Source organism: Myroides odoratimimus (assembly GCF_004337635.1).
In the GTDB taxonomy this organism is placed as follows: Bacteria; Bacteroidota; Bacteroidia; order Flavobacteriales; family Flavobacteriaceae; genus Flavobacterium; species Flavobacterium odoratimimum.
Map to the genome: position 1 here is coordinate 3,183,061 of NZ_CP037427.1, position 115,343 is coordinate 3,298,403.

Annotated in this window: 110 protein-coding genes, 6 tRNA genes, 2 pseudogenes and 1 riboswitch (2 of these 119 only partly in view); of the genes and pseudogenes, 44 read left to right on the top strand and 74 right to left on the bottom strand. The window is 33.6% G+C overall.

What is annotated here, in order from left to right:
- Both istA (E0Z07_RS14350) and istB (E0Z07_RS14355) read left to right on the top strand, forming a co-directional pair.
- Nucleotides 1-840: the 3' portion of an IS21 family transposase gene (gene istA, locus E0Z07_RS14350; RefSeq protein ID WP_006260108.1), read on the top strand. 708 nt of this gene lie to the left of the window's left edge; the window shows 840 of its 1,548 coding nt (coding positions 709-1,548); its start codon lies beyond the left edge, outside the window; it ends in the stop codon at nt 838-840.
- A 25-nt stretch (nt 841-865) separates the two neighbouring features.
- Nucleotides 866-1,618 carry an IS21-like element helper ATPase IstB gene (gene istB / locus E0Z07_RS14355; protein WP_006260107.1) on the top strand — a complete coding sequence of 251 codons (753 nt, stop codon included), beginning with the start codon at nt 866-868 and terminating at the stop codon, nt 1,616-1,618.
- Between the two features lie 108 nt (nt 1,619-1,726).
- On the opposite strand, the pseudogene E0Z07_RS14360 reads toward istB (E0Z07_RS14355), so the two are convergent.
- Nucleotides 1,727-2,326: pseudogene (locus E0Z07_RS14360) on the bottom strand (phage integrase SAM-like domain and Arm DNA-binding domain-containing protein); the annotation flags it as partial.
- Nucleotides 2,327-2,762: 436 nt separating this feature from the next.
- Here E0Z07_RS14360 and E0Z07_RS14365 point away from each other — a divergent pair.
- Nucleotides 2,763-4,034 carry a site-specific integrase gene (locus tag E0Z07_RS14365; protein ID WP_038987111.1) on the top strand — a complete coding sequence of 424 codons (1,272 nt, stop codon included), beginning with the start codon at nt 2,763-2,765 and terminating at the stop codon, nt 4,032-4,034.
- Nucleotides 4,031-4,918 (top strand): hypothetical protein, encoded by an 888-nt coding sequence (locus E0Z07_RS14370; RefSeq protein ID WP_131540870.1) that lies wholly within the window; start codon nt 4,031-4,033, stop codon nt 4,916-4,918. The genes E0Z07_RS14365 and E0Z07_RS14370 overlap by 4 nt, the downstream gene beginning before the upstream one ends.
- A 29-nt stretch (nt 4,919-4,947) precedes the next feature.
- Here E0Z07_RS14370 and E0Z07_RS14375 read toward each other — a convergent pair whose 3' ends face one another.
- Complete coding sequence (locus tag E0Z07_RS14375) at nt 4,948-6,360, bottom strand: hypothetical protein (RefSeq protein WP_038987113.1); 1,413 nt, start codon at nt 6,358-6,360, stop codon at nt 4,948-4,950.
- A gap of 462 nt (nt 6,361-6,822) precedes the next feature.
- Between E0Z07_RS14375 and E0Z07_RS14380 the strand changes: the two genes are divergently transcribed.
- The 7 genes from E0Z07_RS14380 (at nt 6,823) to E0Z07_RS18400 (ending at nt 13,007) form a co-directional block, all read left to right on the top strand.
- Nucleotides 6,823-8,460: a reverse transcriptase domain-containing protein gene (locus E0Z07_RS14380; protein ID WP_038987114.1), complete on the top strand. Its 1,638-nt coding sequence runs from the start codon at nt 6,823-6,825 to the stop codon at nt 8,458-8,460.
- A 316-nt stretch (nt 8,461-8,776) separates the two neighbouring features.
- A complete protein-coding gene (locus tag E0Z07_RS14385) occupies nt 8,777-9,076 on the top strand; it encodes a DUF3853 family protein (RefSeq protein WP_038987115.1) in 300 nt (99 codons plus the stop codon).
- 66 nt (nt 9,077-9,142) lie between these two features.
- A complete protein-coding gene (locus E0Z07_RS14390) occupies nt 9,143-10,375 on the top strand; it encodes a primase-helicase family protein (protein ID WP_038987116.1) in 1,233 nt (410 codons plus the stop codon).
- Between the two features lie 216 nt (nt 10,376-10,591).
- Complete coding sequence (locus E0Z07_RS14395; protein WP_038987117.1) at nt 10,592-11,479, top strand: CHC2 zinc finger domain-containing protein; 888 nt, start codon at nt 10,592-10,594, stop codon at nt 11,477-11,479.
- Nucleotides 11,480-11,754: 275 nt separating this feature from the next.
- A complete protein-coding gene (locus E0Z07_RS18415) occupies nt 11,755-11,955 on the top strand; it encodes a hypothetical protein (protein WP_430623942.1) in 201 nt (66 codons plus the stop codon).
- Nucleotides 11,956-11,957: 2 nt separating this feature from the next.
- Entirely contained in the window at nt 11,958-12,872 is a 915-nt protein-coding gene (locus E0Z07_RS14405) for a relaxase/mobilization nuclease domain-containing protein (protein WP_038987119.1), read from the top strand.
- A gap of 3 nt (nt 12,873-12,875) precedes the next feature.
- Nucleotides 12,876-13,007, top strand: a complete 132-nt coding sequence (locus E0Z07_RS18400; RefSeq protein WP_262711022.1) for a hypothetical protein — start codon at nt 12,876-12,878, stop codon at nt 13,005-13,007.
- A gap of 34 nt (nt 13,008-13,041) precedes the next feature.
- Here E0Z07_RS18400 and istB (E0Z07_RS14410) read toward each other — a convergent pair whose 3' ends face one another.
- Both istB (E0Z07_RS14410) and istA (E0Z07_RS14415) read right to left on the bottom strand, forming a co-directional pair.
- Nucleotides 13,042-13,770: an IS21-like element helper ATPase IstB gene (istB, locus tag E0Z07_RS14410; protein ID WP_006260682.1), complete on the bottom strand. Its 729-nt coding sequence runs from the start codon at nt 13,768-13,770 to the stop codon at nt 13,042-13,044.
- Nucleotides 13,771-13,792: 22 nt separating this feature from the next.
- Nucleotides 13,793-15,352, bottom strand: a complete 1,560-nt coding sequence (gene istA, locus E0Z07_RS14415) for an IS21 family transposase (RefSeq protein WP_233445958.1) — start codon at nt 15,350-15,352, stop codon at nt 13,793-13,795.
- Nucleotides 15,353-15,595: 243 nt separating this feature from the next.
- Here istA (E0Z07_RS14415) and E0Z07_RS14420 point away from each other — a divergent pair, with 243 nt between their 5' ends.
- Nucleotides 15,596-16,039: a hypothetical protein gene (locus E0Z07_RS14420; protein WP_131540871.1), complete on the top strand. Its 444-nt coding sequence runs from the start codon at nt 15,596-15,598 to the stop codon at nt 16,037-16,039.
- A 117-nt stretch (nt 16,040-16,156) separates the two neighbouring features.
- Here E0Z07_RS14420 and E0Z07_RS14425 read toward each other — a convergent pair whose 3' ends face one another.
- The 6 genes from E0Z07_RS14425 to tnpA form a co-directional block, all read right to left on the bottom strand.
- The gene (locus tag E0Z07_RS14425) at nt 16,157-16,780 is read right to left on the bottom strand and encodes a GIY-YIG nuclease family protein (protein ID WP_038987121.1); all 624 of its coding nucleotides are present in this window, start codon (nt 16,778-16,780) and stop codon (nt 16,157-16,159) included.
- A 261-nt stretch (nt 16,781-17,041) separates the two neighbouring features.
- Nucleotides 17,042-17,317, bottom strand: coding sequence for a hypothetical protein (locus E0Z07_RS14430; RefSeq protein WP_038987122.1), 276 nt, complete (start codon nt 17,315-17,317; stop codon nt 17,042-17,044).
- A gap of 112 nt (nt 17,318-17,429) precedes the next feature.
- Complete coding sequence (locus E0Z07_RS14435) at nt 17,430-17,987, bottom strand: hypothetical protein (protein ID WP_038987123.1); 558 nt, start codon at nt 17,985-17,987, stop codon at nt 17,430-17,432.
- Between the two features lie 215 nt (nt 17,988-18,202).
- A tRNA-Ser gene (locus E0Z07_RS14440) sits at nt 18,203-18,287 on the bottom strand.
- A 214-nt stretch (nt 18,288-18,501) separates the two neighbouring features.
- On the bottom strand, nt 18,502-19,902 hold the full coding sequence (locus E0Z07_RS14445) for a serine hydrolase (protein WP_059050877.1): 1,401 nt from the start codon (nt 19,900-19,902) through the stop codon (nt 18,502-18,504).
- Between the two features lie 137 nt (nt 19,903-20,039).
- Nucleotides 20,040-20,453, bottom strand: coding sequence for an IS200/IS605 family transposase (tnpA, locus tag E0Z07_RS14450; RefSeq protein ID WP_006261444.1), 414 nt, complete (start codon nt 20,451-20,453; stop codon nt 20,040-20,042).
- Between the two features lie 273 nt (nt 20,454-20,726).
- On the opposite strand from tnpA, the gene E0Z07_RS14455 reads away from it, so the two are divergent.
- The gene (locus E0Z07_RS14455; protein WP_006260072.1) at nt 20,727-21,398 is read left to right on the top strand and encodes an endonuclease III domain-containing protein; all 672 of its coding nucleotides are present in this window, start codon (nt 20,727-20,729) and stop codon (nt 21,396-21,398) included.
- Nucleotides 21,399-21,693: 295 nt separating this feature from the next.
- On the opposite strand, the gene E0Z07_RS14460 is transcribed toward E0Z07_RS14455, so the two are convergent.
- On the bottom strand, nt 21,694-22,281 hold the full coding sequence (locus E0Z07_RS14460; RefSeq protein ID WP_006260071.1) for a sigma-70 family RNA polymerase sigma factor: 588 nt from the start codon (nt 22,279-22,281) through the stop codon (nt 21,694-21,696).
- A 727-nt stretch (nt 22,282-23,008) separates the two neighbouring features.
- Between E0Z07_RS14460 and uvrA (E0Z07_RS14465) the strand changes: the two genes are divergently transcribed.
- Nucleotides 23,009-25,822 carry an excinuclease ABC subunit UvrA gene (gene uvrA / locus E0Z07_RS14465; RefSeq protein ID WP_006265438.1) on the top strand — a complete coding sequence of 938 codons (2,814 nt, stop codon included), beginning with the start codon at nt 23,009-23,011 and terminating at the stop codon, nt 25,820-25,822.
- Nucleotides 25,823-26,032: 210 nt separating this feature from the next.
- On the opposite strand, the gene E0Z07_RS14470 is transcribed toward uvrA (E0Z07_RS14465), so the two are convergent.
- The 4 genes from E0Z07_RS14470 to E0Z07_RS14485 all read right to left on the bottom strand — a co-directional run bounded on the left by E0Z07_RS14470 (nt 26,033) and on the right by E0Z07_RS14485 (nt 30,883).
- Nucleotides 26,033-27,328, bottom strand: a complete 1,296-nt coding sequence (locus E0Z07_RS14470) for a glycosyltransferase family 4 protein (protein ID WP_016649319.1) — start codon at nt 27,326-27,328, stop codon at nt 26,033-26,035.
- Between the two features lie 138 nt (nt 27,329-27,466).
- Nucleotides 27,467-29,908, bottom strand: a complete 2,442-nt coding sequence (locus tag E0Z07_RS14475; RefSeq protein ID WP_131540872.1) for a YfhO family protein — start codon at nt 29,906-29,908, stop codon at nt 27,467-27,469.
- A 133-nt stretch (nt 29,909-30,041) separates the two neighbouring features.
- Nucleotides 30,042-30,308, bottom strand: a complete 267-nt coding sequence (locus E0Z07_RS14480) for a DUF4834 family protein (protein WP_006260067.1) — start codon at nt 30,306-30,308, stop codon at nt 30,042-30,044.
- Between the two features lie 191 nt (nt 30,309-30,499).
- Nucleotides 30,500-30,883 carry a rhodanese-like domain-containing protein gene (locus E0Z07_RS14485; protein WP_058699982.1) on the bottom strand — a complete coding sequence of 128 codons (384 nt, stop codon included), beginning with the start codon at nt 30,881-30,883 and terminating at the stop codon, nt 30,500-30,502.
- A 92-nt stretch (nt 30,884-30,975) separates the two neighbouring features.
- On the opposite strand from E0Z07_RS14485, the gene hemN reads away from it, so the two are divergent.
- Both hemN and E0Z07_RS14495 read left to right on the top strand, forming a co-directional pair.
- On the top strand, nt 30,976-32,337 hold the full coding sequence (hemN, locus tag E0Z07_RS14490; protein WP_131540873.1) for an oxygen-independent coproporphyrinogen III oxidase: 1,362 nt from the start codon (nt 30,976-30,978) through the stop codon (nt 32,335-32,337).
- Between the two features lie 13 nt (nt 32,338-32,350).
- On the top strand, nt 32,351-32,548 hold the full coding sequence (locus E0Z07_RS14495) for a hypothetical protein (RefSeq protein WP_006263693.1): 198 nt from the start codon (nt 32,351-32,353) through the stop codon (nt 32,546-32,548).
- A 109-nt stretch (nt 32,549-32,657) separates the two neighbouring features.
- Here E0Z07_RS14495 and acs read toward each other — a convergent pair whose 3' ends face one another.
- The 8 genes from acs to E0Z07_RS14535 form a co-directional block, all read right to left on the bottom strand.
- On the bottom strand, nt 32,658-34,568 hold the full coding sequence (gene acs, locus E0Z07_RS14500) for an acetate--CoA ligase (protein ID WP_131540874.1): 1,911 nt from the start codon (nt 34,566-34,568) through the stop codon (nt 32,658-32,660).
- Between the two features lie 135 nt (nt 34,569-34,703).
- Nucleotides 34,704-35,645, bottom strand: coding sequence for an NAD(P)H-dependent flavin oxidoreductase (locus tag E0Z07_RS14505; RefSeq protein WP_131540875.1), 942 nt, complete (start codon nt 35,643-35,645; stop codon nt 34,704-34,706).
- A gap of 14 nt (nt 35,646-35,659) precedes the next feature.
- Complete coding sequence (mnmA, locus tag E0Z07_RS14510; RefSeq protein WP_006261325.1) at nt 35,660-36,871, bottom strand: tRNA 2-thiouridine(34) synthase MnmA; 1,212 nt, start codon at nt 36,869-36,871, stop codon at nt 35,660-35,662.
- Nucleotides 36,872-37,007: 136 nt separating this feature from the next.
- Nucleotides 37,008-37,373 carry a hypothetical protein gene (locus E0Z07_RS14515; RefSeq protein WP_006261326.1) on the bottom strand — a complete coding sequence of 122 codons (366 nt, stop codon included), beginning with the start codon at nt 37,371-37,373 and terminating at the stop codon, nt 37,008-37,010.
- A gap of 53 nt (nt 37,374-37,426) precedes the next feature.
- Entirely contained in the window at nt 37,427-37,663 is a 237-nt protein-coding gene (locus tag E0Z07_RS14520) for a hypothetical protein (RefSeq protein WP_006261327.1), read from the bottom strand.
- An 811-nt stretch (nt 37,664-38,474) separates the two neighbouring features.
- A complete protein-coding gene (proC, locus tag E0Z07_RS14525; RefSeq protein WP_036496696.1) occupies nt 38,475-39,284 on the bottom strand; it encodes a pyrroline-5-carboxylate reductase in 810 nt (269 codons plus the stop codon).
- Between the two features lie 48 nt (nt 39,285-39,332).
- Nucleotides 39,333-41,240 (bottom strand): membrane protein insertase YidC, encoded by a 1,908-nt coding sequence (yidC, locus tag E0Z07_RS14530; protein ID WP_006260058.1) that lies wholly within the window; start codon nt 41,238-41,240, stop codon nt 39,333-39,335.
- A 62-nt stretch (nt 41,241-41,302) separates the two neighbouring features.
- Nucleotides 41,303-42,916, bottom strand: coding sequence for a CTP synthase (locus E0Z07_RS14535; RefSeq protein ID WP_006260057.1), 1,614 nt, complete (start codon nt 42,914-42,916; stop codon nt 41,303-41,305).
- A 414-nt stretch (nt 42,917-43,330) separates the two neighbouring features.
- Between E0Z07_RS14535 and E0Z07_RS14540 the strand changes: the two genes are divergently transcribed.
- Nucleotides 43,331-43,900, top strand: a complete 570-nt coding sequence (locus tag E0Z07_RS14540) for a Crp/Fnr family transcriptional regulator (protein WP_006260056.1) — start codon at nt 43,331-43,333, stop codon at nt 43,898-43,900.
- 196 nt (nt 43,901-44,096) lie between these two features.
- Nucleotides 44,097-45,593, top strand: a complete 1,497-nt coding sequence (locus E0Z07_RS14545; RefSeq protein WP_006260055.1) for an amino acid permease — start codon at nt 44,097-44,099, stop codon at nt 45,591-45,593.
- 98 nt (nt 45,594-45,691) lie between these two features.
- On the opposite strand, the gene E0Z07_RS14550 is transcribed toward E0Z07_RS14545, so the two are convergent.
- The 11 genes and pseudogenes from E0Z07_RS14550 to E0Z07_RS18410 all read right to left on the bottom strand — a co-directional run bounded on the left by E0Z07_RS14550 (nt 45,692) and on the right by E0Z07_RS18410 (nt 55,647).
- The gene (locus tag E0Z07_RS14550) at nt 45,692-46,093 is read right to left on the bottom strand and encodes a hypothetical protein (protein WP_006260054.1); all 402 of its coding nucleotides are present in this window, start codon (nt 46,091-46,093) and stop codon (nt 45,692-45,694) included.
- Between the two features lie 50 nt (nt 46,094-46,143).
- A complete protein-coding gene (locus E0Z07_RS14555) occupies nt 46,144-47,100 on the bottom strand; it encodes a ketopantoate reductase family protein (protein WP_131540876.1) in 957 nt (318 codons plus the stop codon).
- A 217-nt stretch (nt 47,101-47,317) separates the two neighbouring features.
- Nucleotides 47,318-48,655 (bottom strand): NCS2 family permease, encoded by a 1,338-nt coding sequence (locus E0Z07_RS14560; RefSeq protein ID WP_006260052.1) that lies wholly within the window; start codon nt 48,653-48,655, stop codon nt 47,318-47,320.
- An 89-nt stretch (nt 48,656-48,744) separates the two neighbouring features.
- Nucleotides 48,745-49,533: a GLPGLI family protein gene (locus tag E0Z07_RS14565; RefSeq protein WP_131540877.1), complete on the bottom strand. Its 789-nt coding sequence runs from the start codon at nt 49,531-49,533 to the stop codon at nt 48,745-48,747.
- 18 nt (nt 49,534-49,551) lie between these two features.
- A complete protein-coding gene (locus tag E0Z07_RS14570) occupies nt 49,552-50,616 on the bottom strand; it encodes an ankyrin repeat domain-containing protein (protein WP_131540878.1) in 1,065 nt (354 codons plus the stop codon).
- Nucleotides 50,617-51,245: 629 nt separating this feature from the next.
- A pseudogene (locus E0Z07_RS18300) lies at nt 51,246-51,560 on the bottom strand (TlpA family protein disulfide reductase); the annotation flags it as partial.
- Nucleotides 51,561-51,572: 12 nt separating this feature from the next.
- A complete protein-coding gene (locus E0Z07_RS14575; RefSeq protein ID WP_233445988.1) occupies nt 51,573-52,712 on the bottom strand; it encodes a TlpA family protein disulfide reductase in 1,140 nt (379 codons plus the stop codon).
- Between the two features lie 83 nt (nt 52,713-52,795).
- Complete coding sequence (locus tag E0Z07_RS14580; RefSeq protein WP_006260047.1) at nt 52,796-53,650, bottom strand: energy transducer TonB; 855 nt, start codon at nt 53,648-53,650, stop codon at nt 52,796-52,798.
- A 471-nt stretch (nt 53,651-54,121) separates the two neighbouring features.
- Entirely contained in the window at nt 54,122-55,090 is a 969-nt protein-coding gene (locus tag E0Z07_RS14585) for a quinone oxidoreductase family protein (protein WP_006260046.1), read from the bottom strand.
- A gap of 118 nt (nt 55,091-55,208) precedes the next feature.
- A complete protein-coding gene (locus E0Z07_RS18405) occupies nt 55,209-55,475 on the bottom strand; it encodes a deaminase (RefSeq protein WP_165868449.1) in 267 nt (88 codons plus the stop codon).
- Nucleotides 55,468-55,647 (bottom strand): cytidine/deoxycytidylate deaminase family protein, encoded by a 180-nt coding sequence (locus E0Z07_RS18410; protein ID WP_039851744.1) that lies wholly within the window; start codon nt 55,645-55,647, stop codon nt 55,468-55,470. The genes E0Z07_RS18405 and E0Z07_RS18410 overlap by 8 nt, the downstream gene beginning before the upstream one ends.
- Before the next feature lie 226 nt (nt 55,648-55,873).
- Here E0Z07_RS18410 and uvrA (E0Z07_RS14600) point away from each other — a divergent pair, with 226 nt between their 5' ends.
- Nucleotides 55,874-58,708, top strand: a complete 2,835-nt coding sequence (uvrA, locus tag E0Z07_RS14600) for an excinuclease ABC subunit UvrA (RefSeq protein ID WP_131540880.1) — start codon at nt 55,874-55,876, stop codon at nt 58,706-58,708.
- Nucleotides 58,709-58,712: 4 nt separating this feature from the next.
- Nucleotides 58,713-59,435, top strand: coding sequence for an LOG family protein (locus E0Z07_RS14605; protein WP_006260044.1), 723 nt, complete (start codon nt 58,713-58,715; stop codon nt 59,433-59,435).
- Between the two features lie 262 nt (nt 59,436-59,697).
- On the opposite strand, the gene E0Z07_RS14610 is transcribed toward E0Z07_RS14605, so the two are convergent.
- From E0Z07_RS14610 to E0Z07_RS18075, 8 genes are all read right to left on the bottom strand, one after another.
- Nucleotides 59,698-60,693 carry an IS110 family RNA-guided transposase gene (locus E0Z07_RS14610; protein WP_131540881.1) on the bottom strand — a complete coding sequence of 332 codons (996 nt, stop codon included), beginning with the start codon at nt 60,691-60,693 and terminating at the stop codon, nt 59,698-59,700.
- Nucleotides 60,694-61,179: 486 nt separating this feature from the next.
- Entirely contained in the window at nt 61,180-62,337 is a 1,158-nt protein-coding gene (locus tag E0Z07_RS14615) for a TlpA disulfide reductase family protein (protein WP_039329672.1), read from the bottom strand.
- A gap of 189 nt (nt 62,338-62,526) precedes the next feature.
- Nucleotides 62,527-63,660 (bottom strand): TlpA family protein disulfide reductase, encoded by a 1,134-nt coding sequence (locus E0Z07_RS14620; RefSeq protein WP_016649300.1) that lies wholly within the window; start codon nt 63,658-63,660, stop codon nt 62,527-62,529.
- A 429-nt stretch (nt 63,661-64,089) separates the two neighbouring features.
- Nucleotides 64,090-65,256 (bottom strand): TlpA disulfide reductase family protein, encoded by a 1,167-nt coding sequence (locus E0Z07_RS14630; RefSeq protein WP_006261346.1) that lies wholly within the window; start codon nt 65,254-65,256, stop codon nt 64,090-64,092.
- 100 nt (nt 65,257-65,356) lie between these two features.
- Nucleotides 65,357-66,118, bottom strand: coding sequence for a LytR/AlgR family response regulator transcription factor (locus E0Z07_RS14635; protein WP_006261348.1), 762 nt, complete (start codon nt 66,116-66,118; stop codon nt 65,357-65,359).
- Entirely contained in the window at nt 66,111-66,473 is a 363-nt protein-coding gene (locus E0Z07_RS14640; protein ID WP_006261349.1) for a hypothetical protein, read from the bottom strand. Before E0Z07_RS14640 ends, E0Z07_RS14635 begins: the two co-directional genes overlap by 8 nt.
- Before the next feature lie 6 nt (nt 66,474-66,479).
- Entirely contained in the window at nt 66,480-67,835 is a 1,356-nt protein-coding gene (locus E0Z07_RS14645; protein WP_006261350.1) for a 2TM domain-containing protein, read from the bottom strand.
- The gene (locus tag E0Z07_RS18075; RefSeq protein ID WP_165868450.1) at nt 67,819-67,977 is read right to left on the bottom strand and encodes a hypothetical protein; all 159 of its coding nucleotides are present in this window, start codon (nt 67,975-67,977) and stop codon (nt 67,819-67,821) included. The genes E0Z07_RS14645 and E0Z07_RS18075 overlap by 17 nt, the downstream gene beginning before the upstream one ends.
- Before the next feature lie 234 nt (nt 67,978-68,211).
- Here E0Z07_RS18075 and E0Z07_RS14650 point away from each other — a divergent pair, with 234 nt between their 5' ends.
- The 3 genes from E0Z07_RS14650 (at nt 68,212) to E0Z07_RS14660 (ending at nt 70,498) form a co-directional block, all read left to right on the top strand.
- The gene (locus tag E0Z07_RS14650) at nt 68,212-68,760 is read left to right on the top strand and encodes an IS1096 element passenger TnpR family protein (RefSeq protein WP_131540882.1); all 549 of its coding nucleotides are present in this window, start codon (nt 68,212-68,214) and stop codon (nt 68,758-68,760) included.
- 69 nt (nt 68,761-68,829) lie between these two features.
- Nucleotides 68,830-69,894 (top strand): nucleoid-associated protein, encoded by a 1,065-nt coding sequence (locus E0Z07_RS14655; RefSeq protein WP_039329678.1) that lies wholly within the window; start codon nt 68,830-68,832, stop codon nt 69,892-69,894.
- Nucleotides 69,895-69,961: 67 nt separating this feature from the next.
- Entirely contained in the window at nt 69,962-70,498 is a 537-nt protein-coding gene (locus E0Z07_RS14660) for a DMP19 family protein (protein WP_006263713.1), read from the top strand.
- Nucleotides 70,499-70,542: 44 nt separating this feature from the next.
- Here the strand turns inward: E0Z07_RS14660 and E0Z07_RS14665 are convergent, their stop codons facing one another.
- From E0Z07_RS14665 to msrA, 3 genes are all read right to left on the bottom strand, one after another.
- Complete coding sequence (locus E0Z07_RS14665; RefSeq protein ID WP_006263714.1) at nt 70,543-70,968, bottom strand: hypothetical protein; 426 nt, start codon at nt 70,966-70,968, stop codon at nt 70,543-70,545.
- A gap of 109 nt (nt 70,969-71,077) precedes the next feature.
- Nucleotides 71,078-71,356 (bottom strand): hypothetical protein, encoded by a 279-nt coding sequence (locus tag E0Z07_RS14670; protein ID WP_006261355.1) that lies wholly within the window; start codon nt 71,354-71,356, stop codon nt 71,078-71,080.
- Between the two features lie 5 nt (nt 71,357-71,361).
- Nucleotides 71,362-71,907: a peptide-methionine (S)-S-oxide reductase MsrA gene (gene msrA / locus E0Z07_RS14675; RefSeq protein ID WP_006263715.1), complete on the bottom strand. Its 546-nt coding sequence runs from the start codon at nt 71,905-71,907 to the stop codon at nt 71,362-71,364.
- 186 nt (nt 71,908-72,093) lie between these two features.
- Between msrA and E0Z07_RS14680 the strand changes: the two genes are divergently transcribed.
- Both E0Z07_RS14680 and E0Z07_RS14685 read left to right on the top strand, forming a co-directional pair.
- Nucleotides 72,094-72,774, top strand: a complete 681-nt coding sequence (locus tag E0Z07_RS14680) for an ABC transporter ATP-binding protein (RefSeq protein ID WP_006260029.1) — start codon at nt 72,094-72,096, stop codon at nt 72,772-72,774.
- On the top strand, nt 72,767-73,525 hold the full coding sequence (locus E0Z07_RS14685) for a TIGR02757 family protein (protein WP_006265468.1): 759 nt from the start codon (nt 72,767-72,769) through the stop codon (nt 73,523-73,525). Before E0Z07_RS14680 ends, E0Z07_RS14685 begins: the two co-directional genes overlap by 8 nt.
- On the opposite strand, the gene E0Z07_RS14690 is transcribed toward E0Z07_RS14685, so the two are convergent.
- Genes E0Z07_RS14690 through E0Z07_RS14700 form a run of 3 tightly spaced genes read right to left on the bottom strand, consistent with a single transcriptional unit; the run spans nt 73,522 to nt 77,054 of the window.
- A complete protein-coding gene (locus tag E0Z07_RS14690) occupies nt 73,522-74,439 on the bottom strand; it encodes a Ppx/GppA phosphatase family protein (protein ID WP_131540883.1) in 918 nt (305 codons plus the stop codon). The two genes, E0Z07_RS14685 and E0Z07_RS14690, sit on opposite strands and share 4 nt — an antisense overlap.
- Before the next feature lie 15 nt (nt 74,440-74,454).
- Nucleotides 74,455-76,566: a polyphosphate kinase 1 gene (ppk1, locus tag E0Z07_RS14695; RefSeq protein WP_006261359.1), complete on the bottom strand. Its 2,112-nt coding sequence runs from the start codon at nt 76,564-76,566 to the stop codon at nt 74,455-74,457.
- Nucleotides 76,566-77,054, bottom strand: coding sequence for a SixA phosphatase family protein (locus E0Z07_RS14700; protein WP_006261360.1), 489 nt, complete (start codon nt 77,052-77,054; stop codon nt 76,566-76,568). The genes ppk1 and E0Z07_RS14700 overlap by 1 nt, the downstream gene beginning before the upstream one ends.
- A 169-nt stretch (nt 77,055-77,223) precedes the next feature.
- Here E0Z07_RS14700 and E0Z07_RS14705 point away from each other — a divergent pair, with 169 nt between their 5' ends.
- The 7 genes from E0Z07_RS14705 to E0Z07_RS14735 all read left to right on the top strand — a co-directional run bounded on the left by E0Z07_RS14705 (nt 77,224) and on the right by E0Z07_RS14735 (nt 79,360).
- Entirely contained in the window at nt 77,224-77,778 is a 555-nt protein-coding gene (locus E0Z07_RS14705; protein ID WP_006260024.1) for a DUF4199 domain-containing protein, read from the top strand.
- 9 nt (nt 77,779-77,787) lie between these two features.
- Nucleotides 77,788-78,606 carry a 3-deoxy-8-phosphooctulonate synthase gene (gene kdsA / locus E0Z07_RS14710; RefSeq protein ID WP_131540884.1) on the top strand — a complete coding sequence of 273 codons (819 nt, stop codon included), beginning with the start codon at nt 77,788-77,790 and terminating at the stop codon, nt 78,604-78,606.
- A gap of 150 nt (nt 78,607-78,756) precedes the next feature.
- Nucleotides 78,757-78,840, top strand: a tRNA-Tyr gene (locus tag E0Z07_RS14715).
- Between the two features lie 49 nt (nt 78,841-78,889).
- A tRNA-Tyr gene (locus tag E0Z07_RS14720) sits at nt 78,890-78,973 on the top strand.
- 49 nt (nt 78,974-79,022) lie between these two features.
- Nucleotides 79,023-79,103: transfer RNA gene (locus E0Z07_RS14725), tRNA-Tyr, on the top strand.
- Between the two features lie 51 nt (nt 79,104-79,154).
- Nucleotides 79,155-79,235: transfer RNA gene (locus E0Z07_RS14730), tRNA-Tyr, on the top strand.
- A 44-nt stretch (nt 79,236-79,279) separates the two neighbouring features.
- A tRNA-Tyr gene (locus E0Z07_RS14735) sits at nt 79,280-79,360 on the top strand.
- 312 nt (nt 79,361-79,672) lie between these two features.
- Here the strand turns inward: E0Z07_RS14735 and E0Z07_RS14740 are convergent.
- Entirely contained in the window at nt 79,673-80,794 is a 1,122-nt protein-coding gene (locus E0Z07_RS14740) for an aspartyl protease family protein (protein ID WP_131540885.1), read from the bottom strand.
- A 303-nt stretch (nt 80,795-81,097) separates the two neighbouring features.
- Between E0Z07_RS14740 and rlmD the strand changes: the two genes are divergently transcribed.
- On the top strand, nt 81,098-82,510 hold the full coding sequence (gene rlmD / locus E0Z07_RS14745) for a 23S rRNA (uracil(1939)-C(5))-methyltransferase RlmD (protein ID WP_006260021.1): 1,413 nt from the start codon (nt 81,098-81,100) through the stop codon (nt 82,508-82,510).
- Between the two features lie 65 nt (nt 82,511-82,575).
- Nucleotides 82,576-82,905, top strand: coding sequence for a DUF2185 domain-containing protein (locus E0Z07_RS14750; RefSeq protein ID WP_058699947.1), 330 nt, complete (start codon nt 82,576-82,578; stop codon nt 82,903-82,905).
- A 290-nt stretch (nt 82,906-83,195) separates the two neighbouring features.
- Here the strand turns inward: E0Z07_RS14750 and E0Z07_RS14755 are convergent, their stop codons facing one another.
- From E0Z07_RS14755 to E0Z07_RS14770, 4 genes are read right to left on the bottom strand one after another with little or no spacing between them, the layout of a single operon-like run.
- Entirely contained in the window at nt 83,196-83,774 is a 579-nt protein-coding gene (locus E0Z07_RS14755) for a LutC/YkgG family protein (protein ID WP_131540886.1), read from the bottom strand.
- A 7-nt stretch (nt 83,775-83,781) separates the two neighbouring features.
- Nucleotides 83,782-85,155, bottom strand: a complete 1,374-nt coding sequence (locus E0Z07_RS14760) for a lactate utilization protein B (RefSeq protein WP_006260016.1) — start codon at nt 85,153-85,155, stop codon at nt 83,782-83,784.
- 2 nt (nt 85,156-85,157) lie between these two features.
- Nucleotides 85,158-85,898, bottom strand: a complete 741-nt coding sequence (locus E0Z07_RS14765; protein ID WP_058699945.1) for a (Fe-S)-binding protein — start codon at nt 85,896-85,898, stop codon at nt 85,158-85,160.
- A 19-nt stretch (nt 85,899-85,917) separates the two neighbouring features.
- Nucleotides 85,918-87,450: an L-lactate permease gene (locus E0Z07_RS14770; RefSeq protein WP_058699944.1), complete on the bottom strand. Its 1,533-nt coding sequence runs from the start codon at nt 87,448-87,450 to the stop codon at nt 85,918-85,920.
- A 253-nt stretch (nt 87,451-87,703) separates the two neighbouring features.
- Here E0Z07_RS14770 and E0Z07_RS14775 point away from each other — a divergent pair, with 253 nt between their 5' ends.
- A complete protein-coding gene (locus E0Z07_RS14775; RefSeq protein WP_058699943.1) occupies nt 87,704-88,222 on the top strand; it encodes a DUF6452 family protein in 519 nt (172 codons plus the stop codon).
- Nucleotides 88,176-89,048 (top strand): DUF6048 family protein, encoded by an 873-nt coding sequence (locus E0Z07_RS14780; protein WP_058699942.1) that lies wholly within the window; start codon nt 88,176-88,178, stop codon nt 89,046-89,048. The genes E0Z07_RS14775 and E0Z07_RS14780 overlap by 47 nt, the downstream gene beginning before the upstream one ends.
- A 236-nt stretch (nt 89,049-89,284) precedes the next feature.
- On the opposite strand, the gene E0Z07_RS14785 is transcribed toward E0Z07_RS14780, so the two are convergent.
- The 4 genes from E0Z07_RS14785 to E0Z07_RS14800 form a co-directional block, all read right to left on the bottom strand.
- Nucleotides 89,285-90,733, bottom strand: a complete 1,449-nt coding sequence (locus E0Z07_RS14785; RefSeq protein ID WP_131540887.1) for an IS1182 family transposase — start codon at nt 90,731-90,733, stop codon at nt 89,285-89,287.
- 132 nt (nt 90,734-90,865) lie between these two features.
- Nucleotides 90,866-91,411 carry a putative glycolipid-binding domain-containing protein gene (locus E0Z07_RS14790; RefSeq protein ID WP_041892102.1) on the bottom strand — a complete coding sequence of 182 codons (546 nt, stop codon included), beginning with the start codon at nt 91,409-91,411 and terminating at the stop codon, nt 90,866-90,868.
- Between the two features lies 1 nt (nt 91,412).
- Nucleotides 91,413-92,204 carry a class I SAM-dependent methyltransferase gene (locus tag E0Z07_RS14795; protein WP_131540888.1) on the bottom strand — a complete coding sequence of 264 codons (792 nt, stop codon included), beginning with the start codon at nt 92,202-92,204 and terminating at the stop codon, nt 91,413-91,415.
- A 12-nt stretch (nt 92,205-92,216) separates the two neighbouring features.
- Entirely contained in the window at nt 92,217-92,702 is a 486-nt protein-coding gene (locus E0Z07_RS14800; RefSeq protein WP_131540889.1) for an exonuclease domain-containing protein, read from the bottom strand.
- Nucleotides 92,703-92,923: 221 nt separating this feature from the next.
- On the opposite strand from E0Z07_RS14800, the gene E0Z07_RS14805 reads away from it, so the two are divergent.
- Nucleotides 92,924-93,196: a hypothetical protein gene (locus E0Z07_RS14805; RefSeq protein WP_131540890.1), complete on the top strand. Its 273-nt coding sequence runs from the start codon at nt 92,924-92,926 to the stop codon at nt 93,194-93,196.
- A gap of 6 nt (nt 93,197-93,202) precedes the next feature.
- Here the strand turns inward: E0Z07_RS14805 and E0Z07_RS14810 are convergent, their stop codons facing one another.
- From E0Z07_RS14810 to E0Z07_RS14830, 5 genes are all read right to left on the bottom strand, one after another.
- The gene (locus E0Z07_RS14810) at nt 93,203-93,739 is read right to left on the bottom strand and encodes a GRAM domain-containing protein (RefSeq protein WP_006265476.1); all 537 of its coding nucleotides are present in this window, start codon (nt 93,737-93,739) and stop codon (nt 93,203-93,205) included.
- 29 nt (nt 93,740-93,768) lie between these two features.
- Entirely contained in the window at nt 93,769-94,437 is a 669-nt protein-coding gene (locus E0Z07_RS14815; RefSeq protein WP_131540891.1) for a hypothetical protein, read from the bottom strand.
- Between the two features lie 106 nt (nt 94,438-94,543).
- Nucleotides 94,544-95,248 (bottom strand): hypothetical protein, encoded by a 705-nt coding sequence (locus tag E0Z07_RS14820; RefSeq protein WP_006265477.1) that lies wholly within the window; start codon nt 95,246-95,248, stop codon nt 94,544-94,546.
- 535 nt (nt 95,249-95,783) lie between these two features.
- Nucleotides 95,784-96,530 carry a 3-oxoacyl-[acyl-carrier-protein] reductase gene (gene fabG, locus E0Z07_RS14825; RefSeq protein ID WP_071307436.1) on the bottom strand — a complete coding sequence of 249 codons (747 nt, stop codon included), beginning with the start codon at nt 96,528-96,530 and terminating at the stop codon, nt 95,784-95,786.
- Nucleotides 96,531-96,598: 68 nt separating this feature from the next.
- Nucleotides 96,599-97,900, bottom strand: a complete 1,302-nt coding sequence (locus tag E0Z07_RS14830; RefSeq protein WP_006265478.1) for a Na+/H+ antiporter NhaC family protein — start codon at nt 97,898-97,900, stop codon at nt 96,599-96,601.
- Nucleotides 97,901-97,961: 61 nt separating this feature from the next.
- Nucleotides 97,962-98,062, bottom strand: a riboswitch (SAM-I-IV-variant riboswitch).
- Nucleotides 98,063-98,400: 338 nt separating this feature from the next.
- On the opposite strand from E0Z07_RS14830, the gene E0Z07_RS14835 reads away from it, so the two are divergent.
- The gene (locus E0Z07_RS14835; protein WP_006265479.1) at nt 98,401-100,551 is read left to right on the top strand and encodes a TonB-dependent receptor; all 2,151 of its coding nucleotides are present in this window, start codon (nt 98,401-98,403) and stop codon (nt 100,549-100,551) included.
- A 94-nt stretch (nt 100,552-100,645) separates the two neighbouring features.
- Here E0Z07_RS14835 and E0Z07_RS14840 read toward each other — a convergent pair whose 3' ends face one another.
- Nucleotides 100,646-101,608: an NAD(P)H-dependent flavin oxidoreductase gene (locus E0Z07_RS14840; protein WP_059050850.1), complete on the bottom strand. Its 963-nt coding sequence runs from the start codon at nt 101,606-101,608 to the stop codon at nt 100,646-100,648.
- A gap of 359 nt (nt 101,609-101,967) precedes the next feature.
- On the opposite strand from E0Z07_RS14840, the gene E0Z07_RS14845 reads away from it, so the two are divergent.
- Nucleotides 101,968-102,465, top strand: a complete 498-nt coding sequence (locus E0Z07_RS14845; protein ID WP_006259998.1) for a hypothetical protein — start codon at nt 101,968-101,970, stop codon at nt 102,463-102,465.
- A gap of 65 nt (nt 102,466-102,530) precedes the next feature.
- On the opposite strand, the gene E0Z07_RS14850 is transcribed toward E0Z07_RS14845, so the two are convergent.
- Together E0Z07_RS14850 and E0Z07_RS14855 are read right to left on the bottom strand one after the other, a co-directional pair.
- The gene (locus E0Z07_RS14850) at nt 102,531-103,139 is read right to left on the bottom strand and encodes a hypothetical protein (RefSeq protein ID WP_006259997.1); all 609 of its coding nucleotides are present in this window, start codon (nt 103,137-103,139) and stop codon (nt 102,531-102,533) included.
- Nucleotides 103,129-103,617 (bottom strand): RNA polymerase sigma factor, encoded by a 489-nt coding sequence (locus E0Z07_RS14855; RefSeq protein ID WP_006259996.1) that lies wholly within the window; start codon nt 103,615-103,617, stop codon nt 103,129-103,131. Before E0Z07_RS14855 ends, E0Z07_RS14850 begins: the two co-directional genes overlap by 11 nt.
- A 205-nt stretch (nt 103,618-103,822) precedes the next feature.
- Between E0Z07_RS14855 and E0Z07_RS14860 the strand changes: the two genes are divergently transcribed.
- Nucleotides 103,823-104,071 carry a hypothetical protein gene (locus tag E0Z07_RS14860; protein WP_006259995.1) on the top strand — a complete coding sequence of 83 codons (249 nt, stop codon included), beginning with the start codon at nt 103,823-103,825 and terminating at the stop codon, nt 104,069-104,071.
- A 148-nt stretch (nt 104,072-104,219) separates the two neighbouring features.
- On the opposite strand, the gene E0Z07_RS14865 is transcribed toward E0Z07_RS14860, so the two are convergent.
- The 6 genes from E0Z07_RS14865 to E0Z07_RS14890 all read right to left on the bottom strand — a co-directional run bounded on the left by E0Z07_RS14865 (nt 104,220) and on the right by E0Z07_RS14890 (nt 109,200).
- Nucleotides 104,220-104,819: a hypothetical protein gene (locus tag E0Z07_RS14865; protein ID WP_006259994.1), complete on the bottom strand. Its 600-nt coding sequence runs from the start codon at nt 104,817-104,819 to the stop codon at nt 104,220-104,222.
- Nucleotides 104,820-104,914: 95 nt separating this feature from the next.
- On the bottom strand, nt 104,915-105,535 hold the full coding sequence (locus tag E0Z07_RS14870) for a DUF4240 domain-containing protein (RefSeq protein ID WP_006261387.1): 621 nt from the start codon (nt 105,533-105,535) through the stop codon (nt 104,915-104,917).
- Between the two features lie 283 nt (nt 105,536-105,818).
- The gene (locus E0Z07_RS14875; RefSeq protein WP_025126173.1) at nt 105,819-106,382 is read right to left on the bottom strand and encodes a Crp/Fnr family transcriptional regulator; all 564 of its coding nucleotides are present in this window, start codon (nt 106,380-106,382) and stop codon (nt 105,819-105,821) included.
- A gap of 6 nt (nt 106,383-106,388) precedes the next feature.
- On the bottom strand, nt 106,389-107,045 hold the full coding sequence (ribB, locus tag E0Z07_RS14880) for a 3,4-dihydroxy-2-butanone-4-phosphate synthase (protein ID WP_006263747.1): 657 nt from the start codon (nt 107,043-107,045) through the stop codon (nt 106,389-106,391).
- 3 nt (nt 107,046-107,048) lie between these two features.
- The gene (locus tag E0Z07_RS14885) at nt 107,049-107,270 is read right to left on the bottom strand and encodes a DUF2798 domain-containing protein (protein WP_006259990.1); all 222 of its coding nucleotides are present in this window, start codon (nt 107,268-107,270) and stop codon (nt 107,049-107,051) included.
- Between the two features lie 145 nt (nt 107,271-107,415).
- Nucleotides 107,416-109,200, bottom strand: a complete 1,785-nt coding sequence (locus E0Z07_RS14890; protein WP_059050848.1) for an ABC transporter ATP-binding protein — start codon at nt 109,198-109,200, stop codon at nt 107,416-107,418.
- Between the two features lie 177 nt (nt 109,201-109,377).
- Between E0Z07_RS14890 and E0Z07_RS14895 the strand changes: the two genes are divergently transcribed.
- Entirely contained in the window at nt 109,378-110,010 is a 633-nt protein-coding gene (locus tag E0Z07_RS14895; protein WP_006261390.1) for a porin family protein, read from the top strand.
- A gap of 109 nt (nt 110,011-110,119) precedes the next feature.
- Here E0Z07_RS14895 and E0Z07_RS14900 read toward each other — a convergent pair whose 3' ends face one another.
- Nucleotides 110,120-110,974 carry a GNAT family N-acetyltransferase gene (locus E0Z07_RS14900; RefSeq protein ID WP_006261391.1) on the bottom strand — a complete coding sequence of 285 codons (855 nt, stop codon included), beginning with the start codon at nt 110,972-110,974 and terminating at the stop codon, nt 110,120-110,122.
- Nucleotides 110,975-111,413: 439 nt separating this feature from the next.
- Here E0Z07_RS14900 and E0Z07_RS14905 point away from each other — a divergent pair, with 439 nt between their 5' ends.
- Both E0Z07_RS14905 and smpB read left to right on the top strand, forming a co-directional pair.
- Complete coding sequence (locus tag E0Z07_RS14905) at nt 111,414-112,007, top strand: porin family protein (RefSeq protein WP_006259986.1); 594 nt, start codon at nt 111,414-111,416, stop codon at nt 112,005-112,007.
- 100 nt (nt 112,008-112,107) lie between these two features.
- Nucleotides 112,108-112,560 (top strand): SsrA-binding protein SmpB, encoded by a 453-nt coding sequence (smpB, locus tag E0Z07_RS14910; protein WP_006259985.1) that lies wholly within the window; start codon nt 112,108-112,110, stop codon nt 112,558-112,560.
- Nucleotides 112,561-113,315: 755 nt separating this feature from the next.
- Here smpB and E0Z07_RS14915 read toward each other — a convergent pair.
- Together E0Z07_RS14915 and E0Z07_RS14920 are read right to left on the bottom strand one after the other, a co-directional pair.
- The gene (locus E0Z07_RS14915) at nt 113,316-113,615 is read right to left on the bottom strand and encodes a hypothetical protein (protein WP_039329726.1); all 300 of its coding nucleotides are present in this window, start codon (nt 113,613-113,615) and stop codon (nt 113,316-113,318) included.
- Nucleotides 113,616-113,719: 104 nt separating this feature from the next.
- A complete protein-coding gene (locus tag E0Z07_RS14920; RefSeq protein WP_131541095.1) occupies nt 113,720-114,361 on the bottom strand; it encodes a protein-L-isoaspartate(D-aspartate) O-methyltransferase in 642 nt (213 codons plus the stop codon).
- A gap of 150 nt (nt 114,362-114,511) precedes the next feature.
- On the opposite strand from E0Z07_RS14920, the gene E0Z07_RS14925 reads away from it, so the two are divergent.
- Nucleotides 114,512-115,343: the 5' portion of a Gfo/Idh/MocA family protein gene (locus tag E0Z07_RS14925; RefSeq protein ID WP_006259982.1), read on the top strand. The gene runs 137 nt beyond the window's last position; 832 of the gene's 969 nt are visible here — the first part of the coding sequence; its start codon is at nt 114,512-114,514; the stop codon falls past the right edge of the window.

A 115,343-nucleotide genomic window follows, 5' to 3' on the forward strand; every position in this document is an offset into this window, starting at 1 on the left:
GCTCTACATTATAACACAACTATTTTACCCGCAAGAAGTTATAAGCCAAAGGATAAAGCCTTAGTAGAGAATGCAGTAAAAACAATCTATACTCGTGTATTTGCTCCTCTTAGAAATAGAGAGTTCTTTAGTTTGCAAGAACTAAATCAAGCAATAGCAGAATTGTTAGAACAGCATAATGAAAAACTACTTTCACGAGAAAGAGTTTCAAGAAAAACGTTGTTTAAAGAAATTGAACAACCTGTTTTACAATCACTACCAGCACACAGGTATGAATTAAAATATGCTATAAAAGCAACTGTTCAAAAAATTAGTCACATCTACCTAAATAAAGATAAACACTACTATAGTGTTCCTTTCCATTATATTGGTAAAAAGGTAAATATTCTTTATAGCAAAGATATTGTTGATATATATCACAATCAAAGACTTATCGCTTCACACAATAGAGAATTAGGAAAGTATCGGTATACTACTGTAAAGGAACATATGCCTTCATCTCACCAATATATCACAGATTGGAATCCTACACAGTTTTTGAAATGGGGACAAGAAATAGGAGAATCTACACAAAAATATTTAGCAATGATATTAGATAAGCGACAGCACCCAGAACAATCATATAAGTCTTGTGCTGGAATTTTAAGCTTAGGTAAACGCTTTTCTAATATTCGATTAGAAAAAGCCTGTACACGGGGTTTAGAATACGAAAGATATAGTTATAAAATGATCAAAAGCATTTTAGAAAAGGGATTAGATGCTATTGAAGAACAACCATTAAACAAAGAAAGAGAAGTTCCTACTCATCAGAATATCAGAGGAGCAGCTTATTATCAATAGAACAATAATATTAAATTATAGAAACATGAATCAAACAACTTTAGAAAAATTAAAGTATTTAAAACTTTATGGAATGCATAGAGCATTCGCATCAACACTACAACTTCCTACTTCGGATTATACAAATGATCAACTTATTGCTTATTTAACTGATAGTGAATATGATGATAGGGAGAACAGAAAGATAGAAAGACTAATAAATACAGCTAAATTTAGATACAAAGCTTATATACAGGATATTAATATAGATTCATCCAGAAATATTGATAGGAATATGATTGATCGATTAGCTGCTTGTCAATTTATAAAACAGCAACAAAACGTATTAATTACTGGTAGTACAGGAGTAGGAAAAAGTTATATTGCTTCTGCAATTGGTTATCAAGCTTGTATGTTAGGATATAAAGTCATGTACTTTAGTATCAATAAACTATTCTCTAAATTAAAGATGGCTAAAGGAGATGGTTCTTTTTCTAAGGAAATAGATCGAATTGAAAAACAAGACCTAATTATATTAGATGATTTTGGATTACAACCCTTAGACAATCTTAAAAGACAAGATTTTATGGAAATTATTGAAGATCGCCATGGTAAGAGATCTACAATTATAGCTTCACAACTTCCCATTGAAACATGGCATGATATAATTGGAGAACAAACTATAGCTGACGCTATTTTAGATAGAATGGTACATAATTCTATTAGAATTGAACTTCATGGGGAGTCTTTAAGAAGTAAAAATACATTAGCAAAAATTCAACAAAACTCTATTAAATAACTATACTTATTTTTTGTATTTTTAACTGAAATATAAAACATGTTTTTGACTTGATTTTAGGTGGTCACTTTCCACCGGAATAACATGGTCACTTTCTCCGGAATCTACAGCAACAGCTCTCAGAACAATCTTCTTGAAGTTTGAGATATACTTTATAGCTGTGTTGTTAGAACACGTTCTAACGGTCTTTAAATAGTGTTCATAGCCAATTACAAACTCATAATTGAGTTCTCTAAACTCTATATCTTCTTTACCATATACATAACGGATATACTCGGCTACGTGAGATCTTGCTGTTACGTATCTTTCATGTGTTCCAATGGCGTACTCTTTAGGCACGAGCTTAAAGATTTCATCGTTGTGCTTTTGGAATTCTTCTAAAACTTTAGCCTTACTAGTTCCTTTACCTTGGATATAATCCATAAGTACAGAAGCAGTAATAGGCTCTTCATTACTTAAAAGTTCTAATTTGTACTTGGTAATCTTAGATACGACTGTATCTAAGATGTAGTTTAGAATTTTAGCATCTTCTTTAGCTCCATTAGCACGACCTGCTTTTTGGTTCCATCTGTTGATATCCCATTTATGACTTAGAGAAGTCTCTTTGCGAATACCATCTACCGTGATTCTTAGGTAAACACCTCTTAAATCACTTTTCTCTCTACTTGGTTTGAGAAAGAAATTAATTGATAACTGTTTTTCTAACATAATTCAACTGTTTTAAATATTAATAAATGTCGAATTAAAACGTTCCAAAAACACAGTTTAAAACTCTCTGGCACCCTTTGGCGTCTAGGTTTGCTCAGTTAAAAGGTGCACATCGCTTCGATGTTTTTTTTGTGCACCGAATCCCGAATCTTTTTAGGTGCACTTTTGAATAAAATGCGATATCCCTAAAAAAGAAAAAACCTATAACTCGTTGTGAATCATAGGTTTTGTGCTTTTTTGATAACTTTTGAATAAGTTATCTTTTATAAATCAGCGGAGAAAGAGGGATTATAACCTATATATTTACAGAATTCATTAGAGTGTTATTTTGCTATATATCAATAAGTTAAAACAAAGTATGTTTTGTAAAATGTGATTGAATAGTATATGATAGTATAAAAATTGGGTGTATATTTGGGTGTAAATACCTATCATTATGACTATAAAAAGAAAAGTAACTTTCGCTATTGAAAAAAGAAAAAAGGACAATATTCTTGTAGTTGAGAATGTTCCTATCAGAGCTCGTGTTGTGTATAACGGCGGACGAGTTGAGCTCTTTACGGGTTATCGAATTGATGCATCCAAATGGGATGAACAAAAAGAAAGAGTCCGTAATGGTTGTACCAATAGACTTAAACAAAGTTCATCAGAAATCAACACAGCAATTAGTGAGCTATCTACAATCATTGATAGAATCTTTAAAGAGTTTGAGCTAAAGAATGAGATGCCTTCTTTTGAAATCTTTAAAGATGAAGTAAAACGATACTCGGATAAACAAACAATATCAGCTACAGAAAAGAATCTCTTTACTGCTTTTGATGAGTTTGTAAAAAGTAGTGGTAAACGCAACGATTGGACTGATGCTACCTATACTAAGTTTAATACTGTTCGTTCACATCTAAGTAACTTTAAGAGTAATTTTCAGTTCTCTGATATCAATGAGAAAGTACTCCTTGATTATGTTACTTTTCTTAGAGAAAAGAAACTAATGAGAAACAGCACTATTGACAAGCAAATTAGCTTTTTAAAGTGGTTTTTAAAATGGTGTAGAAGTAACAACTATACTATCGCTTATAACTTTGAAAGTTTCAAACCAAAGCTTAAGGAAACCTCTAAGCGTATCATTTTCTTGACTCAAGAGGAACTTGAGAAAATCAAAGCAAAAGACTTAAGTGATAAACCTTATTTAGACAGAGTGCGTGATGTACTTCTTTTTTGTTGCTATACAGGACTTAGATATTCAGATGCTTATAATCTTACCAAACAAGACATCAATAATGATGTGATTGAGTTTGTAACCAAGAAAACAAACGATCTTCTACGAGTTGAACTAAATAAACACAGTCGAGCTATTTTAGATAAATATAAAGATGTACCTTTTGAAGATGATAAAGCACTACCTGTTATCTCTAATCAAAAGATGAACGACTATGTTAAGACACTTGGTCAAGAAGCTGGTGTAGATGAACCTATTAGAGAAACATATTATCAAGGAAATAAGCGAATTGATGAAGTAAAACCTAAACATGAGCATCTTAGTACTCACGTAGGAAGAAGAACCTTTATATGTACTGCTTTATCTTTGGGAATACCTGTACAAGTAGTAATGAAATGGACAGGACATTCTGATTATAAATCCATGAAACCGTATATTGATGTAGCCGATACAATCAAAGCTAATGCAATGACTAAATTTGATACGATATGAGCGATACAACTTCTATTAAGCTAAGCAAGTACTCTAAATCATTAGATAGGCTTTTAAATGAGCTAGAAACAGATAATTTCACTAATGATATTTGGCAATGTTATAAGCAAGAATCTTATACTATCGTTTATAAAGAACTTGATTCAATAGATTTTGAAGTTTTACTTATTGAGCTTAGAAATAACAACTTCTCAAAAGAAACTTTATATAACATCGTTTCAATTATAGATAAGCTTAATTTATTGTTTGAAGAGTATAATAATCAGATACAAAGCTTAGATTTATATAAACTATACCACAAGATTTATGTATCACATCTATTTGATGACAAAATTAAACTTGCTATTGAAGATTTAAAACATGTACAAAAAAGAGAAATTCCTTTAGAAACCCCTAAGAATCTTAACGAAGTAGACATTGAATACTTTAAAAATGAGCTAGAGAAAATTAAAAATGAAAAGCTCTTATTTGAAAAAGAAAATACTCATCTGCTAACTGACTATTATAGTTTATTTAAAAGTCATATCTATAAAGCCAAAGGTTGGATTACAACCTATTTCCCAAAGGAACGGTTAAATTTAGACGATGATATTTTTACAAGTATGCAAGTTAACCTTCTTTATGAAGAGTGTATCTTGATGCAATGCTTCACAACTAATGATTTGAGTTTTGAAGACTTCTATCTAATTTTAAATAGAAGAAAACCTAAAGTTCCCTTTACTCAATCTTTTAAACAAGTAACCAAGTTTGCTAAAGAATTAAAGCCTTATACAGATAAAGTAGATAGACAAATTAAAGACCAATGGCGAGAATTTGTTTGTACTGAGCTTAATTTAAAGCTCAGTACAATCAAATCTTATGGGCATAAGAGTAAGAATATTTAACCTAAAAATTGAAGAAACCAATATAACTTTTAATCGTTATTTATTTCTTCTACAATACCTTTTTCGAATAAATTACAACCATTCTCTATTTTGGTTACACTAAAAATACTATCTAATCTAAAGTGCCTAATTTTTCCATTTTTTAACAAACAATTTGTTTCGATAAAAACATTTACATTTTTATTAGACAATATACTTCTATCAACAAAGATTACATCTTTATAATCTTCACTCCTTGATAAACCAATTGACTTTTTCCCATCTACAACATAAAATGTATTTGATTGCTTAAGCGCTTTTCTTATTTTAAGATTTTTAGGGGTAAGTTTTTTTAACCCTAATGAGTTTAATAACCCTTGATGGTTAACAATAACTATGAAATAATTTCTAACATAAATAATTCTTTTAGTTAGTCTATCAAGTTTATCTGAATATAGAATGTAGTAATATTGATTAATATCAAACTTGTATTCAAGAATACTTCTACCATAAGGCTCTTTAAAATTAGGGAATTTGGCCCCCCAAAGCTCCTTCTCACTAATTTCCGTTGCCTTTTCTTTGATGAGTCTAGATTCTTTTTTACTGTCTATTAAATTTACTACAAATGCTTGATAAAAATAATGCTTAAATAATATTTCCTGTATCTGTACTAAAGTATATTTTACTGTTATATTAGATTCTTCTAACTTCATTTCCTTATCTAAAGTAACTATATTATAAGAGTTGGATTCAAGCTGATCAAGATAATAGTTAAAAACATCATCTGCTTCTAGGTGTTGATTAATTTCATAAAGAATTTCAGCTTTAAAAAAATCTTCAGAATATGTTTTAGACTGAGAGTTGTACCATTTACATTTAAGTTCAATTAATGGGGTATTAGTTACTTTACAAAATTTATTTTTTTCATTAATAAATCTAAAATCAATGATACTCATTACAGGAGGTAGAAATTCTAAATGATTAGTTTCTATTAATTCCCCATTAATATTTTCTCTATTTATCTTATGTTTATGAAGCTCTATATCAATACTCTTTAACGCCACTTTTTTATGAAAATATTCATCCTTCATTAATTCACAAATCCCGGAATCAGTAAACTCTTTGTCTAGTTCAAGCATTTGCTGCAATATATCTATTTCAAATAGCATCTTTTTTCTCTCAAAAAAACCTAGTTTTTCATCACCGACTAATTTTTCAAGGTTATTAGGATAGTCTAATATTTTAAGATCTTGACCTTTTAAATTCTTAATTAAATACTTCCCTCCTTTAGAATCATAATATATACACTCAACAAAAAGCCCTTTAGGACTTTTATCATTTACTTTGTTTACAATCATTATTGGAGGGGTATACTCTGAATAACCAACAATCTTAATATTAAAATATGTTTCTGTATATGGGTGTGTATTGAATACAACCAAATCTCCTATGTTAAAAGACATTATGTTAATTTTTTAATTATACAAATATAAGTTATATTTGTATTTCAACTGCGAATAGGAGCAGTATTACGGTTGTGTGGATTAAAAACTATTATATATAGTTTACATGTCGTTACATAGAGGTAACCATGGAATAAGGTTTACAAAGAAATACCTTAGCATCAAAGTTATTTGAGATATATTTATATATATTTATTATAAGAGCTAAGATTTCTGTAACTAACAGTACAGTATTGATTATATTAATTAGACTGAAATCAAGTTCTAATAAGCTTAGGAGGTAATTCATTATCTTAGGCATAATTGTTTGAATTAGGTTAATAATGTCTGGTATACAATATACAGCTGTAAATTTAAATCGAAAGATGCAATGACTCAGTTAATGGGTACTAATCCAAGATCACTTAGTGGTTTGTTATGTAATATATAAGCGTTATTGTTATTCGCAGTTGATTTTTAATTATGGAAAAACCTAGTTGGATTAAAGAAAAAGGATATTTACATCTATCACCAAGTTTAAAATTTGGAAAGAAGTATGATAAAATAATAAGTTTACTTAATAATAAGGATTTTATAAGTAAATATGCCTTCTTCCCATTGATACATACAAATATCAAAGAGCGAAAATTTAAAAAAGGAAATTTAGAAAAACATCAATCTACAAAACGTAGACATACTCATTACCACCATAAAACGAACAAACCTTTAAAAAGTGCAAAACTTCGCCCTTTACACTATGCGACTCACTTTGATTCATTAATCTATAGTTATTATGCTTATGATTTAAATGAAAAGTATATTTCTAGATTGAAAGAAATTCCGGAGTTAAATAATTCTGTAACTGCCTATAGGAAGATATCGAGAGTAGATAATCCTAATAAAGGTAAAAGTAATATTCATTTTGCAAAAGACTGTTTTGATGAAATAAAAAGACGTGCAAAGAAAGAAGAAGAAGTTTTAGTTCTTGCTTTTGATCTAGAGAAGTTTTTTTCTTCATTAGATCACAAATATCTTAAGGAAAAATGGGCTTGGTTAATAAACGAACCTGAATTACCAAGAGATCATTACAATGTCTTTAAATCATGTACTAAATTTAATTATGTCTTATTAGATGAATTAAAAAAACTTTCTGGGAAGAAAAACTATGATGAATCCAAATTAGCATTTATTAGAAAAAACAAAGGATACAAATGTTTTTTTATTGATACAAAAGACTTCAAAAATCATATTAAAGAAGGGAAGTTACCTGTTTACAGATCCCCTTTTACTAGAACTTTAGCTAACGGTAAGAAAGTTAGTATGGGAATTCCACAAGGTTTGCCCGTTAGTGCAGTATTAGCTAACCTATATCTATTTGATTTTGATTCAAGCATAATTGAAAAAATAGTTCATGAACTAGGAGGTTTCTACAGACGATATTCTGATGATATACTTATAATTACCTCTCCTGATAAAGAAGAATTAATTGAGGATTTTGTTAAAAAAGAAATTGAAAAATACAAAATAAATTTAAGTATTGATAAGACGGAGAAATTTATATTTAAGAAGCAGAAATATAACAAATTAAATCAAGAAAGATTAGAAAGTTTAAAAATCACATTAAACGAAGATAACCAGCGAATCTTTAAGCATAAACCTTTAATTTATTTAGGCTTTGAATTTAGAGGATACAATGTTTGTATAAAATCATCTAATCTTTCCAAGTATTATAGAAAAACTATCTCTATTATTAAACGAAGAAGCAAGAGAGTGCTGAAATTAATTGATGTAAATCCTAGTACAAACAAAGCAATCTATATAAATCAATTAAAAAAGATATATGATCTACCTCCAAATAAAAAAGTTTTATCTAGTAGAGAACATGAGGCAAAGAAGAGGCGTTCTTATAGGCTTAAAAAACATTTTAATGGCTATTTCTTCATTAAACATTCCAATAGTTCTAATGATAAAACTACTAGAAAAGAAGCTACTTACTATAGTTATGTAAAAAAATGCTCTGAAGTTTTTCAAACAAAATCTTTTGAAAAACAAGTTAGAAAGCGAAAACATATAGCATTCTCAGCGATAACAAAACATTTTAGTCAAAATATAAAAAAATAGGGAAATTTAGGTTGAAGACATATATGTACAAGTACAACTCTAGTAGCAGGCACTCCTAAATAATATTTTACTTAAGGGTATTAGAATTAACTCAAGTTTATTTGGAAAATGTATGTTACTTTCAATAGTTTTAAATGCACTTAAAACTATTTTATAATAAAATCACACATTAAAGTACTTAAGAAACCACAAATCACTCATTTATAATGTTTTGTGGTTTTATTTTATTCCATTTATCACATACTATCACGGAGTATGATAGGTAGTTTTACAATGTTCGAACACAACAATTGTACAACCTAAAAAACTTTATGACATGTATTTAAACGAATTAAAAGAAAAGCCTGTTTGGCAAATGACAGGACAAGAGCTATTAAACTTATTAAAAGAAATAGCAGTAAACGAATCTCCTCATTCTTCTACTAATCAATCAAAAGATACTCTTAGTAAACGTTACGTTTATGGAATACGAGGTATAGCCGAATTATTTGGTTGCAGTATATCTACTGCCAACAAAATCAAAAAAGAAGGTAAAATCAAAAGTGCAATCTTACAGTATGGTAGAAAGATAATTGTAGATGCTGAACTGGCATTAGAACTCTTTTCAAAGAAGTAAAAGGATAACTACTACAAAACATCCTTTGTAAGAATTACAATCAATTAATTTAAATCAAGAAGTATTATGTCCTTAGATATACCTTATATCCGAGTAGGGACTTCTTATTTTAAAATTATCGAAAAACCATTAATATCAGGCGATAAGGTTAAAGTAAGAGTTCGGTGGAACCGTGAAACTATCGTATCAGATCACGGAAAGTCATACTTGGAAAACATTTTAAAATTAGACGGATTTTGCTGTATTCCAGATCATCTAAACTATCAACTCTTAGTAGATAACTTTTACAATACCTATCACGAGCTTCCAATAAAGCCAAATGAAGATAAGCTGAGTTTACAGCAGTTAGAGAACAACATTCCAAACTCTTTACATTTTGTAAAGCACATCTTTGGAGAACAGTACCTCTATGGGTTAGATTACCTAAAGTTGTTATATGAACAACCAACACAGCCCTTGCCTATACTTTGCTTGGTCAGCAAAGAAAGAGCTACAGGAAAGAGTTCTTTTATAAAGTGGCTTAAGACAATCTTTGGGCTTAATATGACCTACATCAAAGGGGATTCCTTTAACTCTCAATTTAATGCTGATTGGGCAAGTATGTTACTTGTTGCTATAGATGAAGTTTTTTTTGATAGAAAGGAGATAACAGAACGCTTAAAATATCTCTCCACTACCGATAAGGATAAAGTGGAAGCCAAGGGAAAAGATAGGCAAGAGATTGAGTTCTTTGCCAAGTTTATCTTGTGTTCAAACAACGAGGACAACTTTATTCAAATAGATGAAGAGGAAATCAGGTTTTGGATTAGAAAGATTAAACCCATTGAATCTGAAGATGTCTTTTTTGTAAATAAGCTCAAAAAGGAGATACCCTATTTCATTGCGTTTTTGCTTCTAAGACCTTTAGAGTCGAAGCAAAAAACACGCATGTGGTTTACTCCTAAGCAGATACTCACAGAGTCACTGTTAAAGCTAATTAGTAAAAACAAAGTTGAAGTAGCAATGATAGAGCTAATACACCTTTGTTTCGAGAAGATAGACGAGCAAGTACTTCGCATTGCTCCAAATGATATTCTGCTTTTACTTCGAAAAATAAACCCGAAGCTTTTTATCTCTGCAAGTGAAATAAGAAAGACTTTAAAAAAGTGGAATTTCATTCCAGAGGATAACACAAAATCTTATCAGGGAATAGAACTTTTATCTCACGGAGAGTTTGTAAAAGTAGAACGTAGAGGACGGTATTATACCATAGGAAAACCTTTTTTCTATAAAACATTTGATGCTTTGATGCAAGAATAGATTAAACAACTGACAAACAATAGTTTGACTTGCATCAAACTCTGCATCAAACTATAAAAAGACCTTATTTGATGCAAGAGTGATGCAGAAAACAAAATCAGTTTGATGCAGTGATGCAGGACTGATGCAGAATATTTAATTGAATTTCAGCTAGATACATGTTTTATGCATCACTGCATCAAATAAAACACATTTTTAATCCTTTAATCAAAAACTATGAATTGTGATACAGCCAAACAAATAAGAATAATTGACCTACTTGAAAAATTAGGTTATAGTCCAAAGAGAATAGCTAATGAGAGTTGGTGGTATATCAGTCCTTTTAGACAGGAAAAAACACCTTCATTTAAAGTCAACTTAGCCAAGAACCTCTATTATGATTTTGGAGAAGGTACTGGCGGAACAACACTCGATTTTGTGATGCGTTATAATAATTGTGATCTAAAATCTGCTTTGAACATTTTAGATAACAGTGTTTTTTCATTTGTTCAGCCGACTGTTCTAAACACAACTTCTCAAAGTGAAAAGAATTACGAAATAACATCAATTACAGAGGTAACTAATACACACCTTATACAATATGTCAAAAGTAGAAAACTGTGTTTTAAAACGGTTAAGAAGTATTGTAAACAGATACACTATACGCTGAATGATAAATCGTATTACGCTATTGGTTTTAAAAATGATATGAATGGATACGAACTTCGAAACAAGTATGTAAAAATGTGTTTAGGTTCTAAAACTGTTTCTTATATCCGTAATAATTCTAAGAAGGTAATCCTCTTAGAATCGTGGAGTGATTTTATAAGCTTTCTGACTCTTTATCCAAATACAGAATACCAATTTGATTATATCATACTCAATTCGGTTACAACCCTAAATAACACATTGCTAATAGAGTCCAACTCTTATCTGTATAAGTCTGATAAAATTAAATATGAATCGATTATTTGTCTTTTTGACAATGACAAAGCAGGTGATTTAGCTACTGAAAAAGTATTTGATACTTACCGAAATATTACCGTTGACAAACGAGTAGTCTATCAAGAGTATAAAGACTTGAATGATTATTTATTAACTATTAACCCAGATAATTCGGTGTGAGAATTACAGGATGTTATTTGACTTGCGGACTCTTGCAAAGTTGATTCGACCTGTGGATTTTGCACTGTGATTTGACGTCCTAATTATCGAGATGTGTCTTTGTCCTTACAAATTGGAAATTTGACAGCCAAAGACCATTCGTTTTTCTCCCGAAGGTCGCAAAATATGTAAGACGATGAAAAAAACAAAGAAGATAGAATTTAGAGTTACCCTTACAGAAGCTCTAATCATAAAAAACAAAGCAGAAAAAAGTAGGTTGTAGCGTTTCAGAATACATCCGAAACACCGCACTTAACTATTCTTTAGCTTATAAATTAACTCCTGACGAGGTAGAAGTTTACAAACTTTTGAACAAATACGCTGATAATTTTAGACGAATAAGCAACCTTTTTAAACTTGGCGATACAACAGGAGTTAAACAGCACACTATTGAAACAGCTAATCTAATTCGAACTCACTTACAAAAACTATTGTAATTATGATAGCTAAAGCAAAATCTTGTGTTGGTGGCACTGCGTTATTCAATTACGTGATAGATTCCAGAAAAGGATATGAACTATTGAGAAATAATCTTTCGGGGGAAACTCCGAAAGATATGTTTCAAACGATGCAGATATTGCAAAACCAAAACAGTAGATGTAAAAACAACACAATATCGGCTGTTATATCTCCAACCATTACAGATAGTCAAAAGATGAGTGATAGGGATTTAAGGATATTAGCATTTGAATTTTTACTTGGTTTACAAATCGATCCTACCAAAGCTCAATACATTGCTTTTGTTCATACAGAAAAAGAGCATAAACATATTCACATCATCGCCAATCGCATAGATGAAAATGGTAAGGCTTTAAAGGATAATTACATTGGGTTTGAAGCTCAAAGGGTAGCTCATGAAATAGCACTTAAATACGATTGGACTTCTATAAGGCAAGAAAATGAGAACAAGAAGCAAAGAGCTAACAATACTAATTTAATTGCTAAAAACGCTATTAAATCAGGTCACAGGGAAGTTTTAAGGCAGAAACCAAAAGGTTTACAAGAGTACATTTACTTAATGTTGGAAAAAGAGATTGAGGTTAAACCAAGTGTAAACAAACAAGGGAATATTCAAGGATATCGATTTATTCATTTACCAACTAATACAAACCTAAAAGCAAGTGAAGTTGACCGAAATATGAAGCTCAATGACTTGTTTAAAAACACAGCAAGTACAGAGCCTTCGGATGAAGTAAACAAATCATTAACAAATCAAAAATCATCCGAAATACAAATGCAAAATTGGAAAACAGATACATCTGTTTTATTTAGTATGTTATCTGCTTTACAGTTTGATGGTAACGATGAAGATGATGAAAAGAAAAAACGAAAACGAAGAATATTAAAAAGATAAATTATGGCTAAGAATCAACCTAAGCTAACAGATATGACTGAAATATTACTTCAACAAGTCATACAATTAGTGTATATTCCGATGAAAGTGCACCACCATTCCGACAAAGTACACCAGTTAGACTACCTCTTATAAAAAATTCTGTACTTCACTGATATTATCAAATTTACTAATTTTTTCTTGTTCTTAGAGATTTTCCTTTTAAAGTTAATCGATGTGCAGAAGCTGTCAATCTGTCAAGTATTGCGTCTGCTAAAGTTGGCTCATCAATAAAGTTATACCAACTCTCTATTGGCAGTTGAGAGGTGATAATTGTGCAGCTCTTACCATATCGATCCTCGAGTATATCCAATAGTGTCAATCTAGCATCAGGGGTCAAAGGTTTGAGTCCAAAATCATCTAGTATTAATACGTGTTGATTAGAGATGAATTTTATCCATTTAAGATAAGTCCCGTCTAATCTTGTCTGTGCTAAGTTTTCAATGAACTTACTCATACTAAAATAAACTGTTCTATAACCTAACATACAAGCTGACCTACCGATAGCACAAGCAAGGAAGCTTTTACCACATCCAGTAGCCCCAGTAATGAGTATGTTTTCAGCTTTTTCTAAAAAAAGAGTATCAGAAAGTCTTAAAATTTGTTCTCTTGTCAGCCCACGTTCCTCATTGCATATGATCTGTTCAGGTAAAGCATTATAACGCAACTTACTTGCCTTTAAAAGCCTCTTGGTTTTAGTTTCTTCCCTATATTCTATTTCAGCCTGTGCCATATTAGCTAATAGTTCATGAATGTTTTGTTGCTCGTGAACCGGTAGTTGACAAGCCACTTGGTAACGATTAGCCATAGCTGTAAGTCGTAGATTTTTCAGTTGTTCTACTGTTTTGTCTGTGTTCATAATATTATATATTTAAAAGATTTTATTTATATGCGTCTGCTCCACGTAGGTTTTCGTGTTCAGGTATTTTCTTAAACTCTATTTCAGGGTCTTCTCTCATATCCATGTTATTATCAAGGATATTTTTTAATACGCTATAATTGAAGCGTGCTCCTTTTAGAGCTCTTGTGCAAGCTTTTTCAATACGTTGTGGATGAGATTTAGCTAAACGTAGGATACCTAAACAGATTTGATAAGTATGATCAACATTAGGTTTGCTATCTAAAACTTTTTGAAAATACAATGCTGTATTTGAACCATATTCAGAAGCTACTTTTAAATAGTGATTCGCATCCCAAGTCTGGCTTTCTAAGAACGCTTGATGATTATTTGGGCGATGGGAAAGCTCTGTAGTAAAGTGGTTCTTTGAATAATTTCTTATATGTGCTGCAATTCGTTCATTGCCAAAATAGATTTCAACATAGTCTGTACAGTAGATGATTCGCACTTGTTTGCCTATATAGCGATATGGAACACTATAGTAATGCCAATCTTCTCCCAGTACTACATGATAATTTTTTTGAACTTTCGCTTGAGTATAGTTTTTAGACACATAAGGAGTTAATGGTAGTGCTTGTAAAGTTTGTTTTTCTTGTGTTTCAAATAATTCTTGACGGCTAAAAGTTTTCTTTTGAAAATTTAGTGCATGATGGGATTTCAGTTTTTCAAGTATACTCTTATTCAACGATTTTAAAGAATAGAACTCTTCATTTCTGAGTTTAGCATAAACCCGTCTGTAGGTGATTTTAACCATATTCTCCACCGAAGCCTTATCTTTTGGTTGATAGGCTCTTGCAGCTAATAAGTTTATGTTGTTGTGATTAGCCCATTGTACGAGTGTTTCATTAAACTCTGGCTCATAGCGATTTCCCTTCTTAACCCACTGTTTCATATTATCAGATATAATGGATTTTGAAGTACCTCCGAAGCTAGCAAGTCCATTATTTAAGGCTTTTATTATCTGTGGTACAGTTGCATCTACAAGAGCTTCTACATAGGCTAATCCACTAAATGGCAGTATCATTACTAGTACAGGACAAGATATTATTTCTCCAGTAGATCTATCTATATAAGTTAGTTTGTCTCCCGCAAAATCTACTTCAATTAATTCCCCTGGCTCATGGTTAATGCTTAATGTAGCTCCTTTTACCTTTGAAAATTCACTCAGAATTTCACAAAAACGAGAGTATTTAAAGCCTTCAGGATTTTCTAGAATATATTCTTGCCATAACAAATATTTAGTAACACCTATTTTTTTTAATTCTATCAAAAAATAAGGATACAGAGATTCTAAATGAACTCTACGCTGATTATCTAAAATGGAGTCTTTTTCTATTAAAACTAAACATTGAGCTAAATCACTATCTTCCATAGCTATTAGCTCTGCTAATGAATATTTAGTTTGCTGTGCTAGATCTAAATAAGATGCTATAGTTCGACGATTTATACCTGTTTGCAGGGCTATATTTCTTTGAGAAATGCCTCTGTCTAAAAATAACAGTACTTGCTTTATTTTGTGCATAGGAAGAGTTTTATTAGCCATATTTAGAAGAATGTTAGGGTTAAAAACATATTCTAAATTAGCTTAATTAATAGTTTATACTCTTCAGTGGTGTACTTTGAATCGGAATAAGTGGTGCACTGTATGTCGGAATGTCAGTTTTTTTACTGCTAAAAAAATTAACTTTACTGATGCGCTTTACCGGAATAAGTGGTATACTTTACCGGAATAAGTGGTATACTTTACCGGAATTAATGGTGCACTTTAATGGAATCGTGGTGCAGTATGGAATGGAATATCCAATTAGAGCAAACAATTAAACAAAGTGAAAAAACTCATTTAGATACCATCAAAGAATTGAGCAATATCAAAGTAACAGTAAATGTTGCTGAACTTCGACAAATAGAAAAAGAACAACAGCAACGATTACGGAATGAATTCGAGCAATTTCATCGAGAGATAACAAAAAACAATGAAGAACTTTTGAAAGTTCATAAGGCTGTTAGTACTAAAAGGTTGTTGTACTTGATAGTGCTGAACATTTTTCTACTTTTTATAACAGGCTTATCAATGTATGTAGCCGTGAAGAATACCATTGATAAATCCCAATATGAGCGTTTAGAAAACGAAAAGGAGCAATTAATAAATCAACTAGAAAATGTAAATCAGTTTTTTATAGAAAATCCTAAGGTAGCTAAATCTTTTAATGAATGGAATAAAAAGAAATAATATTTAAAATTGTTTTTGAGTTTTTTAATAATTTATTAAAATATTGAGAAAAGTTTGTAATTTATATTTCCTTCCAAAAAAGGAAGTATGCAGTAGTTACAAAATATTGTTGTTCAATTATCTTTTTACTAGATTTTTAAAGTTATAATTACGCGTTTGTTTGTCTTTTACAATTTTAAAATCCAAATTATTTTTTTTGCAGATTTCTAAAATCATTTGTTTACCTTTTTCGTAAGAACATTTAAAAGTTTCATACGTTTGTTGACTATGACTATCGTGTTCATAACTGTTTGATATGAAATATTTATTAAGCTCAGTATTTACAAGGTTTTCTATTTTTCCAGCGAATTTACTTTCTACTGCAAATAAAATTTCCCAATCAGAGTAATTTGCATATTTAGTTCGATTAAGCGATTTTGATCTTATTTCAACAGCTTTTGTATAACCGATTTTTATCAGTTCTCCAGCTAATGAACCTGCAAGATATGTAACACCTCTTGCATTGGCTCTTAATTGAAATGCAATTTTTGAAGTATCACATTGACAACAATGTCCACTTCTTGTTCTTAATGTATGTCCATGGGCTTTACAAGGTGTAACATTAAATGCAATAATCTTGTTTAAATCTTTCATGATTTCTTTATATTCTTCCTTCTTTAAGCCATATGCATTAAAAACATATTTCAATTCAATTTTTTGTTCTTTAAAAAATGCTAATTGTTCAAATGTTAATTGATTCATGATTGTAGTTACAATTTTCCTAACAAATTATCTTCTTTAATTAAGTAGAACGTTTTTTGTATTGTTGTTCTATTACAATTTGAAAAACTTCACGTAGTCTCTTATAAATTAAAAATAAGTGTCAACTATATACTTTTTTATATTAGCAACGCTTATTAAAATTTGGCATTTAGATAAAACTTTAATGTTATTTCCAAAATATCAATGATTTATGATGATAGTCTTTGTTTTTAGTTGATTCTTTATAAAATACAACATTATTTACTCTCCTAGCTTTTTCTTTAGTTCCTTTTGTTCAATTTGTTTTTTTAAAAGTTGGTTTTCATACTCCAATTTGTTAAGCTCTGAAAATTCTTTTTTACCAAACTTTGTCCAGATTACATACATAATAATTGAAATTCCTGTAATCAGCATTAGTATCAATATTAGAAAATCTAAGTTGTCATCGATTTTTTCATTAGCTATTACGATTAACGTAGATAATACTAAACCTATACCTCCTAATAAACTAATTATTCCCGCTATTTGTTCTTTCATATTTTCGGTTATTTTAAATGTTAAAGTTGAAGAAAAGCTAAATTGACTCACTGTTATCTATTTTTGAAGATAACCTAAAATTGACATTTATATTGTGTATTTAAATGGTAGATTAGAATCCTTGCTTTAATTTTTCTTGAATCGCTTCAGGATTTAACACTGTGAAAATTATTCGTGTTAATCCTATAGTATTGGCATTATCATCAAGTTTCATTTCATCAGGAATAAGTCTTGTTGTTATAATTGTGCTTTTACCGTACCATTCTAAACTAAAAACTGGATTATTTCTGACTTTACTTGGTAAACCAAGACTAACAATTAACTTATCATTGATTGATTCCCATATATTGGTTACATATTTATCTATGTATGGTTTCTGAATAATGATATTCGCATCAAGCATGATTAGTTTTCTACTCTCTTTATCAAAAGTTAATTCGAAAAAATCTATTTTATAACTGAATATAAAATTTAAATTGTTTTCTGAGGTATTCCAAATACCTACAATTTTAGTATCATCACTCTGAGGAAGAACTTTTAGATTTCCAAACGATTCTATAGGCTCTCCTAGTTTAATTTCTTTAAAACCGTTTCTCTTATCAACCTCTTTATTTTGACTAAAAACAAATAGGGGTAATAACATGATTACTAATAAAATGATTCTTTTCATGAAGTTTGATTGTAAGTAATATAAATTGTTTTTCCTAAACAAAGGAAATAAAGTCTGGATTAATCCTAAAGTCTTCTTTAAAAACAACTATATGAGCATTTAACAAATTTAAGTCTAAATTACTTAAATAAGCTCAATAAAAAAACCCAACTTTACATTTTTGGGTGTAAAATTGGGTGTTATTCTTGTAATCACCTGACATTCAAGGTGAATTGCGGAGAAAGAGGGATTCGAACCCCCGGACCTGTTACAGTCAACGGTTTTCAAGACCGCCGCATTCGACCACTCTGCCATTTCTCCAGTGGTCTGCATTACTTCCGTATTGCGAGTGCAAATATAACACAAATATCCAAACCTCCAAACTTTCGAGATAAAATAATTGAAAGTTTTTTCAGTGAAGCTCCTACTTCATAGCATAGCTGTAGAATAAAAAACTAAGTATCAGACTTATACTCCCCTAACCGATTCGTTGTCTTCTAAAAACAAAAAAAACTCCTAATAAGGAGTTTTAGTATTATTTATCTTCAAAAAGCTTAACGACTAATTTATAACTTAAAGAATCTAATCCATTAAGAGCTCCTTCAGAAGAGCTATTAGAAAGAACGATTAGACCTTTCTTTCTTACTGGGTCAAAAGCCACATAGTTAGAATATCCAGCATCTATACCTCTTGTGAAGTAAAGAGGCTCTCCAGAACCAAAAGGATACCCTATCTTCCATCCTAAACTAACCCAGTAATTAGGACTTACAATAAGAGTAGGCTTCTGTGTTAGCTGTAGTACCTTATCTTCACTATTAAATTGCGCTTGAATGAACTTCGTCAAATCTGCAGCTGTAGAGATCCCCCCACTAGATGGTAATAAAGCACCTACTTTGACTGGATATACTTCCTTTAGATTGACATTAATCCCTTTTACTACCTCACGCTTCTTTTTAGGCATGTATACAGTAGAGTTATGCATACCATATCTTGCGAATATTTTCTCTTCGATTAATTGATGAAAGGGCTTGTTATACACCTTACTCAAGGTATTACCTAGTATAGCATATCCTAAGAAAGAAAAACTCTGTCTCTTATCTGGGCTTATCGTATCTGTCTCTAGATTATGTTGCAAATAGTCTTCTAGCTGTGCACTCGTCAGATTAGTCAAATAATCATCTTCTACCTTTGGATCATTAGACTTTATCTCAGGTAGCATAGGTACTAACGAAGAATGATTAGCTAAAGCAATGAAGGGAAGCTTAATATTCTTGTTAAAGCTAAAATCATAATACTTATTTATATCCGTAGTCATATCCACACCTTGCTCTAGTACAGCATCCGCTAATACAGTAGAAGTAAATATCGTCATTACATTAGCCATAGAAAACTTACTATCTGTATTGTTCTCTACTTTCACTCCATCCCCTACTTTCTTAAAGCCGTGATATTCTACCTTATCATCATCAATAATAGCAATAGCATACTGTCCTTTATCAGGTAGGTTAACCGTTTCGTTTGCGATAATTTCTTCTACACTAAACTTCTTGAATGAATCATCTACAGGCTTAGGCATGTCTAATAATCTAAATCCTACTACCTCCCCAGTATCATTCATCGCTAGATTAAGTAAAGCAACTTCATTATTCTCAAACTCAGTTTTAAACAACGCTAATTGATTATTGTCTAAGCCGTAGAACTCCATACTCATAATATTACCAAGTTTCTCTTTCATCTCTACAAAGAATAACTTAGCCTTAGCACTAGGCAACTCTTCTTTTAAAGATGGTGCGAAGTGACTGTAAATATCATCGTAATCATTGGTGTTGTAATCCTTTACAAAAGTATCTATTAAGGGTTTAAACTCTTTCTCTTGAGCGAAAGAACCAAAACTCATCAATAAACACATCGCTATGGAAATACTTAATCTCTTCATTTCTTAATTTTATTTTGCAAGGATAAATATATCAGTTATTATCCGATAAATATCTCCCTTTAACAAGAATAAAAGAAAAGTAAAAAACCACCATTAAAAATGGTGGCTTTGTTTTTCAGATTAGCCCCAAAGGGGCATTACGATTGATTATCGTTATGTTCTTGATACTTGACATATCGTTTTATCATATCTTCGTCCAATCCTACTGTACTAACAAAATATCCACGAGACCAAAAATGATTACCCCAATATGGCTTCTGTTTTAATGTTGGATATGTTTTGAAGAGTTTTATAGCTAGTTTACCTTTAAGAATTCCCATAAATTCACTGATAGATACTTTGGGGGGAATCGAACATACTAAATGAATATGATCTTTCTGAATATTCATTTCTTGTATTTGAACACCTTTCCAACTACTAATCAATTGAATATCATATTCTATCAAACTTTTTACCATTCCTTCCAAAATTTGGAAGCGATACTTGGGTGTAAAAACTATGTGATAATCACATTTGTAATATACATGCGTTAATTTTCTATATTTACTCACTGTTTAAATGTTTTATAGTACAAACCTATAAAAGGCATAGCCTATAAAACATCACCACCGCCAAAGGCGGTGGTTTTCTATACTTAAATAAAGAATTTCTTACTTCTTTTAAGTATAAGATAACAACCTCAATATAAAGCATCAAATCACAGCCCTCCTTCAAAAAATACAATACCCCTAATTACCTATTCTCAGATAAAGAAACTCTATCTGAATAGAAAATAGCCTATCTTTTTTTTAAGTATATTCGCCCTAAATAAAAACAGAAAGACTATGACCAAAAGTGAAAAAGTAAAATTCGCTATGGAGACCTTAGACGCTCTTTATCCAGAAGTTCCTATTCCATTAGATCATAAAGACCCATATACTCTACTGATCGCTGTACTTCTATCAGCACAGTGTACAGACGAACGCGTAAATAAGATTACTCCTCTACTATTTGCTAAGGCTGATAATCCGTATGATATGGTCAAAATGACGGTAGAAGAAATACAAGATATCATCAGGCCTTGTGGATTATCTCCTATGAAGTCTAAAGGTATTTATGGACTATCACATATCTTAATTGATAAGTATAATGGAGAAGTTCCTCAAGATATGGCTGCATTAGAAGAATTGCCTGCTGTCGGTCATAAGACGGCTAGTGTTGTCATGTCTCAGGCATTTGGAGTACCTGCTTTTCCAGTAGATACCCATATTCATAGATTAATGTATCGTTGGAATTTCTCTAATGGAAAAAGTGTAGAACAAACAGAAAGAGATGCTAAACGTTTATTTCCAGAGGACAAATGGAATCTACTTCATTTACAACTCGTATGGTATGGAAGACAATACTCTCCTGCACGTGGCTGGAATCTAGAACTAGATATTATAACGAGTGTGATAGGTAGAAAAACGGTTATCAATGAATACTATAAAAAGAAAGAAAAAAAAGAAAAGAAATAACACTTCTTATCCTAGCACATCAGTGTAAGATAGTATAGAGAGGTATCAAAAAGCAAAAAAAGAGGTTAAGTATAATGACTTAACCTCTTTTTTTTAATTCTCTTTCGAGTAAAGCGATAGATTATTGATTAACCCGTTTAGCCTAACTAGGCTCAATCCTTTAGAGTAACTCAAAAGGAATTTAATGGTTTCTTCTTTGGGTAAACTAAATGAACTAGTTTTCGTTGTGTAATTTTTCTTCATATGTGGCGCGTTTTGTTGTTTATACAATAATAACGACAAAACGCTTTACATATTATATCTCTGTCAAAATAATATTTTTTTCGTCAATTAATTTTCTTAAATTAAGCAGTGCATATCGCATTCTTCCCAGAGCAGTATTAATACTTACATCTGTCAACTCTGCTATCTCCTTGAAGCTCAAGTCTTGATACATACGCATCGTGATCACTTGACGTTGATCTTCTGGTAATTCTTTTAACAATAAATGTAGATCTGACTCTATCTGTTGTTGGATGATATCTCCTTCTACTGTATTAGAATCATCTTTTAGAAATGAAAAGATAGGCAATTCCTCAGAATCATATTGAAACTGTACACGCTTCTCTCTTCGGTAATGATCCATTACTAAATTATGAGCAATACGGATAACCCAAGGTAGAAACTTACCTTCTTCATTATATCGACCCGATTTAAGGGTATTAATTACTTTTATGAATGTATCTTGGAAAATGTCATTTGCTAACTCAGCATCTGATACTTTAGAAAAGATAAAACCATAGATCTTAGACTGGTGTCTTTTGATCAAAACCTCTAACGCCTCTTCACCACCTGCAATATATAATGTTACAAGGGTTGCATCAGGCATATTTATATATACCATACCAAATTTCTTTTTTAAAACTGTAAATAGATTTTTATAAAGTAATTTTGTATTATAGGCTTTGATTTTTATCGTTTAACGAGACAAATATATAAAATTATATTTGTTAAAATAAATAAAAAATAAAAGTTTTTTTTAGAACCTCAATCAACAAACGTTATCATATCTCATCATTTAGCCGGAAAACAATAAAATTCACATCTCTTAAATTTATCTAAATGAAATAATCACAATATTAGGCTGGAATAGATGTAGAAAACACAATTATATTTATGTACCGAACCTTTACATTTTTATAATACGGTCTCCCTTTTGCTCCCATGTGGTATTTCATCCTTATTCCTGTCAGCTCTTAATCTCGTTTGTATCGTGTTCCCAAGAGATACCCTAGAAGCGACTTTTTGGGAACAACTCGAAAACAAAATAGGATAACCACAGCGTCCAATCAAGATACAGCCTAGATCAACACTAGCTTTCTCTTTAAAACAACTACTCCCTTCTACCCCCAATTACTCCTATTTACTCCACTTTTTGACTTTCTATTACATCCACTTTCTAGTTCTTTCTATATTTAAACCTCATATCGTTCTTCCATCCTACTCTTTATACAAGGTGATAATGCGAAATATTATAGCAGATTCAGCATTTTGCACAAGATTATACCTTGCAGAGTTTTAGTGGAATTAAAGAAAGCATTATCTTTGTTTATTAAACCTTTATAGGCTACATGAAAAAAATAGATTTCTCCAATATAGATCCAAAAAAGAATATTATCATCAAGGGCGCTCAGCTACACAATCTAAAAGATTTAGACGTTGTCATCCCTCGTAATAATCTTGTTGTTATAACAGGATTGTCTGGTTCTGGTAAGTCCAGTTTAGCTTTTGACACCTTATATGCAGAAGGACAAAGACGTTATGTAGAGAGCTTATCTTCTTATGCTAGACAATTCTTAGGACGTATTAACAAACCTAAAGTAGAATACATAAAAGGAATTGCTCCTGCGATTGCGATTGAACAAAAAGTAAACACTAGCAATGCTCGTTCTACAGTAGGTACCTCTACTGAGGTATATGATTACATCAAATTACTGTACGCACGTATCGGAAAGACCTTCTCGCCTATCTCAGGAGAGGAAGTAAAGAAGGATACTGTAAGTGATGTATTAGACTATGTTAAGAGCTTAGCTATTGGAGCCAAATTATTATTGCTAGCCCCTATTGATTTAGGAGAAGACAGAGAGCTTTATGAGCACCTTAATGTCCTTCTTCAGCAGGGATATGCTAGAATATTAGTGCATGGAGAGACTTTGCGTTTAGATCAATATATAAATGACAATACAGAAGATATCGTTAATCAAGTAGATGCCACTCAGGTTTATCTAGTTGTAGACCGTATCGTAGTCAGTGATGATGAAGATTTCTTTAACCGCCTAGGAGACTCTGTAGAAACAGCTTTCTTCGAAGGAAAAGGATACTGCTATATAGAGGATCTTAAAGATAAAAAACGCAAAGAATTCAGCAACAACTTTGCCTTAGATGGGGAAGTTTTTCTTGAACCTAATGTACACTTATTTAGTTTTAACAATCCTTATGGAGCTTGTCCATCCTGTGATGGATATGGTAATATCATCGGTATTGACGAAGAACTAGTCATTCCTAATACAGGGCTTTCTATATATGAGAATGCGGTCTTCCCTTGGAGAGGAGAGTCGATGAGCTGGTATAGAGATCAACTGGTTAACAATGCTTATAAATTTGACTTCCCTATTCACAAACCTTACTTTGAGCTAACAGAAGAGCAAAAAGCATTGGTATGGGAAGGAAACTCGTTCTTTACAGGACTAAATGACTTCTTTAAAGAATTAGAAGAAAAAAACTATAAAATCCAGAATCGCGTCCTTTTATCTCGTTATAGAGGAAAAACAAAATGTCCTACATGTAAAGGAAAAAGACTGCGCAAAGAAGCGAGCTATGTAAAAGTAGGTAACAGAACAGTAAGCGAGCTGGTAGACTTACCTATCAAGCATTTGATTACCTTCTTTAAAGATTTAAAACTAAATGAATACGAAGCCAAAGTAGCACAACGCTTATTAATCGAGATCAATAACAGACTTGGCTTTCTAAGTAATGTAGGGCTTGACTACCTAACATTAAATAGAAATTCTGCTACGCTATCTGGAGGAGAATCTCAGCGTATTAACTTAGCCACTTCATTAGGAAGTAGTTTAGTGGGGTCAATGTATATCTTAGACGAACCAAGTATAGGATTACACCCTAAGGATACAGAAAAGTTAATCGATGTACTGAATAACCTAAAACAACTAGGGAATACAGTTATCGTGGTAGAACACGATGAAGACATCATGAAATCAGCTGATCAGATTATAGACATCGGTCCTGAGGCTGGTAGCTATGGAGGACAACTGGTAGCTCAAGGAGATTACAATACTATTTTAAAAGCAAACTCTCTAACAGGGAAATACCTTAGTGGTGCTCTTGAAATAGCTGTTCCTAAAAAACGCAGAGGGTACAAACACTTTATCGAAATAGTAGGCGCTAGAGAAAACAATCTAAAAAATATAGACGTTACATTTCCACTAGACTGTCTAACAGTGATCACAGGAGTATCTGGTAGTGGTAAGAGTACCTTAGTCAAAAAAATATTATTCCCTGCACTACAGAAAAAACTAACAGGACTTAGTGATAAACCTGGTCAGTTTACAGAGATGAAAGGGGAATTTGGTGGTATTAAATCAATAGAATATGTAGATCAGAATCCGATCGGAAGAAGTTCTAGATCTAACCCTGTGACCTATATCAAAGCCTACGATGATATTAGAGATTTATACTCTAAACAACAGTTATCAAAGCTAAGAGGTTATCAACCTAAGCATTTCTCGTTTAACGTAGATGGTGGTCGATGTGAAACTTGTAAAGGAGAAGGAACTGTAACAGTAGAGATGCAGTTTATGGCAGACGTTCACTTAGAATGTGAAACTTGTCATGGCAAGCGCTTTAAAAAAGAAATACTGGAAGTTAATTTTGAAGGGAAGAATATCGATGACTTACTGACCATGACGATAGATGATGCCTTAATGTTCTTCGATCAACATAAGCAAACTAAGATAGCACAAAAACTACAACCTCTACACGATGTAGGACTAGGCTATGTGCAGTTAGGACAATCTTCTTCTACTCTATCAGGTGGAGAAGCACAGCGAATCAAGCTTGCTTCTTTCTTATTAGCTGGTACAACTAGAGATAAGGTATTATTTGTTTTTGATGAGCCTACAACAGGATTGCACTTCCACGATATTCAAAAGTTACTAAAGTCATTTGAAGCTTTAATTGAAAAAGGGCATTCTATTATTGTGATTGAGCACAACCTTGATTTAATCAAATGTGCTGATTACATCATAGATATCGGGCCTGAAGGAGGAGAAAATGGAGGGCAATTAGTTGCTTTTGGAACACCTGAAGAAATTGTAAAAAACAAAGCTTCACTAACAGGAAAGTACCTAAAAGAAAAACTTAAGTAATCCATTGGATAATTACGAATTATGACTATATACCTCATAAGAAAAAGGCTGTATCAAATAATGATACAGCCTTTTTTAATTGTTTCAGCTCAGGTTCCGCTAACAACGTGCAATAAAAAAGGTAACCTCGAAATTCAAAATTACCTTTGTCATAATTATAATATCATGTGATATAAGCCCCTCATATTGAAGGTTAATCACTCCTATTTTTTAATTCTTAATTACTTTAACTAGTTTCTCAGTCAATCTTTTTCTACTGAAATACTGCAGTCCCATAGCGAATACTTTTAATTGATTCTGTTGATACTGTTCGAAGTATTCTAATAGAATATCTCTCACCTTATCTTTTTCAGAATACAACACTACTTTTCCAGTATTTGTTTCTTTGATAATATCGAAGAAATCAGAATCCTCAGGCCCTATCCCTAATATTGGGCGTTCTGATGCCATATACTCAAATAACTTACCAGGAATAATCGCTTTAGTATCTTCTGAATCTATTTCTACTAATAACAGTACTTGTGAAGCACGCATTTGTCTCAATGCCTCTACATTATCTACATAACCATGATTAACAACACAATCCTCTAGTCTAAACTCTTTTATGGTATCTAATACTTCACTACTTACCTTTCCTACTAGTTTTAGTTGAAAAGCATCTTTAAATGCCTTATTCTCTTTTCGCAATTCTGAGATAGCTTTCCATAAAATTCTAGGATTTCTATCAGATAAAAACGAGCCAATATGTGCTAAAGTAAATTTCTCGTCTAGAGGTACTTTTCCAAGGTTCGTAATATCATAACCGTTTGTAATCACTGTTATAGGTTTATCCGTTTTAGTCTGGAACTCCTTTTTAGTTGTTTTACTAGTGACGATAATTTGATCTGCTTTATTTAGAACTTCTTTCTCTAATTCTAAATGCTTAGTTGCACTAGACTGATTTAGTTTTAATTCTTTATGATACCCTATAGTCGTCCATGGATCTCTAAAATCAGCTATCCATTGGATGTTTAATTGCTCTTTAAGAGCCATTCCTATCAAATGCATACTATGAGGAGGCCCTGTCGTAATAATGGTCTCTATATCCTTGTTTTCCTTTAAGTACTTAGACAAATAAGCCACAGAAGGTTTCACCCAGCTCACTCTAGCATCAGGAATAAAAAAGTTTCCTCTCACCCAAAGCAATAGTTTATCCGTGAATGATTGTTTCTTCTTATCTGGAATAATTCCCGCACTTAAAGTATCTGTATTCTTACCACTTACTAATTTAGCCTTGCTATAAGGTTCACTAATAGGCTGTCTAAGAATCGTTATTTCAGAGCTTACCTCCTGCTCATTACTAGAATCTAATAATGGATAACTTGGATTTTCAGGTATATATACTATAGGTTCAATATCAAAGCTTGGTAAATATTTGACAAACTTTAACCAACGTTGTACTCCTGGTCCTCCTGCTGGAGGCCAATAATAACTTATGATTAAAACTTTTTTCTTTGGCATATTCATACTACATTTTGTTTTTTTGTGAAATCGTTTTTCTGTGAAACCGTGAAATCGTTTTTTTGTGAAACCGCTTTTCTGTGAAATCGTGAAACTGTAAACCGTAAACCGTAAACCGTAAACTGTAAACCGTCAACTGTAAATCTATTCCTTCTTCTTAACTAAAAGATATGCTCCTCCTACTGTAATCAAGAAAATAAGAATACTCGATCCTAGGGCTATTCTACTACCTGTTTTGATTACTTGTGGTTCAAAAGTAAATTCGATAGTGTGTTTCCCCTTTGATAACTCTATTCCTCTTAATACATAATCTACAGCAAAGATTGGCACCTCTGTATTATCTACTTTAGCAATCCAACCTTGTGGGTAATAGATTTCAGAGAATACTGCTACTCCATCAGCACTGTTAGTTGACTCATAAACTATCTTATTCGGAGCATAACTTTTTAACTCAATACGAGCTAAAGAATCCACAGCATATGTATCTTTTAACTGTACATCTTTAAACATAGTTGTATTCAATACAGCCTGATTTTTTGTTTTCAACTTATCCAATGCTTTCATTTCTTCATTTGCATCTTGCACTTTTTGAATACTAGATACAAACCACGCATTCCCATTCGCATTATCATTTAATAATGGAACATCACGTCCCTCTTCATCCTTCTGAATAATATACTTCACATTCATCATATTCAACACTTCCATATTAGAATGTTGATTCAATTGATAATCTGCTAGCTCTTGCATTCTACGAGGTTTCGCTGCATGATATCCACCTAAAGAATGATGGAAGAATGAACTTCTTGCACTATTAAAGCCTCCATTTAACTCATATACTCTAAAATGCTCTGTATCATTCAGTATTACCTTATCAGCTGGTGTTGCCTGGAAAGGTTGAGACATTTGAGAAGCTAGTACAAAGTTTGAGTCATTCACATACTTACGATCCACTAATACTAAATCTCCTACCATCAATACACCAATAATAATTACTGCAACAACTGGCTTAATCTTTTCTTTAGTTGATAAGAACAAAACTCCTGCAGCTAAAGCAATTAGAACAAAACTTCTAATAAGGTCTGCTGTATACATTGCTTTTCTATCTTCTATTAAAGCACTGATAAATCCTGGCCCTATCTCACCATAAGCTCCTCTATAATAACCGTCATTTAAGCCTGTAAAACTTAAAGACCCTTTTACTAAAAACAACAATATTAGGATAGATCCAGCTACGATACCTGATTTCTTTAAAACAGCTAACTGCTCTTCTTTTGCTAACTTACTATAAGCATATAGCCCAATAATAGCTAAGGCAGGTACACATAATTCAAGTATTACTTGAATAGAAGACACTGCTCTAAACTTATTATACAATGGAAAATAGTTAATAAAGAAGTCTGTCAGAATAGAGAAGTTCTTACCCCATGATAACAATAAAGAAAAGACTGCCCCTATTATGAAAACATACTTAATACTTCTCTTCTCTGCAAAAATTCCGATTAAGAACAAGAAGAATACAACAGCTCCTATATAAGCTGGTGCTGCAACAATAGGTTGATCTCCCCAATAAGTAGGTGAACTACTTGCCATTTCTTTTGCTTGTTGATCACTAGCGCCTACTGACTTAAACAATTTATATACATTAGAATCTGTATCTAAATGTTCATTATTCGCCCCCCCTGTCAAACGAGGTGCTATCAAGTTTAAACTTTCAAAAATACCGTAGCTATACTCCGTGATATAATCATAGCTCATCGCATTAGACGATTCCTTTACAGAACCATCAGGTTGATACGTTAGCTCACTATTACTACGCGTACTAAACTTAGTATATTCTGAAGTAGCCATCAGATTAGTAGCATTCGCTCCTATACTTAGAATAGCGGCTCCTACTAATACAGCTATTGATGTACCTATCGCTTTATAATCTTTTTCTCTTATATATTTGACCATATAAAATACTCCCACTACGATAAGTAATAATAGTAAATAATAGGTCATCTGGAAGTGGTTTGCACTAATTTCTAAAGCGGCTGCAAATAGAGTTAGCAATCCCCCTTTTATATAATGTTTCCTAAACACTAAAAGCACTCCTGCCAATACCATCGGCATATAAGCAATAGCGTGAGCTTTAGCATTATGCCCTACTCCTAAAATAATAATCAGATAGGTAGAAAAACCAAAAGCTAGTGCTCCTATAAATGATCTCAAAGGCTTCATTCCTAGAGAAGCCAATAGAATATAGAATCCGATAAAATAGATAAATAAATAATCTGCAGGTCTAGGTAAAAAACGAATTATGCTATCTAAATCTTTCACATAATTATGAGGAAATTTAGCTCCTAATTGATAGGTTGGCATTCCTCCAAAAGCGCTATTTGTCCAATAAGGCTCTTCTTTAACTTGTTCTCTAAAGTCTATTTGTTCTTTTGCCATTCCAGTATATTGCACAATATCGGATTGGTAAATTACCTTATTAGATAAAACAGGTGAGAAATAAAGTAGTGCTACTACTATAAAACCTAAAACCACTAATAGATGTGGATAAATTCTTTTAAACGTATTCGTTGTTTCTGATGACATTTATACTACTATTTAAGTATGCTAAAATAAGTAAATTTCAGATGGCTTTAAAGGGAAGCCTATAGTTTTATTATATATATAAAAAAGCCCTCAAGAGGCACTGCTCTTGAGGGCTTTATACTATATCTATGAATTACTTCGAATCTACTTCTTCGAAGTCTACATACTCTCCAACAACTTTTGTCGAACGTGGTACTTTATTATGCTGACTTGCAGTATTAGTATACGTTTCTGTTTCTTGATTGTTGTTATATGGATTGTACTGTTGTTGTCTCTGTTGAAAATTCTGTTCTGCTTTTTTTGCAGCCTTGTATATTAATACAGGAAACAAATAACGCATCGCTATTTTAAATGCGTAGTATATCAGAACAATAATAATAAGTGTTTTAATAAATCCCATAATTTCCTTCTTTTTACCAAAAATAGTAATTATAACCGCATAATGACAATCACAATTCTTAAATTATTGATAAATATCCTTACTCCTTCCTTTATTTTATTTGTAACCCTACTTTATTGATTTCATTATAAACAAGTAAATCAAGGACTTCATCTGCTTATATTGATCTCCCTATTATATGGGAATCTGTATTATTTCTTTGCTTCTTCCCACTTAGTATATCCTCCGTCTAACTCATATACTGTTTTAAAACCTTGTTCTAAAAGAATATTTCTAGCCTTCTCACTTCTCTTTCCTGATTTACAGAAAATATATACTGGTTCTTCTTTAGATAGCGTTTTAGTTTTATCAATAAAGTCCTCCTCTAGCACATTGATATTTTTTGCATACTCTATAGTTCCTTCGCTGAACTCTTTATCCGTTCTAACGTCAAGTAACTGAACTTCTGTCGCTTCAATTGCTTTTTTAAAGTTCTCATTGTTCAATAAATGGGCTGCCTTTTCTTGGCTATAACCACTTACTGTAATTAAAATAGTAGCAATAAATGAAAGCCAAAAAGCGTTATATTTTTTCATAATATAGGTTAGTTTATAGTTTAACAAAAATGACAAATATCATAGTATGCGATTTAACATTACTATACATTTGTTACAAATATAAAATAAATATGTCAGTTTCTCTTATACAAAAGTATAATGTACCTGGTCCTAGATACACTAGTTATCCCACTGTTCCTTACTGGGATGAGACCTCTTTTTCTGCAGATAAATGGATTGATTCTTTAAAGAGATCATTCATTGAGTCCAATCAAAAAGAAGGAATAAGTATCTATATCCATCTGCCATTTTGCGAAAGCTTATGTACGTTTTGTGGCTGCCACAAGAGAATTACCAAAAGACATGAAGTAGAAAGTCCATATATAGATGCTCTTCTTAAGGAATGGGATTTATATTGTGCATTATTTGATGAAAAACCAATCATCAAAGAAATCCACTTAGGGGGAGGTACTCCTACATTCTTTTCGCCACAACATTTGACTAAGCTAATTGAAGGTATTAAAGCGAAAGCTAATATTGCTAAAGAATATGAATTTAGTTTTGAAGGACATCCAAATAATACAACTAAAGAACACTTATCTACTCTATACAATCTAGGTTTTAGAAGAGTGAGTTTTGGTGTACAAGATTACAACCCTGAAGTACAAAAAGCAATCCATAGAGAACAAAGCTTTCACAATGTTGCAAAAGTAACACTATGGGCTAAAGAGCTTGGTTATACTTCTATTTCACATGATATTATCTATGGGCTACCGTTCCAAAAGTTAGAACATGTAATCGATACTATCGAAAAGACGAAATCTCTTTCTCCAGATCGTTTAGCGTTTTATAGTTATGCACATGTGCCATGGATAAAAGGAAATGGTCAACGTGGATTTAATGATGAAGATGTGCCTAAAGATGCTGAAAAACGTCAATTATACGAAAAAGGAAAAGAACTTCTTCTTAAGAACGGATATGTTGAAATAGGAATGGATCACTTTTCTTTAAAATCAGATTCTCTTTATAAATCTATGAATACAGGGCATATCCATAGAAACTTTATGGGGTACACCTCTTCTAAAACTCAAGTAATGATAGGCTTAGGTGTATCTTCTATCAGTGACAGCTGGTATGCTTTTGCTCAAAATGAAAAAGACATTGATACTTATTATCAACTATTAGATCAACATATTATTCCTGTTACAAAAGGGCATATATTAAACAAAGAAGATTTGATTATTAGAAAACATATCTTAAATTTAATGTGTTCTTTAAATACAGATCTAACTGCGGATATTGATAGCATTGATTTCAATCCTATATTAGAAGAACTTAAGGAACTAGAAAGAGATGAATTAATTGAAATTAAAGGATATAACATTAAGATAGCAACTAAAGGGCGTGCATTTGTTAGAAATGTATGTATGGCTTTTGATTTAAGATTACAAAAGAATAAACCCCAAAGGCAGTTGTTCTCAATGACTATCTAATAAAATAAGTAAAATGAATAAAAATATTGAGAAGATAATTACCTTCCTGGTATTACTAGGATTAGTTTCTGGAATATATAATCTAGATATGGATAACTTATGGTCTATCCAACACAACTGGCTGTCTTATATAGGTTTTATTATTTTTATAGCTTATTTAGTTTACTCTGTAAAAAAAGCAGCTAAAATACAGGATCAAAAAAACCTGTAACCATCATTCGAATTGTCATTTGTTTATTGTTTACTCTCAGGTAAACGATAGTATAAAAAAAGTCCTTAATCTTACGATTAAGGACTTTTTATTATTTATAGGCTATTGATTACTCAACTTTATTGTTCATAATCACTTCTATCACCTCTGGGTTAATAAGTGTTGATACATCACCGAACTCTTTTGTTTCTCCATTAGAAATAGAACGCAAGATTCTTCTCATAATTTTACCAGATCTTGTTTTAGGCAAACTATCCACAAACTGAATCTTATCCAACTTAGCGATTGCCCCAATATGACTTGATATATACTGGTTAATCTCGCGTTTAAGATTTTCTCTATCACGAGTCTCCCCTTCCACTTTCAAGGTAATAAATCCATATAAAGCGTTTCCTTTGATATCGTGTTTATATCCTACTACAGCACTTTCTGCTACAGCTGGATGCTCATTAATCGCATCTTCTATAGGAGCAGTTCCTAGATTATGTCCAGAGACAATAACAACATCATCTGCACGTCCTGTAATTCTATAATATCCTACTTCATCTCTTAAAGCTCCATCTCCTGTAAAGTATTTACCTGGAAACTGACCAAAGTAAGTCTCTTTATATCGCTCATGATCTCCCCAAATAGTACGAGCCATGGATGGCCAAGGGAATTTAATACACAATGATCCGTCTACCTGATTATCCTCTATCTCATTTCTCTTCTCATCCATCAATACTGCCTGAATACCAGGTAATGGTAAAGTCGCATAAGTAGGCTTAGTAGGTGTAATAAATGGCAGTGGAGAAACTAAGATACTTCCTGTCTCTGTCTGCCACCAAGTATCCACTATAGGACATCTTTTCTTTCCTACATGGTCATTATACCAGTGCCAAGCTTCCTCATTAATAGGCTCTCCTACCGAACCAATAACTCTTAAACTAGACAAATCATGTGAATTCACATAACTGTAATCCTCTGTCATCAACGAACGAATAGCTGTAGGAGCTGTATAGAATTGGGTTACTTTATACTTATCAATGATATCCCAGAATCTACTAGGCGTTGGATAAGATGGTACTCCTTCAAACATCACTGTAGTTGCACCATTTAATAGAGGTCCATAAATAATATATGAATGCCCCGTAATCCAACCACAGTCAGCAGTACACCAGAAGATATCCTCTTCTTTATAGTCAAAAATATTTTTAAAAGAATAAGCCGTTTGCACCATATACCCTGCTGTAGTATGCACCATTCCTTTTGGAGCACCTGTAGAACCAGAAGTATACAAAATAAATAAAGGATCTTCTGCATCCATTACTTGAGCCACATGATTATTAGATGCTTCTTCTAATAGAGGGGCTAACCACATATCTCTTCCTTCTTTAAAAGCAACTTCAGCACCTGTTCTCTTCACTACAAGTACTTTCTCAACTCCTGGGCAAGAGTCTAATGCTTCATCAATAATTGGTTTTAATGGAATAGTCTTATTTCCTCTAAAGCTCCCATCGGATGTTATAACAAATTTACATTCAGAATCATTAATACGCTTCGTCACAGCAGATGAAGAAAAACCAGCGAATATAACACTGTGTATCGCTCCTAATCTAGCACATGCCAACATACTAACCGCTAACTCAGGTATCATAGGAAGGTAGATACATACTCTATCTCCTTTTTTAACCCCTTGCTCTTTTAGCACATTAGCCATCTTACACACTCTATTGTATAAGTCATTATAGGTAATAGTTTCTGCTTGCTCTTCTGGATTATTAGGTTCAAATATAATAGCTGCTTTCTCTCCTCTTTTTGCAAGATGACGATCAATACTGTTCTTTACAATATTCAATTTAGCATTAACAAACCACTGGAATTTAGATTCCTCCATATCAAACTCGAATACCTTATCCCACACTTGATACCAAACGAAGTTTTCCTCTGCTATCTTCCCCCAGAACTTACGAGGCTCTCTAACGGATTTTTTATAGTGTTTAAAGTATTGTTCTAGATTTTCTATTTTATAATAACTCATATTTTAGTTGTGATTTTTTTTATGTAATATTTTTTTTAGCTCTTAAATATATGATTTTAGTAATAAATAGCAAAAAGTCATACAATATTTTTAAGATTAAAAAACATTGTATGACTTTCGTTATTTAAATAAACCCTATAACTGAGCTATATCTCTCTTTGCTTGATCAAACTCAGCAATGATATTTTTAACAATATCACTTACTGGTTCTATTTTATGTATCAGACCTGATATTTGCCCTACCTCTAGTTCTCCTTCTACTAAATCTCCTTCAAACATTCCTTTTTTAGCTCGAGCCCTACCCAAATATTCTTTTAATTCTTCTACTGATGGATTCTTAGCATACAAGGCTTGAAGTCCTGTGTAAAACTCATTCTTAATTAAACGTACGGGCGCAAGTTCTTTTAAAGTAAGAACAGTATCCCCTTCTTGTACATCTAATAGAAGATTCTTAAAGTTATCATGAGCAGAACTCTCTTTAGAAGCGATAAATCGCGTTCCCATTTGCACTCCATCTGCACCGAGTACCATAGCTGCAAGCATTCCTCTTCCTGTAGCGATACCTCCAGCCGCAATTAAAGGAACCGTGATCTTCTCACGAACCATAGGAATCAAAGTAAGCGTAGTAGTTTCTTCTCTTCCATTATGTCCTCCAGCTTCAAACCCTTCTGCTACTATCGCATCAACACCTGCTTCTTGGGCTTTTAATGCAAATTTAGAAGAACTAACTACATGCACTACTGTTATCCCATGTTGTTTTAAAAATGGAGTCCATGTTTTAGGATTACCTGCAGAAGTAAAGACAATTTTCACTCCTTCTTCTACAATAATGTTCATGATTTCCTCAATATTAGGATATAACATAGGGACATTTACTCCAAATGGTTTGTCAGTTGCTTTCTTACACTTCTGGATATGTTCTCTTAGTACCTCAGGATACATTGAACCAGCACCTATAAGTCCTAATCCACCAGCATTACTCACTGCACTAGCTAACTTATAACCACTGTTCCAAATCATCCCTCCCTGTACGATAGGATACTGAATTTTAAAAAGATCTACTAACTTATTTTTCATTGTATTTTGGTTGTTTATAGTTTCGAAATAACACCCGAACCAATTAGTTCGTCTTCGATATGCCAAGATACAAATTGTCCTTCTGTGATAGCGGATTGCGGTTCGTCAAAACGAACGTACATACCTTCTTTCATCTTGTGTAAAGTAGCTTTTTGCAAAGGTTGGCGATATCTTATACGTGCTAATATAGACATTGTTTCTCCTTCTTGCAATGCTAAATCTTCTCTAATCCAATGAATTTCTGATTCTTTTACAAATAATGCTTTGTGAAATAATCCTGGGTGGTCACTTCCTTGACCTGTGTAAATGATATTTTCCTTTACATCAGTACCTATAATAAACAATGGCTCAGCAGTACCTCCCACATTTAATCCCTTGCGTTGACCAATAGTAAAGAAGTGCGCTCCGAAGTGCTCACCTACCTTTTTACCCATTTCAGGTGTATACACAATTGATTTCGCTTCGCTGTACAAAGCATCTCCTATTGTAGAGAATGTCTCTTCCTCTTTCGTATAGATAGACGAATCTTTTGGTATTTCGTAGATAAGCCCATCTTTTCTTTTCAACTGCTGTTGTAAGAATTCTGGTAATCTTACCTTACCAATAAAACACAATCCTTGAGAATCTTTTTTGTCTGCTGTGATTAAGTTCATCTTAGCTGCTATCTCACGTACTTGTGGTTTCAACAACTCTCCAACTGGAAATAGCGCTTTCGCTAATTGCTCTTGAGATAACTGACATAAGAAGTAAGACTGATCTTTATTAGGATCTACACCAGCCAACAGTTTATATACTGTCTCCTGTGTTCCATCTTCTTTGGTAATGACCTCTTCATCTTTGCGACAATAATGCCCTGTAGCGACATAATCTGCTCCTAAAGTCAATGCTATTTTCATAAATACATCAAACTTAATCTCGCGATTACACAATACGTCTGGATTAGGGGTACGACCATTCTCATACTCCTTAAACATATAGTCTACAATCTTCTCTTTATATTGTTCACTTAAGTCAACTGTTTGGAATGGAATCCCAAGCTTCTCAGCGACCATTAAAGCATCGTTGCTATCTTCTAGCCATGGACATTCATTAGAAATTGTCACAGAATCATCGTGCCAGTTTTTCATGAAGAGTCCAATAACTTCATACCCTTGTTCTTTCAGTAAATAAGCTGCGACACTTGAGTCTACACCTCCCGAAAGACCTACTACTACTCTTTTCTTCATAATAAAAAATATTGTGGCAAATTTACGAGAAATGCCGCAATACAAAAAGCTTTTGAATTTATCTTATCTTTTAATTATGATTCTCTCATAGAGAAAAACTATTAAACTTAATTATAATCTTACCAAATCATCACTCCTACACTTCAATTTCTAAAACACCAAATACCTGGCAATCATAATACTCTCTATGTTCTACAAAACCAAAAACAATCAAGTACTTCACGTCCACATACTTTAAATCCTCAACAATCATATACCGATAAAAGTATTGTTTTTCCTTACTTGACAAATCACTAAGCCTAGCTATACCTTGTTTAGCTAGAGACTCATAACTAATACCCTGCTGTTCAACTAAATTCTCTAATGGTTGAGAAGTAGAAAGAGATAAAACAACTGTCTCTTTCCAACCATTCATCGTGTAAAATGTAAAATCAACTTCATCTTCATAATAACTAATCGGATAATCAGACTTACTTAACAGCACTTTCCTAAGTATTTTCATTTTACTTCTTGATTAAATATTATAACAACCTTAATAAAGTAATGCAATCTCTATTATTCATTATTTAGATTAGATGTTTTATACTTAGACGGTAAATCAATAATAATGAATCTATCATCACCTATAACATTAACAATCTCCTCTTTTTCAAGAGTTAATAAAAACTCCCGAAGTAATGCCTTTTCTTTAGGCTTTATTACTAAATCATCTACACACCATTCTGCACCAAAATTTCGATAAAACAATTCCATCCGATCAATGATAAAATCATAAAACTCTTTATTCATCATATCTTATCTACCTCAATAAAGTTCTACACTACTTCTCTATCCTCCTTATTAATATTTTACCTTAAAAATAAATCTTTTAGAACATATCATTGTTGTCCTATAAAAGTATTTAAAAAAGGAAGTCAGCATGCTGGCTTCTAAAAAGTTATCGTAGTTTAGTCTTACACACTCTAAACACGATGAGTAAAAGTGCGTACTTATAAGTATATTTTTTTATTGTTTTTCCAAATGTAATTCACTTCGTGAAGTATCTATTGAAACGATAGGTTTATAAGGAAAAACCAAAGGAATCTAACTCGATCATATTTCTCTTCCTAATTACAGGGCAAAACTACAATCGAAAAAACAAGTTTTTAGAATAGCTTCCATTTTCTTCCAAAAACTTCTCTTTATTTCCCAAAAGTTCCACTTTCTTCCATTTCACAAAACACAACTTACTGAATTACAGCAATTAAAAATATTAACACTATACATTTCTTCGGAGCCTCTTCGGAATAATTCAGTGTTTATTCGGAAGGAAGGCCAGTTTTCCGAAGAACTCCAAAAGGCTCTCTAATCAACGCCCGAAGAAAACCTTGTTTAATGTTTAGTTTGAATAGTGCTAATCTGTTTCTTCTGTACAGGTAGACCTGCGAATGCACAAGAGTCTTGATAGTCTTTTTGGGCTATAACTACATTAAACTAGTATATTTCTTAGAAACCCCTGAACAAGATTAAAAGATAAAACAACTCTCTTTGTTTTGACAGCCTTTTTAGACTTAGTATTAAATAATAAGTTTTATCAGGCACTAATGATAACATATTACAAAAACTACCCTAATTTCTTACCCAGTAACTCAGATTGAGCCTTTGCTCTATGAATTCCTTCCACTAATTTTTGCAATACCTCTTCTTCATTGAAATACTTAATCGCTTGCTCAGTAGTACCACCCTTAGACGATACTTTCGCTATCCAATCCTGTGTAGATAACGAATTGGCTTCATACAATCCTAGAGCACCTGATATGGTTTGCTTCACTAACAATTCTGCTTGTGACGGTTCAAAACCATAAGATATTGCTGCCTGTATCATAGCTTCCATAAAATAAAACACATAAGCAGGCCCACTACCTAATACCGCTGTAGCTGCATCTATTTTATTCTCTTCAGACACATATACAGACTTACCTGTGGTATTAATTAAGTTCTGAATAATGAACAACTCTTTTCGATCTAGTTCTTCTGAAGCAGTAAAAACAGTCATACCTCTACCTATCTGAGTAGGCAGATTAGGCATGGAACGAACTATTTTTTCGATTCCTAAATCTTCTTTTAAACGATCTATAGAGATACCTGCCATCACAGAAACGACTATCTGATCTTTATTTACATATTTCTTTAGATCTGCAACTAGTATAGAAAAGTCTTGGGGTTTGACTGCAACGATAACGATGTCACAAGATCCTATATCACCATCCAATTGATAGCGATAAGACAACTGATGAATATTACGACTATCTTCTGTAGCCTTCTGTGAACGCGTGTATATCAATACATCTGATGGGTTAATAAACCTAGAGTTAATAAACCCATTGGCAAAAGTACTCCCCATGTTTCCCATTCCTATAATTGCAATTCTCATAAAAAAAAACACCTCTGAATTTGATCAGAGGTGTTAAATATAAAAGAATTATTTATTTTTCTTCTTTCTTTCTTCTTGTAATTTTTGTTGCTCTTGCGCTTGTTGCATCATTTCTTGCATTTTACGTTGGAACTTACCTTTAGGACGTTCTTTCGTTTTATTGTCTTCAATGATAGCTTTAATCTTATCTTCTTTTACAATATGGTTTTTAATTACATACATAATACCAATTGTAATCAAGTTAGAAATAAAGTAGTACAAACTCAATCCTGACGCGTAGTTATTAAAGAAGAATAACATCATCAATGGAGAGATATAGATCATCACCTTCATGATTTTACTCATATCAGGCATTCCTTCTTGAGCAGGTGCTGCCATTTGTTGATCTCCTGTAGTCATCTTCATATATACAAAAATTGCAACAGAAGCTAAAATAGGGAATAAACTCACGTGGTTACCATAGAATGGAATACGGAAAGGCAATTCTAAAATCTGGTCATAAGACGATAAGTCATCTGCCCATAAGAATGATTTTTGTCTCAAATCAAATGCTGATGGGAAGAATTGGAACAATGAATAGAAGATAGGAATCTGTAACAATGCTGGAATACATCCTGCCATTGGGTTAACTCCTGCTTTAGAGTACAAATTCATTGTCTCTTGTTGCTTCTTCATTGGATCATTCTTATATTTTTCGTTCAACTCATTCACTTCTGGACGAATTGCTTTCATTTTTGCTTGAGAAACATAAGACTTATAAGTCAATGGAGAAATTAATAATCTCACAAGTACAGTTAATGCAATAATAGCAATACCATAAGGTAAGAATGAACTCAATACTCCAAATACTGGAATAAATAAGAAACGGTTTAACCATCCAAAGATTCCCCATCCTAAAGGAACAATCTTATCTAACCCTTGATCATATGACTTTAATAATTTATAATCAGCTGGTCCGAAGAACCACTTCATATCATAGTTTAACTCTCCACCTGTATAAGCTAAAGGCATTTTTGCATTAAACTGTTTAGTGTAAACAGTATCTACTGCCTCATCATGAACCAAGTTAGCTGATTTTAAACTAGCTGTATCAAAAGCTTTATCTGTAATTAAAACAGAAGCGAAGAAGTGTTGTTTAAATGCAACGAAACTTACATTTTTAGCTTCAGTACTGTCATCTTTACTTGTATTACTTAGACTGTTATCTTTTCCTCCTTCATACTCATAGTATACACGAGTATATTGGTTCTCATAAGTAATACTCTTCTCATTACTATATGCTTTTAAGCTCCAGTCTAATGCTGGTGTCTCTGCTGTATTAATAACTCTACTTAATCCTTGTGTACGAATAGTAAAGTCTAACATATAGTCATCTGGCTTTAATACATATCTATACTCTAAAAACTCAGTAGCTGATACTTTTAAACGCATAGATAATACTTGATTCTCCCCTTCTTTTGTCAATTCAGGTTCAAAGAACAAGTCCCTTGTATTAAACTTTTTGTTGTCCTTCGTATATAACTCTAAATTAAACTCAGCGTTATTATCTTTAATTAACTCTACTAGTTCTTTAGAGTTTTTATTAAAACGAGCATTGTTATTGATTACAACATTTGATAAACTACCTCCTTTATTTTCAACAACTAAAGTCAGTAATTCATTCTTAAGTTCTGTTTTACCTCCTTGAGCAGATGGTAATGTTGCACTATAAGCAAATGGGCCTAAAGCAGCTTGTAAAGCAGTATTCTGAACAGAATCCACCTCTACATGATTACTTATAGCACTTGAAATTTTCTCAGACTCAGCTTCTTTAACTATCTCTTTTTTGGCTACCTCTTTGTCCTGAGCGATAGCTTCTTTTTCTTTGTTGATATTATTCAACATCATCCAAATTAGCAACCCGGCTATAATAACAAAGCCGACAATACTGTTACGATCTAATTTTTTTCCTTCCATTACTTAATTTGTAGTTTATCAAATTTTTCGCTGTAATAATACTTGCTTATTACCTTTAGAACTTATTTTGTTCTATTATCAATTGCTGCCTTAACCAAGCTTACAAAAAGTGGATGTGGTTTTGCCACTGTACTTTTATATTCAGGGTGGAACTGCACAGCTACGAAGAATGGATGAGTATCTAACTCTACCACTTCTACTAGTCCTGTATCAGGATTCCATCCAGAAGCTATTAAACCAGCTTTTTCAAAATCTTCTAAATATTGATTATTAAATTCATATCTATGACGGTGACGCTCATTGATTAGACTTTCTCCATAAATTTCAAAAGCTTTAGAACCTTCTTTTAATTTACAATCCCATCCACCTAGACGCATTGTACCTCCTTTATCTGTAATATTCTTTTGATCTTCCATAAAAGTAATTACAGGATATTGAGTACTTTCATTCACCTCAGTAGTATTAGCAGAAGCATACCCCAATACATTTCTTGCGTATTCGATTACAGCCATCTGCATACCTAAACAAATACCTAAGAATGGTATCTTGTTCTCTCTTACATATTTTACAGTCTCTATTTTTCCTTCAATACCACGAGAACCAAAACCTGGTGCTACTAACACAGCATCTAAGTTCTTTAATTTCTCTGCCACATTATTAGCATTGATATTATCAGATTGAATAGAAACGATATTTACTTTTATTTGATTTTCAGCACCACCGTGTACTAATGCTTCTAAAATAGATTTATAAGAATCTTGTAATTCTACATATTTACCTACTAGCCCTACATTTACTACATGCAATGGATTTTTAAGTTTATGGATAAACTCATTCCATTTCACTAAATCTGGAGATGTCTTCTCTGGTAAATCTAATTTCTTAAGAGCTACTCTATCTAAACCTTCTTGTAGCATTAAGTTTGGCACATCATAGATAGTATCAGCATCGATAGACTGAATAACAGCTTCTGGTTTCACATTACAGAACTGTGCTAACTTCTGACGTATCTCAGTACTTAAGTTATGCTCTGTACGACAAACCAAAATATCTGCCTTAATACCGCTCTCCATTAAAGTTTTCACAGAGTGTTGAGTTGGCTTAGTTTTAAGCTCTCCTGCTGCTGCTAGATAAGGTACTAAAGTCAAGTGGACTACGATAGCGTTATTATCTCCTAACTCCCATAATAACTGACGTACAGACTCGATATAAGGTAAAGACTCAATATCCCCTACTGTACCACCTATCTCAGTAATCACGATGTCATAGTCACCTGATTTACCTAGAAGCTGCATACGTTCTTTAATCTCATTCGTGATATGAGGAACTACCTGTACCGTCTTTCCTAAAAACTCTCCTCTTCTCTCTTTCTCTATTACAGAAAGATAAACGCGTCCTGTAGTAACATTATTCGCTTGAGAAGTAGGTACATTTAAGAATCTCTCATAGTGACCTAAATCAAGATCAGTCTCTGCGCCATCATTTGTTACAAAACACTCCCCGTGTTCATAAGGGTTAAGTGTTCCTGGATCCACATTAATATACGGATCAAATTTCTGGATAGTGGCCGAATATCCGCGCGCTTGTAATAGCTTAGCCAAAGAAGCTGCTATGATTCCTTTTCCTAAAGAAGATGTAACTCCTCCTGTAACGAAAATATACTTAGTTTGTTTCATTTAGTGTGTGTATTAGCTGTGTTGTTAACAATAAAACTTGGCAAAAATACAACATTCCGAGCTATTCTTCTAATTTTAGATTAGCTAAAAAAATATCAACAACTAACTTATCCTCTCCAAATCATCAATATTATACTTCTAATAAGATTATTCACAACTGCATAAAAAAATCATGCATTATATCTCATTAGTATATACTTTTGTATATTAATTGCTTATAAATACAACATTGCCTATTCTAATGACAGAAGACTCAATTGTTAAATTTTAAAACAGATTATTTCATCACCATTGTATTATAAGAATTTTAACACTTATGCATTCCTAAAAAGGAAGTAATACAACAAAAAACAATATAGTAAATATTTTTTTGAGATAAACTCAAGAACAATAGACAACAATAAATCAAGCTAAATGATCATAGAACAAATTATAGATAATATATATCCTCTTTCGAAATCTGCTAAAGAGAAATTAACTGCTGTTTTTACAGAAATCTCTTTCCCTAAAAATTACCTATTATCTGAATATGAAAAACATGAAAACTATTTCTATTTTATCAAAAATGGATTAGTTAGAGCTTATGCTATTCAAGAAGATAGAGAATTGACCTTTTGGTTTGGAAAAGATGGAGATCCAGCCTTATCGATGTATAATTATATTCTAAACAAACCTAGTTATGAAACGATTGACTTAATAGAAGATAGTACATTCTATTTCACTAAAATAAGTCAATTAGAACAGCTCTACTCAACAGATATTGAGATTGCGAACTGGGGAAGAAAGTTTGCTGAGATAGAACTTCTAAAGACAGAAGAACGTTCTATTCTGAGACAAATTAAATCAGCTAAAGAACGTTATATTGACCTTTTAGAACGAGATGCTTCACTCTTAAATAGAGTTCCGCTGAAGTATATTGCTTCATTTTTAGGAGTAACTCAAGTAAGTTTGAGTAGAATTCGCAGTGAATTCTTAAAAAAATAACCCTTTTTTATCAATCTAATAATATTCGAAGCAATCCCTTTTTCATAGAATAATATTTGCTCGCCTTTGTTTTGACATAAATTATATTCTGATTATTACATTTTATTTAGCTTAAAATTATATTTAAGACACAATATTTCGCTTATTTTATTATCTTTAATTCAAATTAATAAGCAATTTCATTAGAATTAACCTAATGTGTTTTATACTTTTGCAACAAATAGTAACAATGGAAAATCAAAATAAAAATCAAGAAGTAGTTCGTGGATTAAAGGCTAGACACCTTTCCATGATTGCAATTGGAGGATGTATCGGAACAGGTTTATTTATGGCAAGTGGAGAAGCCATACATCAGGCAGGTCCAGGTGGTGCTCTATTAGCCTATGCCATGATTGGTCTTATGGTGTATTTCTTAATGACCTCATTAGGAGAGATGGCTACTTACTTACCCGTATCAGGTTCGTTTAGTACTTATGCCGCTAGATTTGTTGATCCTTCACTAGGTTTTGCTTTAGGTTGGAACTATTGGTTTAATTGGGTTATTACAGTAGCAGTAGATGTCTCTATTGCAGCAGTGGTTATTTCGTATTGGGAGCCTCTAGGATTCTTACCTACTTGGGGTTGGAGCCTGCTCTTCTTCTTAGTCATCTTTGGATTAAATATGTTATCTGTTAAAGCTTATGGAGAATCAGAATATTGGTTTGCTATTATTAAAGTAGTGACTGTTGTTTTATTCTTAGGAATTGGATTATTGACTATTTTCGGAATACTAGGTGGTGAATACATCGGGTTCAAAAACTTTACGTTAGGTGATGCTCCTATTTTAGGAGGCGGATTCTCAGGTAAATTCTTAAGTGTATTAGGCGTATTCCTAATTGCAGGTTTCTCATTTCAAGGAACTGAGTTAATCGGTATTACTGCAGGTGAATCAGAAAACCCTGAAAAGAATATACCTAAAGCCATTAAACAAGTATTCTGGAGAATCTTAGTATTCTATATCTTAGCCATATTCGTTATTGGATTAATCATCCCTTATACAAGTCCTTCTCTATTAGGAGCAGATATTTCTGAGATTGCAAAATCACCTTTCACATTAGTATTCGAAAAAGCACATTTAGCCTTTGCAGCAGCTGTGATGAATGCTGTTATTCTTACTTCTATTCTATCAGCAGGTAATTCTGGCCTTTATGCCTCTACTCGTATGCTATATGCGATGGGGAAAGATGGAATGGCACACAAGGCCTTTGGTGGAACGAACAAACACGGTGTACCGATGATCGCCCTAATTGCTACTGGAGTTGTAGTACTATTAATATTCGCAGTACAATCTACACATCCTAATGCTGTAGACTTTATTCTAGCTGCATCAGGACTGACAGGTTTTATAGCTTGGTTAGGAATAGCGATTAGTCATTATAGATTTAGAAGAGCATTCCACGCTCAAAACAAAAGTCTAGACCAACTAGTCTATAAAGCAAAATGGTTCCCTTTTGGTCCATTATTTGCCTTATTCTTATGTATATTAGTAATCATAGGACAAGATTCTAAACTAATTATGGAGGGAATATTTGACTGGAGAGGAATGCTAATCACTTATATGGGGATTCCATTCTTCTTAGCCTTCTACTTATACCATAAGCTAAAATTCAAAACAAAGCTTATTCCTCTTAAAGAAGTGGATTTAGATAGATAATATATACTGAAAACGAATAACAGGAAACAACAATCAAAATAAAAAAGCGTGAGTTATTATCTAACTCACGCTTTTTTTAGTAATTATAAAGTAATGCATTAACTCTTAATTTTAATACTTATTATTCCGAAGCTTGTAGCAAAAGTTCCATTGATAAAATCTTTCCCAGGAACCTTTTTGTATTCAAAACTCTCTATCTTATCTACAGCTATACCTTTAAAATCAGAAGATTTTTTTAGTTCATTATTCCCTTCAGAATCTACTAATACAACAGCATATTCACCTTTTTCTACTAATGGTAATGCCCCTTGATTAAAGAACTTTGTAGAGCTCAAATAAACACTTTCGATATACTCCTGTAAGTCAATTGCATTCTCTTTATTTAACATTGTCGCATCTTCCACGTCTAATTTTATAGATACTCTTTCTTTTCTTCCTTTTTCTTGTGCATAGATATTACTTGCTAAACACAAAATTAACAATACCCCAATTTTTCTCATACCCTCTCTTAATTTATAACCTAACTCTAGTACTTATTTTATCTTACTATTTAGTTTCCTATTCCTACATATTTCTCTCCAGAGTGCACTACTAGATAGTTACACATCTTCTTATACATTGGGGTCTCCACTCCCTGTGCAACACCTTGCTTCACCATATAACCTCCCATTATACCAAGTTCATTGTGCTCTTTAAAAGCAGCAAAATCACTGTGCATAGATGTTGTTGACTCATACGGAATTGCCTTTAAACGCTCTATAATAACCTCAACTACATCTTCACCAAGAGCAACTCCTTTCTTCTTACCGATAGCAGAAGCCTCTGTGATTAATTGTCTCATTTCTTCTGGATGATGCTCCATCACACCACCAAAACTACTATCATAATAAGCAGTAGCCATAGCAGAAGAAGAGACTAAAATATACTTCTCCCACACCTCCTTAGATATAGAAGAAGTCGCTTCAGCATGTACACCAGCAGTTTTTAGAATTGTTTCCAAGTCTTTCATCTCTTGAGATATTTGACCATCTAGGCCAAACAGAATGCGTTGTCTACCACTCGGATTATCAATTACCCCTGCTTCTTTTAGACGAGAAACCATATACGTACACCCTTGCCATACTCTAGAAGCGCCAAATACAGCTCTCAGTTGCTCATAAGCCTCTACTCCATTTAACAACGGAATAATCACAGTATGTTCACCTACTGCTGATTTCATATCCTCTATCGTTTGAGACAAATCATATCCCTTAGTCGCAAGGATAATATAATCTGTATGCTCGATATCACTCCACTGAGAAGTAGCGATACTAGAGTACCCCACCACTTCACTATCTTTTGACAAAATAGTTAATCCCTTTTCCTTTATTACTTCAAGGTGCTTCCCTCTTGCGATAAAGCATATCTCTACATCTGTACTATCTTGATATTGATGAGCTAATAATCCTCCATAAAACCCTCCTACACCACCAAGTCCTACTATTGTTATTCTCTTTTTATCTTTCATTATTTTGTTTTTTGTTTTTTTGTGAAATCGTGATCTAGTTAAGTTTATCATACCAACTATTAGCCTATTCTGTCATCTAAGTACATTATGCCCGTAGGGCAATACTGTAAACTGTTCACCGCAAACCGTAAACAGATATGTTATGCTGTAATTCTATTTACTTGTAAAAGATAGTTCTCTTAAACGAAAAAACAGAAAACAACATCACAAAAAAAACTTATTTTGTCACCACATCCAACACAATCTTTACTAAGAAAAGTATCGATAATACATAGACTGTTGGCGTAATATCCTTGTGTTCTTTTGCTCCTATTTTTAGTATGGTATAACTCAACATACCAAATACAATTCCTTCAGCAATGCTGTAAGTAAAAGGCATAAAAACGATCGTTAAGAATGCAGGCAATCCGTCTGATAGTTTCTCAAAGTTGATTCTAGTCACAGACGAAATCATGAATAACCCCACTATGATTAAAGCCGGTGCTGTTGCTGCAGCTGGAATAATCAAAAAGATAGGCCCTAAGAATAAAGCTAATGCAAACATAACTGCTACACTTACAGCTGTTAATCCTGTACGTCCACCAGAAGCTACTCCTGATGCACTCTCTACATAAGAAGTAACAGAACTCGTTCCTAAGATAGATCCTACAGTAGTCCCCATAGCATCTGTAAACAATGCTTTTTTCATTTGAGGGAAATTACCATTTTTATCTGCCAAATTAGTCTTAGAAATAACTCCGATTAACGTCCCTACGGTATCAAATAGATTTACGAATAAGAATGTAAACACCACTACCACCATATCAATAGACAGTATCTGATTCCATCCCTCTGCTGTAAACATAGGTTTAATCGCCTCTCCAAAGATAGGCTCTATAGAAGGTGGCAACGCGACAATACTAGTCGGCAATGCTACATCCCCTAAGATCAACCCAAAAATAGTAGCACTCAAAATACCAAATAGAATAGCTCCATTCACATTTCGGATTAATAAAATACCTGTCACGATTAGCCCGATAAAAGTCATCCATACAGTATGCTGACCAAAATCTCCTAATCTCACTAAGGTATTAGGATCTGATACAACTACACCAGCGCTCTTCAGTCCTATAAGAGTAATGAATAACCCAATACCTGCGGGTATTGCTTCTTTTAAAACTTTCGGTATACTTCTAACAATAAGTTCTCGTACATTAAAAAACGTCAATAACAAGAAGATGATCCCTTCTATAAATACAGCCGTTAAAGCGAACTGCCAAGTATATCCCAAGGTCAAAACTACTGAATAAGCGAAGAAACTATTCAGTCCCATTCCTGGTGCCTGCGCTATGGGTAACTTTGCATAAAACCCCATTAATAAGGTTGCTACGATTGTAGCTAAGGCAGTTGTGGTAAATAACGCTTCTCTATCCATCCCAGCATCTGCTAAGATATTAGGATTCACGACCAAGATATAAGACATGGTCAGAAACGTGATGATACCTGCTATAAACTCTCGTTTAATAGTAGTACCATTGCTACTCAACTGAAAGTAGCGTTCAAGAAAATTCTTCATTGTGTTGTGTTGTTGCTTTTTAAAGCATACAAAAATAAGAAGATTTAGTCAATTCTAATTAAAATAAAGAATTATATCAGTCTTTATACCTAATAATCCCGTTCTATAGGATTTATAAAATTTACTTTCTTTTTATTAAAAAACTCTTGCCCTTTTTCATCTATAGTTATACCAGTTCCATCTAAATCACTTAAATAGGTCTTATTAGCATTGATACTCATGGCCTTCTTTGTCTTCTCTTTAGAAGATTCTCTATAAGTCCCTATTTCATTTACATCCCAAATCACTTTCATCTTTTGACTATTTAAAAACTCAAAAGAGTACTGCCCTTCGGTATCCCAAGCCTTTACTACGAATCCTGGTAAATTATTGAACTTATAAGGCCCCACTTGCCCTGCAATACCTTGCGTGAACCAAACTGTCCACTCCCTTCCTCCATAGGTAGCAGTAGCCTCTTGTACGTCATAATCGTACCACTTTAGTTTACTCGCTTTGATATCCCACTTGATTTCGTTTTTATCTTCTTTATAGTAGTTATGTAATCGCCCTATCTTATCATAAAAGGTATTGGTATCCTTATCTGTCATGACAAACCAATTAAAAACAGGTACATAAGACACTACTTTTTGCATAATCTCTTCTTTAGAAGTATTCTCTGATTTGGTTAGTCGCCATCTCTCTCTCTCATAGGACGCATAATCCATAAATCGAGATTGATCCTCTAGTACATCTACAACGGCTGTCCCATCCTTAATTTTACCTACAGATTTATCAGTTAAGACCTTGCTTTCATAATAATATCTCATCACTTCTACTTCCTTAAACTCTTGAGCAGATAGAATACAACTAGAAAACAGTAATAAATACAAATACTTCATATCAATTATCATTAAAGATTATCTCTTATATTTCACTTCACCTAATTTTATTGGATTGCTATTCTTAAGCACCCAATTATTCGCCAATTCACATAGATAATTAAGCTCTCTCGTTTCACCATCACCACTTCTGCGAATTTCCTTTACTAACGAAGTGATGTCTTCTAGCTCCTTTTGAGACAATGCGTTCGAAGAAGATACATACACTAAGAAAGCATCTAACATCTTTTTAAAATCAGCATCCCAATTGCCTCCTCCATTTCTATAAATTTCATCGCGAACTTTCCCTGCTATACGCACTACTTCCCCTTGTACAGTCTTTGCCTTACCCTTAGAAGGAATTAAGTAATCCCACAGTTCTTCAAACTGCTCTTCCCATGTAGTACCTGCTACTTCTATTTTAGATACTCCATCGTGCATAATACGTCTTTTAACAGGCGTAACATCGAATAGTTCATATAAAGCAGTCAAAGCTGTATCGCTTTCTTCTATAAACTCTTCATTAAAATTTTCTCTATGAAATTCAAAGCGTTCTCCTATACGAGTAACATCATCTTTTAATCCTAGCGTAATCTCTTTTGTAAATGGTAAAAGTAACTTAGCGATTTCTACTAAAGCAGGTAAGTCAATATTACTAGCACGTCTCAATGCACATTTTAAAGGTGTTTCTTTATAAGAGTCTAGAGCATGAATATTAGCACCTACTTCTATCAATCTCTTTACAGCATCTTTATTCAATCCATATCCTGCTGCAAAGTGTAATGGCGTAGTGCCATACGTATCTACAGCCTGTATATTAGCCCCTAATTCTAAGAAAACCGCTATACTTCCATTGCGTCTACTAGCATGTTCATGTAGCGCTGTTCGCTTATATGTATCTACAGCTTCCAGATCAGCTCCATTCTCCACCATCCAACGGACAAACTCATCCTTTACGTTATAAAAACTCAAGGCAGTATGCTTACTATAACCACCTCGTGCATCTATCTCACAAGTGTCAAATACTTTCTTTAACGCTTTCATATCCTTAGCATCTACTAATTCTTGAAAGTCCTTGGGTAGGGTTTTCTTCTTCTTTGCCATTTACAACTTTTCTTTTTCTTTTTTCAACCCGAATATACAAAGAATAATGCAATATAATTTAAACTATAAATAATATTTATTAAAACTAAGCACCAAAATCAAAACTATCTGCAATGCTTCTTCAATTCAAAAGGTGTTGTATATAAACCATAAGAACTCTTTATCCTAAACATATCTAATAAAAAATGGCTTCTTTCTTTAACTAGTTTGCGATAAACATATCCCCCTTTTTCATCACCATTATACTCTTCTTCTACATTTAGTGGCTCTCTCCCTCTATCAAAACCTCAAATAAGCGCAATAAAAAACAATACAACACATAGTACTAGAAGTGATATTATCAATAACACCTTCTTTTTTAAGTCCCACTTCTTATTACTGCCAATAAGAATAATTACTACTAAAACAATTAAATAATATAACATACCCCTATTGTTAAAAATACACCTAACTCGAATGATATTACTAAATGTAATACATATTTAACAATGATAGTATACTTGTACCAATCTTATTAGTCAATATCAATTGATATTCCTCTTTACATTAGAAAGGCATTTCACATTTTAAATATAAATCATTATAACCAATCAAAACTCTAATATTCAAAGATTTAAAGTAAAACTGTATTACTCTTTCACCAAAGATAAAATCTCTTCTCTAAGCACATCACTATTAGGATATGCAGCTTTAGAATTCACTAATTTTCCTTCCTTATTATATAGGATATAACGTGGTATTTCTGTCAAATTTAATTCTTCATAGAAAGAATGTTCAGGGTAGTTCATAGCCAAAACATTATGCCTACCAATAGATAATCCTATTTTATTATAAGCAGTAGTCCAAGCTCTCTTATCACTATCAATCGAAATGTAAACAAATAACACTGGTTCTTGTTCTAACACCTCTTTTAAAGCTTTGGAATAGGGCATCATCTGAAGACAAGGACCACACCACTAAGCCCAAAAATCAATTACAACAACTTGACCTTTATTCTCTTTTACTATGTCTGTTAATGAAATTGTATTGTTATTAGAATCCAGCAGCAGAACACTTTTATCATCCGATACACTATTTAACCTACTTCCATACTTCTGCTGTATTACAGACAATGCTTTGTCATTTTTTACACCAGCCTTCAGCTTCTCATATAGAAGTTCTAATTCTTTCTTTAAAATTCCATTATTTACTATTTGTTCGAAATAATACAGAAGTAGATACCCCTTGATCACTTCGCTAAACTCAGTACTTATTATTATTTTATTAAAAGCATCTTCGTAATCAATTACAAAAGGAACTTGAGGATCAGGAACTTTTATATCGTAATAATACTGTACATAGTTTTCTAAGAAAAAGCGGTAAGCTCCTGACACTAATAAATCATCACGCCTCAAGTCCTCTGTACCTATGCTATTAAAATCATAGGTATCTTTATAAGTATTGATTCTATAATAGTAATTGCTATAAAATAGTACATCATACATTCGTTGTGATAACTGATTTACTTGTTTAAGAGAATCTAGAGTTGAATATACATCATGATAATAGTTATCTTCTTCTACTAGATATCTCTTTTTTTCCTCAGTAGAGCGATTCCTGCCATATCTATTTCTAAACAAGATTTGTTCTAAAGGTTGTTTACTATATAAGTATTGCTGAATATTTATCTCCTCAAGATTTTCTTTTCTATGTCGAATATCAACTAAAGGTAGATTATCAACATATCTGACATCTATAGTATCCCCTCGTTGAAAATTATAAAATAAATTCTGTTTAATACCCTTACCATTAGATAGGTAATAGTTAAAGTATACTTCTTGATCCTTAACAGTAATCACAATCGTATCTTCTTTTAAATAGTTCTTTACCGCATAGTTCTTTACTTGCAAGCTATCTTTATCAAAATATATAATTGCATTACTCTTTAAACGATTACTACTCCAGTCTATCTCTTGAGGCTCAAATACAAACACAATTTGTTTGGCTTCTGCAACAGAAGATTTAATATTCCTGTTCTTATCTAAACAGCCTGTCATAATCCCTCCAATAAGCACTAGGGTAACTAAAAATAAGTATTGCACAATGTTTGTCTTCATAATCAACTAAGTAAAAACTAAATTTAATAAAAAAAGCAGCATCCATCTCTGAATACTGCTTAATATAGAAAAGTCTAAACAATTTACTGAACTCTAATCGTAACAGGTAGCGTGAACTGAGAACGAACTGCCTTTCCTTTATTTAGGGCAGGTTTCCATTTTGGCATTCTCTTTAAGACTCTAATAGCCTCTTGTCCTACTCCATATCCAGGATCTCTCATCACTTTGATATCTGTTAGACTACCGTCTTTCTCTACTATAAAAGACATAATAACTTTTACTTCCTTCACACTAGCATCCAAATCTGGTGTTCTAAATGAACCCACAAATCGGCTGCTAAATTTAGCCATTGTCTCATAAGGTTCTGCTTTAGTAGATACTCCTATATACACTGTCGTATCTTCTAGCGCTTCTCCTGCTGTAGCGTCATTAGAATCCACCACTTCAGCTGGATTATCTGTTCTAGCTTCATCAATAGCAATTACCCCATCTGGATCTGCATCTAGATTATGTGCGCCTGGATTAGCATCTATAAACTCATCTACTGTAGGGGCTACTGTAGTAACCTCATTCGCATCTGCTACCTCGAACTCGCGAAACTCTACTTCTTTAGTCTTGCTTAATACTGTTTCTACCTTGTTGGCAGGGAGTTCTACGATTGGCTCCTCTTTAGACGTAAAGATTTCTTCTTCTACTGCTGTAGGTTTAATAACTTCATCAATAATCACTACAAGCGAACCTGGATCATTACTTGCAAATAAATTAGAGATCACTGTAGGAACAATAAATACGGCACTAAAGAGAAACATTCCTGCTACTAAGGATAAAACGGTGGTACGCGAACTGTTTTTGCGCAAATTATACGCTCCATACGCCTTATTGCGGTGCTCAAAGACGATATCCAACCAATCTTTTCTAAACAAATCATTCTTTGCCATAATTATTTATTTTAAATGTTAAACAATAGGCTGTTGGATTATTCGAATACCAACAGCTAAATCAATCTACAGCTACTCTCATACTGTATTAAAAAATTAATATTAAACTAAAGTATATAACTAATATACAAATTATAAACAAAAATAATACACATTTATTATTTTGAGTATTTATTTTTCTTAAATAAATACTAACATAAGTTATTTCTAGCCTAGTTCATAGTTCGTATTGCTATTCTTTCAGACAATACTTTTATACTTGAGAAGTAAGTCCCTACTCCCTCCGTTATTTTGTGCTAATTAACGGACTTATTACGGACTCATAACGGACTCACTACGGACTCATTCAAAAGAAAAAGTGTCTCGTCCTACTATAACGATACAGTTATAACTAATCATACTAACGAGTGAAAAAACAAAAAAAGAGCTACTTCGGATAAAGTAGCTCTTTAAATTTTTAGATTTTATATATCAAATAGTGATCACCAATCTAGTACCCGAAGGGACTTGCTTATTCCATACATGCTCGATATCTTCTATCGCATGTGCTTCGGTCTGGATGTGCAGTTTATTATTCGATGCTAATAAAAACATCTCTGGTAGTATAACTTTATTAAATACAATGAGCTCTTCTGGTGAAAGACTTCCAAAGCCAGAACCTAAAATCTCAATAGCTGAGCTTCTAAGTATGGCTGATGATAACGTAATTTCTTTACCTGCCATATCACCTGCAGTAACAATCTTAGTAGTATGGGCAAGGTGAGTCATAGACTCTCCCTTTAATACCTCCATGATAAGCGAAATAGGTTTGCCCCATAAATAGTCAATTACAATATCGATAGGAGTCTCTTTGTGAATCGCACTTAATTGTTGCTTTATATTTTCGTCCGTATCTTTTAAATTGATGGTATGACTAGCTCCATAAGATTTTAATTCCTCTAGGAGTTTTTCATTTCTCCCTGTGACTATGATATGTTTAGCGCCATAGTGTTTTGCTATCTGTACCGCTACTTGTCCTGTGAATCCCGTAGCTCCATTAAACAAGACTGTCTGACCTGCTTCTAACTTCGCTCTAATCAGCAGTGGCATAGCTGATCCTAGTACTGCATTAGGTAATGCTGCAGCTGTCACATTATCTAAGGTATGAGGAATAGGGGTATAATTATCTCCTATTATGGCTTGCTCCGCTAACATCCCTGTGATACCAAATCCATATACTCTAGTCCCATCTTCTAATTCTCCTACTCCATCTGTCCCCACTACAGTAGGGAACTCTTTATAACTTGCATAGTGTTTTCCGCTTACTCTAGATTTATCTAGATTCTTTACCGCAGAAGCTTTGACCTTAATGATCCTATGTCCCTCTTCCACAGTGAGTGTGGAGTCTATCTCTCCACATTTGGGTGTGCTACCCGATTTATATAATATTGCCGCTTTCATTGTTGTGTGTTATAATTTAGCTCTAAAAGTACTTAAATCTCTTGGTTTTCCAATGTTTTAATTCGTTTTTCACAATTCCAATTCTAACAATTTAGCCAAAAATCAACTTATATAAAAATTAATAAAGTGTCTGAATGCATTCCTCTTCTAATACCCCTTTTATAATTATGGGCGCTACTCCCCACTTCGAGATTTGTGTAGTACTCAGTGTAGGGTAGTCTGAACTAACCCCTCCTATCTCTCCTGTTGAAATTCCCCAAACGACCATACCTACCTTGTGATGTCTCAGTATATAAGAGCACATAATACATGGCTCATGTGTAGTATAGAGAATACATTCTGACAAATCTACTTCATCATATTGTGTTCTAAAATTTCTAATCACCTCTATCTCTGCATGACAGGTTATATCTTGCTATCCTTTCCCTTCCTCTATCCCCCTCTGCTATCAGCTGTCCTTCTCTTACTAAAATAGCCCCTACTGGGCTCTCTCCCTTTTGTTTAGCTTTTAGCGCCAGTTCTATACACTTTCTTATATAATATTCATGATTGTCCATAGCGATCCTCGTATTGTGAGTTATAATCAAAGATAGTACTAAACATCTTTTAGTAAATGGTGTCAATCTCTTCTAATCTTTGTATTTTAAAAACAAAAATAATAAATGCCTAAAATATAAGGTAAACAAAAATTGAGATAAAAAATTGCTAATCTCTATCGCAGAATGACAGATGTCCTTCTCTTTGGTTAGATAAAATTGTATATTTGTTCCTTTGCCAAAAAATATGTCTAAAACAGAAGAAACAATAGAAGTACTAGGAGCTAGAGTTCACAATCTTAAAAATATAGATGTGTCTATCCCTCGCGAAAAACTGGTGGTTATCACAGGTTTATCCGGTTCGGGAAAATCATCTCTAGCCTTTGATACTATTTATGCAGAAGGCCAACGCCGATATATAGAGACTTTTTCTGCTTATGCTAGACAATTCTTAGGAGGACTAGAAAGACCTGATGTGGATAAGATAGACGGTCTGTCTCCTGTGATTGCTATCGAGCAGAAGACAACCAATAAAAGCCCGAGATCTACTGTAGGTACGATCACTGAGATATATGACTTTATGCGTTTGCTATACGCTAGAGCGGGTGAAGCGTATAGTTATAATACGGGCGAAAAAATGGTGAGTTACTCTGACGAGCAGATTCTAGATCTGATTATCAGTGAATATCAAGATAAGCGCATCAATATACTAGCCCCTGTAGTACGCGCTAGAAAGGGACATTATAGAGAGCTATTTGAACAGATAGCGAAACAAGGATTCTTAAAAGTGCGCATAGATGGAGAGATTAAAGACATCACTTCAGGTATGCGTGTGGATAGATATAAGACACATGATATCGAAACGGTAATCGATAGAATAGCTATAGACGATACAGAACAGACTAAGCAACGCCTTACAGAGAGTATCAAAGTAGCCATGCACTATGGAGATGATATCATCATGGTATTAGAGCATGAAGGAGAGACAGCTCGCTTCTTTAGCCGTCACCTGATGTGTCCTACCACAGGTATCTCTTATTCTAAACCAGAACCTAATAATTTCTCTTTTAACTCTCCTAAGGGAGCATGTCCATGCTGTAATGGGTTAGGTACGATCAATGAGATTAATCAGCTCAAGATCATCCCAGACCCTAAGATTTCTATTAAAGGTGGAGGACTTATTCCTCTAGGAACGGAGAAGAAATCTTGGATGTTCAAACAATTAGAGATTATCGCTGAGAAATACAATTTCTCTCTAAATGATCCTATAGAAAAAATCCCAGCAGAAGCCATGGATATTATTCTAAATGGTGGACAAGAGAGTTTCGCTGTAGTATCTAAAGTAGCGGGTATCACGAAGAACTATAAGATAGACTTCGAAGGTATTGTCAATTTCATCAAAAACCAATTTGAAGAAAGTGATAGTGCAACTATCAAAAGATGGGCAAAGGAGTTTATGGATGAGATCGACTGTCCTGAATGTAATGGTACACGCCTTAAAAAAGAAGCACTCTATTTCAAAATAGGCGATCAGAATATCGGTGAGCTTATACAGATGGATGTGGAGACACTAATCAATTGGTTTAAAGAATTACCAAGCAAATTATCCGAGAAACAAAAGAGTATTGGGTCTGAAGTATTAAAAGAAATCACTACTCGTCTATCTTTCTTGCAAGATGTTGGATTAACTTACTTATCTTTGAATAGAAGCTCTCGTACTTTATCAGGTGGAGAAGCGCAGCGAATCAGATTAGCGACTCAGATAGGTTCTCAGTTAGTAGGTGTATTATATATCTTGGATGAACCAAGTATCGGATTACATCAACGAGACAACGAAAGGCTGATCAAATCGCTAGAGTCACTAAGAGACATCGGTAACTCTGTCTTAGTAGTAGAGCATGATAAGGATATGATCGAACGTGCAGATTACGTTATCGACATCGGTCCTAAAGCAGGTAAGAATGGAGGAAAGATAATAAGTGAAGGTACACCTGCTCAATTATTAAAAGAAGATACATTAACAGCTAATTACCTAAATGGTAAGCTTAAAATAGAAGTTCCTAAAAAACGCAGAAAAGGAAATGGTAAAACATTGAAGTTAGAAGGCGCAACAGGAAATAATTTAAAGGATGTGACCATAGAGATTCCTCTAGGTACACTTACTTGTGTGACAGGAGTGTCAGGGTCTGGTAAATCTACGTTAATCAACGGTACATTATACCCGATCTTAAACACACACTTCTTCCATGCAGTAGCAAAACCACAACCTTATAAAAAAATAGTAGGTTTAGAACATATTGACAAGGTAATTTCTATCGATCAAAGTCCGATAGGACGTACACCTAGATCTAACCCTGCTACTTATACAGATGTATTCTCTGATATAAGAAACTTATTTGCACAAGTACCTGAAGCGGCTATACGAGGGTATAAACCTGGTCGTTTTAGCTTTAATGTAAAAGGGGGACGATGTGATACCTGTGAAGGATCTGGAGTGCGTACCATAGAGATGGGGTTCTTACCTGATGTCTATGTAGAATGTGAAACATGTCAAGGAAAACGATTCAATAGAGAAACACTAGAGATTCGCTATAAAGGAAAGTCTATATCAGATATACTAGATATGACTGTAGCAGAAGCTGTAGGATTCTTTGAGAATATTCCGAAGATATATAGAAAGATTAAAACGATAAACGAAGTGGGACTTGGATACATCACCCTAGGTCAGCAGAGCACTACGCTATCTGGTGGAGAGGCTCAACGTATCAAACTAGCGAGTGAGTTATCTAAGAAAGATACAGGTAATACGTTTTATATCTTAGACGAACCTACAACAGGTCTGCACTTCGAAGATATACGAGTGCTGATGGAGGTAATCAATAGATTAGTGGATAAAGGAAACTCTATCTTAATTATCGAACACAATCTAGATGTTATCAAAACAGCAGATTATATCATCGATGTGGGATATGAAGGAGGTAGTCAAGGTGGTCAGATAGTTGCTAAAGGAACACCTGAAGAAATATGTAAAAATGAGAAAAGCTATACAGCTAAGTTTTTAAAAATGGAATTAAAAAATTAAGAATATGAAAGAAGCATTTGAAAGCGAAGAGGCTAAGATCCAAGACAAGTTCAAACAAAGATCTTGGAATGAGATTAAGACTAATGATTCATGGGGAATCTTTAAAATCATGTCTGAATTCGTTAATGGGTATGAGAAAATAGGTCGTATCGGACCATGTGTATCTATCTTTGGTTCTGCTAGAACTAAAACAGATGATCCTTACTATAAATTAGCAGAAGAAATTGCTTTTAAAGTAAGTAAAGCAGGTTACGGTATTATTACTGGTGGTGGTCCTGGTATCATGGAAGCTGGTAATAAAGGAGCTCACTTAGGTAAGGGAGTATCTGTAGGTCTAAACATTGAGCTACCTTTCGAGCAACACTTCAACCCATATATTGATAGCGATAAGAACTTACAGTTCGATTATTTCTTCGTACGTAAGGTAATGTTCGTTAAATATTCTCAAGGGTTTGTAGTTATGCCTGGAGGATTCGGTACGCTAGATGAATTATTCGAAGCGATCACATTGATCCAAACAAAAAAGATTGCTAAATTCCCTATCGTATTAGTAGGTAGTGCTTTCTGGGGTGGATTAATTGATTGGGTAAAAGATGTTCTTTTAGATAAATACCACAATATCTCTCCTGAAGATATGAACTTAATCAAGATCGTTGATTCAGCTGACGAAGTTGTAGAAGTAATTGATGCTTTCTACAAAAAGTACAATTTGAAACCAAATTTCTAAAAAGTGTTTTAGATCCTGATAGAAAAGACTGTTATAGTGATATAACGGTCTTTTTTTGTATGCAAATCCGCGCGAACTCGTTGGACGTGATGTACGTACCTAATGCCGTAGGCAAACATTCGATTACTATGATAAAAGCAAATCATTATTAATATATTTTACACCTTATTTTTGAGAATAACTCAATAAAACAAGGCATATCTAACCTGAGGATTATATCCGTATTATCCTCTATTTTTGTTTCTAATTCAATGTATGATGTTTATGCTACTTGTCGTACCTCATAAGCTTTTTTATTCCTAACACAAGAACATATACGCTGTACAAGCTTGTTTCTAACATTGTTTAAAACAAGCATCTTATGCTTACCTTCTCCAACTTTCCTCTCGTAATAAGCCCTTATCTCTGGGTCCCATCTAACAGCTGATAAAGCACAGAGATGCAAAAGTTTTTTAAGCTTTTTATTAGCCATAAAGTGTACTTTAGCTTTGCCTCTTACACTTTTACCTGAAGTATATTCAAAAGGGACAACACCACAATAAGATGCTAATTGTCGAGAGTCTTCAAATGATGTAAACGCATTGGTATAACATATTAAAAACATCGCTGTAATATCTCCAACACCTCTTACAGAAATCACACAATCAAATATCTCAGATACCTCTTGATTTTCTCTAATAAGAGTATTTAACTGTTCTTCAATCACCTTTATAGCGTTCTCTAAAGCCTTGAGAATAGCCTTGTCATTTTTAGACAAAACCTTGTACAGTTCATCATTAAACCCCTTAAATTCGTTGGTTCTTACTTCTATAGCTGTCTTATGAGCTATACTCATCTCTCGCTGTCCCAATAGAGCCTGAATCTTATTCAATACAGCCTTTGATGCTTTAAAGAGCTTCGCTTCTTCTTGATTTTTCTTAGCATACAATGCTATCCTTTTAGAATCTATCTTGTCATTCTTTCCTCTTTGTATTCCACTACTTCTTATAATTCTATAAGCCATTTCTACCCATAGATTACAATTCTTTGAAAGCAAAATATCTACTAAAATATTTTTATAAATACCTGTATGCTCCATACATATCAATGTTTCCTCTACACAACATCCTTCGCTTTTCATCCACTTCATAAATTGATCAACTCCCGTTTTAGTGTTTTCAAACTGATTGTGTTTACAAGAATTAGCATCTACATAAATAGCTACATCAAAATAATCTTTGGAAATATCTATTCCGATAAATTGTGTAAATTTGTCCATATGATAATTATTTAAGGCAACCTGTTACTAAAATATCATCTAAACCTTAATACTAGACCTCGACGTCTTAATTACTAGTCTGATACTCTTTAGTAAAATCAACAAAGTCCTACTCGAATTTTAGGGCGTTATCCTTGTAATTCGTCTGGTTCACTTTGTTGATTAGGTTGTTTTATTTATTCTCTACAATATTATCATATTCTCAGTTAGCAAATCTAAAGGTAATTCCTAATTTGAAATTCGTAATTAAACGAAGAAACCACCCCGCCCTACGGGCACCCCTCCTAAGGAGGGGAATAGTAGTACCGCATAAACAAACTACAAACACGCTGCTTACCACGCATCGCATTCCCCTCCTGTGGAGGGGTGCCTGAAAGGCGGGGTGGTTATCCTACAGCCGTAGGCAAACATTCCTAATTCTTAATTCACAAAAAGGGCTGTTACGACATTGTCATAACAGCCCTTTTTGTATATTGTAAATGAAGATTATTTAGCTAATAATTCTTCTACTTTTTTACTTAGCTCCTCACCTCTTAAGTTCATCGCAAGGATAGTTCCGTTACCATCTACAAGATAGTTAGCAGGGATCCCTTCGATACCATAATCTGCAACGATAGGATCTTCCCAGAACTTTAAGTTAGACACTTGAGTCCAAGTTAATTTATCTGTTGCAATCGCTTTCTTCCAAGCAGCATCTTCTTTATCGATTGAGTATCCGATAATATCAAACCCTTTTGCATGGTAAGCTTCATACGCCTTTACAACATTAGGATTCTCTTGACGGCAAGGTCCACACCATGCTGCCCAAACATCTACCAACACTAGCTTCTTTCCTTGTAAAAAAGAGGATAGAGTTAATTCTTTTCCTTCTGGAGTAAGTGCTTTAAACTCTGGTAATTTTTCTCCTACTGATAATCCTTCTGCTTCTTCACCTTCGTCTACTAATTGACTTAAACGCTCAGCCACTCTCTTACCTATCTTAGATTCTTTTAGTCCTTTAGAATATTTATCGTACTCTGCTTTAAATTCTGCTGGCGTTTTTTCTCCCGCAGGAATCATTTGATTTAGTAAAAACATTCCGAAAGCATTCCCCTCATTCTCTTTAGCGTATTTGTCTAAAATAGTTTTAGGAGCTACTAACAATTCTTCGTACTGAGCTTGTAATTTTTTAAACTCTTCAGAATCTGTTTGACCACTCTGAGCCATCATCATCATTTGCATTCCATTCTCATCAGAGAACTTCATAATCTTCTCTGCATAAGGATTGATTTCATTTTGAAACTTCTGAAGTTTCTCATTGTTCTCAGTTCCACCAACAACAGTCTTCTCTGGTGTTTCTTTATCAATCTTGATTGTAATCGTTCCTGGTTCACCTAAGAAAAAGGCATTAAACCCTTGCTCTCCTTCACTTTTAATACTTAAAAAAGCTTCGTCTAACTCTGTAAACTTATGTTCGATAGATACCTTCCCACCTACGATAGTTCCTTTAGCTACCTCTGTAGGCACATCTTTACCTACCTCTACAGCTAATATTTCTACTTCAGTATTATCAGGGAAGTTACTAGCAGTCACTTCAATAACACTTTTTTTCTCACACGATGCAAATACTAATGCGGCGATAAGAAAAACTCCTAATTTTTTCATTTAAATATGTTTTTTATTTTAATCCTTAAAAATAGACATTATTTTAAACGAACCCCCTTATTTTTACATACTTTTTAAAATGATTAACTAAATACTATTATGCTTACCCTATAAATGCCTTATACAGTTCTATAATTGTAATAAAAAAAGCTAGCATAAACATACTCATGATAGCTTTATATTTTCTAATTACTTAGCTAAGATTTCTTCTATCTTCTTACTAAGTTCTTCTCCTCTCAAGTTCATTGCTAGAATAGTACCATTCCCATCTATTAAGTAACTTGCAGGAATTCCCTCTATTCCATAAATCGGTACAATAGGATCATCCCAATACATCAAATTAGAAACCTGAGTCCAAGTTAACTTATCTACTTGAATAGCTTTTTTCCAAGCTACTTCTTCTTTATCTAGTGAATACCCTATAATATCAAAACCTTTATCGTGATATGCTTCATACGCTTTCACTAGATTAGGATTCTCTTGACGGCATGGTCCACACCACGAAGCCCATAGATCTACTAAGACTAACTTTTTACCTTTTAAGAAATCCGTTAGGGTTAATTCTTCGCCTTCTGGTGTCAGTCCCTTAAAGTCAGGTAACTTACCTCCAATAGCTAAGTCTCCTTCTGCTCCTGTTAATAGCGACTGTACCTTCTTACCTAATTTTGTCTTTTTTAACTGTGCAGGGTATTTACTAAACTCTTCTTTTAGTTCGTCTAATGACTTCTCTTTCGAGCCTATCTTTTGAGAAATCATTAATAGCCCTAAAGCAGTTCTATTGTTCTCTATCTCAAATTTATCTACTAATTTAGAAGTCTCTTCTGTCAATACATTATATTGTTGTTTCAGTTTTTCTATGACTGCGGGATCGTTATCACCAGATGCATTATTAAGTACCGCCCCATTCTCAGTTAGAAACTGTGTCAGTTTATCAGAATAAGGCTTCATCTCATTTAAGAACTGTTGTAACTTTATATTATTCTCAGTTCCACCAATGATAGGGCGATCAGGATGATGTTGGTCATATTCAATGGTAATTTTACCAGGTTCTCCCATAAAGAAAATGCTATGCCCTACCTGTCCCTCCTCTTGGATAGAAAGAAAAGCTTCATCTATTTCTGTAAACGGATTCTTAAGGCTCACCTTACCATCCACAATAACTCCTTCTGCTACCGCAAACGGCGTATCTTGACCAATCTCTTTAGACAGTATTTCTACTTTTGCATTATCTGGAATATTCTTCGTCGTAATTTCAATTACATTTTTATCTTGGCACGATACAAATACCAATGCGCCAAAAAGCAATATACTTAACTTCTTCATTTGGATATTTTTTATTTACAGGTTAAAAATAGATATTATAAAGGAGTAATCCCCATACTTTTGTTGACTTTTAATCACAATTAACCTTTCGCATCAGTATATTAACAAATTTGGCTAAAAACTTGTATTATTCTGCTAAAAACTTGAATCACAACAAATCTATTCCACCTTCTACCTTAGCAATAATTGTCTAAAACCCGAATTATGCAATAGACATATAAACGAAAAGTAATTAAACAAAATAGGTCTGAATTAGTGATTAAAGCATACTATAGTATGGTTTTAGAGCTAATGAAAGAACTATGAAGTAGAATTGCTTTGTAGTATTTGGCTAATGCGTAATTTGGGTTAAAGAGCATATTCTAGTTTCAAAAAAAAACTGCTATAACCTAAAGTCATAGCAGTTCTAAGATATACTTACTGTATCAATTATTTTACTAACAGCTCTTTTATTTTTTCTCCTAATTCATTTCCTCTCAAATCCATTGCTACAATAACACCATTACCATCAATTAAGTAATTCGCAGGAATCCCTTGTATACCATAATCTGCAACAATCGGGTCTTTCCAGAACTGTAGATTAGAAACTTGTGCCCAAGTTAACTTATCTGCTGCAATAGCCTTAACCCAAGCTACTTTATCCTTATCTAAAGAATATCCTATAATGTCAAAACCAAGCTTATGATAGTCTTCATACGTTTTGACAACATTTGGGTTCTCTTGACGACAAGGACCACACCATGAAGCCCACACATCTACAAGCACTAGTTTCTTCCCTTCTAAAAAAGAGGATAGCGTTAATTCTTTATCCTCAGGAGTAAATCCTTTAAACTCTGGTAATTTATCCCCTATTTTAAATGTAATAACCTCTTTCCCTTCATTTTCTACTAAATCATTGATACGTGCTTCTACTCGCTTACCGAATTTAGATGTTCTCAATGCTTCTGGATATTTGTCAAAATCAGCTTTATACTCCACTAATGATTTCTCTTGCATATTCATCAATTCTACAAACATGATCAATCCAAATACGTTATCTCTATTTGCTGCTTCATACTTCTTGATTGTTGAATCGAACTCATTTGCAAAACCAGAGTACTCTTCTTTTAACCTCTTTAATTCTTCTTGACCATCATCACTTATTGTTGAATCAGCTAATTCTTGCATTCTTGCCATATTCTTTTCGACGAAAACATTCAATTTTTTTGATATAGGGCGCGTATCTTCCATAAACTGCTGTACTTTCTTATTATTGGCCGTTCCTTCAACAGTACTTTTATCAGGATTATTCTTATCAAATCGAATGGTAATTGCACCTGGTTCACCAATAAAAAGAACGATATGATTCACATCTTCTGACTCTTTTATCGAAAGATAAGCCCATTCTCCCTCTGTAAATGGATTATCTAATACTACCTTACCTCCTACTATATCTCCAGTAGCTACAACTTCTGGTTCATTAAAATCTAAGCTTCTTATATAGACTTCTACTTTAGTGTTATCTGGTAGATTCTCTGTTATTATTTCGATTGTATTCTTCTTCTGGCAAGAGACCATCAATAAAACCAACGCGAACAAAACACTTAACTTCTTCATAATTAATTTTTTAATTAAAACTAAAGTAATAATTATTATATTATATCTACTAATTATAATTTGATTATTATTAGTCTTCTTTGTTTTTTAAAAGTTACTCTTACTTCTCAATCCATTTTTTGAAATCATTTACCTTCTCTCTACTCACGATTAACTCTTCTGATTCTAGATTAATTAGATTTAGCTTTAACCTAGAATTAGAATAGGCATAGATATCTTTAATACTGTTAATAGATACAATAAACTTCCTATTCATTCTAAAGAAATCTGTTGGGTCTACCATCTTTTCTAATTCCTCAAGGCTGTAATCGATAATATAATTACGTCCTTCTGTCGTCTGTACATAAGAGGCTTTATTCTCACTATAGAAACAGACAACCTCAGAGCGCATCACTATTTTTATCTGTGTTCCAACTTTTACAACAAAGCGCTCTTTATACTCCACTGTATTACTAGAATTCATAAATTGCTTAAAGAGATCTAACTGTTGATTAAACCCAAAGAATACAGATCGATTATTCTCAAACTTTTCAATGGCTTGTTTTAATTCTTTCTCTTCAATCGGTTTAAGTAAATAATCTATACTATTCAACTTAAATGCCCTTAAAGCATACTCATCATAGGCCGTTGTAAAAATAATAGAACTATTAATCTTTACCTGTTCGAATATCTCGAAAGACAGACCATCAGACAACTGAATATCTAAAAAGATGAGGTCTGGCTCTTTATTAGAACCAAACCACAGTACTGCCTCCTCGACACTAGAAAGGTTTATCATAGAACTATAACCTAACTTATCTAACTTCCTCTCTAGCGAGCGCGCTGCAGGCTTTTCATCTTCAATAATAACTATACTAATCATGATGATTTAATCTTACTTGGTATTGATATGTTTTTTTTAATCTTTCGAATTCTCTCTTCTCCATTCTCTCTTGCAGCTTAGATAACACAGGTATCTTATCTAGGTATAGAATAATAACTCTGACCAATGCGCATAGAATTAATAGAGAAAAAAGTAAATATGCATTCATTGGGTTATCATTCCCTACTTGTATTCGTACACGTCTAAAATGATAATAATTAGCAAAGAATACAAAGGCAATAATTGCCATATAAACAATAATCTCTATCCCAATACAAACTAAACTGTTATAACGCTTTCTCTGAAGTCTTTGATAGCTCCTTAAAGCTTCTGGTGATATGGTTGACTCTTTCATATACTGTTAGTTCCATTTTTGTGTACCTCCATTATTATGCTTATCCATATACTCCCTAATCTTCTTATCCTCCCAATCTCTACCTAAAAACAGACTGTAATTAAATGTTCTCATCGCATCAGCAGCTAAGCCTATTCCCCATCCAAATAAAGGAATCAATGCCCATGGGAAAGTTGGATTAGTAATCATATTGATCACCATTAAAAAAATATTGACCATGATGAATGTAGTTAAATGAGCATAAAACTTCTTTATTTTTTCTACATTTTTCTTAGCTTCTACTAAGATTTCTTGTTCGTTCTCAGGTACATCTATGATTCTCATCTGTTCTATAATTTTAGTTAGTATTGGTATTCTTACTGTAAAATATTCTTCTGATTCTTCTATAAATACTGGTTTAGAAGTTAGTAGCGCATATCTACTGGCTATATTTTCTAACCCGATTCCTTTTCTACTTTCGAAAGTCTGTTTTTTATTCAATGTATTTTGAATTATTAAATACCCATCAGGACTTTCTTTGATTAGAATATGTATTGGCTTTTGTGAAGAAGATTTATTGTGTTTAATCACGTTTTCTAATAACAACTGTAAAGACAACGGAACTACTTTAGCACCTTCTTGTTTTACCCTTTCAGGCAATTCAAATATTAGACTATCTTCAAATCGCATCTGTAACAGCTCAATATAAGTCTTCGCAAAGGCTAACTCTTCTTCTAAAGGAACTAATTCTTTATTCTTCTGATCTAAGATATAGCGGTAGGTCTTAGATAGGGAATGGTTAAACTCTACTGCTTTCTCCTGATCCTCTTCTATTAATGCCCCTAATACATTTAAGCTATTAAACAAAAAGTGAGGGTCTAACTGGTTCTTAAGGCTTTCAAATTGAGCAGATACATTACCCGTTATTACTTTCTGTTCTTCTATTTGTTGGTCTTTAACTAAAGAAGAAAAAGTAATATGAAAATAGATCGCTAATAGAATAGAATAAAACACAGTGAAGTTTAAAACAGACCTAAAGCCCCCATGCATAAACACAGTAGCGATATGCCCTCCCTCTACAAAGAAACTATTAATCATCTTTAGAAGAATAGCAACACAGAGTATTACTACAAAGTTGATAGCCGTAGTAATCGCTGTAGCCCATCCGATGTTTCGTTCATTCTCTCTTAGATACATATTCAGTCTACCAAAATAGCTCTTCTTTAAATAATAATTAACTCCCAGTACTGCCGAAACAAGTATACTGAAGTAGAATATAAATAAATAGATATCTAAGTAATGAAGATTAAGTACCCTTCTAAACATTAAAAATGTTATCAGTAATACAGCTCCTATCTTTACAATATTATTTTTTTGCTTCATCTTTTAAAACAAGATTAGTCTTTACATTTATTAACTGTTTTTTTTCTTGAAAAACACTTTTTGAATCTCCTGTTCTGTTTATTCCAAACATAGATAAGAAGAATGTTATCAAAAATAAAGTAATGGTAATAATAATTTTCATATCTCTGGTGTTTTTTGTTGAAGCAAAGATGTAATAGAACCTACAACTAAAAAAAAGAAGACTACCGAATTGTCAAGTTTAAGGGATGAACTGTAAAAAGCCTGGTTTTACAGTAAAAAACTGGCTCTCAACTAGGTGTAGCTATTTCGTTAAAATGTAGGTAAAAAGACTGGGTTTTATTCCTCAATAATGAATAATAAGTTTAAATTTGCGTTTCTAATCCACAAAAAAGTTATGGTTTATAAGTTCAGAGTAATCCTTGATACTGAGGAAGATATATTTAGAGACATTGCTATTTTAGAAGATGACTCATTAGAAGATTTACACAATGCTATCGTTAATGCTTTTGGTTTTGACGGAATGGAGGCAGCTTCTTTTTATGCGTGTGATGACCAATGGACTCAACTAGAAGAGGAAATTTCGTTGTTCGATATGGGAGATACCCCTGGAGAACACAAAACAATGAGCTCTACTACTATCAGTTCTATCTTAGATGAAGAAAACACAAAAATCATATATGTATATGACTTTTTAAATATGTGGACTTTCTTCGTTGAATTAGGAGCTATCGAAGAAGAAGAGCCTGGTGCAGCTTACCCAGAATTACTTTTCTCTCATGGTATCTTACCAGATAGTATGCCGGGCAAATCATTCACAGCTAACCCTGTATCGAATGAAGATATTTATGGAGAATTTGACGATGACTTCGATGACGAAGACTATGATATGTTCGACGGAGATGATAGTTTTGAAGACTTCGGATACGAAGACACTTGGAACTAATAACTATTAATTTCATTTTTTAATTTATAATTTAAGTGGTATACTACTGCTTAATATATTATTGCCATTATGATCAACTTATTTAATACGCACATTGAAACTCTATCTATCCATAGAGTTGGGAATAAGAGTAGAAATGAAGCTATCTTCTTATCTGCAGAACCTTATAATTTAAACGATGAAATAGCTCCTTTATTAAAAGAGTATTTCTTTAAACCGTTCCGCGAAAAAGAAGAAAGTTATTACCAATTCGCTCATGATGTTGATTTAGAATTCAACGAAATGTACAACTTTGCCAATGAGATTTTTAATGCTCCTTCAGCAGATAATGTACAAGAAGTTTCTAAAAAAATCACACGTCACTTATACGAGCAATCTAATCACCCACACATTAAAAATGGTGAGGTTTATGTTACTTACTTAACAAACTTATCTATTGATAACAATGTTGTAGATGCTATCGGTATCTTTAAAAGTGAGCTTAAAACTGATTTCTTACAATTACAAGAAAAAGATTCTAATCTAGAAATGCTTCTTTTGCAAGGAATCAACTTAAACAAATTAGATAAAGGATGTATTATCTTCAACTATAAAAAAGAAGAAGGATATAAAATCTTAACAATAGACAGTAACAAGTATGATGCACGCTATTGGTTAGAACATTTCTTAAATGTAGATATCTTTCAAGATGAAGCATTTATGACGAAGAAATACCTTAAGTTCTGTCAAGACTTCGCTAAGGATGTAGTTCTTCCTGCTGAGGATAAAAAAGAAGAGGTGATGTTCATGAACCGCTCTGTGAATTACTTTGCTAAAAATGACGAATTTGAAGAAACGAATTTCTTAAATGAAGTAATAGACAATCCTGATTTAGCTGCGGAGTTTAAAAACTACAAAGTGGACAAAGGAGAAAAATACAGTATAGAGGATACGACATCTTTCCCTATTGCAAATAATGCAGTGTCTGATGCTAGAAAGAAACTGAAGAATGTAATCAACCTTGATACTAACATCCAGATTAAACTTGATTTTATCAACCCTGATAGCGCTGATAAATTCGTAGAAAAAGGATGGGACGAGGAGAAACAAATGTATTACTACCTAGTTTACTTTAACAAAGAACAAAAATCTTAATTAAAGACATATCAAGCGATTCCACACTGATTTGGAATCGCTTTTTTTATACCTAATACCTTATAATATGAGAGAATTCAACTATATCTTAATATCAGAAAACACCTTTAGCAGTGAGAATCCGTTAGATATTATCAACTCTAATATCTCTGTAGTAAATTATCTACGTAACTCAGAAGTAGGTGATGATGAATTACATCCTGATGCTTTCGCTAGTTACTGTGTAGATTATTATCTAAACATATTAGAGACAGAAGGACTAGCTGCTTTTATTTGGAAAAGTAAATGGGATCTAGACCTAGTAGAGATTATCCATGCTGGACTTACAGCTATGGAAGCAAAAGAACACTTAGATTACTTCGAAAAACAAATGCGCAGAGTAAAAGCATTTAGTAATATCAAACTAAAGAAATTCTTCGAATTAGATTTAGGCAAAGAAAAAGAAACGACTTCATTATTAGAAGACAACTCGTTTAAGGAAATTACAGAAGATTTAAGAGCACTTAACTCTTCATGGCTAAAAACACACCCTGATCTAAAAGTTGTAAGCTTAGAAGAAATGCAAAGTATTATTACAGACTTTCTAGACTCAGATTCAGAATAGTACGCATAAAAAAGCTCCTCAATGTGAGGAGCTTTCTTTTTGTATTATTTACTGAATTCGAACTTTGAAATCTTAAGATCATTACCTTCTTGACTTAGGTAAATCTTCTCTGTAATTGTTTCTGGTTCATTTTCATATTTTACTTTGTACTCAAAATAGAAATCTTTAGTCTTCGCTTTTTTATCTCTATCAGTCATCTCCCATTTATCCATTGTAAAGCTATCTAACTTTCCAAATTTCTCTTTTTTAGCTTTTAAGTCTTCTACAAGTTTTGCTTTTTGGTCGCTATTGAAGAAGTCATCATCTACTAAGTTGGGGATAGAATCGTATAACCCTTGTTTAACGTTGTAATAATACCATCCTATAATCTTCTCACCAGCTTGTTGATCCCCCAATTCTCTACTTTTTTTTGCATTGGTACAAGACATAAAAACTAACGCTGCGAATAATAGTGTAAAAACTTTTCTCATAAGAAATACTTTTAATTAATTGTTAAATTCTAAAACTCTCCTGATCTTTTTATTTTACATAAATTTAATAAATATTAATGATTTACACAAATTACCTGCAAAGAATTAACTATTCTTGTTTTTTACCAAAATATGTATAAAACCAAGTTATAGTATATGTGGGTATAAAATCAAGTCCAGGAGACAGCTCTTCGATGAAGTTAACCACAGCTGCTACCTTACCTACTTTACCAGGATACATCTTAGCTAGAATGTAGGCTGACACTGGTGCCCACACCAGATCAGCTATCTCTCCTATTCCAGGTATAGCATAGGATAAGTACCCTATAAGGTCCATAAATATCCCTATAAAAAGCTGTCTATATTTAATTTTATTATTCGTAATCATTTATATTATTTAAGCTTCGTATTGTACTTTGCTTTAAACTTGTCTAATTTAGGCTTTACCACTAACTGACAATAAGGGTTCTTATCTCCACTCTTCTCAAAATAATTCTTGTGATAATCCTCTGCCACATAGAATTTCGTCGCTTCTGATATTTTAGTTACGATAGGATCATCATATACTTTTTCACTACTCAAGATATCTAAATACTCTTTAGCGGCAGCTTTCTGAGCTTCTGTCGTGTAGAATATCTCACTTCTATACTGTGTCCCTACATCTTCTCCTTGTCTATTTAAAGTAGTTGGATTATGACTCGTAAAGAACACCTCTAATAATTCGTTATAATTAATTGCCGCAGGATTATACACTAGCTTTACTACCTCTGCATGGCCAGTTTCTCCTGTACACACTTCTTCATAGGTAGGGTTTTCTTTTTTTCCTCCGATATATCCTGGAAGCACCTCTTCTACCCCTTTTAAGCTTTTATAGATAGCTTCAATACACCAAAAACATCCTGCTCCGAATATTGCCGTTTCTAATTTATTATTTTCCATTGTCTTACTTTCTATTTTCTATTCGTTAATTGTTTTATCTAGCTAGTCATAAGTCATATTAGACTTATATACATCGTCTGTATAAAGATACTTTTTTATTTTAAAAATATATTACTCGTCTTTTAATCATTTTTAGGTTTTTAAAATAGGTAAAAAGCGTTACTTTGTATTTCTAAAATTAAGTAAATGATCAGAGCGACTAATATTCATAAATACTACGATAAACTTGAGGTTTTAAAAGGAGTAGATCTACATATAAAAAAAGGAGAGATTGTTTCTATTGTAGGAGCATCTGGAGCTGGTAAGACAACCTTACTTCAGATACTAGGAACATTAGACAAGCCCTCTATAGAAAGTCAAACCACTCTTTCTATAAACGGTCAAGATATTCTAGGTCTTAAAGACAAAGAAATATCTAAATTTAGAAACTTACACCTTGGCTTTATCTTTCAGTTTCACCAGTTACTACCTGAGTTTACGGCTTTAGAGAATGTGTGTATCCCAGCTTTTATTGCTAATAAAAACAAACAGGAGACAGAGAAGGAAGCTATTCGTTTATTAGAATACTTAGGACTATCTCACCGTATACATCACTTCCCATCTGAACTATCAGGAGGAGAACAGCAACGTGTAGCTGTAGCTAGAGCGCTAATCAATAAACCTCTTGTTATCTTTGCTGATGAGCCATCAGGTAACCTAGACACACACTCGGCAGAAAACTTACATAAGTTATTCTTTAAACTAAGAGATGAATTAGGACAGACATTCGTCATTGTTACGCATAATGAAGAACTAGCGAATATGGCTGATCGCAAATTAACCATGGTAGATGGTCAAATTAAACAAAAACAAAACTTACATGACTAAAGCAGAACTTAAGGAGTTCCTTGATGAAAAGGTGATTCTTTATAACAACCCTACTTTTATTCAGGACGATCCTATACAAATCCCTCATCTATATACACTAAAAGAAGATATAGAAATAGCAGGGTTCTTAAGTGCGACTATTGCATGGGGAAATAGAAAAATGATTATTAAGAATGCACATCGCATGATGGAGCTCATGGGAAATTCTCCTTATGACTTCGTGATGGAGCATCATGATGACCACTTAGAGAGTTTAGACAGCTTTGTGCACAGAACTTTCAATGGTGTAGATTTTGCAACTTTTATAAAAGGGCTTAAACATATTTATACCAACCACAATGGACTAGAAAATGTCTTTGCAAATCAACAAATGAATATGCAAGAGAGAATTTCTAACTTCAAAAAACTATTCTTCGAGATAGAACATCAGTCGCGTACACAGAAGCATATCTCTGACCCGCTCAAAGGATCTGCTGCGAAACGAATCAATATGTACCTGCGCTGGATGGTCAGGGATGATCATAAAGGAGTAGATCTAGGAATATGGAAACAAATCAGTACAGCTGATTTATCTTGTCCATTAGACGTACACTCTGGTAATATGGCTAGAAAGCTAGGTATCCTAAAGCGAAAACAAAATGACGCAAAGGCACTAGCTGAACTAGATGTGGCTTTGCGTCGTTTCGATCCTATAGACCCTGTCAAATATGACTTTGCCCTATTTGGACTAGGAGCAATTGAGAAGTTTTAATACTCTATGACTTGATAATCAAGTTTTACTTTATTGTAATAAAGTGCTTTTACGATACCATCTGACACCCCTATTTTAGGAACATATATGTATTTAGCACCACTCCATTTCATGGCGTTATTATAGATGTTTATAGCAGGTATAATAACGTCAGCACGATCTGGGTTCAATCCTAACAAAGAGATTCTATCCTCATAAGACATCTTACTTAGACGTAGTAATTGCTTGTGCAGATAGAAATAAGTAAGGGGTTTATCTTGTGTCTTTCCAGACATTTTAAAGATCTTATTGATATTCCCACCACTACCGATGACAATTAAGTCTTTTAACTCCTTAGTCTCTTCTTTGATCCACTGCTCTATATCTGTCCACACCTGAGGCTCTACCATATTATTTAATAAACGTACAGTACCGTTTTTAAACGATCTTGAGTTCAACTGTTTTCCATTAGAGAACAGCGTAAACTCTGTACTTCCACCTCCCACATCGATATACAGAATACTATTGCTACTATTGATAAAGTGCTTTAAATCTGAAGAAGCAATGATCATCGCCTCTTTTTTACCATCTATGATACTGATCTTTATTCCAGATTCTTTATACACTCTATCTACGATAGTCGTGGCATTAGTAGCTTCTCGCATGGCACTAGTAGCACATGCCATAAATCGATCTACCTTATTTACCTTCATTAATAAAAAGAAAGCCTTCATAGCATCCACCATACGATCTTCCGCCTCAGGAGATACCTTTCCTGTAGTGAAAACATCTTGTCCTAATCGAATAGGTACACGTATTAATGAACTCTTACTAAATATAGTCTCTCTTCCTTCCTCTTCGATGATATTCATAATCAACAGTCTCATGGCATTCGAACCTATATCTATAGCGGCATACTTCTTTATTTTTAGCATATATAATTTCTTCTTTTACTTTAGTTTATTTTGATAATACTTATACATTTCTTGCTGAGCATGAAACATATTTTCAGCTGTATACCCTCTATACTTATTAGACAAGTCTGCTGTCTGATATCTCGTCTTATAATTTCCTTTCCACCCGATATCGAATGTATCGATCAACTCTTGTTTTACTAAATCATCATAGATAGGACAAGTCACCTCTACCCTTTCGTCTAAATTTCGAGTCATAAAGTCCGCTGAAGAGATGAACACTTCAGGATTGTCATTATTCCCAAAAATATAAACTCTAGAATGCTCTAAGAAACGGTCTACAATACTGATCGCTTCTATATTCTCACTCATACCAGGTACTCCAGGTATTAGCGAACAGATTCCTCTAATGATCAACTGTATCTTAACTCCTGCATTACTCGCTTCATATAGTTTATCAATCATCTTCAGATCTGATAAGCTATTCATCTTTAATCGAATATAAGCAGGCAATCCATTCTTAGCATTCTTAATCTCTCTTTCTATCAGCTTATAAAACCCTTTACGCGTATAATGTGGAGATACTAATAAATGTTTATAACGATGTACGCGATAGTTCACTTGAAGGAACTCAAATACCTTAGACACATCCTTCATTAGTGAATTATGACTAGTAAACACCGTTACATCGGTATATACTTTAGCTGTACTCTCATTAAAGTTACCTGTTGAGACAAATCCGTAGCGCTTTACTTTTTTATTCTCCAAACGTTCTACTACACAGATTTTACTGTGTACTTTCAGTCCTTTCACTCCGAAGATTAGCTGAACTCCTTCAGCCTGCATTAATTCAGAGTAATAAATATTACTCGCTTCGTCGAAACGCGCTTGCAATTCCACTTGAGCGATCACCTTCTTACCATTCTTTACAGCATTGATAAGTGAGCTAATAATCTGCGAATTTTTAGCTAGTCGATACAGTGTTATCTTAATAGACAATACTTGTGGATCTAAAGCCGCTTCACGCAAGAACTTTACTAGATATGAATAAGACTGATAAGGAGTATAGATCATATAATCACGCTTCTGTATCTGCTGAATAATACTATCCTCAAGGCTTAATCCCTTAACAGCTACTGGTATCTGTTTTGGATAGGTAAGATCCACTCTTCCAGTAGTCGGGAATCCCATATAATCACGTCTATTATGGTATCTTCCAGAAGGAATAATACTGTCATTAAGCTCGATCTCTACGTTCTCTAATAAGAAATCTAACAGCTCATCATCCATCTCCTGATCGTAAACGAAACGTACAATAGCCCCTTGTTTTCTATCGCGTACTCCACTGGAAATCTTCTCTACAAAAGATTTGTGTAAATCTGTATCGAAATCTAGCTCAGCATCACGTGTTACTTTAATCATATAAGCAGATTCTGCTTTTAAATCAAAGATGTTAAAGATAGAATCTAGGTTATATCTGATGATATCGTCTAACATCATGATATACTTCTTGCCTGGATCCTCAGAAGGTACTTCTACGAATCGGTTAATGATATTCGGAATCTCAATAATAGCATAGCGAACAGAGCTATTATCACGTCTTTGTTTATTAGTACAGTGCTTCTCTACCAGCTTTTCGTCTACTTCTAACTTCACAACTAAATACCCATGCGTATCCCTTAGAAGAGGAAACTCAGCCAAATCACTTAGGATAATAGTCACTAAGTCAGGAGATACCTGATGCAAGAAAAAGTCTTTGACGAAGGCTTGTTGTTTCTCACTGATCTCTTTCTCATTGACCATAAAGATTCCTTCATCTTCTAGTTTGCGCTCTACATCATGTAAGATACGTACACTTTCTTTTTGAAGTTGAATAACTCTCTCTGTAATTTGAGCCAATAGATCTTTTACAATAACTCCACTTCCCAGTCTTCGATTACTCTCCCCTGTCAATGTCATTCTACGTATAGTGGCATAACGAACTCTGAAAAACTCATCCAAATTATTTGAGAATATACCGATGAATCTCAGTCTTTCTAATAAAGGGACTGTTTCATCACCAGCTTCTTGAAGTACTCTTTCATTAAATGACAACCAGCTTTTCTCGCGGTCGATATACTTGTATTTTGTTGTGTTATTATTATTCATTATTTCTTTAAGTCTCTTGGGAAAATAGTTAATTCAGTTGTCCCCTTTTCTATCTCTCCCCAGTCATTGGTATCAAAGTTAATGATTACAACGCCTGATGTGGGTACATTTTCATAGGTTTCGCTACCAAATTTATTAACAAATTTTGTTATTGCCTCATTATGCCCGAAAAGAATTAGGGTATCATGCTCATTTTTACATTTTTTTATCGCTTTTATTAATCCTGACCGTTCGAAAGTATATACTTCGGGATTATAAATAATATAGTCTAAGTTAATATCCATATTCTGACAGAATATTTTAGCCGTCTCACTAGCTCTTTTTGCAGGGCTACTCCATACAATAACTTTAGCAGGTAAATGCCCCATTAAAGTATGCGATACTAAGTGAGCATCAGCAACTCCTTTGGTCGATATTGGGCGTGACAAATCATCTGTTATAGCGTTCCAGCATGATTTTGCATGTCTAATAAGGATTAGTTTTTTCATAATAGTTTTATTTACGGGTGGTTTATTGTATTTTTTAAATTTATGCGTCACAATCCTTGCAAGGATTATACAAACATATCTAAATCTAATAAAAAATATCAATATAAAATATATTTTTAGCTATAAAATAAAAACTTTACTTTTGAGCTATTAATTATAAAATAGAATAATGAGAAATTTCTCTATAGAATTTAAATGGGCTTCTTATGCTACTTTAGCAGCTTTAGTTTGGATGTTTATTGTCAAATCTCTTGGATTTCACGACTTAGAAAAGATTAGATATGAGGTCGGCTTTGAACTACTTTTTAATCTAGTATTGATTATCTTTTATTGGTTGGGGATGAGACAGAAGAAACGCGAATTCTATAACGGTGTTGTTTCTTGGCAACGTGCTTTCTTATCTGGACTAGTAATCTGTATCATGATTACATTCTTCTTCCCGATTATACAGTACATTACGTTTAACCAAGTTAGCCCTAACTTTATGGCTACCTTACAGGAGGCACTAGCTACACAGACTAGCATGTCTTTAGAAGAAGCAACTAAAAATGCTACTTTCGATATTTTCTTAAGAAATGGTGTGACAAATAATCTGTCTTTTGGAGTTGTATTTATCGCGATTATTTCGTACTTTATACAGTCTAAAAACATAGCAGAACCTGTGGTAACAGAGAATAAAAATAACAAGCAAAAGAAGAACAACAAACGAAAAAATAATAAATAATCGAATTTTATGAATTTAAATAATATCCCCCTAATTAAGAACCTTGAGGCTGATAACTTCTTTTTATTAGCAGGGCCTTGTGCTATCGAAGGTGAAGAAATGGCTATGCGTATCGCAGAGCACATCGTAACAGTGACTGACAAACTAAAGATTCCTTATGTATTTAAAGGTTCTTTTAAGAAAGCAAACAGATCACGTATAGATAGCTTCACAGGTATAGGTGATGAAAAAGCACTTAAAATCTTACAAAAAGTAGGAAAAGAGTTTGGCGTACCTACTGTAACAGATATTCATGAGAACTCTGACGCTGCTATGGCTGCTGAGTACGTAGACATCTTACAGATCCCAGCTTTCTTAGTAAGACAGACAGATCTAGTAGTAGCTGCCGCGAATACAGGTAAGGTGGTAAACCTGAAGAAAGGACAGTTTATGAGTCCTGAGAGTATGAAGCACGCTGTACAGAAAGTATTAGACTGTAATAACGAAAGCGTAATGGTGACAGATAGAGGTACGATGTTCGGATACCAAGATATGATTGTAGATTATAGAGGAATCCCTACAATGCAACAGTATGCTACTACAGTATTAGACATCACGCACTCGCTACAACAGCCAAACCAATCGTCTGGAGTGACAGGAGGACGTCCTGATCTAATCGGAACTATTGCTAAAGCAGGTATCGCTGTAGGTGTAGATGGACTATTCTTAGAAACACACTTCGATCCAGCGAATGCAAAAAGTGATGGAGCGAACATGCTACCCTTAGACTACTTTGAAGATTTGATGAAGAAATTGGTTGACATTAAACAAACAATCAATAAATTTTAAAAAATATTTTCAACACTACTTTTTTTATAACCAATCAGTTAGATAATTTCGGTAAAAAAAAGAAGAAAAAAAAGCCTTGCAAGTCTTGCAGATTAAGAAAACAGCCCTATATTTGCACCGTTCTAAACAAACAAGATAAGCAAAAGCTTAGGGGAGATACTCAAGCGGCCAACGAGGACGGACTGTAAATCCGTTGGGAAACCTTCGCAGGTTCGAATCCTGCTCTCCCCACCAAACGTTCATTAACAAAAAAATATTACCTAGATAAACAAACCTTTTAGGAGGGGAGATACTCAAGCGGCCAACGAGGACGGACTGTAAATCCGTTGGGAAACCTTCGCAGGTTCGAATCCTGCTCTCCCCACCAAACGTTCATTAACAAAAAAATATTACCTAGATAAACAAACCTTTTAGGAGGGGAGATACTCAAGCGGCCAACGAGGACGGACTGTAAATCCGTTGGGAAACCTTCGCAGGTTCGAATCCTGCTCTCCCCACAAAAAGTCTTATCTATTGTATAAAAATATAGTCTAACAAACCTTTTAGGAGGGGAGATACTCAAGCGGCCAACGAGGACGGACTGTAAATCCGTTGGGAAACCTTCGCAGGTTCGAATCCTGCTCTCCCCACGAAGACTTTTTATACAATACATTATCTAGGTTACCTCTTAGGAGGGGAGATACTCAAGCGGCCAACGAGGACGGACTGTAAATCCGTTGGGTAACCTTCGCAGGTTCGAATCCTGCTCTCCCCACTAGTTAAAAAAGCGACCAATAGGTCGCTTTTTTTGTTTATATACCTTCCCTACTCTATTTATCCCTTTATCGTGTACCTTGCTGATTCTTGCAGATTGCTTGCACTTTCCTTGGAGTTTCCTAGCCTAGAGAGACGTTTTCTCGAAGGAATGTGCTAGAATACCCCTAGCATTCCTCTAGCATCCTACTTATACACTCCATAATTAAATAGGAGATCCCTATTCCCTTTTCAATTCTTTCTCATCTATAACCACAAAAAAAGCGATAATAGGGACATAACCTATTATCGCTTTCGTTCATACTATAATTATCTATAAAGTAATCTTCTTGCCTTCTCTCATTACCTCTAGCTTTGGTTGCCCTTTGTGTTGTTGAAGATACTTTCTATAGTGACATAACTTCTCCATAGGAATACCGTCTATAGAAAGCACTACGTCTCCTAATCGCACTACATTCTCACGCTCATGAATGGCTGCTACCATATACTGCCCATCTATATAAGCAATACCGTATCCTATCTTCTCTAAATTAGAGACTACATTACTTTCCTTGACCTTTTTAAAATAAACTAGATTCAAAGAAGGCAAATAATACAAGTGAAACTGTTTTATAAACTCCACTCCCATCTGATAGGTATTATCATTCATATTAAAGGTGACCTCTTCATTCTCTAACGATATTTTACCCATCTTGATTTTAGCTTCTTGTGTAACCAGTGTACGATTTACCATTTCATTCATACCGAAGGCTCCTATACTCCCTACACTGATGTACGAATTAAACTTTAAGGTTCTTAAGTAAGCGATCACACCTCTATCTGCTGTCATGGTTAGATATCCATTATCTCCTGTATCCAATAAGAATAGTCGTTTCACACTTCCACCCACTTCTACCGGAACCATAATTCTGCTTTTTTGCTCCGTAGGATATGTATCGACAGGGGTAAAATTATTAGTCAATATAGTATTCACCAACTCTGGTGACAAATCGTGTAATACAATTTCCTTTTTGATAGGATCTATCTCTAATATCTTATCCTTATAGATAACATTCCCAAGGATACCATCGATTTTATAACAACTAAAGATAGGATCATTAATCATCGGAAAGCTCTCAAAGTCTGTAAATGGCAAATGGCGAAAAGTATGATTTCCCACCTTTAGACTATCTACATATATAGTCTGAACTGCTTGTACAACATTATTAGCATCTACTGCTGCTATATTTTCTCCATGATAGAATTCTGAAAGCAAACTACTTCTAATAGACAATCCATCCCACCCTGTGTCAAATAAGAACTTCATCGGCTTATTATTAACCTGCAAGTCTACGAGCATCCAACCAGACTCATCGTCATAAGGCAAACGAATAGTCTGTGTATAGCCCACTATAGACACTAAAAAGAAGAATAAAATCAGTTTTAAAGCTTTCATATAATATAAATTGATTAATACCCTAAGTTAGATAATTTATCAATCCCTTTTCTATAATTATGATTAATACGCATGCTTTTTAACAAACAGAATTAGGTAGAGACAACCAGAGATCACAAAAACTTTCTATTCCTTAAGATTACTATTGAGCTACTTATACTAACGACTATAATACCATAATTTCACCAATAACTACACTAAACTACTATTCAATTACTTACATACAAAATACCGCTTATATAAACTCATTATGAATAAGCTTTAGCTATACCTATCAAATGAAATTAAACTTATTTTTGCGGCATGAGTAGAAAAAGAACAGAAAGAATCGTATTCGAAAACGTAGAAGTCCTTGATGCAGGTGCAAAAGGCGTTTCGGTAGCTAAAGCTCCAGATGGGAAAGTAATCTTTATTCCTAACGTAGTTCCGGGAGATGTGGTAGATGTGCAGACTTTCAAAAAACGCAAAGCGTATTATGAAGGGAAAGCTGTGAAATTCCACAAATTTTCTGAACATAGAATAGAGCCAGTATGTGAACACTTCGGAGCTTGTGGTGGATGTAAATGGCAAAATATGAACTATGCACAACAGTTATTCTATAAGAACCAAGAGGTTTTTAATAACTTAAAGCGCATAGGTAAAATTGAATTACCTGAGTTCGAACCTATCTTAGGATCTGAAGAAACATTGTTCTACAGAAACAAGATGGAATTCTCTTTCTCTAACGCTCGCTGGTTAACACCAGAAGAAGTAGCTAGTGGAGAAGAAATGGGTAAAGAAAATGCATTAGGATTCCACATCCCTAAAATGTGGGACAAGATCTTAGACATCAAAAAATGTCACTTACAACAAGATCCTTCTAATGAAATCAGAAATGAAATCAGAAGATTCGCTAACGAGCATAATTTAGCTTTCTTTAATCCACGTGAGCAAGAAGGTTTATTGCGTACATTGATGATCAGAACTGCTTCTACAGGTGAAGTAATGGTGATGATTCAATTCTTCTATGACAACAAAGAAGAACGCGAATTATTATTAGACTTCTTAGCAGAGCGCTTCCCTATGATTACATCATTACAGTATGTAGTCAATGGTAAAGCAAATGATACTATCTATGATCAAGATGTAGTGCTTTATAAAGGACGTGATTATATCTTAGAAGAAATGGAAGGACTTAAATTTAGCATTAATGCTAAGTCGTTCTACCAAACTAATTCTGAGCAAGCATACGAACTATACAAAATCACAAGAGACTATGCTGGTCTTACAGGTAACGAATTAGTATATGACTTATACACAGGTACGGGTACTATCGCTCAGTTCGTTTCTAAAAAGGCAGGTAAAGTAGTCGGTGTTGAAGCTGTACCAGAAGCAATAGAAGATGCTAAACTGAATGCTGAACGCAATAATATTACGAACTGTGATTTCTTCGTAGGAGATATGAAGAATGTATTTAACGATGAGTTCATAGCGACACATGGACATCCAGACGTTATCATTACTGACCCTCCTCGTGATGGAATGCATAAAGATGTAGTAGAAATGCTATTAAAAGTAGGTGCAAAACGCATCGTATACGTAAGCTGTAACTCTGCTACACAAGCACGTGACTTAGCTCTTATGGATCACAAATACAAAGTGATCAAAGTACGTCCTGTGGATATGTTCCCTCAAACGCATCACGTAGAAAACGTAGTTCTATTAGAACTGAGATAACAAATAATAAACTAACAACAAAAGGCAATCATCTTGGTTGCCTTTTATCTTATAAAACGATAACGATGAACCAAGATAATAATATTCCTGCCGAAGCTTTAAAGAATCTTGTAGGAGATATCGGATTCTGTCTAGTGTCTGCTAAAATCATGATAAAAGGCGAAAAAGTAGACTATATGTACAGAGAAGAACCAAACTCTGATACTGATAGTGGATGGAGATTCTTAAGTAATACAGAAGATGAAGCATACTTAGATAATCCTGACAATACAGATATCTATAGTGTGAATGCTGTAGCTCATAATGACAAGGCTATTATTCCTTACCTAAATGCTCCTGTAGGAAGTGAACTAGGTCGTGTAGAAGGAACGGATGAGTTCGAAGTGTTAGATTAATCTCTATACGTTATATATACAGAAATAGTTATCTCCATGAGGTAGTTATTTTTTATTTACTACTAATCGAAAACTAACTTACCCCAAAACACACAATAGAGGTATAAACAAAAAGGTTTATACAAGCTAAAGATGAGTTACTGATACAGCTACTATAACATAATTATAGAACAAATGAAAGAACGAAGCAGTAGAATTGCTTTGTAACGTTTAGCTAGCTAATACATATTTCGGATTAAAATCCTTTTATAAACGATAAGAGAGAGGCTAGCCTCTCTCTTATCGTTTATCTATTTTAGAATCACAGTCAGACCTTTTGGTCCATGTGCTCCTACTACTAAAGCTTGTTCAATATCTGCAGTCTTAGAAGGGCCTGATATATAGACCCCAAAGCCTTTCTCACTAGGAGTAATCAACTCATACCCTTCATGCATATTATTTACTAACTTAGAGCGATCTAAGACAATAACTAAATACTGTGTGATGAAGTATAGAGCTTTGTGCTTAAGTTGCTGTGGAAGCCATATACACCCATTCTCACATACCCCAAAGGCCCCTTCTACAATAGCTAAATCCACATTATTTAAATCATTAGGGCTTTCTACACTATCAGGATCTAAAGTTGTCAAATGAATACCATTTACCACTGAAGCAATTTCTTTTGCCTCCGGATAAAGAGCGCGAATCACTTCATTGATATCTTCACCCTCTTTTAAGATTATAGCATCACCGCCAACTGCTTTAGACACTTCTATGAATTGAGTTAATTTATCGTCAAACTCAATTGCAGACAGATTCATTTGCGGTTTGTCAAAGACCTGTTTTGTATTGCGTCTTATATTATTTAATATTTGATCTCTACTACTCATAACTCCCCTATTGTTTCTTTACTTTTCCTTTTTTCCACATTTCTGTAAACGACTCTTTTGCAAAATTCGGTAGGTTACGCCCGTCTTCCCATTCTTTTAACCCAAAAGTCAGAGAACGTGGTGCATATTTTGCCAATGAACTAAACTTCAAACTCGTTCTAAACAAAGCAGGATGAGTAAATAAAAATTGCATTCCTGTTGATATTAGTTTTTTAGATGAATTAGCCTTCCCTAAAGAATCTAAATCTTGACGCCATTTATAAATTTGATCAGCTAAGTCTATTTTCACTGGACACACATTATTACAAGAATAACATAGAGAACAAGCAGATAGATTCTCACTGTGTTTAACAGGATCCTTAAGCATTCCTAAGTTAATTCCTATTGGCCCAGGGATAAAGTAAGTATAAGAATATCCTCCACTACGTCTGTACACCGGGCAAGTATTCATACATGCTCCACAGCGAATACAATTAAGAGATTTGATATGTTCTTCCTTGCTCAATATTTCACTTCTTCCATTATCCACTAAGATGATATGAAACTCCCCTCCTTCGATTGGTTTTCTAAAATGAGAAGTATACGTAGTAGTTGGTTGTCCTGTTGCAGAGCGGGCTAATAATCTAGTAAACACACTTAAACTCTCATAATCTGGTATTAGTTTCTCTAACCCCATAGAGGCGATGTGTAGTTTAGACAATGAAGTTCCCATATCGGCATTTCCTTCATTGGTACAAACAACAATCTCTCCTGTAGCTGCTATACCGAAGTTCACTCCTGTTATTGCTGCATCAGCAGTGAGAAAATCATTGCGCAAAGAAGCTCTTGCTGCACGGGTAAGATAAGTTGGATCACTATTGCCTTTCTCTGTATTTAGTTTTTCGGCAAATAACTCTCCTACTTCTTCTCTCTTCATATGGATAGCAGGAAGTACGATATGTGAAGGCGCAGTCCCATTCAACTGTAAGATACGCTCCCCTAAATCACTTTCTACAACATCAATGCCCTTGGTCTCTAAGTAATGATTAAGATCACATTCTTCTGTCAGCATAGACTTGCTTTTCACTACTTTTTTTGCATTGTGCTTATTTAAGATCTCTGCCATGATAGCATTGTGCTCTTCTGCGTCTTTTGCCCAATGTACTATCACTCCATTAGCTATAGCATTTGCTTCAAACTGCTCAAGATACATCGCTAGATTACTAACGCTATGTAGTTTTATCTTCTCACCCATCGCTCTAAGGTCTTCCCATTCAGGAAGTGTCTTAGACATTCTATCTCTTTTCTCTCTTACAAACCACAGTGCATTATCATGCCAAGTAGCTTTCTCTTTATTCTGCTGAAACGCGTCAGCATTCTGTGCATGTTTTGTACTACTCATAATTATAAACCTGAAGCTAGAATTTCTACAACATGAATCATTTTGATAGGCATCTTATTCTTATCTATGATTCCTCCCATGTGCATTAGACATGAACTATCTGGCCCTGTTATATACTCTGCACCAGTAGCCACATGACAACTCACCTTATCATTCCCCATTCGGATAGAAATAGCTGGTTCTTCTATAGAAAACATCCCTCCAAAACCACAACACTCATCTACTCGAGTAGGTTCTACTACTTCTACACCTTCTACAAGGCTAAGCAAGGCTTTTACCTTAGAATAAGGTTTTATATTTAATTCACTTGCTGCCCCTAACTTTAATTCTCTTAATCCATGGCAACTGTTGTGAAGGCTTACTTTATGAGGAAACGTACCTGGCAATTTGTCAATCTTCAGGATATCGTGTAAGAACTCACAGATATCATACACCTTACCACTTACTTTGCTCGTACAGCCTTCCTTCTCCATTAATCTCGGGTAAGTATCTTTTACAAACCCAACACAACTACCCGAAGGAGCAACTATATAGTCAAACTCTTCAAATAAATTATTAAACTGCTTCGCTAAAGGCAAAGCTTTATTCTCGAAACCTGCGTTAGCCATAGGTTGACCACAACAAGTCTGATCTACGGGGTAATCTACTTCTACCCCAAAATGTGTCAATATTTTATAACTTGCTAATGCCGCCTCAGGATAAACTGCGTTCACATAGCAAGGAATAAACAACCCAACTCTCATATATCTATCTATTTAATTCTTAACTTCCAATATATACTATCAAGCCTGCTATTAAAATATATAACAATGCAAAACCGACAGCTTTTTTAAGGATAATACCTTCTTTACCTTGTTCTCCACAAGCTGTTGTAGCTACAGCAATACTCTGTGGAGAAATAATCTTTCCACCTGTAGCACCTGTTGTATTCGCTGCTGCCAACCATCCTTTATCTGCTCCAATCTTATCGGCAACTGTAACTTGTAACTTACCAAACAAGATATTAGACGAAGTATCACTACCTGTAAGAAAAGTACCTAATGCTCCTATGGCAGGCGCAAAGAATGGATAGAATGCTCCTGTCGCTGTCGCTAAGGCTAACCCTAGAACAGTGATCATACCTGACAAATCCATTAAAGTAGATAAGGCGATTAAGCAACATACTGTGATAACAGTCTTTTTTAATTGAACAGTTGTCTTGCCTAATAAAGCAAACAACCCACTTAGAGAAACTCCTTGTATAAGTCCTCCTATTAAAGAACTCACAAAGATGAGCACTCCTGTATCTGTTAGCCAATATATCCCTACTGTACGGATACCACCAGCTATATTAAAATTAAAATTCGTTTGGAATATCTCCCAATTAGATTTCATCATCGTCGCAAAAGGAAACAGAGGACTAGTCAATAAAACCAGTAATAAGATCAGCCCATATACACTCCATGCCTGAAAGATACTTAGAAGGCTAAAGCTGTGCTTCTCTATTTTGTTTTCTTTCTTTGCTGTGATTTTTCCAAATATGATAATGGTAATTACCGAAGCTATACTTCCTAAAATAGCAGGAGTCTCTGCTCCTATATATACCGCTGCATAATACTGAACAGCTAAGGTAACACCTCCTACTAGAAGACTTAAAATAATGTTCTTTGGGATAGCTTTTACAGATTTATCTGCTAATGTTACAATTAAAAAAGGAACTAAAAACATCAATACTGCTAACTGCCAAACTACATGAGCACTAATCGTAGTAATCTGCTCTACCATCTCTACTTCTCTAGCCAAAACAATAACCGGAATACCAACTGCTCCAAAGGCAGTAGGCACACTATTAGCAATCAAACTAACAACGGCTGAGAACATGGGCTTAAAACCTAAACTAATCAAAATAGCTGCAGGAATAGCTACTGCTGTACCAAAACCTGCCATTCCTTCTAACAATCCTCCAAATCCCCAAGTCAGTAGTAATACTTGAATAGATTTATCTGTTGAAATAGCCGAGAACTGTTGTTTAATAATCTCTATTTTCTGAGATTCTACTTGTACATTATAACTATAAATAGCCATTAAGATAATAATCAAGATAGGGAAAACAGCTTTCACTATTCCATATACCACTGATAAAGAAGTATCTACCAAAGAGAGATTAAAACCAAATAACGCTATTAATGCTGTGACAACTAAAGTAATACTGGCACTTTTCTCACCTGGCAACTTTAAAAATCCTAACAATACAATTAACAATATAACAGGGGTAACTGCTAATATTACCTGTAAACCTGAAACAGTTTCTAACATTTTACTTAATCTTTACTTATCTTAGAACTTTAAATATAAGGCGTTATTTATAATCACTATGTTAATTACAGTCATAAAACTTCAATAAACGTCACTATTTAGAATCTTTAAAGCAAAAACGAATCATTTTATCTACATTTATTCTAAAACATTTATACTCTAAAAGTATAGAAGTGGACGTCGAACTTTTTTAAAGAGTTCTGAATTAGTTTTAGTATTTTTGACAACTTATATACAGAGATAAAAAATCTATATGAAAAAACTAATATTGGCAGTTGCGTTTCTAGGTTTAGGCAGTTTTGTTTTTAGCTCTTGCGAAAAAGACGATATTTGTGGTACGGAAGAACCTACTACCCCTAACTTTCTAATTGAATTCTATAATTTCGAAGACCAAGGAATTGCTAAAAATGACTTAGTTGAAGCTTTTGTAGCTGGTAGAGAAAAAGATGTTATTAAAAGTAAAGCAAACAAATTACTGATTCCTCTTCGATTAGATAATCAGGAGTCTGAATGGATCCTAAAATCAATAAGAAGAACTCAGAATCAGACGGACACCCTTTATGATACATTGACATTTAAATATAAAATCAATACAAAGTATCTGAATAAAGCGTGTGGATACGTCTCTACATTCTCTCTAAATCAAGATGGTACATCTCCTATGCTAAATGGAGAATCTCAACAAACGAGTGGTAACTGGATCAAACATTATACAACTGAAACAAATGAAATTCAAGATAGCAAACAAGCACACTTCAAGATTTATTATTAATTGTGGTATTCTACTTTTAGCTTTCTCTTCATTTGCTCAAGAGAATACTGTAAAAGAAATAGAGACCACTACCCCAATTACTGATTCTACAGAACAATCTCCTCATTACTATCCTCAACGATATGGACTGCGCGTGGGAGTTGATTTATTTAGAATTACACGTTCATTCTATGATAACACCTATCAAGGTTTTGAAGTAGTTGGAGATTATCGTCTTACTAAAAACTGGTATGCAGCAGCAGAGATAGGTCATGATAAGATGGATAGAGATGAGAGCAGCTATGGTTTTACAACCAATGGGAACTACATCCGTATAGGAGGTAACTATAACCTATACGATAACTGGTTAGATAGAGAAGACATGATCTATGTAGGTTTTAGATATGGTTTTGCGACCTTCTCTCAAACTCTTAATTGGTATCAGTCATATACTACTGACCCATATTTTCCTAAAGAAAGAATAGAAGTAGATCGAAAACAAAGTGGACTTAGTGCACACTGGGTAGAATTTGTAGCTGGGATTAAAACAAGAGTATTTAATAATGTCTTTATGGGGTTCACCATGAGACTAAACGGACTAGTGTCTCAGACACAACCTGATGATTTTGAAAACTTATATATTCCTGGTTATAACAAAAAACACAGTGGTAATATAGGGGTAGGATTTAATTATACCATCTCTTACTTATTCCCACTATACAAATCTAAGAAAGATAAGTTTGTTCTACCTACTGAAGAAGAAGCTAAGTTTGACTTAGAAGGAAATGCAATAGAACAAGCTGAGGATTTAAAAATGATTGAAAACAATAAAAAGAAAAAGAAGTAATCTTCTTCTGAACAGTATAGAAAAAAAGCCCCGATCTCTATCGAGAGTACTGAAAAAGTAAGGCTTTTTTTGAGTTCAAGTCACTATAAGGCAAAAAAAGACGCTTTTAAAGGAGGTTATAACTAACCTTTTTTAAAGCGTCTTTTGTTTTTAAGATTATTTTTAAAGATATAGCTAGTGCTTAATAGTCCTTATTTCTCTTTCTGAGAGGACAAAATGCTACCTAGCTATCCTTACTACATTAATTTCAGTATTCTTTTTAAGTTTACGGCAAAAATAGCCAATGCCCCTTGCATTTGCATAGACGACAATCCGTACGACAAAGCAGTATCGTATCCATGGGCATTCTTTAATTCTGCGTTTTTAGCTTCTATCTTATAACGATGTTTAGCCTCTTCTTTAAATTCTGGAGTGTCTTCAAAGGCTAGTTGGTCTAAGTGTGTTTGACTTGATATAGAGACCGAATATGATTTGGTCTTGGCTCCAGGTTTGTAACAACCATCTTTTAAAGGACATTGTTTACACTTTTCAACATCAAAATAGTATGTTTTAACTTGATTAGTATTTTCTCCTTTCTTGCCTTGAGTAGCCTTTCTAACGGCTAAATGTCCTGCAGGACAAACGAACATATCAGCATCTTTGTTAAAGTCAAATTGGTCTTCTTTTTTACGAGTACCTTGACTAATTACAGGATTTAGTTTAGAGATTACACTAATATTATTCTTCTTAGCATAGATTAAATTGTCTTTACTGGAGTAAGCACGATCACCTATAACAGTGTTAACTGTCATTCCATTTTTAATAGATTCTTCTACTAATGTAGTTAGCAAAGGACCATCTCCCTTTTCTCCTGAAATGACTACTGCAGCTGTGATAACACGCTCCTTACTCATGGCAATATGAGTTTTATATCCCAAGAATGATTCCTCTTTTGACTTATGACCTATACGAGCATCTTGATCTTTAGATATATCTCGTTGTTCTTTTACATCATCTAACGCTTCTTTTAAAACATTCAGTTTCTCACTTACCTTAGGTAAGCTACTCAAAGATCCTTTGTATTCTAAGTAGTTGATTAACTCTGTACAATAAGCCATCTCATTCTCTACGTTATCGTATGTGTTTTTAGTAGGTAAATGATCTTTTACTGTTGGATCTGTTTCATAAAGAACCTTTCTTACATTCTTTGAACGATATCTTAGAAACTCTATAACAGATACTGCATTAGAGCGACTCTTAGTATGTGTTGCATCTAATATTATTGCCTCTGATTTTATAATCCCTTTTGCGATAGCTAACTCTACTGTTTTACCAATTAACAAGTTTAGCATATCAGTATCCTGAAGCCTTAATTTTCTAAACTTGCTTAGCGTACTAGCTTCTATTACCTTTTCTTCGATTGACATATCTAAGAAATACTTAAACGATAAGTCGTATTGCGAGCGTTCTACAACATCTTGATCTGATATGTCAAAGATTGTTTTTAATAATAAGTACTTGAACAAACGAATAGGAGAATATGCCATTCTACCATTGGTGACACAATACTTACTTGATAGTTCTTGATATACAAAAGTAAAATCGACAAGATTATTTATCTGACGTAACATATTATCCTTAGGAACTAACATATCGTATAACTCAGAATAGTTACTAAAAGAGATTGTTTCTTGATGACTTACCATTGCTTTTTATTTGATCAGTACAAAGCTAAAAAAACAAAGAGGTAAAATAAAGAGCTTAAGCTCTCTATTTTACCTCTATTTCGAAAAAGAAGACTTTTTCAGTGCCCTCTCTCTATCGGGGCTTTGTATTTTTTATAGTCTATTGAATAACTTCGGATAATTAGTCACTAAGCCATCTGTATCTACTTCTATCGTAGACTCGAAATCACTCCACAAGTTTTTATAGTGATAAGTGGTTTCAGATAGTCTCTCATAACGCTGTACTACTCTAGTAAAACGCTCTTCTATAGGATTAATATACAACACTGCTATTTCCTTAGACTCTCCTATCGCTAAGTTAAGTCTATTAATAGGTAATGCATTCGTAAAAGGTGTCACAGAGATATCTATATCTAAACAATCGTGTAACTCTGGATGCTCTTGTTCATCTATAATCCATTGATTATTTAGTTTATACCCATGTATAGTATAGTGCTTATGCCCTACCTTACAAGTGATATCAAAGAATCTAGTCTCCCATCTCTGGTCTACGACTACCTGATACTCTGCACCATATACTTGGTTATTCTTATTTCCTACTAATTCCCCTTTACAGTGAATTGTCTCTTCTTTATCAATCAAGACACATTTCTCTATTGAAAGATTATCGATACCTGTCCAGACTATATTTCTCTCCATACTATTGAAGTTTAATTGCTACTGTCGCTATAAATGTAGGTAGATAATGATCTACTACAAACCTTGGATTAGGCTGAAAAGCTTCTTCGTATTTCTTAATCAAAAAACCTGCTTTTAACTGTCCTCCTATTAAATCTTGAAGACTATGTCCGAAGACGAAAGCCTCCTCTTTATTTCTTTTTTCTTCTATCTGAGCCTGTGTCATATCTGTCAAGTCTGCATAAGGAATCTTATACATCGGCTTCACAACTCCCTCTACTGCATACTTAGGATCTCTATCGTGTATAAATATTACAGGATTATAAAAGCTACTGATTAGTCGTCCATCCTTGTCTAATACGCGATAACACTCTCTCCAGATCTTCGTCACATCACTTACATAATGATTCGATATCGGATGAACAATAATGTCAAAACTATTGTCTGCGAACATCTCTAGATTCGTCATATCTCCTTCTACAGTTGTCAAATCTAAATTATCTCTAAGTGCTACTTGTCTATCCTTATTAAGTTGCTCTGTAGATAGGTCTAACACAGTTACCTTACCTCCTATAGCAGCTAAAATAGGTGCTTGTTGTCCTCCAGCAGATGCTAGACATAATACACGCTTCCCTTTTACCTCTCCTAACCATTGTTTATCTATTGGAGTTGGCAACACATATAATTCCCATTCACCTTCTTTAGCTTTTGCTACTGTCTCTGCACTTACAGGCATAGACCATTGTTGATTAGCTAAAGCCTGTTTATCCCAAAACTTCTTATTGTGTTCTAAATACTCTTTACTCTTCGTCATAATTTGCTATTATTAAATTAGACCTCCATGCTTTAAATATTGATCAAACAATATTCCGCATACTTTAGCATCACTAAGAGCATCGTGGTGATTTAATGCAAGATTATACTTCTCAGCCAAAGAAGCTAACCCTTTTTTATACAATCTATAAGTACAATGCTTCTCGTATTCAGGCACAGCCAAGTTATAATACGCTAATGTCTTCTCTAAGACTGGGAAGTCAAAACCAAAGCCATTATGTGCTACTACATTCTGAAATTGTATAAAGGGTAATATCTTATGCCAAACTTCTTCGAATGTAGGTGCATACTGTGTATCTTCTGGTGTGATACCATGTACGTCAATAAATTTACTCCAATAAACATTCTGAGGAGGTTGTACAAGAATGTTTAAGGAATCTACTATAATTCCGTTCTCAAATACAACTAAGCCAACTTGGCAAATACTATTGCGCTGAGGCTGAGCTGTCTCAAAATCTATAGCTGTAAATTTATTCATCGAAGTATTGTAATCATAATAGCTAAGGTAGTCTTTTTTGATGATAATCCATTAGCCTACTTACAAAAAACATCACTTTGCTAATTTTTTTAGCTAATCTTTTGGGGTTAATCTATTCTATTATAGTTCACATATAGGCATAAAAAAACGACTATAATGTATATAGTCGTTCTCTATCAAAATATTTATTATACCTTACTCTTATTAAATCACTTACTACGATGAATAAGCACTTTATTACCTATGCAATTATATTTAGTATCATTGGTCTAAGTATTTTTTCTATTTACAAAAAGATTCAGAATCAAGCATTTATTAATCAGTTTATTTCCACACATAGTGCGTCCATAAAAGAGATTAATTATTTTGACTTAGGGCTATACACCACTCTTAAACTAAGAGATCATCAGGGCAACCAAGTAGACTTCTCTTGCTGTTTCGCTGATTTTGAAAAGCTTACACATGCAGCAACCGCACATTTACTTAAAGAATAACTCGTGCTACTTTATCTTTTTCTGAATAACTTCTAACCAAGTTTTTCTATCATTGACCACAAATACACATCGGTCTGTGGCAGTCTGTACTTCTATTCCATTATTAAGCAACCACATCACTCTGCAAGGCTTGATCGTCTTAATATCTTCAAAAGGAATACGCACCGTACTCTTCTGTATATTAAACTTATGAGAGTGAAACACTAAGGTGTCTTCTGTCAAGCCCAGTTTCCCCCCTAAGGCTTCTTTACCTAAAAACATATTAGCTACTCCGTATACTTCTAGCTCTTCTCCTTCTGCTAATGGTATTTGTAGCTTTAGCTCCACTCTTTTGGTCAAGGTCTTAATAGCGTAATACATCAATACAGATAGTACAATACTATACACCAACCCTTTTAAAAGATAGTTTTCCCAACTTTTAATAGCTCCATCGAATAACCAATCGAAAAGAAGCATTATCAACACATATACTGTAAAGAAGAAAACTAGTATTGTTATCTTATCACTATTACTTATACCTATTGTATCATTTCCTATTTTCATAACATTTATTTCTATATTATTTAAACCATCTAATATCTATAGTAAATATACAATATAAACAAGATTTGTATCCCTACTAAGGCATAAAACATCCATAGCCCAGGAAGTAACGCTAAAGGGTTAAAACGAAGTGTTGTCAATTGTTGTAACAAGGTAGAAGGCCCATTACCTAATTTAGCATTTGAAAGGACGTAGTTTGTCGTTTTTCGTTGTACCATACCCGCTACATGATTATCTTCATTAAGTGCTATTAGCTCTCTCTGTATCGCTTCTTTATCAGGTTGGCTTCCAAACAGTGTAGGCTTTTTCTGATGTAGATATTCCATCAACTGAGCCACGTAATTGGTAATAAATACACTTCCTTGCTTCTCCCATAATAAAGAGATTGCCTTCTGAATAGCATATTTATTAGCTACATAGAAATAAGCAATAATCATCACAACTTGTAGAAGAAAAATGATAATTACAGAATAGTTTATATCACTAAAAAAGGCTGTAAGGTTATCCCAAAAACCTCGTGCCTCACTTCCTTTTCTCAACTGATAAATCTTACTCATCGAATAGAAAAAAATCCAAAGAGACAAAAATACACCTACCACCATCATGCCTAGCCATCGAATCAAACATATCAACACGATTCTAAATGACTTAAGGCCTTGTTTTCCTACTGCTACTCCTTTATCTAATACCTTCTTCATTTTTTTATTTAAAAGTACTGAGTATTCCCTAAAAGACAAAAAATAATTCGTCTTGAAACTAAAAAAGCTACCTGATTACACAGATAGCCTTTATGTATTGTTTATATTACTTAAATGTCTTTATACTAAAAGAAGCTTGTGGCGAATCTATTGATGACATATTCTGTACGTTATTACGTCGTACATAGTTATTCACTTCACTAGCATTGACTACTTTATCTTGATTAATAGAGACCTTGTCATCCTTACTGTTTAGCTTAATCCATGCATAGTTATTCACTAAATAATACCCTCCATCTAACTCAAAAAACACCTGGTTGTTATTGGCTCTTAACTTTGCGATCTTATTATTTAAGATACTTCCAGCCTTTACTTTATCATTAAAATAATTCTCTACAACAGCAGTAGTCACCTCACCTTTATGAAGGTATAATTCAGAAAAACTCCCTCCTTTAGATGATTTTCTTTTTTGTAAAGCAAAGTACATAACAGGGCTTTTCTCATTGTCCTCTCCCCAATTATCATTTTGCCTAAAAGTAGAATACTCTTCTTTCTTTAAATTCAACGAAAACTTAAATCCTTCTTTACTAGTAGAATGGACAGTGACTTCATAATACCCCTTGTCATTTGTAGTTGCTAATGTTTTTTTATTCTCATTTGTAATCTTGACATTAGCCAGAGGTAATAAAGTCTCACTATCGACTACTAATCCGACAATTTTTCTAGTTTTAGGCTCTGTATTATTAGCCATACTTAGACTACAGTTGGTCAAAATAAGTAGAGTAAGTAGAATGTTCTTGAATACTTTCATATCATTTTATTTAGTTGGTTGTTACGTTACAAGTATTAGAATGTTGCTGCACCCTTTGTATAGTTTTGTATACTTCAATCTACCTTAGCCTGCTATGCATTTATATAAAATATCTTGTAGTTTAGCCTAATTCATATAGATCAGATTATATCTAAACACAATAACACCAATTACATACCAAATAACCTATTATCCATAAACACCAATACAACAACCATTTACAAAAAAAGTTATCTTACCTATGTTCATTATCGGACAGTTATTTTATGAAAACGAACAGTCACTCTCCCTTTATGCAGTCATATAAATACTTAGCGTATAATTTATTTGGTATAATAAATAAGTAATTGAGACGTCAATCCGTATTCAGTCCGTTATTTTATACCATTTAACGGACTCACTACGGACTCACATCGGACTCAAAACGGACACATTCAAAAGCAATCCCCTAAAACACTACTATAAAACTCTTCACAAACTAAAAAAGGCTACCTGATTACTCAGATAGCCTTTATATATGGTTATGTGTTTACTCTTAAGTAAGCATTCCACCATCTACATTAATCACTTGACCAGTGATATAAGCAGACATATCAGAACCTAAGAATACACAAGTATTTGCGATATCTTCTGGAGTACCACCACGTTTTAATGGAATAGCATCTCTCCATCCTTTTACTACATCTTCAGGAAGTTTACCAGTCATCTCTGTTTCAATAAATCCAGGAGCAACAACGTTACAACGGATATTACGAGAACCTAACTCTAATGCGATAGATTTAGAGAATCCGATAACTCCAGCTTTAGAAGCAGCATAGTTCGCTTGTCCAGCGTTTCCTTTTACTCCTACTACAGAACTCATATTGATAATAGACCCTTTTCTGTTTTTAAGCATTGTGCGTTGAACAGCTTTCGTCATATTAAATACAGACTTCAAGTTCACTTCAATTACAGCATCAAAATCTGCTTCAGACATTCTCATTAATAAGTTATCTTTAGTAATACCAGCATTATTAACTAAAATATCAATGTTTCCGAATTCTTTTAAAATCTCTTCTATCAATTGTTCTGCTGCTGTATATTCAGCTGCATTTGATTGATATCCTTTTGCTTTAACACCTAAAGCTGTTAATTCTTGCTCTAATTCTACAGCTGCCTGAGCAGAAGAACTATATGTGAATGCAACACTTGCTCCTTGTTGAGCATATGCTAAAGCTACTCCTCTACCGATTCCTCTTGTAGCACCAGTGATAATAGCGATTTTACCTTCTAATAATTTCATGTGTAAATCCAATTTTTGTATTTGAACCGAGGACAAATATAAACAATTTGTATTTTCTCACGCCCCTTTTATGCTGTTTGTGTACTTTTTCTCAAAAAAATCATATAAGTTAGCGTGATAATCAACAGAGCAACAAAGTAATACGAATATTTCATCAAATCTAGATAATCTATCTGTCCATTAGTAAAACTTAATAAGATCAGTATCTGTGCTCCATAAGGTAAGATGCCTTGAATAATACAAGCGAAAATATCTAATATAGAAGCAACGCGTGGTCTTTCTAATTCATACTCTGTAGCAATATCCCTAGCTAGATTACCTGCTACCAAGATAGAAACTGTATTATTAGCTAAACACACTCCTATCGATGACACTAATCCTGCAATACCGAACTCAGCCCCTTTAGGAGATTTCATCAGCTTCTTCATTTGTTTTAACAGCCATTGAATCCCCCCCTGATCTTCTACCATCTTCGCCAATCCTCCTGTCAACATAGACAATAAGAATATCTCATTCATAGAAACAAAGCCTTCATACGTCAAATTAGCAAAACCTAATACATCAAAATCCGCTTGAACAAGCCCAATAATTCCCGCTACCAAAATACTGATAAATAAAGCTACGAATACTTGTACCCCTAATAAGGCTAGTACGATAATTAATATATAAGGGATAATTACCCAGAAATTACTTGTATCACCTAGTTCTAAGGCTACATCTGTATCCCCTCCACTCATAAACAATAAACCTACTATCGTAATTAAAGCGGCTGGTAATGCTAATTTAAAATTAGCTCTAAACTTATCTTTCATCTCACATCCCACCGTTTGTGTAGCTGTAATCGTTGTATCTGATATAATAGAAAGGTTATCCCCAAACATCGCCCCTCCTAATAGCGTTCCACATAATAGCCCCATAGACGAACCTGACTTCTCAGCCAGCCCCACTACAATAGGTCCTAAGGCTACAATAGTTCCAACTGAGGTACCAATCGCTAAAGATAAAAAACAAGCAATTACAAAGATTCCAATAGCTAGATATTCTATTGGCACTACACTAAGTCCAATATTTACCATCGTATCTACTCCTCCTATAGCTTTAGTCACTGCCGCAAAAGCACCAGCCAATAAATAGATAATACACATCGTGATAATCTTACTATCTCCACATCCATGGATAAGAGAGATAACCTTCTCTTGCATCGGTGTTTTATAAAATAGTAAAAATGCAGATATCACTCCAACAGATATTGCTATAGGAGATGGTATTTTATAAAAATCACCTAATAGTATACCTGAGCCTAAAAAGATGGCAATAAAAATAAAAAAAGGAATAAAAGTGTAAAACTTGTTATCTGACATAGCTTTCATTTAATAATAATGTTATTACAAATAATTTGCCAGATTGGTAGAAATAAAACTTACTAAGGAAGTAAACAACATTTTTTCCATTTCTGGCTTATCGATTGCAGCACCTTGCTTGTTGTTGCAGGTTGCTATTCTACTTATTAAGTAGAATTCTTGATAATTAAAAGACAAAGATAATCGTTTTTTGAAGAATTGCAAATTAGATAAGTATACTCGACTCTAAAAGCAGCTATTACAGACTCAATCATCTTATCAATTATAATAATATTCATTTAAAATTACAGCCTTTAAAAATTAAATATTTGATTCATATAAACTGAGTCTATTAAATATTTTGCACTACAAATGGATAAAAAAAATACATCCATAAAAAAACAAAAAGATTATTCGCAAATATCACACATATAACCTCTTAGCTATTCAATATTTTACAAAAAACTATTTAGATTAATTCTAAACAATACTATATATATACCTTTACATTCTAATTAATACATAAAAAAATGAATGTAAAAAAAACTACACTACTCACTCTACTTCTAACCAGTTCTACAATACTAGCGCAAGAACAAGAAACAAAAAAAAGCGATGAGCAGCTAGAAGAAATTATCGTATCTACTACAAGATTACCAGAGATAAAACGCAATAGCTCAAGTTCTGTTATTGTCATTACTCAAAAAGAAATAGAAAGTTATGCTCAATTAAATCCTGATATGTCAGTTATACTAGGTCTTGCCGTGCCTTCTATAGGGTTGAGCTCTAATACTACTAGTAATAGAAGTCAAACTATCCGTGGTAGACAGATACTAGTCTTAATAGATGGTGTACCACAGAGTACTCCACTGCGCAACACAGACAGAGATCTTCGTACTATAAGCCCTTATGCAATCGAACGCATTGAGGTAATCGAAGGAGCCACTTCTCTTTACGGCAATGGAGGTGCTGGAGGTATTGTGAACTTTATCACGAAAAAAGCGAATCAAAACAAAACTTTTAGTGGAAGCACTTCTATAGCCTTATCTGATGCTACTTCTACTAAAAACAACAATACACATGGGTATGAATTAAACCAACAGTTCTCTGGTAGACTAAAACAAATCGATTACTTAATCAATGGCAACATCATTAAATCTGGACGAGCGATAGATGGTGAAGGAGATTATATCTCTCCTCGCTATGGATTAGGAGAAGTAACAACACAAAATCTATTAGCTAAGATAGGTTATGACTTTAATGATAACAATCGATTAGAAGCAATGTATAACTACTACAGTGCATTACAAGACACAGATCTAATCGCAAAGGGAGGAAAATATCTCGTATCTCCACAACAAGGGGTTATCGGTACTAAAAACCCATTAGCAGAAAATGAAGGTACTAAGTACAATCACAATGGATATCTAAAGTTCTCAAGCAAAAATATCTTGGAGAATGTTGATTTAGAGGCTTCGGTATTTGGGCAAAAACTATATACTTTATTTGACTACAGAGAACACAATCCTAAATCTCCACGATGGGAAGAAACAGGTGGGCAAGCAACTATTAAAGCAGAGAAAATAGGGGCTAGATTAAGTATTGTCTCTAAACTAAACTTCACTGATAATATCAGAACAAACTATATTATAGGAGGTGATTTCTTAATTGACAAAACTAGCCAGCCCCTTGTTGATGGGCGATTATGGGTTCCTGAATTAAAAGCATACAACAGTGCTGGATATTTACAAACTCGTACTGTATTTTATGAAAACCTAACTCTTAAAGCTGGGGTGAGATATGATAATATTCACGTAAAAGTACCTGACTATAAAACAATTCCTTTAAGAAAAGGGCAACAGTGGTTAGCGATAAAGGGAGGAAACTTAGATTATGATAAAGCACTATTTAATGCTGCATTACAATACAAAGTAATAGAAGAATTCACTCCTTATGTTTCATTTTCTCAAGGATTATCAATTTATGATTTAGGTCGTATACTTAGAGATGCTAAAAGTGATGTTGTCTCTAAAATAGAAACAGATCCTGTAGTAACGAATAACTATGAAGTAGGATTCACTTCACAGATAGCAAATAATTGGAACTTTAGAATAGCTTATTTCTGGTCTATCGCTAAACTAGGTAGTGATCTTCAGGCAGGTGAAGGAGGTTTCTGGGAAGTAGTAAGAAGTCCACAAAGAATCAATGGTATTGAGATCGCCCTAGATGGTAAACCTATCAGCTGGGCAACTATAGGAGGAAGTTTTTCGAGTTATGAAGGAAAAATGAAATCTAACAACAGTAGTAGTTATGATACTTATATGAGTGGTTTAAATATTGCTGCGCCTAAACTGAGCTTATTTACAACAGTCACTCCTATTGATCATTTATGGTTAAACTTATACTATACACATACCTCTAAACGAGATAGATTCGAACCTCAACCTAATAAGTTAGGAGTATTAGTTTATAATGAAGGAGAAGGTAAAGTATCTCCTATTGACCTTTTTAACTTCAATGCTACCTATCAATACAACAAATCTATACAGTTAACATTAGGAGTAGAAAACCTATTTGACAAATCGTATTATACATCCTCTTCTATGATAGTAGCTAGAGATGCAGAATATGCAAGAGGGAATGGTAGATACTACACACTAGGATTATCATTTAGATACTAAATTCTAAAAAGGCCATACAACTATATACTTAGTACAATAAGAACAGCTCCTAAAAGGAGCTGTTCTTATTGTATATTCATCAAATGATATGGTCTTAAAACTTAATATTCTTCTGAATATCAGCATTCTTATTCAGTGCATTTTTATATTCTGCTTTTAACTGACTAACAAGGTCTTTAACGCTGAGTACTCTATCAATACCCGCTGTACCATGCCCAGCAGACCAAATATCTTTCCATGCCTTCGCGTGCTCTCCTGTTAATTTAGAAAAATCCTCTTCTTTCTTCTCAGATAGATCTATTCCAGCCTTTTCTATACTAGGTTTTAAAAAGTTAGCATTCACACCAGATACTCCATCTGTATACATAATATCATCTATCCCTGAATCAACGATCATCTGTTTATATTCGTCTACTGCTAAACATTCATTAGTTGCTATAAAACGAGTTCCCATATAGGCCATATCAGCTCCCATAGTCTGCGCTGCTAATACATCACTTCCTGTGTCTATACTTCCTGCTAATAATACAACTCCTTTAAAGAAGCTCTTTACCTCAGCTAATAAGGCAAAAGGGCTCGCAGTACCCGCATGACCTCCAGCTCCAGCGGCAACACATATTAATCCATCTACACCCGCTTCTGCTGCTTTCTCAGCATGTCTTTTCTTCACAATATCATGGAATACTAATCCCCCATAACTATGTACTGCATCTACAAGATCCTTCACTGCTCCCAGTGATGTAATCACTAAAGGCACTTTATACTTAACACACAATTGTAAATCAGGCATCACTCTTGGGTTGGTCTTATTCACGATTAAGTTCACCCCAAATGGAGCAGGTTTAATACCTGTTTCTTTCTCAAAGGCTGCTAATTCTGTTGTTACCTCAACTAACATCTTTTCAAAATCCTCTGAACTCCTTCCATTCAAAGCAGGGAATGTACCTACAATACCATTTTTACAACATTCAATTACTAGTTTCGTTCCAGAAACGATAAACATAGGAGATACTACAATCGGTAATGTTAGGCTATTTTTAAATTCTTGTATAGTCATATAATAATATATTTAGTTAGATAATAGACATTATAAAGTACTAACGTAAGATAAGTCAAATAATTGATTGTAGAAAAGTAATTTTGCTCTCTCTCCGTAGAATAATATCAATTGTAAGACTTATCACATTTTTTTTAATATTTTACAAATTAGGGCTTAATCCTCTCATAATTCTACTACAATCTGTTAAGTCTACATTTTTTTATTTCTTTTTTAAAAACAACTAACTTATTCTTATTAAACATTTAAGCCTTCTGAGTAGCCGTATTTAATGCCATAACAAGGCACTCCTGCTTATTTAGTTTGAATTCACACACATTTTGTACTACTTTTGAAATGCAAAAAAACAAAACATTACAATGAAAAAATTATTGCTTTCAGCTGCTCTTGTTGTAGCGGTAGCTTTTACTGCTCAAGCACAAAAAGGACCAAAAAACGCATTAGGTTTGCGTTTTGGAGGAAACCACGGTTTAGGTACAGAAATCTCTTACCAAAGAGACTTATCTAAAAACAACCGTTTAGAATTAGATCTTGGTTGGAGAAACAACAACGACTTTGATGCTGTAAAACTTACAGGTATTTACCAATGGGGTTGGAATATTGAAGGAAACTTTGATTGGTATGCTGGTGTAGGTGCTGCAGTAGGTACATGGAACTCTAGCTACTACGAAGGAAAAAGAAAACACTCTGACAGTGGAGCATTCGGACTAATCACAGGTACTGTAGGGGTAGAATACACTTTCCCTGAATTTCCAATACAAGTAGCTTTAGACTTACGCCCAGAAATCTACTTAAATGACAGTTACCGCGATGGTATCTATGCAGACTTCGGTATTGCAGTACGTTACAAATTCTAATTACTTTTTTTGCACCTGAAAACGATTTAAAATACAAAGCCACCCATGAGGTGGCTTTACTTTTCTTATTGAATAGCTTGGAGAGCTTTAATCATTTGCTCTAACTTCACTATCTTTTTTGAATTTATCTTTTTATTCCAATACATATTCACTCCAGCCCAAATCCCTAATACAGCATAATATCCTGCTAATACAATATAATATCCTGTCGATATTGCAGTATCTACCATGTCTATAAATGGATAAGAATATATAGCTATCCCAACTATAAAAAGTAAAATATATACATTCATCCATACTTTAGACAATTGTAATTGTTGTTTCTTTTCTTTTGCCAACAACACAATATAATCACTTGTTGTCTGTGTCAATATAGAGCTTGGTATTAAACCATTTAAGCGATAATAACTCGTCATAAACATTGTGATTGCTATAACACAAATTACACTTCCTAATACCACCCAAATAGATCCATAGAACACTGTTCCTTTTAATAGTACATTAATCCCGATAATCCATCCTATAGTAAACACACCTATTATAGCTAGAGCCCAATTCATCTTTACTTTCTTTAAACGATAGGTATCTATAGACTGATAAACTTCCCTAATATCGCTGTGTTCTACTCTCGGAATAGCCCAAAGCTGTTCTAAATTTACTTGATTACTTTCCATAGTTATTGAGTTTTTGATATAATTCTTCTTTAATACGATGTACTCTAGTACGTACATTAGCATGTGTAAGTCCTGTCACATCAGCAATCTGTTTTTGATCCACCCCCTCTAGAGTCAGCGAAATAATAATCCTGTTAATCTCTGTGAGTTCACTAATGGCTTGATAGAGTTTTTGAGTATTGGTTTCTTTGTACTCCTCCTCTACACTTTTGCTCTGCCTTATCTTGTTTTCATCAGGCATGACTTTTTTACTCCGTTCTATTTGCCTTAAACAGATATTTACAGCGATCCGGTATATCCACGTACCATAGCCTGAATCAGCTCTAAACTTGGGCAACTGATTCCACACATTAACGAAAGTCTCTTGTGCTATATCTTTAGCCCAATCCGTATCGTTAACATACCCTAGAGCCAATCGATAAATTCGTTGCCAATATTGTTCATAGAGCGACTCAAATGTTTCTTTATACTTACTCATGTGTTTTGATTGGTTTTATAGTTTAGATACGTTACATGGGAATATGTTACAAGAGGATTAAGTATTAATCATTTTATAATTGGTTCTTAACAAAGAAATCTTCTATTGTATAAATTTAATTCAGATATACAACGGTAACAAAAAAAGTGTAAATTTGAAGTACCACACTAATTAACAACAAGTTAACCAAATACAAACTGACAAAATGGGCAATAATAACAAATCAGAAAGGCTAAAGAGAGTTAACTATAAACTTGAGAATTTACCTGAGAACTTACTTAGAGAAGTTGACTTGTTTATTGATTATCTAACAGAAGAAGAATCATCTAACATCCCTCAATGGCAACAAAGCATTGTACTTGATCGCATAGAGAATTCAACAGAATTCGTAGATGCCTTCGAAATGTTAGCTCAGTTAAACCCAGATTCCGCATTCGCCCAATACTACGAATAAATTCTACTTTACATCTCTTTCATTTCTTCTAAAACCATACTATAGTATGCTTTTTTCATAAATTCAGAGCTGTTTTGTATAATTTACTCTCGTTAATAGGTCTATCGCGTATTCTGGGTTAAAGAATGAATAAAAAAGCATAGATTACTTACAACCTATGCTTAAAATATTTTAAATCTGATTTCTTCACTTCTAATGAATATACTTTATCTCTAAGTATATTTAATTGTCTCAAATATTCTGATTCGCTAGTTTGTTCTATATATCGAATCAAGTGATCAATTAGGGTTAGCGCTTTACTTCGCCATTTTACTACTTCTCCTACAGGATGATATACCTGACTCTTTAAATATAGCTCTAGATTAAACTTGACCATTTCCTCCTTGGTAATATTAGGAAAGTCTTCTTCTGCCCTTATTAGCGTACTCAATACATCCTTCACTCTGAAACGAATACCCCGCTCACATAATACCTTAAGCGCTAAAAGTTCTTCTTGCTGTACAAAGTATAATGCTAGAGGTTCATTAAACTCCTCATAACTATACCAGCCTCCATGAGCACAAGAGATAAGCTCCTTATATCGCTTAGCCTCTTTCCACTGCGCGATTATAGTATCACGCACCTCATTATACCTCGTTAATCTTTTATGCTCTTCTTCTAGCGTAATCTCTAAAGCATTATAATGATATTGGAGACCAAGTTGTTTATAATGCCTCTCTATCTCTTTAGTTAATTTTGTGTAACTCATTATTAATAAAATAGACTATCCTGTAATTCTATACACAAAAATAAGTTTTAGAATTTATAATTCTAGTTTTATGATATATTTTATCTCTATACAAACTACTCCTCTCTCCTCAGCTCTCCTATTTCTTTCACTAATGCAGGATAGTGTGTTTGTAACGCTGTACCTGTATAAGGTGGTCGAGTCCATTGTGTGTCTATAACATCATAATGTTCTATATCCTGATACAATTCATTTACAGCATCTGTTACAAAACTAGAATCCTCTGTCCCATACTTAGCATCATAGGCTAAATCACTCACATACAATAAGCCTTCGCCCCATGTATCTCCTATATCAAAAGAATACTTGCCGCTAATAAAAGCATTAATATCCTTTATGATATCGTAGAAAAACTCTTTTCCTCGTAAAATAAGCCAACACCTAAAGTAGATAAATCCGTCTGTAGAGATATAATCATCAAAGTTATAAATCCCATCCTCTTCTTGAAAACTATTTTCTAAAATAATACCTAACTCCCCTATCTCTACTTTATCTAATTCATTAATTTTTTTTCTCAATGTCATTTCAAAAAGAATCATCTCATCTGAAGACAACTCTGTTAAGAGAGCAGTTAGTTCATCTATATGTTCATCTATATCATAAGTCTGCCAACTATCACTAGTATTAGACTGTTCTATTAATTCCCAAAAGAACTGTTCGTTTAAATCTATATTCATTGTTTTATATGCTTATGTCAGTCTTACTAAGATACAGCTTATTCATCTTATATTGCTTAAATCAATGAAATAAAAAACCCTCTCAACAGCACACACTGTCAAGAGGGTTAAAGCCAAAATATTCGTTAGCCACATACCACAAAGTAATTCTACTTTATATCTCTTTCATTAGCTCTAAAACCACACTACAGTATACTTGTATCGCTAATTCAGACCTATTTTGTATAATTACTTTTTGTTTATATGTCTATCACCTATTTTGGGTTAAAATAAATAATCCGACTTATTTAGATTTTATTCTACTCAGCGTTTCCTGAGATATATTTAAGTAAGAAGCAACTATCTTATTGGGTAGTCGCTGTACGATAAGGGGATTTAATTTGAGTAGCTCATTATATCGCTCTGCCGCATCCATGGTGACCATAGCGTGTAATCTATTGGTATTATTAATATAAGCGAATTCTAAATACTGTCTGTAGAACTTCTCCCACTTCGGGACTAACTCTAATAAATTGTAAAAATCAGCGTGCGTAATAGAATATACTTCGCTTATCTCTAGTGCTTGTAAATATTCGGATGATGTAGAACTATTGATAAAACTCACTAAGGCTGTAGCAAACTGATTTTCAAAAGCAAAGAATCTCGTAGCATCTTGCCCTGCCTCATTGATATAAAATATACGCAAACACCCTTTACACACAAAATAAAGCTTCTGTGCACTCGCCCCTGCTGATGTAAGCTGTTCTCCCTTTTTTAGTTTCTCATAGTGAAAAAAAGAAAGTATTACATCTAGCTCCTGATCATTTAATTCAACTCTATCTTGTATATAATCTATTAGTTGCTTCATTACTTATTATTTTTCTGTGACAAAAGTACGGTAATATACTAAGTCTGCTATACTTAACACCATCATTTTGTGCTCTTTTGCAAACTCCACTACCTCTGGTAATCTTGCCATTGTACCATCGTCATTCATTAATTCACATAATACTGCTTGAGGAGGTAGACCAGCTAACTTCATTAAGTCAATCGCTCCTTCAGTATGTCCATTACGCTCTAATACTCCTCCATTTTTTGCTCTTAATGGAAATATATGTCCTGGACGTGCTAGATCAGCTGGTTTAGCATTCTTATCACTTGCTGCTCTTACGGTAGTTAATCGGTCTGCAGCAGATAATCCTGTAGTTACCCCTTCTGCAGCTTCTATAGTTACCGTGAAAGGTGTTTGAAATCTAGAACTATTCTCTGTCACCATATAAGGCAGCTCTAGTTCGTCTGCTTTATCATTTGTTAGACATAAACACACCACCCCACTACAGTAACGAATCATCATCGCCATATCCTGTTCTGACATTAAATGTGCTGAGAAGATGATATCTCCTTCATTCTCTCTATCTTGATCGTCTAATAAAAGAACACCTTTACCGCTCTTTAAAAAACTCAACGCTTGATTAACTCTTTCTTGACTATCCCAACCAAATTGGTTAAGGGCATTTTCTAATGTATTCATATTTTACTCTTTTATTAGTCTCTCTGCATATTTGCGCGCTCGAGGAATAATTAGAAAGGCTGAGGCATAAGCCACTGGCAACATTACACTCCATGCTTTTAAAAACATAAAGAACCACCCATCTCCAAAACCATAATTTCTAATCAACCCTACAAAGGCCATAATAAGGGTCATCGGAATAACCACAAATAGCGTATTTACATACTTATAATACTTCGTTTTCATTCTTTTATTTTTTATTTATTGACAAGACAAAGTTCTTCTTCCTCACCTCGAAAAACATTGACGTAAGTCAATAAAAACCATTAAAAATAAAGCCACCGCAGACGCAATGGCTCTATTACACAACCTAATTTATAAATGTTTACTTTTAATCTTGATGTAGCGTTTGTGATATTTTCTCTAGGTTCAAGCTATTTGCCATAGCAGAGAAGATCTCATAATAGGTATTCTTATTTTCATAAAGCTCCTCATGTTTACCATTCTCCACTACTCTTCCTTTTTCCATCACTACGATATCATGAGCATCTATAATCTGAGAGATACTATGCGATACGATAATCACTGTTCTATTCTCCTTAATCGCATCAAGACTCTTCTTGATCTGCTCCGTAGCGATAGCATCTAAGCTAGCTGTAGGCTCATCTAAGAAAATAATAGCAGGATCTTTTAAGAACAACCTCGCTATAGCGATACGCTGTTGTTGTCCCCCTGATAGCAGGCGAGCATCAGACTCATATCCTTGAGGAAGCTCTGTAATCTGCTCATGTATGTATGCCTTTTTAGCTGCCAACTCTACTTCCTCTATAGTTGCATCAGGATTACCATAACGTATATTCTCTGCTATACTACCTTGGAATATGTGATTCTTCTGAAGTACAAGGCCTATGTGCTTACGAAGTTCTTTAGTATCGTATTCTCTTAAATCTACACCATCTAATAGTATTTGCCCAGAAGTAGGTGCATAGAACTTATCTAATAAATTAATCACTGTACTCTTACCTGCTCCACTCAGCCCTACAAGAGCAGTAGTTTGATTAGGTTCTATCGTCATAGACACTTCTTTTAAAGCGCTTGTCCCATTAGGATAATCAAAAGAAACATCCTTAATCTCTATTTTTCCTTTAATTTCGGTAGGAACATAAGTACCTGTTGTTTCTACTTCGTGATCAGCATTAATGATCTCAAAGAAAGTCTCTGAGTATATCATCGCATCATTTACATCATCATAGATACGGTGAAGCTGTCTAATAGGAGCCGTAACATTATTAAATAATAAGACGTGAAACATAATAGCTCCTACGGTCATCTCTCCTTTGAGAACAAAGTAAGCTGTCATCAGAATAATCACTACAAGCCCAAACTGCTCAATAAATCCTTTTACAGCATCAAAGACAAAACTCATACGTCTAGTCTGCAACTGATTCTCTGTCATATCATATTGAATCTCTTCATGCTTCTCCGCTTCTAAAGGCTCTCTCACAAAAGACTTAATCACAGTAATAGAATTAATCAGAGAGATAATACCATTGTTTTTATTCTCTCTATAGCTACGCATTTTTCTTCTAAAACCTTTTAATTTGCTAGCCTGAAGCTGACTCACATAGAAGTATAAAGGAATCATCGCTGTACTAACTATACCTACATACACATTAGCTGTATAAATAAACACTAAAGCTACTATAGCATTAGCAAACAAAGGCAAGATATCGATAAAAAAGTTCTGAATCAATCTAGTAATACTCCCTACTCCCTGATCTATACGAGTCTGTAGCTTACCACTATCATTCTCATCAGAGGTATAGAAAGCCATTCGGTAGGTTAATATCTTCGTAACCACTAACTGTGAAATATCTCTAGAAACATAGATACGCAGTTTCTCTCCAAAAAACTTCTGTCCAAACTGTATAAAAGCATTTAAAATTTCTTTTACAATAAGAACAACAGTACTAAAAACAAGCATCTTATACCCCCAAGCCAAATCCTTCACTCCACTTACCACATCATTTAACGTATCCACCATGGAGCGAATAATAAGTGCATTTACCTGCACTGCGAAGGACCCAACGGCTGTCAATACCAATGTCCCTATGATTAACCTTTTATAGGGCATTACAAAAGGCTTTATCTGTTTAAGTATTTTTATCAAACTCATGTTGCAAAGATAGAATTGTTCTAAATAAAAAGCTTTGATTTAAGTCAATAAATTCGCTCGTTTTCAATCTATTACACAATCACCTATTCTCATTTTGTCATATAACCACTTCACAACCCTTGTTTTCATGAAAAATTCGCACTAGTTTTACGTTAAATTTAACAATACATTAAAAATATGAGAAAAATTACTTTATCATTAATTGCAGCCCTAGCAATAGGTTTTTCTGCAAATGCACAGACTCCAGATGTAAAAATCGGAGCTAAAGCTGGTTTAAACGTTTCTAACCTTACTAATTCTGATGCGTCTTCTCGTACGAGCTTTCATGTGGGAGCTGTAGCAGAGATTTTTATTAATGAAAAATTCTCTATTCAGCCTGAGATACTTTATTCAGAACAAGGTTTTAAGATAAAGGAAAGTGATTCGTTCAATGGAGTACAAAATAAAATTGATGTAACAAGTCAATTAAGTTACATTAATATTCCTATAATGGCTAAATATTACCTTGTAAAAGGGTTAAACGTACAAGTAGGACCACAATTTGGATTTAATGTTAAGGCTAAGAATAAAATTAATGATTTAATTATTGCTGGTCAAAATGTACAAGGAACAGGGTTTGACGACATTGATAAAGATTTTAAAGACAGTGTTAAATCTTTTGATTTTGGCGTAAACTTCGGAGCTGGATATGAACTTCCTATGGGAGTATTCTTTGACGCTCGTTATAACGTAGGTCTTTCTAAAGTAAACAAAGAAGGAGAGGCTTCTAAAAATGGAGTATTCCAACTATCTGTAGGATATAAATTCTAATACAGATACCTAATATAACTATGGAGGTTCTTATCGGATAATAAGAGCCTCTTATTTTTTTATAAATACCACAAAAAAAGACCTAAGCATTGTTTAGGTCTTAGTTATCTTATGATAAAATATTGAATACCATCAGTACCCCTGGTACTTGTACTTCTTCTTTCTTATATTCTTCTAAACTAAAATACTTCACAGCTCCTATTTCATTAGTAGCTTCTATAGTTTCTCCATTTAGGCTATAACTATAACAGTCTTGTTGCATCATGATATTAAGCTTCTCCCCATAGGCAGGAGCAGTGATATGATGTAAAAAAGTCAGCCTATCTACGTCTAGCACTAGATTTAACTCCTCTTCTATCTCTCGAATAAGAGCAGTTCTACTCCCCTCTCCTTCATCGATCTTTCCTCCAGGTAGATACCAAGCCTTCTTATTATTGCTATACGCTAGTAATAGTTTACCTTCTTCTACTACGACAAGCCCTGCCGTATCTAGATCTATCCAATTCTCTTCCACAACAGGTAGGTGATACACCTTCATCATACGACCAGGGACACTAGTTAACACCTGACGTACACATACACCTCCCATTTTCTCATAAAAGAGATTTGCATTAGGCTCTGCATACACCTCTATATACTTATATCCTCTGGACTTAGCTATCGCTTTAATTTGAGACATGATCACTCGCCCATATCCTTTATTAATATGTGCAGGCAATACCCAAAAGTGGTCTATACATAAATAAGGACCTTTATTTTCTAATTCAAAAAAGCCAATATATTCATCTGCATAAAAACATTTGATAAGTTCTCCTTTTCTAAAATTAATATCTGTGATTGTTAGATCATCTGTCCACATCGACATATATTCCTCTCTGTATCCCCAATATCTCTTGGAAGCTAATGCAGTCTCTGTTAGTAATTCACAATCTGCTACTGTAGCATTTTTGTATGAAATAGTCATTTTATAGTAATTGTTACAAGATAGTCAAATGTAACATTTATGACTTTAAAATTCCGTTTATTCTAGTTTATTTACTATAAAACCTCTATTAATCAAATTCAAAACCTCTAAACCAATCCCTTATAGACTAAATAAGAAAATATTTATTACATCCCCCCTCCTATACGGTACTTATAAACTACTCTAGCTCATTTAGCCGCTTAAATAAAACCAAAATCTTTAAAAAACTGTATATCAAGTCATCAATTAAAAAATATACTGCAAATACAATCTCATAATATTAGCTATAAACTGAAAATTTGATTTCTATAGAAAAACAACTCAACCGTTTATCATAAAAATACTGCCCTTTATGTAAATCTGTCAATATCTACAAAGAAAACATTTTAAATAATTAACTTTTTATTTAATTTTGTCTTTCAATATAAAAAAAATGACAATGAAAAAAATCATGCAATCACTTACTTGTGCTCTTATGTTAGTTGGAGCAACTGCATTTGCACAAACACCTTCTCCAATTCACTTTGGTATTAAAGCTGGTGCTAACTTCACAAATATTTCTACTGACTTAAAAGATTACAGTAGTAAAGCATCTACAGGATTTGGTATTGGAGCAATGACTAGAATTGATATCAAAAAGACATATATCCAAGCTGAACTATTATATGCTGAGAAAAAGTCTAAGTTCGAAAACAACTTAGGAGAAAGTACTACTAGTACTTCTAAACAACTTGAAATACCAGTAGTTATCGGACACAAATTCTTAAAACTACCAATGGTAAGCCTTAGAGGATTTGCTGGAGGAGTGTACACGAATACTATTGATGACAAATTATCAGGAAGCAAAATCAACGATGCAGTACAATTCAAAAACTTTGACAAAAACAATATCGGATACCGTTTAGGTGTTGGTGTTGATGTATTGACATTCACTGTTGACGTTTCTTATGACGGAAGCTTCAGCAAAACAAACAAAGAAATCGGAGCAAGACCTAATACTTGGATGGTATCATTAGGATACTTCTTCCTATAGTAGGTCTATAAAACATACTATTTAAGAGCTATCTCTAGAGGTAGCTCTTTTTTTATATCATAAAAGTAGAAACACTTTAAAAATTTGTTATTTTTGTCCCATGCAAAAGACAATAAACATTTTAAACAAAAGGGCTAAGTTCGAATACGAAATACTAGATAAGTATACTGCTGGTATCGTATTAACTGGAACTGAAATTAAGTCTATACGTTTAGGTAAAGCAAATATCGCTGAAAGCTTTTGTGAGTTTCAAGGACACGAATTATTCGTTATCAATAGTCAGATAGAAGAATACGCATATAGTAAGCACTTTAATCACAAAGCAAAAACAGAGAGAAAACTTCTTTTAAACAAAAAAGAATTAAAATCTCTACTAAAAGATGTTCAGAATAAAGGTCTGACTATCATCCCGCTTAGACTATTCTTAAACGATAAAGGTAGAGCCAAACTTGATATCGCTCTAGCTCGTGGTAAAAAGAACTATGACAAGAGAGAAACAATTAAAGATCGCGATAATAAACGCGACCTAGATAGACTTAAAAAATCGTATTAAGACATACACTTATCGAAGCATCCTATAAAGGATGCTTTTTTGTTTACATTCTACTTTTTATCCTCCACAAAGTCTCTTGACTTTTGATTACTTGATCTGGTTTGGGTGACATGCAAAATATTGCATCTCTACCTTAATAGATTATATATATGTTATGAGAATATGTCCTGACAAAACATCTCCACAATACCACGTCATTAATAATGTTTATCTAAAAACAACTTAAAGTTTTTTTTCTGTATATTTGCATATATCAATCATATAAGTTCTGTGAGTATCTTCTTAAAACACACAAATTGAACCAATATCCAATGTTGTACTCTTCAGCATTATTACAGTAAAAAAGTCAATCTGTAAAATTCTTATTTTAAATTTTAACATTAATCTTAACATATACTTTTTCATCTAAACCCTCTATTCATACGGTCTTAGACTAGATTTGTTCGGAACCTGTTCGGAAAAAAAACCATTTTTCCGAACAATCCCCGAACAAGGCTAACAAAAAAAACTGTAAACACTTGAAAATACAGGGATTGGATATCATTTAGCACTGTAAAAAACATCATAAATGTTAAAAATTTAACTATGAGTAAATAATCCTAATCAACATTAGTTTTAAGTCTAAAATAATCTCTAATTGAGATTATTAAAAGAAAGTGTTTTTTGTCTTGGTTATATACAAACGATCTTTACATACATTAATTTCTATTAAAAAAAGCTGTTATCTAAAGACAACAGCTTTTATCTAATTTTAATTATAATTCCCCAGGTCCTGTAAGACACATCATTGCTTCATGCTCCTTCATATATTTTCCTCCTACAATTGTACCACCACGTTGTTGAGCAAATTCTACTGCACATTCATAACCTTGTACATATACTTCCCAACCATCAGCAAGTCTAACTAAATAAGCATAAACAAGCCCTGCATTAGGATCTTGATCTAACGATAAATGGGTACTAGACTTTATCGTAAATAAAGTATTAACATCTAAGGCTAATGCGCTTCCTGAAAATGTAGCAAAGGCAATTGCTACGAAAAATAGTTTCTTCATAATTTATTATGTTTTAATTGGTTATATAAACATAATAAAAAAATATGGTAATTAAACTACCATAATAAAAGATATAGTTAGTATCCTAAAATCAATCTAAATTCCTAATTCTTATTCTCCAGCATGGGTACGAACTTAAAGTCTCCGTGTTCGTGTTTTTCAAACTGTTTTTCGTTGATACGGATTAACTCTGTCATGATTTGTTTCTCCTCACCAATAGGAATGATAAGTCTACCTCCTACTTTTATTTGTCCTAATAAAGCTTGCGGGATAAAAGGAGCACCTGCTGTAACAATAATAGAATCAAAAGGAGCATAATTAGGTAATCCCTTATACCCATCACCAAAAGTAGTAAGCTTAGGTCTGATCCCTAACTTTGGCAATAAAGCTGAAGTCTTTTTATACAATTCGTTTTGTCTCTCGATACTATACACTCTAGCGCCCATAGCTATAAGTACAGCAGTCTGATATCCACTACCAGTACCAATCTCTAAGATTTTATCTTCTTTTTTGACTTGAAGTAACTGAGATTGAAAAGCTACAGTATAAGGTTGCGAAATAGTCTGGCCTGCTCCGATAGGAAAAGCCTTATCTTGGTATGCAAAATCCTCGAAACTTGAATCTAAGAATAAATGACGTGGTACCCTCTTGATAGCATCTAAAACATTGGTATCAACAATCCCTTTTTGCTTAAGTACTTCAACCAACTGGTTTCTAAGACCTTGATGTTTTGCAGAATCTTTCACTATTAAATTATTATTTCCCACAAAATAACTAATATTTTCTAACAAAAGCAATCCGTATAAGCCCTGAGAATATAATTGAACAAAACTTTAAGCAGGTTTATTGAAAGTTTAGATAAATAAATTATATTTTTGTTTTCAAAATATAGTTTTATGCTTAAAGTTGGAGTATTGGGAGCAGGCCACCTAGGTAAAATTCACCTACGCTTGCTTAACCAATCTGAAAAATATGAACTAGTAGGATTTTACGATCCTTTTAAAGAGAATGCTGAAAAAGTAGCAGCAGAATTTGGCTATAGAAAATTCGACACTATAGAGGAATTAATTCAGGCAGTAGATGTAGTAGATATCGTTACTCCTACCCTTTCTCACTTTGACTGTGCTAAACAAGCTATCGAAGCTGGTAAGCATGTGTTCTTAGAAAAACCGATTACAACGACTATTGAAGAAGCTGAAGCCATTATCGCATTAGCTGCTAAATATAATGTACTAGGACAAGTAGGTCACGTAGAGCGTTTTAACCCAGCGTTTATCGCAGTACGTCCGAAAATAGAAAACCCTATGTTTATCGAGACTCACCGCCTAGCTGAGTTTAATCCTAGAGGAACAGATGTACCTGTAGTATTAGACTTAATGATCCACGATCTAGATGCTATCTTAAGTGTGGTTAAATCTCCTGTGAAGCATGTAAGTGCTAGTGGCGTAGCTGTACTAAGCGAATCTCCAGATATTTCTAACGCTCGTGTAGAGTTTGAAAACGGATGTGTGGCTAATATCACTGCTAGCCGTATCTCTATGAAAAATATGCGTAAATCGCGCTTCTTCCAACGCGATGCTTATATCTCTGTGGATTACTTAGAGAAGACGTGTGAAGTAGTGAAGATGAAAGAAGCTCCTGAAGTACCAGGTGACTTTGACCTAATCCTTCAAAACGCTGAAGGGGTTAAAAAACAAATTTATTACGACAATCCTGAAGTATTAGCGA

Bases quoted from the DNA above. Each gene is read 5' to 3' on its own strand.
- ppk1 (WP_006261359.1), bottom strand. From the start codon at position 76,566: ATGAATAATAATAACACAACAAAATACAAGTATATCGACCGCGAGAAA.
- E0Z07_RS14915 (WP_039329726.1), bottom strand. From the start codon at position 113,615: ATGAAGAAACTATTTTTCGTAGCAATTGCCTTTGCTACATTTTCAGGA.
- E0Z07_RS14785 (WP_131540887.1), bottom strand. From the start codon at position 90,733: ATGGTAAGTCATCAAGAAACAATCTCTTTTAGTAACTATTCTGAGTTA.
- E0Z07_RS18400 (WP_262711022.1), top strand. From the start codon at position 12,876: ATGGCTAAGAATCAACCTAAGCTAACAGATATGACTGAAATATTACTT.
- E0Z07_RS14860 (WP_006259995.1), top strand. From the start codon at position 103,823: ATGGGCAATAATAACAAATCAGAAAGGCTAAAGAGAGTTAACTATAAA.
- E0Z07_RS14420 (WP_131540871.1), top strand. From the start codon at position 15,596: ATGGAATGGAATATCCAATTAGAGCAAACAATTAAACAAAGTGAAAAA.
- E0Z07_RS14810 (WP_006265476.1), bottom strand. From the start codon at position 93,739: ATGAAAATAGGAAATGATACAATAGGTATAAGTAATAGTGATAAGATA.
- hemN (WP_131540873.1), top strand. From the start codon at position 30,976: ATGTCAGTTTCTCTTATACAAAAGTATAATGTACCTGGTCCTAGATAC.
- E0Z07_RS14550 (WP_006260054.1), bottom strand. From the start codon at position 46,093: ATGAGAAAAATTGGGGTATTGTTAATTTTGTGTTTAGCAAGTAATATC.
- E0Z07_RS18410 (WP_039851744.1), bottom strand. From the start codon at position 55,647: ATGGACAATCATGAATATTATATAAGAAAGTGTATAGAACTGGCGCTA.
- E0Z07_RS14840 (WP_059050850.1), bottom strand. From the start codon at position 101,608: ATGACTATACAAGAATTTAAAAATAGCCTAACATTACCGATTGTAGTA.
- E0Z07_RS14700 (WP_006261360.1), bottom strand. From the start codon at position 77,054: ATGAAAAAACTAATCCTTATTAGACATGCAAAATCATGCTGGAACGCT.
- E0Z07_RS14575 (WP_233445988.1), bottom strand. From the start codon at position 52,712: ATGAAGACAAACATTGTGCAATACTTATTTTTAGTTACCCTAGTGCTT.
- istB (WP_006260107.1), top strand. From the start codon at position 866: ATGAATCAAACAACTTTAGAAAAATTAAAGTATTTAAAACTTTATGGA.
- E0Z07_RS14605 (WP_006260044.1), top strand. From the start codon at position 58,713: ATGAAAGAAGCATTTGAAAGCGAAGAGGCTAAGATCCAAGACAAGTTC.
- E0Z07_RS14495 (WP_006263693.1), top strand. From the start codon at position 32,351: ATGAATAAAAATATTGAGAAGATAATTACCTTCCTGGTATTACTAGGA.
- rlmD (WP_006260021.1), top strand. From the start codon at position 81,098: ATGAGTAGAAAAAGAACAGAAAGAATCGTATTCGAAAACGTAGAAGTC.
- E0Z07_RS14570 (WP_131540878.1), bottom strand. From the start codon at position 50,616: ATGGCAAAGAAGAAGAAAACCCTACCCAAGGACTTTCAAGAATTAGTA.
- E0Z07_RS14855 (WP_006259996.1), bottom strand. From the start codon at position 103,617: ATGAGTAAGTATAAAGAAACATTTGAGTCGCTCTATGAACAATATTGG.
- E0Z07_RS14865 (WP_006259994.1), bottom strand. From the start codon at position 104,819: ATGAGTTACACAAAATTAACTAAAGAGATAGAGAGGCATTATAAACAA.
- E0Z07_RS14760 (WP_006260016.1), bottom strand. From the start codon at position 85,155: ATGAGTAGTACAAAACATGCACAGAATGCTGACGCGTTTCAGCAGAAT.
- smpB (WP_006259985.1), top strand. From the start codon at position 112,108: ATGCAAAAGACAATAAACATTTTAAACAAAAGGGCTAAGTTCGAATAC.
- E0Z07_RS14475 (WP_131540872.1), bottom strand. From the start codon at position 29,908: ATGTCATCAGAAACAACGAATACGTTTAAAAGAATTTATCCACATCTA.
- E0Z07_RS14515 (WP_006261326.1), bottom strand. From the start codon at position 37,373: ATGAAAATACTTAGGAAAGTGCTGTTAAGTAAGTCTGATTATCCGATT.
- E0Z07_RS14380 (WP_038987114.1), top strand. From the start codon at position 6,823: ATGGAAAAACCTAGTTGGATTAAAGAAAAAGGATATTTACATCTATCA.
- E0Z07_RS14905 (WP_006259986.1), top strand. From the start codon at position 111,414: ATGAAAAAAATCATGCAATCACTTACTTGTGCTCTTATGTTAGTTGGA.
- ribB (WP_006263747.1), bottom strand. From the start codon at position 107,045: ATGAATACATTAGAAAATGCCCTTAACCAATTTGGTTGGGATAGTCAA.
- proC (WP_036496696.1), bottom strand. From the start codon at position 39,284: ATGAGAATTGCAATTATAGGAATGGGAAACATGGGGAGTACTTTTGCC.
- fabG (WP_071307436.1), bottom strand. From the start codon at position 96,530: ATGAAATTATTAGAAGGTAAAATCGCTATTATCACTGGTGCTACAAGA.
- E0Z07_RS14445 (WP_059050877.1), bottom strand. From the start codon at position 19,902: ATGAAGAGATTAAGTATTTCCATAGCGATGTGTTTATTGATGAGTTTT.
- E0Z07_RS14485 (WP_058699982.1), bottom strand. From the start codon at position 30,883: ATGAAAAAATATAACGCTTTTTGGCTTTCATTTATTGCTACTATTTTA.
- E0Z07_RS14555 (WP_131540876.1), bottom strand. From the start codon at position 47,100: ATGAAAGATAAAAAGAGAATAACAATAGTAGGACTTGGTGGTGTAGGA.
- E0Z07_RS14505 (WP_131540875.1), bottom strand. From the start codon at position 35,645: ATGAAAAATAAGTTAGTAGATCTTTTTAAAATTCAGTATCCTATCGTA.
- E0Z07_RS14540 (WP_006260056.1), top strand. From the start codon at position 43,331: ATGATCATAGAACAAATTATAGATAATATATATCCTCTTTCGAAATCT.
- E0Z07_RS14640 (WP_006261349.1), bottom strand. From the start codon at position 66,473: ATGAAAGAGTCAACCATATCACCAGAAGCTTTAAGGAGCTATCAAAGA.
- E0Z07_RS14870 (WP_006261387.1), bottom strand. From the start codon at position 105,535: ATGAATATAGATTTAAACGAACAGTTCTTTTGGGAATTAATAGAACAG.
- E0Z07_RS14480 (WP_006260067.1), bottom strand. From the start codon at position 30,308: ATGGGATTTATTAAAACACTTATTATTATTGTTCTGATATACTACGCA.
- E0Z07_RS14545 (WP_006260055.1), top strand. From the start codon at position 44,097: ATGTGTTTTATACTTTTGCAACAAATAGTAACAATGGAAAATCAAAAT.
- yidC (WP_006260058.1), bottom strand. From the start codon at position 41,240: ATGGAAGGAAAAAAATTAGATCGTAACAGTATTGTCGGCTTTGTTATT.
- E0Z07_RS14425 (WP_038987121.1), bottom strand. From the start codon at position 16,780: ATGAATCAATTAACATTTGAACAATTAGCATTTTTTAAAGAACAAAAA.
- E0Z07_RS14820 (WP_006265477.1), bottom strand. From the start codon at position 95,248: ATGAAAGTATTCAAGAACATTCTACTTACTCTACTTATTTTGACCAAC.
- E0Z07_RS14580 (WP_006260047.1), bottom strand. From the start codon at position 53,650: ATGGCAAAGAATGATTTGTTTAGAAAAGATTGGTTGGATATCGTCTTT.
- E0Z07_RS14895 (WP_006261390.1), top strand. From the start codon at position 109,378: ATGAGAAAAATTACTTTATCATTAATTGCAGCCCTAGCAATAGGTTTT.
- E0Z07_RS14585 (WP_006260046.1), bottom strand. From the start codon at position 55,090: ATGAAAGCGGCAATATTATATAAATCGGGTAGCACACCCAAATGTGGA.
- E0Z07_RS14805 (WP_131540890.1), top strand. From the start codon at position 92,924: ATGAATAAGCACTTTATTACCTATGCAATTATATTTAGTATCATTGGT.
- uvrA (WP_131540880.1), top strand. From the start codon at position 55,874: ATGTCTAAAACAGAAGAAACAATAGAAGTACTAGGAGCTAGAGTTCAC.
- E0Z07_RS14620 (WP_016649300.1), bottom strand. From the start codon at position 63,660: ATGAAGAAGTTAAGTATATTGCTTTTTGGCGCATTGGTATTTGTATCG.
- E0Z07_RS14430 (WP_038987122.1), bottom strand. From the start codon at position 17,317: ATGAAAGAACAAATAGCGGGAATAATTAGTTTATTAGGAGGTATAGGT.
- E0Z07_RS14565 (WP_131540877.1), bottom strand. From the start codon at position 49,533: ATGAAGTATTTGTATTTATTACTGTTTTCTAGTTGTATTCTATCTGCT.
- E0Z07_RS14395 (WP_038987117.1), top strand. From the start codon at position 10,592: ATGAATTGTGATACAGCCAAACAAATAAGAATAATTGACCTACTTGAA.
- E0Z07_RS14740 (WP_131540885.1), bottom strand. From the start codon at position 80,794: ATGAAAGCTTTAAAACTGATTTTATTCTTCTTTTTAGTGTCTATAGTG.
- mnmA (WP_006261325.1), bottom strand. From the start codon at position 36,871: ATGAAGAAAAGAGTAGTAGTAGGTCTTTCGGGAGGTGTAGACTCAAGT.
- E0Z07_RS14900 (WP_006261391.1), bottom strand. From the start codon at position 110,974: ATGACTATTTCATACAAAAATGCTACAGTAGCAGATTGTGAATTACTA.
- E0Z07_RS14470 (WP_016649319.1), bottom strand. From the start codon at position 27,328: ATGAATATGCCAAAGAAAAAAGTTTTAATCATAAGTTATTATTGGCCT.
- E0Z07_RS18075 (WP_165868450.1), bottom strand. From the start codon at position 67,977: ATGAAAATTATTATTACCATTACTTTATTTTTGATAACATTCTTCTTA.
- E0Z07_RS14830 (WP_006265478.1), bottom strand. From the start codon at position 97,900: ATGAAAGCTATGTCAGATAACAAGTTTTACACTTTTATTCCTTTTTTT.
- E0Z07_RS14770 (WP_058699944.1), bottom strand. From the start codon at position 87,450: ATGTTAGAAACTGTTTCAGGTTTACAGGTAATATTAGCAGTTACCCCT.
- E0Z07_RS14370 (WP_131540870.1), top strand. From the start codon at position 4,031: ATGAGCGATACAACTTCTATTAAGCTAAGCAAGTACTCTAAATCATTA.
- kdsA (WP_131540884.1), top strand. From the start codon at position 77,788: ATGAATTTAAATAATATCCCCCTAATTAAGAACCTTGAGGCTGATAAC.
- E0Z07_RS14560 (WP_006260052.1), bottom strand. From the start codon at position 48,655: ATGAAGAATTTTCTTGAACGCTACTTTCAGTTGAGTAGCAATGGTACT.
- E0Z07_RS14405 (WP_038987119.1), top strand. From the start codon at position 11,958: ATGATAGCTAAAGCAAAATCTTGTGTTGGTGGCACTGCGTTATTCAAT.
- E0Z07_RS14890 (WP_059050848.1), bottom strand. From the start codon at position 109,200: ATGAGTTTGATAAAAATACTTAAACAGATAAAGCCTTTTGTAATGCCC.
- E0Z07_RS14455 (WP_006260072.1), top strand. From the start codon at position 20,727: ATGACCAAAAGTGAAAAAGTAAAATTCGCTATGGAGACCTTAGACGCT.
- E0Z07_RS14800 (WP_131540889.1), bottom strand. From the start codon at position 92,702: ATGAATAAATTTACAGCTATAGATTTTGAGACAGCTCAGCCTCAGCGC.
- E0Z07_RS14885 (WP_006259990.1), bottom strand. From the start codon at position 107,270: ATGAAAACGAAGTATTATAAGTATGTAAATACGCTATTTGTGGTTATT.
- E0Z07_RS14655 (WP_039329678.1), top strand. From the start codon at position 68,830: ATGATCAACTTATTTAATACGCACATTGAAACTCTATCTATCCATAGA.
- E0Z07_RS14650 (WP_131540882.1), top strand. From the start codon at position 68,212: ATGGTTTATAAGTTCAGAGTAATCCTTGATACTGAGGAAGATATATTT.
- istA (WP_233445958.1), bottom strand. From the start codon at position 15,352: ATGGCTAATAAAACTCTTCCTATGCACAAAATAAAGCAAGTACTGTTA.
- E0Z07_RS14765 (WP_058699945.1), bottom strand. From the start codon at position 85,898: ATGAGAGTTGGGTTGTTTATTCCTTGCTATGTGAACGCAGTTTATCCT.
- E0Z07_RS14610 (WP_131540881.1), bottom strand. From the start codon at position 60,693: ATGGACAAATTTACACAATTTATCGGAATAGATATTTCCAAAGATTAT.
- E0Z07_RS14520 (WP_006261327.1), bottom strand. From the start codon at position 37,663: ATGATGAATAAAGAGTTTTATGATTTTATCATTGATCGGATGGAATTG.
- E0Z07_RS14780 (WP_058699942.1), top strand. From the start codon at position 88,176: ATGAAATTCAAGATAGCAAACAAGCACACTTCAAGATTTATTATTAAT.
- E0Z07_RS14660 (WP_006263713.1), top strand. From the start codon at position 69,962: ATGAGAGAATTCAACTATATCTTAATATCAGAAAACACCTTTAGCAGT.
- E0Z07_RS14460 (WP_006260071.1), bottom strand. From the start codon at position 22,281: ATGGTATATATAAATATGCCTGATGCAACCCTTGTAACATTATATATT.
- acs (WP_131540874.1), bottom strand. From the start codon at position 34,568: ATGAGTTATTATAAAATAGAAAATCTAGAACAATACTTTAAACACTAT.
- E0Z07_RS14750 (WP_058699947.1), top strand. From the start codon at position 82,576: ATGAACCAAGATAATAATATTCCTGCCGAAGCTTTAAAGAATCTTGTA.
- E0Z07_RS14535 (WP_006260057.1), bottom strand. From the start codon at position 42,916: ATGAAACAAACTAAGTATATTTTCGTTACAGGAGGAGTTACATCTTCT.
- E0Z07_RS14835 (WP_006265479.1), top strand. From the start codon at position 98,401: ATGAATGTAAAAAAAACTACACTACTCACTCTACTTCTAACCAGTTCT.
- E0Z07_RS14755 (WP_131540886.1), bottom strand. From the start codon at position 83,774: ATGAGTAGTAGAGATCAAATATTAAATAATATAAGACGCAATACAAAA.
- uvrA (WP_006265438.1), top strand. From the start codon at position 23,009: ATGAAAAAAATAGATTTCTCCAATATAGATCCAAAAAAGAATATTATC.
- E0Z07_RS14850 (WP_006259997.1), bottom strand. From the start codon at position 103,139: ATGGAAAGTAATCAAGTAAATTTAGAACAGCTTTGGGCTATTCCGAGA.
- E0Z07_RS14615 (WP_039329672.1), bottom strand. From the start codon at position 62,337: ATGAAAAAATTAGGAGTTTTTCTTATCGCCGCATTAGTATTTGCATCG.
- E0Z07_RS14690 (WP_131540883.1), bottom strand. From the start codon at position 74,439: ATGCTAAAAATAAAGAAGTATGCCGCTATAGATATAGGTTCGAATGCC.
- E0Z07_RS14790 (WP_041892102.1), bottom strand. From the start codon at position 91,411: ATGGAGAGAAATATAGTCTGGACAGGTATCGATAATCTTTCAATAGAG.
- msrA (WP_006263715.1), bottom strand. From the start codon at position 71,907: ATGGAAAATAATAAATTAGAAACGGCAATATTCGGAGCAGGATGTTTT.
- E0Z07_RS14705 (WP_006260024.1), top strand. From the start codon at position 77,224: ATGAGAAATTTCTCTATAGAATTTAAATGGGCTTCTTATGCTACTTTA.
- E0Z07_RS14795 (WP_131540888.1), bottom strand. From the start codon at position 92,204: ATGACGAAGAGTAAAGAGTATTTAGAACACAATAAGAAGTTTTGGGAT.
- istB (WP_006260682.1), bottom strand. From the start codon at position 13,770: ATGAACACAGACAAAACAGTAGAACAACTGAAAAATCTACGACTTACA.
- E0Z07_RS14665 (WP_006263714.1), bottom strand. From the start codon at position 70,968: ATGAGAAAAGTTTTTACACTATTATTCGCAGCGTTAGTTTTTATGTCT.
- E0Z07_RS14670 (WP_006261355.1), bottom strand. From the start codon at position 71,356: ATGATTACGAATAATAAAATTAAATATAGACAGCTTTTTATAGGGATA.
- E0Z07_RS14365 (WP_038987111.1), top strand. From the start codon at position 2,763: ATGACTATAAAAAGAAAAGTAACTTTCGCTATTGAAAAAAGAAAAAAG.
- E0Z07_RS14390 (WP_038987116.1), top strand. From the start codon at position 9,143: ATGTCCTTAGATATACCTTATATCCGAGTAGGGACTTCTTATTTTAAA.
- E0Z07_RS14385 (WP_038987115.1), top strand. From the start codon at position 8,777: ATGTATTTAAACGAATTAAAAGAAAAGCCTGTTTGGCAAATGACAGGA.
- E0Z07_RS14875 (WP_025126173.1), bottom strand. From the start codon at position 106,382: ATGAAGCAACTAATAGATTATATACAAGATAGAGTTGAATTAAATGAT.
- E0Z07_RS14845 (WP_006259998.1), top strand. From the start codon at position 101,968: ATGAAAAAATTATTGCTTTCAGCTGCTCTTGTTGTAGCGGTAGCTTTT.
- E0Z07_RS14775 (WP_058699943.1), top strand. From the start codon at position 87,704: ATGAAAAAACTAATATTGGCAGTTGCGTTTCTAGGTTTAGGCAGTTTT.
- E0Z07_RS14635 (WP_006261348.1), bottom strand. From the start codon at position 66,118: ATGATTAGTATAGTTATTATTGAAGATGAAAAGCCTGCAGCGCGCTCG.
- E0Z07_RS14685 (WP_006265468.1), top strand. From the start codon at position 72,767: ATGACTAAAGCAGAACTTAAGGAGTTCCTTGATGAAAAGGTGATTCTT.
- E0Z07_RS14435 (WP_038987123.1), bottom strand. From the start codon at position 17,987: ATGAAAAGAATCATTTTATTAGTAATCATGTTATTACCCCTATTTGTT.
- E0Z07_RS14815 (WP_131540891.1), bottom strand. From the start codon at position 94,437: ATGAAGAAGGTATTAGATAAAGGAGTAGCAGTAGGAAAACAAGGCCTT.
- E0Z07_RS14375 (WP_038987113.1), bottom strand. From the start codon at position 6,360: ATGTCTTTTAACATAGGAGATTTGGTTGTATTCAATACACACCCATAT.
- E0Z07_RS14630 (WP_006261346.1), bottom strand. From the start codon at position 65,256: ATGAAGAAGTTAAGTGTTTTGTTCGCGTTGGTTTTATTGATGGTCTCT.
- E0Z07_RS14680 (WP_006260029.1), top strand. From the start codon at position 72,094: ATGATCAGAGCGACTAATATTCATAAATACTACGATAAACTTGAGGTT.
- E0Z07_RS14645 (WP_006261350.1), bottom strand. From the start codon at position 67,835: ATGAAGCAAAAAAATAATATTGTAAAGATAGGAGCTGTATTACTGATA.